This window comes from Verrucomicrobiota bacterium (assembly GCA_039027815.1).
GTDB lineage: Bacteria > Verrucomicrobiota > Verrucomicrobiia > Verrucomicrobiales > JBCCJK01 > JBCCJK01.
Genome location: JBCCJK010000003.1, coordinates 1 through 103934, shown reverse-complemented (window position 1 = coordinate 103934; position 103934 = coordinate 1). Strand labels below are relative to the sequence as shown.

At 60.4% G+C, this 103934-nt stretch carries 91 protein-coding genes and 1 tRNA gene; 35 read left to right on the top strand and 57 right to left on the bottom strand.

Going from position 1 to position 103934, the window contains the following annotated elements; translation table 11 throughout:
- Positions 1–371: 371 nt before the first annotated feature.
- The 3 genes from AAF555_02205 to acs all read right to left on the bottom strand — a co-directional run bounded on the left by AAF555_02205 (position 372) and on the right by acs (position 3779).
- Entirely contained in the window at positions 372–713 is a 342-nt protein-coding gene (locus tag AAF555_02205) for a DUF2288 family protein (GenBank protein ID MEM6910371.1), read from the bottom strand.
- Between the two features lie 239 nt (positions 714–952).
- Complete coding sequence (locus tag AAF555_02200) at positions 953–1810, bottom strand: hypothetical protein (protein MEM6910370.1); 858 nt, start codon at positions 1808–1810, stop codon at positions 953–955.
- Positions 1811–1856: 46 nt separating this feature from the next.
- Entirely contained in the window at positions 1857–3779 is a 1923-nt protein-coding gene (gene acs, locus AAF555_02195; GenBank protein ID MEM6910369.1) for an acetate--CoA ligase, read from the bottom strand.
- 146 nt (positions 3780–3925) lie between these two features.
- Here acs and AAF555_02190 point away from each other — a divergent pair, with 146 nt between their 5' ends.
- Positions 3926–5239, top strand: a complete 1314-nt coding sequence (locus AAF555_02190) for a DUF4424 family protein (protein MEM6910368.1) — start codon at positions 3926–3928, stop codon at positions 5237–5239.
- Positions 5236–7725 (top strand): CapA family protein, encoded by a 2490-nt coding sequence (locus AAF555_02185; GenBank protein ID MEM6910367.1) that lies wholly within the window; start codon positions 5236–5238, stop codon positions 7723–7725. Before AAF555_02190 ends, AAF555_02185 begins: the two co-directional genes overlap by 4 nt.
- A 150-nt stretch (positions 7726–7875) precedes the next feature.
- On the opposite strand, the gene AAF555_02180 is transcribed toward AAF555_02185, so the two are convergent.
- The 4 genes from AAF555_02180 to AAF555_02165 form a co-directional block, all read right to left on the bottom strand.
- Positions 7876–10986 (bottom strand): SUMF1/EgtB/PvdO family nonheme iron enzyme, encoded by a 3111-nt coding sequence (locus tag AAF555_02180; protein MEM6910366.1) that lies wholly within the window; start codon positions 10984–10986, stop codon positions 7876–7878.
- 77 nt (positions 10987–11063) lie between these two features.
- Positions 11064–11915 carry a formyltetrahydrofolate deformylase gene (purU, locus tag AAF555_02175; protein ID MEM6910365.1) on the bottom strand — a complete coding sequence of 284 codons (852 nt, stop codon included), beginning with the start codon at positions 11913–11915 and terminating at the stop codon, positions 11064–11066.
- Positions 11912–12316, bottom strand: coding sequence for a VOC family protein (locus tag AAF555_02170; GenBank protein MEM6910364.1), 405 nt, complete (start codon positions 12314–12316; stop codon positions 11912–11914). The genes purU and AAF555_02170 overlap by 4 nt, the downstream gene beginning before the upstream one ends.
- A gap of 42 nt (positions 12317–12358) precedes the next feature.
- Positions 12359–13987, bottom strand: coding sequence for a hypothetical protein (locus AAF555_02165; protein MEM6910363.1), 1629 nt, complete (start codon positions 13985–13987; stop codon positions 12359–12361).
- A gap of 274 nt (positions 13988–14261) precedes the next feature.
- On the opposite strand from AAF555_02165, the gene AAF555_02160 reads away from it, so the two are divergent.
- The gene (locus AAF555_02160; GenBank protein MEM6910362.1) at positions 14262–16958 is read left to right on the top strand and encodes a choice-of-anchor K domain-containing protein; all 2697 of its coding nucleotides are present in this window, start codon (positions 14262–14264) and stop codon (positions 16956–16958) included.
- Positions 16959–17187: 229 nt separating this feature from the next.
- Here the strand turns inward: AAF555_02160 and pyrC are convergent, their stop codons facing one another.
- The 3 genes from pyrC to AAF555_02145 all read right to left on the bottom strand — a co-directional run bounded on the left by pyrC (position 17188) and on the right by AAF555_02145 (position 20441).
- Positions 17188–18198: a dihydroorotase gene (gene pyrC, locus AAF555_02155; protein ID MEM6910361.1), complete on the bottom strand. Its 1011-nt coding sequence runs from the start codon at positions 18196–18198 to the stop codon at positions 17188–17190.
- A 4-nt stretch (positions 18199–18202) separates the two neighbouring features.
- Positions 18203–19702 carry a PLP-dependent transferase gene (locus AAF555_02150; protein MEM6910360.1) on the bottom strand — a complete coding sequence of 500 codons (1500 nt, stop codon included), beginning with the start codon at positions 19700–19702 and terminating at the stop codon, positions 18203–18205.
- Positions 19703–20027: 325 nt separating this feature from the next.
- A complete protein-coding gene (locus AAF555_02145) occupies positions 20028–20441 on the bottom strand; it encodes a nuclear transport factor 2 family protein (protein MEM6910359.1) in 414 nt (137 codons plus the stop codon).
- A gap of 327 nt (positions 20442–20768) precedes the next feature.
- Here AAF555_02145 and AAF555_02140 point away from each other — a divergent pair, with 327 nt between their 5' ends.
- From AAF555_02140 to AAF555_02125, 4 genes are all read left to right on the top strand, one after another.
- Complete coding sequence (locus AAF555_02140) at positions 20769–21635, top strand: DUF4394 domain-containing protein (protein MEM6910358.1); 867 nt, start codon at positions 20769–20771, stop codon at positions 21633–21635.
- A gap of 124 nt (positions 21636–21759) precedes the next feature.
- The gene (locus AAF555_02135; GenBank protein ID MEM6910357.1) at positions 21760–22302 is read left to right on the top strand and encodes a sigma-70 family RNA polymerase sigma factor; all 543 of its coding nucleotides are present in this window, start codon (positions 21760–21762) and stop codon (positions 22300–22302) included.
- Positions 22287–23003, top strand: coding sequence for an anti-sigma factor (locus tag AAF555_02130; GenBank protein ID MEM6910356.1), 717 nt, complete (start codon positions 22287–22289; stop codon positions 23001–23003). The genes AAF555_02135 and AAF555_02130 overlap by 16 nt, the downstream gene beginning before the upstream one ends.
- A gap of 422 nt (positions 23004–23425) precedes the next feature.
- The gene (locus AAF555_02125) at positions 23426–23971 is read left to right on the top strand and encodes an AprI/Inh family metalloprotease inhibitor (protein ID MEM6910355.1); all 546 of its coding nucleotides are present in this window, start codon (positions 23426–23428) and stop codon (positions 23969–23971) included.
- A gap of 344 nt (positions 23972–24315) precedes the next feature.
- Here AAF555_02125 and AAF555_02120 read toward each other — a convergent pair whose 3' ends face one another.
- Both AAF555_02120 and AAF555_02115 read right to left on the bottom strand, forming a co-directional pair.
- Positions 24316–25461, bottom strand: a complete 1146-nt coding sequence (locus AAF555_02120) for a PLP-dependent transferase (GenBank protein ID MEM6910354.1) — start codon at positions 25459–25461, stop codon at positions 24316–24318.
- Between the two features lie 33 nt (positions 25462–25494).
- A complete protein-coding gene (locus tag AAF555_02115; GenBank protein ID MEM6910353.1) occupies positions 25495–26058 on the bottom strand; it encodes a helix-turn-helix domain-containing protein in 564 nt (187 codons plus the stop codon).
- Positions 26059–26196: 138 nt separating this feature from the next.
- On the opposite strand from AAF555_02115, the gene AAF555_02110 reads away from it, so the two are divergent.
- A complete protein-coding gene (locus AAF555_02110; GenBank protein MEM6910352.1) occupies positions 26197–27552 on the top strand; it encodes an aromatic ring-hydroxylating dioxygenase subunit alpha in 1356 nt (451 codons plus the stop codon).
- Between the two features lie 64 nt (positions 27553–27616).
- Positions 27617–28318, top strand: a complete 702-nt coding sequence (locus AAF555_02105) for a formylglycine-generating enzyme family protein (protein MEM6910351.1) — start codon at positions 27617–27619, stop codon at positions 28316–28318.
- Positions 28319–28443: 125 nt separating this feature from the next.
- Here the strand turns inward: AAF555_02105 and AAF555_02100 are convergent, their stop codons facing one another.
- Both AAF555_02100 and AAF555_02095 read right to left on the bottom strand, forming a co-directional pair.
- Positions 28444–29424, bottom strand: coding sequence for a L,D-transpeptidase (locus tag AAF555_02100; protein MEM6910350.1), 981 nt, complete (start codon positions 29422–29424; stop codon positions 28444–28446).
- Between the two features lie 97 nt (positions 29425–29521).
- A complete protein-coding gene (locus tag AAF555_02095; GenBank protein MEM6910349.1) occupies positions 29522–30748 on the bottom strand; it encodes an aspartate kinase in 1227 nt (408 codons plus the stop codon).
- 129 nt (positions 30749–30877) lie between these two features.
- Here AAF555_02095 and AAF555_02090 point away from each other — a divergent pair, with 129 nt between their 5' ends.
- Positions 30878–33097 carry an NADP-dependent isocitrate dehydrogenase gene (locus AAF555_02090; protein ID MEM6910348.1) on the top strand — a complete coding sequence of 740 codons (2220 nt, stop codon included), beginning with the start codon at positions 30878–30880 and terminating at the stop codon, positions 33095–33097.
- A gap of 111 nt (positions 33098–33208) precedes the next feature.
- Entirely contained in the window at positions 33209–34798 is a 1590-nt protein-coding gene (locus AAF555_02085; protein ID MEM6910347.1) for a calcineurin-like phosphoesterase family protein, read from the top strand.
- Positions 34799–34926: 128 nt separating this feature from the next.
- On the opposite strand, the gene thrC is transcribed toward AAF555_02085, so the two are convergent.
- Positions 34927–36291, bottom strand: a complete 1365-nt coding sequence (thrC, locus tag AAF555_02080; GenBank protein MEM6910346.1) for a threonine synthase — start codon at positions 36289–36291, stop codon at positions 34927–34929.
- Positions 36292–36504: 213 nt separating this feature from the next.
- On the opposite strand from thrC, the gene AAF555_02075 reads away from it, so the two are divergent.
- Complete coding sequence (locus AAF555_02075; GenBank protein MEM6910345.1) at positions 36505–37185, top strand: DM13 domain-containing protein; 681 nt, start codon at positions 36505–36507, stop codon at positions 37183–37185.
- A gap of 43 nt (positions 37186–37228) precedes the next feature.
- Here AAF555_02075 and AAF555_02070 read toward each other — a convergent pair whose 3' ends face one another.
- From AAF555_02070 to AAF555_02020, 11 genes are all read right to left on the bottom strand, one after another.
- Positions 37229–38542: a homoserine dehydrogenase gene (locus tag AAF555_02070; GenBank protein MEM6910344.1), complete on the bottom strand. Its 1314-nt coding sequence runs from the start codon at positions 38540–38542 to the stop codon at positions 37229–37231.
- Positions 38543–38592: 50 nt separating this feature from the next.
- Positions 38593–39714: a lipid A deacylase LpxR family protein gene (locus AAF555_02065; protein MEM6910343.1), complete on the bottom strand. Its 1122-nt coding sequence runs from the start codon at positions 39712–39714 to the stop codon at positions 38593–38595.
- A 53-nt stretch (positions 39715–39767) separates the two neighbouring features.
- Positions 39768–40367, bottom strand: a complete 600-nt coding sequence (locus tag AAF555_02060; GenBank protein MEM6910342.1) for a flavin reductase family protein — start codon at positions 40365–40367, stop codon at positions 39768–39770.
- A gap of 89 nt (positions 40368–40456) precedes the next feature.
- Positions 40457–40831: a response regulator gene (locus AAF555_02055; protein ID MEM6910341.1), complete on the bottom strand. Its 375-nt coding sequence runs from the start codon at positions 40829–40831 to the stop codon at positions 40457–40459.
- Complete coding sequence (locus AAF555_02050) at positions 40828–42711, bottom strand: PAS domain-containing protein (protein MEM6910340.1); 1884 nt, start codon at positions 42709–42711, stop codon at positions 40828–40830. The genes AAF555_02055 and AAF555_02050 overlap by 4 nt, the downstream gene beginning before the upstream one ends.
- Positions 42712–43094: 383 nt before the next feature.
- Positions 43095–43730: a YceI family protein gene (locus AAF555_02045; protein ID MEM6910339.1), complete on the bottom strand. Its 636-nt coding sequence runs from the start codon at positions 43728–43730 to the stop codon at positions 43095–43097.
- 25 nt (positions 43731–43755) lie between these two features.
- A complete protein-coding gene (locus AAF555_02040) occupies positions 43756–44655 on the bottom strand; it encodes a YceI family protein (GenBank protein MEM6910338.1) in 900 nt (299 codons plus the stop codon).
- Between the two features lie 217 nt (positions 44656–44872).
- Positions 44873–45265 carry a DoxX family protein gene (locus tag AAF555_02035; protein MEM6910337.1) on the bottom strand — a complete coding sequence of 131 codons (393 nt, stop codon included), beginning with the start codon at positions 45263–45265 and terminating at the stop codon, positions 44873–44875.
- Positions 45266–45325: 60 nt separating this feature from the next.
- Positions 45326–46891, bottom strand: a complete 1566-nt coding sequence (locus tag AAF555_02030; GenBank protein MEM6910336.1) for a VOC family protein — start codon at positions 46889–46891, stop codon at positions 45326–45328.
- Between the two features lie 47 nt (positions 46892–46938).
- Positions 46939–47385 (bottom strand): MarR family transcriptional regulator, encoded by a 447-nt coding sequence (locus AAF555_02025; GenBank protein ID MEM6910335.1) that lies wholly within the window; start codon positions 47383–47385, stop codon positions 46939–46941.
- Between the two features lie 1447 nt (positions 47386–48832).
- Positions 48833–48914, bottom strand: a tRNA-Leu gene (locus AAF555_02020).
- A gap of 207 nt (positions 48915–49121) precedes the next feature.
- On the opposite strand from AAF555_02020, the gene AAF555_02015 reads away from it, so the two are divergent.
- Positions 49122–51566 carry a transglycosylase domain-containing protein gene (locus AAF555_02015; protein ID MEM6910334.1) on the top strand — a complete coding sequence of 815 codons (2445 nt, stop codon included), beginning with the start codon at positions 49122–49124 and terminating at the stop codon, positions 51564–51566.
- Positions 51567–51579: 13 nt separating this feature from the next.
- A complete protein-coding gene (locus AAF555_02010; GenBank protein MEM6910333.1) occupies positions 51580–52920 on the top strand; it encodes a hypothetical protein in 1341 nt (446 codons plus the stop codon).
- On the opposite strand, the gene AAF555_02005 is transcribed toward AAF555_02010, so the two are convergent.
- Both AAF555_02005 and AAF555_02000 read right to left on the bottom strand, forming a co-directional pair.
- Entirely contained in the window at positions 52895–53326 is a 432-nt protein-coding gene (locus tag AAF555_02005; protein ID MEM6910332.1) for a hypothetical protein, read from the bottom strand. The two genes, AAF555_02010 and AAF555_02005, sit on opposite strands and share 26 nt — an antisense overlap.
- Positions 53327–53353: 27 nt before the next feature.
- Positions 53354–53839, bottom strand: coding sequence for a low molecular weight protein-tyrosine-phosphatase (locus tag AAF555_02000; protein ID MEM6910331.1), 486 nt, complete (start codon positions 53837–53839; stop codon positions 53354–53356).
- Positions 53840–53999: 160 nt separating this feature from the next.
- On the opposite strand from AAF555_02000, the gene AAF555_01995 reads away from it, so the two are divergent.
- The 3 genes from AAF555_01995 (at position 54000) to AAF555_01985 (ending at position 55609) form a co-directional block, all read left to right on the top strand.
- Positions 54000–54173, top strand: coding sequence for a hypothetical protein (locus AAF555_01995; protein MEM6910330.1), 174 nt, complete (start codon positions 54000–54002; stop codon positions 54171–54173).
- A gap of 393 nt (positions 54174–54566) precedes the next feature.
- Positions 54567–54989 carry a hypothetical protein gene (locus AAF555_01990; GenBank protein MEM6910329.1) on the top strand — a complete coding sequence of 141 codons (423 nt, stop codon included), beginning with the start codon at positions 54567–54569 and terminating at the stop codon, positions 54987–54989.
- Positions 54986–55609: an SET domain-containing protein-lysine N-methyltransferase gene (locus AAF555_01985; protein MEM6910328.1), complete on the top strand. Its 624-nt coding sequence runs from the start codon at positions 54986–54988 to the stop codon at positions 55607–55609. Before AAF555_01990 ends, AAF555_01985 begins: the two co-directional genes overlap by 4 nt.
- A gap of 60 nt (positions 55610–55669) precedes the next feature.
- Here AAF555_01985 and AAF555_01980 read toward each other — a convergent pair whose 3' ends face one another.
- The 5 genes from AAF555_01980 to AAF555_01960 all read right to left on the bottom strand — a co-directional run bounded on the left by AAF555_01980 (position 55670) and on the right by AAF555_01960 (position 59503).
- Positions 55670–56629, bottom strand: coding sequence for an endonuclease/exonuclease/phosphatase family protein (locus tag AAF555_01980; protein ID MEM6910327.1), 960 nt, complete (start codon positions 56627–56629; stop codon positions 55670–55672).
- Positions 56626–57945: a phosphatase PAP2 family protein gene (locus AAF555_01975; protein MEM6910326.1), complete on the bottom strand. Its 1320-nt coding sequence runs from the start codon at positions 57943–57945 to the stop codon at positions 56626–56628. Before AAF555_01975 ends, AAF555_01980 begins: the two co-directional genes overlap by 4 nt.
- Before the next feature lie 68 nt (positions 57946–58013).
- A complete protein-coding gene (locus AAF555_01970; GenBank protein MEM6910325.1) occupies positions 58014–58463 on the bottom strand; it encodes a hypothetical protein in 450 nt (149 codons plus the stop codon).
- Between the two features lie 518 nt (positions 58464–58981).
- Complete coding sequence (locus AAF555_01965) at positions 58982–59155, bottom strand: hypothetical protein (GenBank protein ID MEM6910324.1); 174 nt, start codon at positions 59153–59155, stop codon at positions 58982–58984.
- A gap of 66 nt (positions 59156–59221) precedes the next feature.
- Complete coding sequence (locus tag AAF555_01960) at positions 59222–59503, bottom strand: restriction endonuclease (protein ID MEM6910323.1); 282 nt, start codon at positions 59501–59503, stop codon at positions 59222–59224.
- 107 nt (positions 59504–59610) lie between these two features.
- Here AAF555_01960 and AAF555_01955 point away from each other — a divergent pair, with 107 nt between their 5' ends.
- Positions 59611–60246: a hypothetical protein gene (locus AAF555_01955; protein MEM6910322.1), complete on the top strand. Its 636-nt coding sequence runs from the start codon at positions 59611–59613 to the stop codon at positions 60244–60246.
- Here AAF555_01955 and AAF555_01950 read toward each other — a convergent pair.
- From AAF555_01950 to AAF555_01935, 4 genes are all read right to left on the bottom strand, one after another.
- Positions 60243–61001 (bottom strand): hypothetical protein, encoded by a 759-nt coding sequence (locus AAF555_01950; GenBank protein ID MEM6910321.1) that lies wholly within the window; start codon positions 60999–61001, stop codon positions 60243–60245. The two genes, AAF555_01955 and AAF555_01950, sit on opposite strands and share 4 nt — an antisense overlap.
- Before the next feature lie 4 nt (positions 61002–61005).
- Complete coding sequence (locus tag AAF555_01945) at positions 61006–63525, bottom strand: N-6 DNA methylase (GenBank protein ID MEM6910320.1); 2520 nt, start codon at positions 63523–63525, stop codon at positions 61006–61008.
- Between the two features lie 9 nt (positions 63526–63534).
- A complete protein-coding gene (locus tag AAF555_01940) occupies positions 63535–66072 on the bottom strand; it encodes a DEAD/DEAH box helicase family protein (protein MEM6910319.1) in 2538 nt (845 codons plus the stop codon).
- 312 nt (positions 66073–66384) lie between these two features.
- Positions 66385–66561, bottom strand: coding sequence for a four helix bundle protein (locus tag AAF555_01935; GenBank protein MEM6910318.1), 177 nt, complete (start codon positions 66559–66561; stop codon positions 66385–66387).
- A 16-nt stretch (positions 66562–66577) separates the two neighbouring features.
- Between AAF555_01935 and AAF555_01930 the strand changes: the two genes are divergently transcribed.
- Both AAF555_01930 and AAF555_01925 read left to right on the top strand, forming a co-directional pair.
- The gene (locus tag AAF555_01930) at positions 66578–66805 is read left to right on the top strand and encodes a hypothetical protein (GenBank protein ID MEM6910317.1); all 228 of its coding nucleotides are present in this window, start codon (positions 66578–66580) and stop codon (positions 66803–66805) included.
- Positions 66789–68222: a guanine deaminase gene (locus AAF555_01925; GenBank protein MEM6910316.1), complete on the top strand. Its 1434-nt coding sequence runs from the start codon at positions 66789–66791 to the stop codon at positions 68220–68222. The genes AAF555_01930 and AAF555_01925 overlap by 17 nt, the downstream gene beginning before the upstream one ends.
- A 49-nt stretch (positions 68223–68271) precedes the next feature.
- Here AAF555_01925 and AAF555_01920 read toward each other — a convergent pair whose 3' ends face one another.
- The gene (locus tag AAF555_01920) at positions 68272–69396 is read right to left on the bottom strand and encodes an adenosine deaminase (GenBank protein MEM6910315.1); all 1125 of its coding nucleotides are present in this window, start codon (positions 69394–69396) and stop codon (positions 68272–68274) included.
- Positions 69397–69476: 80 nt separating this feature from the next.
- Here AAF555_01920 and uraH point away from each other — a divergent pair, with 80 nt between their 5' ends.
- The 9 genes from uraH to AAF555_01875 are packed head-to-tail and all read left to right on the top strand — an operon-like array spanning position 69477 to position 81352.
- The gene (uraH, locus tag AAF555_01915) at positions 69477–69806 is read left to right on the top strand and encodes a hydroxyisourate hydrolase (protein MEM6910314.1); all 330 of its coding nucleotides are present in this window, start codon (positions 69477–69479) and stop codon (positions 69804–69806) included.
- Positions 69803–71032 (top strand): M20 family metallo-hydrolase, encoded by a 1230-nt coding sequence (locus AAF555_01910; GenBank protein MEM6910313.1) that lies wholly within the window; start codon positions 69803–69805, stop codon positions 71030–71032. Before uraH ends, AAF555_01910 begins: the two co-directional genes overlap by 4 nt.
- Complete coding sequence (allB, locus tag AAF555_01905) at positions 71032–72306, top strand: allantoinase AllB (GenBank protein MEM6910312.1); 1275 nt, start codon at positions 71032–71034, stop codon at positions 72304–72306. The genes AAF555_01910 and allB overlap by 1 nt, the downstream gene beginning before the upstream one ends.
- 2 nt (positions 72307–72308) lie before the next feature.
- Positions 72309–73061, top strand: coding sequence for a (S)-ureidoglycine aminohydrolase (gene allE, locus AAF555_01900; protein MEM6910311.1), 753 nt, complete (start codon positions 72309–72311; stop codon positions 73059–73061).
- Positions 73058–74287: a M20 family metallo-hydrolase gene (locus AAF555_01895; protein MEM6910310.1), complete on the top strand. Its 1230-nt coding sequence runs from the start codon at positions 73058–73060 to the stop codon at positions 74285–74287. Before allE ends, AAF555_01895 begins: the two co-directional genes overlap by 4 nt.
- Entirely contained in the window at positions 74284–78003 is a 3720-nt protein-coding gene (xdhB, locus tag AAF555_01890; protein ID MEM6910309.1) for a xanthine dehydrogenase molybdopterin binding subunit, read from the top strand. The genes AAF555_01895 and xdhB overlap by 4 nt, the downstream gene beginning before the upstream one ends.
- Complete coding sequence (locus tag AAF555_01885) at positions 77966–79057, top strand: LOG family protein (GenBank protein ID MEM6910308.1); 1092 nt, start codon at positions 77966–77968, stop codon at positions 79055–79057. The genes xdhB and AAF555_01885 overlap by 38 nt, the downstream gene beginning before the upstream one ends.
- A gap of 13 nt (positions 79058–79070) precedes the next feature.
- The gene (locus AAF555_01880; protein MEM6910307.1) at positions 79071–80429 is read left to right on the top strand and encodes an aspartate aminotransferase family protein; all 1359 of its coding nucleotides are present in this window, start codon (positions 79071–79073) and stop codon (positions 80427–80429) included.
- A gap of 53 nt (positions 80430–80482) precedes the next feature.
- Positions 80483–81352 (top strand): nitrilase-related carbon-nitrogen hydrolase, encoded by an 870-nt coding sequence (locus AAF555_01875; protein MEM6910306.1) that lies wholly within the window; start codon positions 80483–80485, stop codon positions 81350–81352.
- A 252-nt stretch (positions 81353–81604) separates the two neighbouring features.
- Here AAF555_01875 and hydA read toward each other — a convergent pair whose 3' ends face one another.
- The 3 genes from hydA to preA are packed head-to-tail and all read right to left on the bottom strand — an operon-like array spanning position 81605 to position 85657.
- Positions 81605–83038, bottom strand: a complete 1434-nt coding sequence (hydA, locus tag AAF555_01870) for a dihydropyrimidinase (protein MEM6910305.1) — start codon at positions 83036–83038, stop codon at positions 81605–81607.
- Positions 83035–84528 (bottom strand): CoA-acylating methylmalonate-semialdehyde dehydrogenase, encoded by a 1494-nt coding sequence (locus AAF555_01865; GenBank protein MEM6910304.1) that lies wholly within the window; start codon positions 84526–84528, stop codon positions 83035–83037. Before AAF555_01865 ends, hydA begins: the two co-directional genes overlap by 4 nt.
- Positions 84529–84532: 4 nt before the next feature.
- On the bottom strand, positions 84533–85657 hold the full coding sequence (gene preA, locus AAF555_01860; GenBank protein MEM6910303.1) for an NAD-dependent dihydropyrimidine dehydrogenase subunit PreA: 1125 nt from the start codon (positions 85655–85657) through the stop codon (positions 84533–84535).
- 99 nt (positions 85658–85756) lie between these two features.
- On the opposite strand from preA, the gene AAF555_01855 reads away from it, so the two are divergent.
- Complete coding sequence (locus tag AAF555_01855) at positions 85757–87169, top strand: solute carrier family 23 protein (protein ID MEM6910302.1); 1413 nt, start codon at positions 85757–85759, stop codon at positions 87167–87169.
- A 4-nt stretch (positions 87170–87173) separates the two neighbouring features.
- A complete protein-coding gene (locus AAF555_01850) occupies positions 87174–87611 on the top strand; it encodes a nucleoside deaminase (protein ID MEM6910301.1) in 438 nt (145 codons plus the stop codon).
- A 45-nt stretch (positions 87612–87656) separates the two neighbouring features.
- Here the strand turns inward: AAF555_01850 and xdhC are convergent, their stop codons facing one another.
- Together xdhC and pucL are read right to left on the bottom strand one after the other, a co-directional pair.
- Positions 87657–88442 carry a xanthine dehydrogenase accessory protein XdhC gene (gene xdhC, locus AAF555_01845; protein MEM6910300.1) on the bottom strand — a complete coding sequence of 262 codons (786 nt, stop codon included), beginning with the start codon at positions 88440–88442 and terminating at the stop codon, positions 87657–87659.
- On the bottom strand, positions 88439–89293 hold the full coding sequence (pucL, locus tag AAF555_01840) for a factor-independent urate hydroxylase (GenBank protein ID MEM6910299.1): 855 nt from the start codon (positions 89291–89293) through the stop codon (positions 88439–88441). Before pucL ends, xdhC begins: the two co-directional genes overlap by 4 nt.
- A 30-nt stretch (positions 89294–89323) precedes the next feature.
- Here pucL and uraD point away from each other — a divergent pair, with 30 nt between their 5' ends.
- Positions 89324–89812, top strand: coding sequence for a 2-oxo-4-hydroxy-4-carboxy-5-ureidoimidazoline decarboxylase (uraD, locus tag AAF555_01835; GenBank protein MEM6910298.1), 489 nt, complete (start codon positions 89324–89326; stop codon positions 89810–89812).
- Here the strand turns inward: uraD and AAF555_01830 are convergent, their stop codons facing one another.
- The 11 genes from AAF555_01830 to AAF555_01780 form a co-directional block, all read right to left on the bottom strand.
- Positions 89813–90103 carry a winged helix-turn-helix domain-containing protein gene (locus AAF555_01830; GenBank protein ID MEM6910297.1) on the bottom strand — a complete coding sequence of 97 codons (291 nt, stop codon included), beginning with the start codon at positions 90101–90103 and terminating at the stop codon, positions 89813–89815. It lies immediately after the preceding gene.
- 90 nt (positions 90104–90193) lie between these two features.
- A complete protein-coding gene (locus tag AAF555_01825; protein MEM6910296.1) occupies positions 90194–91249 on the bottom strand; it encodes a host attachment protein in 1056 nt (351 codons plus the stop codon).
- A 74-nt stretch (positions 91250–91323) separates the two neighbouring features.
- Entirely contained in the window at positions 91324–91614 is a 291-nt protein-coding gene (locus tag AAF555_01820) for a monovalent cation/H(+) antiporter subunit G (protein MEM6910295.1), read from the bottom strand.
- Positions 91611–91856 (bottom strand): monovalent cation/H+ antiporter complex subunit F, encoded by a 246-nt coding sequence (locus AAF555_01815; GenBank protein MEM6910294.1) that lies wholly within the window; start codon positions 91854–91856, stop codon positions 91611–91613. Before AAF555_01815 ends, AAF555_01820 begins: the two co-directional genes overlap by 4 nt.
- A gap of 6 nt (positions 91857–91862) precedes the next feature.
- Positions 91863–92177 (bottom strand): Na+/H+ antiporter subunit E, encoded by a 315-nt coding sequence (locus AAF555_01810; protein MEM6910293.1) that lies wholly within the window; start codon positions 92175–92177, stop codon positions 91863–91865.
- Positions 92174–93658: a proton-conducting transporter membrane subunit gene (locus tag AAF555_01805; protein MEM6910292.1), complete on the bottom strand. Its 1485-nt coding sequence runs from the start codon at positions 93656–93658 to the stop codon at positions 92174–92176. The genes AAF555_01810 and AAF555_01805 overlap by 4 nt, the downstream gene beginning before the upstream one ends.
- A complete protein-coding gene (locus tag AAF555_01800; GenBank protein ID MEM6910291.1) occupies positions 93655–93969 on the bottom strand; it encodes an NADH-quinone oxidoreductase subunit K in 315 nt (104 codons plus the stop codon). Before AAF555_01800 ends, AAF555_01805 begins: the two co-directional genes overlap by 4 nt.
- 1 nt (position 93970) lies before the next feature.
- Positions 93971–96661: a hydrogen gas-evolving membrane-bound hydrogenase subunit E gene (gene mbhE / locus AAF555_01795; GenBank protein ID MEM6910290.1), complete on the bottom strand. Its 2691-nt coding sequence runs from the start codon at positions 96659–96661 to the stop codon at positions 93971–93973.
- A gap of 14 nt (positions 96662–96675) precedes the next feature.
- Complete coding sequence (locus AAF555_01790; protein MEM6910289.1) at positions 96676–97572, bottom strand: universal stress protein; 897 nt, start codon at positions 97570–97572, stop codon at positions 96676–96678.
- A gap of 69 nt (positions 97573–97641) precedes the next feature.
- A complete protein-coding gene (locus AAF555_01785; protein ID MEM6910288.1) occupies positions 97642–97932 on the bottom strand; it encodes a hypothetical protein in 291 nt (96 codons plus the stop codon).
- A 76-nt stretch (positions 97933–98008) separates the two neighbouring features.
- Complete coding sequence (locus AAF555_01780; protein MEM6910287.1) at positions 98009–98605, bottom strand: N-acetylmuramoyl-L-alanine amidase; 597 nt, start codon at positions 98603–98605, stop codon at positions 98009–98011.
- Between the two features lie 184 nt (positions 98606–98789).
- Here AAF555_01780 and AAF555_01775 point away from each other — a divergent pair, with 184 nt between their 5' ends.
- The gene (locus tag AAF555_01775) at positions 98790–99191 is read left to right on the top strand and encodes a hypothetical protein (protein MEM6910286.1); all 402 of its coding nucleotides are present in this window, start codon (positions 98790–98792) and stop codon (positions 99189–99191) included.
- A gap of 15 nt (positions 99192–99206) precedes the next feature.
- Here the strand turns inward: AAF555_01775 and AAF555_01770 are convergent, their stop codons facing one another.
- From AAF555_01770 to AAF555_01760, 3 genes are read right to left on the bottom strand one after another with little or no spacing between them, the layout of a single operon-like run.
- Positions 99207–100370 (bottom strand): 8-amino-7-oxononanoate synthase, encoded by a 1164-nt coding sequence (locus AAF555_01770; protein ID MEM6910285.1) that lies wholly within the window; start codon positions 100368–100370, stop codon positions 99207–99209.
- On the bottom strand, positions 100370–101266 hold the full coding sequence (locus tag AAF555_01765) for a D-alanyl-D-alanine carboxypeptidase family protein (protein MEM6910284.1): 897 nt from the start codon (positions 101264–101266) through the stop codon (positions 100370–100372). Before AAF555_01765 ends, AAF555_01770 begins: the two co-directional genes overlap by 1 nt.
- The gene (locus AAF555_01760; GenBank protein ID MEM6910283.1) at positions 101266–101892 is read right to left on the bottom strand and encodes a tetratricopeptide repeat protein; all 627 of its coding nucleotides are present in this window, start codon (positions 101890–101892) and stop codon (positions 101266–101268) included. The genes AAF555_01765 and AAF555_01760 overlap by 1 nt, the downstream gene beginning before the upstream one ends.
- An 89-nt stretch (positions 101893–101981) precedes the next feature.
- Between AAF555_01760 and lexA the strand changes: the two genes are divergently transcribed.
- A complete protein-coding gene (gene lexA, locus AAF555_01755) occupies positions 101982–102593 on the top strand; it encodes a transcriptional repressor LexA (protein MEM6910282.1) in 612 nt (203 codons plus the stop codon).
- Positions 102594–102943: 350 nt separating this feature from the next.
- On the top strand, positions 102944–103654 hold the full coding sequence (locus AAF555_01750) for a type 1 glutamine amidotransferase (protein ID MEM6910281.1): 711 nt from the start codon (positions 102944–102946) through the stop codon (positions 103652–103654).
- Positions 103655–103934 lie beyond the last annotated feature (280 nt).

Below are 103934 nucleotides of genomic sequence, written 5' to 3'. Positions count from 1 at the left end.
TTTCTCCAACACTTCGCGCTCTTCCTTGCTCAATTCCAACGGTGCTTTCGGTCGTCCTTTTGCCATACTTGCATACTCGACCATCGGAGAAAAAGTACAAATTATCAATGATACTTTTTTCCCTAACAGGACACTAGCAGCGGTCTCATAAATAGGACGATTTCCATTCATGGAGACCGCTTTTTGAAACCGCCTAGTATTGGTGGCCCGCGACGTCCCCGGCGCGGGCCACCGGGGAAAGCTTGCTACTCTGGTTTCCGGGGGGCTTCTGCTAGGATGGTCTTCGCGATATCCCTTTGGTTCTCTGCCCTATTCATCGATGACTCCTATACACCTCACAAAGAATACGACTTCTATTTGCGAGACCGCTGCTAGGGTAGGGGCTGCATCAGCACGAAGGGGGTGACGACCGTGGCGCGGAAGCGAGGGGCGGTGGCTTGGTCCCACTGCTGGGCGTGTTGGGGACCGATTTTGACGAGGTCTCCTCGGCCCAGCCAGTCGGCCACTTGCGATGCCTTGTCTTGGTGGAAGGCGCGGGCCACGGTGGCGAGGTCGAGTTCGGGATCGACCCAGTGCAGGACTCCGCTTTCGTAGTGGGGCCGGAGGTATTTCCAGTCGATTTCCCCGGTGTATTTTTCGATTTTTTCTTCCGGACTGAGCACATCCTCCCCTAGCATTTGGTGGGGAAGAGAGGTTTCCTCTTCAGAAGACATGGCGGCGAAGATGGATTCTAGAGCTTGGTGTTATACCAACCTCCAGAATTCACTGGTAGAATGGAGGGAAGGTGATGTGGGGAAGAGGCGCTGAAGCGCGGGGAAGGGAGAGCCGGAGTCTTTCGAGCCAGCCCTGCGTTGCTCCTCGGTTACGGTGCTAGCACCGCGCCCTCGTCGCGCCTTAGTCTGGCCCGAAATCCACTCGGCCATTCTACCAGCCAATTCTGCAGCTTGGTATTTTAGAGCCGGGCGAGGGTCTGGTGGTGGAGGGCGGAGTGCCGGAGGGCGCGGACTTTTTGGATGGCGCTTTGGTGTTTTTTGACGACTTCTTGGGTTGCTTGGGAGTCGTCTGGATGGCGGGTGAGAAAACGTCCGATGTTTTGGTAGAGGTTCCCTTCTTCGCGTTCGAGGGAGTCCCGATGTGAAGTTTGTTCGGCCAGGGCCTTGGATTTCTTTCCCAGGGCGCCGGTGAGTTCGCGCATGCGGGTGCGAAGCTGGTTTTTCAGCTCCGAGAGGGCGTCTTCTTTTTTTTCGAGATCGATGCTGTGTCGATCGAACTCTTCTTTCTTGGTGTTGAGTTGTGTTTTGAGGCCGTTGTATTGGTCGCGGATTTTTGTCATGTCCGCTCGGACTGGCTCGAGCTCCGCTTCTGTCTGGCCCTCGTTTTTGAGGACGCGGAGTTTCACTTTGAGGCCGTCGAAGCGGTTTTTGATGCCTTCGGCTTCGATTTTGAGGTCTTCTTGGTCCAAGATGTTTTCATCTAGCTTGGGGAGGACCTTTTGCTTTTCTTCGTTTTTTCGGCGGATTTGGCGTTCGAGTTCTTCGGCGACTTCGGCCCGTTGGTCCTCTTTTTCCGCTATGTCCGCGTGGCTCTGTTCGATGAGTTCATCGAGCTTCACGCGTTGTTGGCGGAGGTCTTTGATTTTCCAGTAGTCGGTTGAGAGGGCTTCGATCGGCTCGATGTCTTCCCAGGCCATTTTTCCGAGGAGCTGCTCCGCCTCCACCAGCAGTTCCTGCTCTTGGTTGGCCCGCAACGCCAGTCTCTTGCGGGGTCCGGAGAAGCCGAGCTGACTGAGAATCTGATCAAGGAAGGACATGGTGCGGGGACGGCCAATCTGACCACGGGCACGAGGAAGGAAAGGGTTAATTTCGCCCGAGAAGCGCGTCGACGATTTGCGGGTCGTCGAGCGTGGTGACGTCGCCGCTGATTTCTCCCGTGCGGGTGATCTCTTTGAGCAGACGACGCATGATTTTGCCCGAGCGGGTCTTGGGAAGCCCGGGGGTGATGCGGACTTCATCCGGCCGGGCGATGGCTCCGATGACTTTGGCGACGTGCTGGCGGAGCTCGGCCCGGAGGTCGGGGCTGTCTTGGTAGCGTCCTTTGAGGATGACGAAGGCGACGATGCTCTCCCCTTTGATTTCATCTGGGCGACCGACCACGGCCGCTTCGGCCACTGCGTCGTGGTCGACCAAGGCGGATTCGATTTCGGCGGTGCCGAGCCGATGGCCGGAGACGTTGAGAACGTCGTCAATCCGACCGATGACCCAGAAGTAGCCATCTTCGTCCCGGGTGGCGGCATCGCCGGCGAGGTAGGTCCCGGGGAAGCGACTCCAGTAGACTTCTTGGTAGCGTTCGGCATCGCCATACAAGCCCTGCATGAGCGAGGGCCAAGGGCGGCGGATGACCAGGAGGCCGCGAGTGTGGGGCGGCACGGGCTGTCCTTGCTCGTCCACGATATCGGCCTCCACCCCAAAGAAGGGCAGGGTGGCTGAGCCGGGTTTCAGTGGGGTGGCTCCGGGCAGGGGCGTCAGCATGTGGGCGCCGGTTTCGGTCTGCCACCAGGTGTCCAGAATGGGGCAACGACCTCCGCCAATCTGCTGATGATACCAGTGCCAGGCTTCGGGATTGATAGGTTCGCCGACGGAGCCGAGCAAACGAAGTGAGGAGAGGTCGTGTTTTTGAGGATGGACGCGCCCCCATTTCATAAATGCCCGCACGGCGGTGGGCGCGGTGTAGAAGACGGTCACGCGGTGCCGTTCAATGATGTCCCAAAAGCGGTCTTCCGCTGGCTGATTGGGCGCGCCTTCGTAGAGGAGGGTGGTGGCGCCCTGAGCGAGCGGTCCATAGACGATGTAGCTATGGCCGGTGATCCAGCCGACGTCAGCCGTGCACCAGTAGAGGTCCTCGTCACGAAGATCGAAGACGTATTTCGTGGTGAGGGAGGCCCCGGCCAGGTAGCCGCCCGAGCCGTGGAGAATGCCTTTGGGCTTGCCGGTCGATCCCGAGGTGTAGAGGATAAAGAGGGGGTGGTTGGCGTCGAAGGCGGGCGGTGGGAAGTCGGGCGATGCGGAATCCACCACTTCGTGCCACCAAAGGTCTCGTCCAGATTGCATCGAGATTTCGCTGCCGGTGCGGCGAACCACAAGGACGCGTTTGACTTGGTCGAGGCCAGCCAGTGCTGAGTCGACATTGGCTTTCAGGGGGAGGGCTTGGCCACGGCGGAAGTTGCCGTCGGCCGTGATGATGGTTTCGGCTCCGGCGTCTTGGGTTCGCTCGCGAATGGCGTCCGCCGAGAACCCCCCGAAGATGACGGAATGCACCGCCCCGATGCGGGCGCAGGCCAGCATGGCGACGGCTGCTTCTGGGATCATGGGAAGGTAGAGAATGACGCGGTCGCCTGCTTGGACGCCCAGTTCGGTCAGTGCGGAGGCACAGCGACAGACCCGTTCATGGAGCTGGCGGTAGGTGATCGCGAGCACTTCGCCCGGTTCGCCTTCCCAGAGGAGGGCCGTTTGGTCGCCGCGAGTTTTTAAATGCCGGTCGAGGCAGTTTTCCGAGACATTCAGTTGGCCGCCCACGAACCATTTGGCGAAGGGAGGTTGCCAGTCGAGCAGGCGGTCCCAGGGCTTGCGCCAAAGGAGTTGGCCGGCTTCTCGTGCCCAGAAGGCGTCGGGATCGTCGAGGGATTCGCGGTAGAGTTCCCGGTATTGCTCCATGCTGGAGATGCGGGCGCTCGAGGCCACGTCGGCAGGGGGCGGGAACAGAGTCTGTTCGTGTTCGCTCATGGGGTGGGGGTAGGGGGTTAGACGGAGCTGGAAGAAAGCATGGGCGCTTCTCGGGACAAGGACTCTCTCGGGTGACGAGCGAGAGGGGAGAGAGCCCTGAGAACATTTGCCTTTCCCCATGTGGGGACGAGTTTAGGTTTCAGGTAATGAAGTCGATTTCCCGTTGGGCCTTTTGGTCCGTTGTGTTGCTTTCTTCATCTTGGACGCTTGATGCGATGGCCAACGGAGGGGGCTATTCTTTTGGAGCAGAATTTTCAGGAAGTGTGGCTCCTTTCCAACCGTCGGGAACCGAATATGTAGCGATCCTCGAGGAGGATCTCCAGATCGAGCTTCGGCGTGGCGTGAGTTTTGTGACGGTGCGATACAAAATGCAGAATCAGTCCAGCAAGTCCCGAAAGGTGAGGTTTGGATTTCCTGCGGAAAGTATTCGGAGCGATTTGATGTCGTTAGAACCTGTGCCCAGTCCCAACCCTTTTGAGAAAGACCTGAGAAACTATGAAATCTCTCTGAACGGCAAGGCAATCGAGAGTGAGTATCTCCCATCAGAGAAGGTATGGTCCGGCAAGGAGTTTCCAGGTGCCGAAGCCCTAAAAGGAGTTCAAGGATGGCAAGTTTCCGAAGTTCGTTTCCCCAAAAGTGACGTAGTCGAGCTGGAGATTCGCTTTCAATGTGTTCATAGCAGTCAATGGAGGACCTCCAGCGATGATGTCCATCGAGGAGCTGAGTGGTTTCGTTATCGCCTGTCAACGGGAGCGGTTTGGAGGGGACCCATTCAAAAGGGAAAGGTCGAAATCCGTGCAGTCGGAGTGCCGGCGGCGGAGGTGGTTATTGAGAGCCCTCTCGAAACCTTTCTTAAGGACCCAGAGGGAGTCTGGCGATGGGAGTTCCAACAACTAGAACCTTCCCTTGCCGATGACATTGCGATTCAGGTGTGTCCTGGTTTTTATTCCCCTTGGGGGCCTTATCTTCTCAGACAGGGCAGGTGGAGCGAGCACGTGGGCGAAGTCAGCGTGTCGGCGAGCTCTACCTTGAGTTCTGAAGAAGAAGGTCGTTATGCGGCCTCGAGGGTTTTTGAAAGGCAGGGAGTCTGGAGTGAGGGGGCGGAGGGCTCGGGAGTAGGGGAGTGGCTGGAATTTACCTTGGAAGAGCCTTCTGTCCTAGAGGGCCTCTGGATTCGACCAGGCTTTCAGACTTGGCAACGCCCTGAGCTTTTTCGTGACAACGCCCGGCCTGCTCGGCTCGATCTAGTCCTCGATGAAGAGCATGTCGTCGACGCCAGCCTTCCCGATCTAAGTGAGTCCTATTTCTTACCAATTCTCGACTGGAGAAAGCCGGTAAAGAGCGTGCGACTTATCGTGAGAGAAGTCTATCCGGGGAAGCGGTTTCCTGATCTCTGTATCAGTCAGGTAGTCCTTTACCGGTCTCTTGCGAAAGAACCTGTCTACCAGCAAGCTAGATGAACTTTCTGCCGCTTTGGTTCGCCTCCGCTTGCCTGGCGGCTGGGGAAGGGGCTCTTCCAATTCACTTGGCCGACAATCATGCGGCGAGCTTGGGCTTTTTTGCGGAGGTTTTGCCACTGGAGGCGGAGCATGTGCTGCTCTTAGTGGATGCGCATAGCGATGCTTCTGCTCCGCGGGATTTAGATGAGCTGCAAGTGGGTTTGCGCCGTGTCCAAAGTCGGGAACATCGGCGAGAGCGGGTGCGTCAATGGCGAAGGGAGGGTCGCGTGGAAGCTTTCAATTGGATCGCTCCCTTAACCCCTCAACCAATCTGCGAGATTTTGTGGCTGGTGGCCGAGGAGGAAAGCGATGAAGATGCCCACAAGCGCCGCCTCGAGATGGAACGGTTTGCCCCCGGAGAGCTGCGGGAGCGCTTTCGAGCGGCTGCGTGGGAGGAGGTCGAGTCGGGAGCCCTGGAAACTCGCGCCGTCGCAGTCAGCATTGATTTGGACGCTTTCGTGGAACTATCGGCCGAGCTCGCCGAAATTAGGCTCCAGAAAATTTGGCAGCAGGTGTTATCATTAGAAGGCTTGGCTGCGGTTAGTTTTGCTTTGTCGAGGCCATGGCAACCGGATGACGCCACGGCTTGGCGGCTTTTAGGGCAGGCGCTCGACTTGGCTTGTTCGGTTCGGAATTCACAGATTGGGTGGGAACCCTTTGGGATAGAAGGGCCAGATCGATCGCGCAAGGCGGCGGAGTTTTACCAACAAGGGTTAGAACCACCACGCTTGCAGATTGAGGAAGCACCCGCTGCGGTCCGTTCTCGGCTCTTGAGCGCGCGCGAGCGCTTGCAGGTTCTCGATCATGAAGACCGCTGGGAGGCGCTTTTGGAGAAGTGGTTGATCGAACAGGGGGAGTGGCGAATCGAGGTGAAGGGGCTTCAATATTGTCTCGACGGAGCGTGGCGGGGGCAGGGCCAAGACTGGTCGCTCCGCCTGACCGGGGGTCCTTTGGGCAGGGTCGAAAAAGTGCGATGGAAGCAGTGGGTGCCGGAGCGTGTGACCTACAATGTCCTCCCGGAACTGCCCGTAGGAAAGGTGTTCACAGGAGCGGCTCCACCGGTGATCTCGGAACGGGCTCGGGAGCTTCCCAGCGGCGGTTTGCAGCTAAAAGGGGCTCAAGGAGTCGCTTTGCTGCCAGACGAACATGGGCTGCTGCGGGTGTCTGCCGAGGTGAAGACTGATCGAGGCTGGGAACGGACACCGACCGTGGAATTGCGACTCGGTGTGAAGGAGGGTTTTCTCAAAGGATTGAGTGAGCAATTTGGATCACCTTACATTTTCGGGGCAGGGTTTCTCCGCTACGAGGACCGGACGGGCCCGGAAACACTCGCCGGAAACGATTGCGCCAACTTTCTCGTGTATGCCTGGCGGAGGTGCGGAATCCCTCTTCCATGGTGCGACCCGGGGCAGTTGCGTCGTTTTTTGGAGCCTTTGGCGAAGGAGCAGACCTTAGAAGACGAGCCTCGCTTCGAGGCAAGGGACGAAGGGCGTGGGCTGGTGATTGATCTCGGAAATCATGTCATGGCAATGTGGGAAGACCGCGGCGTGTTGGGAGCGGTGGATCGCTCTGATATGGTGGTTCATCACCTGAATGGCTTCCCCGAGAAGGTGAATTTAGGAGCCTATCTCGCTGAAAAAGGAGTGGCCAAGTTCGCTTTGTATCGCCTGCCAGAGTCGGCCGCGGCGGCGCGAATCGCTTTCGGAGGAGATGTGATGCTGCGAGATGGAGAACAGGTAGATTGGGAGGCTCGACTGGCCGATTTGGAGCAAGCTGACTACCAGATCTTGAATCTAGAAGGCACTCTCGGGCCGAGAGAGGAGGAAGGGTCTTATCGGTTTCGCTTGCAGGAGGGACTTGCCCGAGAGTTGGCTGCCCATGGAATCGATGCGGTTTCCCTTGCGAACAATCATCTGGATGACTTCGGTGAGGCGGGGCTCCATTCGACCCTGGCACGTTTGCGCGATGCGGGGATCGCCTTTTTCGGTGCCGGTGTGAATCTGAAAGAAGCTGTTCGTCCGTTGAGGCTCGAGAAGGGCAAGGTCAGTCTGTTTGCAGTCAGTTGCCTCGAATCTGAGTTAGCCGCAGAAGAGGAGCGAGCTGGACTTTTGCTTTTGCCCGATCACGCACACCACTTAGCAGAGGCCATCCAAAAGGAAAGGCGTGCAGGAAGGGCGGTTCTTGCGATGGTTCATTGGGGTAAGGATCATGGTCCTGAGCTGACTCTATCGCAACGAAAATGGGCAAAGTGGTTGGTGGGGCAAGGTGTGAGAGAGGTCATCGGAACGGGGCCTCACCTTCCACAAGCGACCGATTTTTGGCGAGGTGTGCCGATTCACTTTTCGTTGGGAAATTTCGCCTTCCCCAAAATGGATGGAGCCGAATTTGTGGGTCGGATCGAGGAGGTCGCTGTGGGACGACGTTTCCATAACCTTCGTGTGGAGTAGAAGAATCCCGAGCCTCGAAGAAGCTTCGAAGCCGAGAGGGAGAGGTAGATTTTCGTGAGGCAGGTCATGGGTCCACGCCGGGGTTCACAGGGGATGCCTCGCCTTTTGAGGATTGGACTTGGGCTGGATGAGTGCAACCTTTGGGCTGCGCTACTGCTGGGTTTCGCTGGGCCATTCTAGGAGGAAGAAGTGGCGTTGGAGGGTGGATTCTTGGAAGAGGGCGACTTTCAGAGGGGCCGCGAAGGGTGCTTCTACGATGAGCAGCGTGGGCTGGGAGCTGCCAGCTTGCCCGATTTCGATCCAGTAGGCGGCGGGGCTTTCGGCGGTTTCTTGGACGGCTTCGAGCAGGGCATCCAGCTCTTCCCCCATGGCCAGGCGGGCGAGCTGCGCTCCCACGGCTTCGCCGTAGAGGGTGGCTTCTTCCGGGCTGGCTGCCAGCTCCACCAAGGTGATTCGACGGGCGCCCAGCTCGATGTCGATGGCTTCGGCGAGGGCGGAGCGGAGGCGGAGCGGGGCGATGGTTCGACGGGCCGAGAGGGCGGCCCGCTTTTGGAAGCTGGAGGCGCGCTGGTTTTGGAGCAGTTCGCTGGCGGTCCGTGCCACGCTTTCGATCCCTCCGCTCAGGAAGATTTCGATGAGGGGGGTGGGCTCGGTCCGCTTGGGGTCGAGGTCGAGCACGACCCGGAATCCAAGGCGTTCGCTCCGCTGCTGCACGCCGATGGTTTCGCGACGTGAGAGGTCGAGAAGCTCTTGCAGGTCGTCCCCTTCACGGAGAGGAGGAAGGCGCCAGGCGCTTCCGCGGGCCACGCTTTGGCTGGATTGGTTGGTGGGCGGGAGACAGAGTTCCTGCACGTTGGCTGCCAGGTCGTAGAAGCCATTCCAGGGGTCCGATTTGCCAACCGGAGCGAGACCAGGAAAGAGGTCCTGGTGGTTTTCCAGGCGAGCGGTTTGGCTGGCATCGGCTTCCTGGCCCGGGAAGTTTTCGGTGACGAAGGCGAGGGGCCAGCGGTTGGAGCCGGGGTAGAGAGGGGCGTGGTAGAGGGGGCGATTGGTGGGAGGGATGCCGGCGGGTTCGGAGAGGTCGAGAAGTTGGCTCCATTCGCTGTCGGTAGGGAGTCGGTAGCGGCTTTCGGAGTCGATTTCTCCCAGACGACGCGAGAAGAGGGTGAGCCAGTCACAGAAGGCGCTGGCTTCCTGGATGTTGATGAAGGTGGCCGGGGCGCGGGGGGAGAGGGAGCCGAAGGTGCTCCGGGTGCGCTCCCGCCAGGTGGCGCCGATTTCGGTGCCTTGCTCGGTGAGGGTGGCGGTGAGGAAGGCTTGGTAGTCGCTGACGCGCGTTTCCCAGATGGAGGCGAGCACGGTTGGCTTGCAGGGGAGGGGCCGAAAGCGCTGGCCGAGGGAGTTTTCCCAGGAGCGGGCGGCGGTGGGTGCGGGGAGTTTGCTGTAGAGTTCGCCATTGCGGGTGAAGCGGACGATTTCCAAGGCTTGGAATTCGCGCAGGAGTCCGACGTTGTCTGCGGGTGAGTCTTCGAAGGTGAGGGTTTCCAGCGGCATGCCGACGGTGGGGCCGAGGTTTTCGACTTGGCTGTCGGCAAAGCGGAGTTCTTTCAGGGGGAGACCTTGCAGGGGGGAGAGGTCGCTCACGGCGGTGCCGGTCAGGTCGAGGGAGGTGAGGGGGAGCGAGGAGAGGGCGGAGAGGTCGCGGAGTTCTTCGTGCTCGCTGAGGTCGAGGGCGAGGCCTTTTTCTTGGATGCGGTAACGAGGGGACCAGCGGGTTTGCTGGGGGTTGTCTTGCTGGAGCTGAAGGAGGGTGGCTTCGACTTCTTCGGCTTGGCGAAATTCGGGCCGAGCGAGGAGTGCTTGGGCGGCTTTGCTTTCGGGATCGCGGGCCAGCATGGCGGCCAGGTGCTCTCGGGAGGTGGCCACGAGTCCTTGGCGCAGGGCGTCTTCGGCCGCCAGGAGGTCCTGCTGGTCGGTAGTGAGCTGCCCACGGAGGCCATCGAGGGCTGCTTGGAGTTCTTGGCTGTCGGGCGGGAGGCTGAGTTGGGCTTCCTGGAGCAGGGCCAGTCCGCTTTCGTGTTCGCCTTCGCTTTGTAGAATCCCCATGAGCTGGGCGATGCCCTCCCCACTGCCGGCGGCCGTCATGGTTTGCATGAGGGTCTGGATGGCGCTGAGGGCTTCCTCACGGTTTCCATTTTCAAAAAGCTGGCTGGCCGCTTCGATCCGCTCCATGGCCTGGGCCAGCGATTCTCCGAAGCTGGCCGGCGGGGGTGGTGGCTGATCGCTTTCCTGGGCTTGGAAGGCGAAGATGGAGATGCCTACGCCTACCGAGAGGCCGAGGGCGGTGAAGAGGAATTTGAAGTTTTTGGGCGTGAGCGCCAGGCGGGTAGGCTCTTCTGCGACTTCCATGGTTTCGCTGGCGCGCTTGGGGGTGTCGCGCGCTTCGGGCGCGGCTCGGCGGAGCGAGAAGTGGCGGTTTTCGAGGTCGTCCCGGAGTTGCGCGATGGCCTGGTAGCGCTCTTCGCGATTTTGGTTCGAGGCGCACAGCAGGATGCTGTTGATGTCAGCGGCCTGGGGCTCACCCCGCAGCGGGAGTTTGGCCGACCAGGAATTCGGGAGGCGACCGGTGATCATTTCCTGCGCGAGGAAGCCGAGTCCATGGACGTCGCCAATGGCGTCGCTCTCAGAGGTTTTGCCCATCGTGATTTCAGGCGGGAGGTAGCGTTCGAGGCCGGCTAGGGGATGCCCTTGGGCGGCTTCAGGGCGGCGATGGAAGAGGCGGGCAGTCAGTTCGGCCGCGACCAGGCCGGAGAGCTTCGGGGTATTTCGTTCATCCAAAAAGACGAGGTCGGGGCAGACGCAGCCGTGGCCGTGGCCGAGGGCCTGGGCGGCCTCTAGGGGCGGGCAGAGGGCCCGCACCAGCGCGAGGGTGTCGTCGAGGCTGGGGCGGGCGGCTTGGATGCGATGTCGGAGAGGTTGCCCGGTCGGGAGGTCTTCCACGAGCGCCCAGCTGGAGCCGCTTTCGCGAAAGCCCAAGAGGCGTCCGAGGGAGGGGTGCTGGAGTTGGCTGGCTAGCGCGATGCGCTCCCGATAGGCTTGGGCGAGAGCTTCGTCTCCCGAAAGGGGGTCGAGGAGGAGGTGGACGAGGAAGGTCTGGCTTCCGTCGGGCACTTGCGCCGTGTAGAGGCTGGCCAAGCCATTGCCGCCGAGGCAATTCCAGGAGGTGAGTTCGGGAAAAAGCTGCTCAGGGGCGACGGACATGGTGGGTCAGCAAGCGAGACCGGCGCAAGGTGGCCGTGGCCAGCGGTCCGGGCAAGCAGGGAGTGGTCGATTCCCCGTCAGTCGAAGACCACTGTTTTGTTGGCGTAGGAGAGAATGCGGCGTTCGACCTGCCAGCGCACGGCCTGGCTGAGGGCGAGCTTTTCTAGGTCTTGCCCTTTGCGGACCAGATCGGACACGGTGTGACGGTGGCTGATGCGCTCGACCGCTTGGTGGATGATCGGCCCATCGTCGAGCACTTCGGTGACATAGTGGGCGGTAGCCCCGATCAATTTCACCCCCCGGGTGTGGGCCTGGTGATAGGGACGGGCCCCGGCGAAGGCGGGGAGGAAGCTGTGGTGGATGTTGATGACGGGTTTCTGGAATTTTTCCAGAAAGTCTCCGCTGAGAACCTGCATGTAGCGGGCGAGGACGGCGAAATCGACTTGGGCTTGGGAGAGGATCTCTTGCTGCTGGGCTTCGGCTTCTGGCTTGGTGTCGGCGGTCACGGCGACGTGGTGGAAGGGCACACCGTAGTGATCGCAGGTCTCTTCCCAAAGGTCGTGATTCCCGATGACGGCCACGATTTCGCAGGGCAGGTCTTTCGATTGCCAGCGGAGCATGAGGTCATGAAAGGCGTGTCCTTGCTTGGAGACAAAAAGGGCGACCCGTGGTCGATCGCTCGCCAACCAGGCGCCCGCTTCCATGCCTTGGGTGCGAGCGAATTCCCGGAAGGCGCTCGCCTGTTCACGGAGAGCGGCTTCTTCCAATTTTTCTTGGCTCCATTCGACTCGTTGGAAGAAGATGCCCAGTTCGCTATCGCGGTGCTGGTCTGCGTGAATGATGCTGCCTCCATTCGAGAAGATCCAGGTGGAGACGGCGCTCACGATGCCCGGTTTGTCCGGACCGTGGAGGAGGGCGATGAGGTTCATGACAAGTTCCAAAGGTCCGGGGTGGCAAGTTCGAGGCTGTTTTGGGCCGGATCGCGAAAGTAGAGCGAAAGGCCGCCGTTCGGCCACCGAATTTCGCGTTCGAGAGGGATGGCTTCGCTGGCCAGCTTGGCGCGCCAAGTGACCGCTTCTTCGTGATGCATGCGGAAGGCGAGGTGGCCTGGGCCGTAGGCTCCGTGGGTGGGCACATCGATGGAATCGCCGTCGCCCGAGTCTTGGCTGGTGCGGTCTGGCTGGAAGAGCAGCAACATGGAGTGCTCTAGCTTCAGGAAGAGGTGCCGGCCCGGTTCCTTGTGTTCCACTTCCAAGCGGAAGAGCCGGGTGTAGAAGGCCTCAGCTCGGTCGATGTCATCAACATAGAGGATGCTTTCGAGCACAGTCATCGCAGGTATGACCTAGGGCTCCTCGAGGGAAGGGCAAGGAATTCAATTCACTCGGGGCTCGCTGGAGTCCTCGGCCGCCGGAGTGGGGGCTTCTTTCGCGCTGGCGGAGGCGGCCGGGTGGGCATCCTCTTTGGGCTTGTTTCCCTGGGCTTTCGGCGTTCGGGGCTGCTTGTGCACGATGGCGAGGGAGCCGTCCTCAAATTGGCTGACCAACCCTTCTTGAAGGAGCCAGCGGACATCCCGCAGGAGGTGGACTTCTTCCTCGCTCAGTTTGGGCGCTTCCTCGCCTGGGGCGGTCGGGGTGCCGAGTGCGGAACCGGGCTGAAGAGCGTCTACGATGTCCTTGAGGACGGTTTTTTTGCGTCCTTTGAGGAAGGTGAGAATGGAGCGGAGCCGATCGGAGACCGGGGTGCTGTCGTCGAAGTATTTTGGACGCACGTGACTGGCATAAACGATCCCTCCGAACTTGAAGAACCGAATACCCTGTGCTTCCAACTGCTGGCAAAGAATTTTGACGAGGTCCATGGGGTTCTTGCGCAGGCGTTCGGTGACGCCCTTCACCAGTTGCAAGAGGTCGGGCGAGAGCAGTTTGCCGGGAATCTCCCCCGAGGTCCGGCTGGAGGGCAGCAGATCAAAGACCTTTTCGAAGTGGTTTTCCGCGAAATGCCGTTCGAGTTCCCCGGAGGTGGCGAGGAGGAATTTCGGCTCGCTCGCTTCAAGGGGAGTGGATTCCACGGGGGCGGCACTTTCCGGCGGGGAAGGGCTTTCCTCGGACGGAGCGAGGGGGGCTTCGGTGGCGGGTTCCCCCTCGGAGGCAGCCGCTTCCTTGGCTTTCTCTGGTTTGGGAGGAGCAGGGAACCACTGTTTTTGGGTCTTCATCTGGGCGACCCATTCCGCCACTTTTTCTTCATCCCGTACGAGTTCGACCTTGGATTTGTAGCGCTCGAAGGGCATGCGAGAGAAGTGCTCCCGATGACGCTTGGCGAGGAGAGTTTGGTAATCGTGGTAGTTCGGCGGGCAAATGAGTTCTCCGCTGAGTCCGCAAACGGCCACCGCTTGGAAGCTGCCTTTGGGGCCTTCGGTTTCGGTTTCGTGGACACGGTAGAAGTCGCCAAACCAATCGGCTTTCCAGAGGTGGCGCAGAGCTTCCGTTTTGGAGAGCCAGAGGGACCCATCGCGTTGGCAGCGGTAGATTTCGGTGCGGGCTTTTCCTTCGGGCTTGGGGCTTTGCTCGAAGTGCAGCCAGTAGCGATCTTTTCCGCCCAAGACCAGTCGGGCGAGGTCGAAGGCCGGAAAGGCGCGGCCGCTTTTCTTGATCTGCTCGGCGAGCGCGATGATGCCGGCCTTTTTGGGCTTCACCCGGAGGCGGAAATTGGGGAGCTGCGGGAGGGGAGTGAAGCGCGGTTCTTGGCGATCAGGACGACCGGCCCCTCGCTGTGGTCGCCGTTCCTGGCGATCTCGCGGGCCTTCTCGCCTCCGATTCGAAGCGCGCTCCGGGCGAGGTCCACGAGAACCGCCGCCGCCCCCAGGCTCCCGCCGCCGGTCCCCATCGCGGCCTTTCCGCTCAGGCGGAGCCTCGTAGTTTTCATACTTACTGGTTTCCGCGGGGGCCTTGGCCCAGTCGGGCATGAGGTCCAGCGTGTTGAGATCGAGACCTTTTTCAGAGCTCATGGGTGGGAGCGAAGGTGGTTGCCTCCGCGAAGGAAGAGAAGTGGTGCAGGAATTCGTCCCCCTACAAAGTGCTGGGGGCAAAAGAAAAGTTGGAACAAATTCCTGCGGAAAAAACGGGCATTTTGCCTTCTAGGGCTCCGTTGAGGCCTTGAAATTCTTATTTTTGAGAATAAATAAAGTAAACTTCCATAAAAATAAGAAAATAGTTTGATGATATTTATGAAAATAATACAATTAGGCCGCGCACGAGGGTTTCAAAATCGTGCTTCGTCCCATGCCTACCTTCAATCCGTTTCAAAAGTGCAAGCGCCCTGGCTGTGCTGGTTTCACCTTGGTGGAACTGGTTCTCTCGGTGGGGGTGATTGGTATTTTGGCGGGACTGGCGGTGATGCTCTTAGGCGGGGCCCGGGCGGAGAGCGAGAGGACGCTCTTGGATCACCAGGTGAGAGAGTTGAATGCGGCGGTCAAGGTCTACCTGGCTTCGGGTGGTTCCTTTGATGAGGACGCTGAATTGGACGAGGTGATTGCCAAGCTGAAAACCCGGGCCCATCAGGATCAGCAAGTGGTCGGGTTTTCGGGTTCGGTGGTCGACAAGCGTTTGACTCCCGTCTGGCAGGAGAGCAACGAGGCGTCTTCTTCTGAGAGGCGGGTGGTCTGGAGTGCCGACAAGGCGCAGTTCGAGTTTGCCACGACTGGGCCCGGGGTGAAACGCTTCGCTCTTTTGGCGGCCACCGCCATGCAAGCCGGGGATGCCCAGGAAGTGCGGGAGCAGCCTGTGGTCTATGCTTCGGAGGACAACTGGGTCTGGGATTTCAGCGAGTCCGCCGCTCCCCTCGGCCCCATCGCCCCCGCAAATGAGGAGACGACCCCCGCGGGCACCCCAGGCGGAGGAGGATCCATCAGCACGCCGGGCAACCTTTTGCCACCGGTCATCTCGCCCTCGACGGGGGAATGGGCCTACGAGGACTTTCCTTTGACGGTCTCCATCGCTCACCCCAATCCCACCGGAAGCTCGGTCCTGCATTACAAGCTAGGGGAGGGGGATTGGTCGATTTACTCGGGACCCATTCTGGTGGGACCGAGTGTCGAAGTGCGGGCGTTTTGTCAGACTGCAAATTCGCAGCATTGGGAAAATAGCATCGTGGTCTCCGAGCGTTACGAGAGTCTGGTGCAACGCTTTTCCGGTTCGGCCAGTGGTCGCTTCCGCGATGCGGAGGGCCCGACGGATATGGTCTACGAGATTCTCGAAGAGGGGAGCCGTTTCGAGTATGGGCTGCCTTACTCAGCGGGCGGCTTTGATGAGCCGAACTCGCTCGTCTTCACCGGGGCGGAGTTCAGCGAAGTCCGCCCGGATGAAAGGTTCAAGCTTGGCACCTTGGATTATTTCAATGGCACGATTTACTCGCTGACTGAAGCCCAGCAAGTGACGCTGGATGTGACGGTCGATTTCACGGTGCCGGCGGTGACGGAGACCTTCAGCTTCGACCTCGAGCTGGAATCGACGACCAACTACTATGTCAGCTTGGACGACGATGCCGATTTCGTACGCATGGGCAATCTCAGTAGTGACTTCCAGACAACCCTCAATGGGAAGCAGTATCGGGTGGAATTGCAGTTCGGCTATGAGGGGGAGAATGGCTTTGCGACAGTCAGCGAATTTCACGTGCACGAGGGCAAGTCGGCCAGCGGCGACATTTATGCCACATTCATAGAGATCGAGTCGGAGGAGGAGAGCGAGCCAGAAGACGGCGGCGGCACCTACGCCAGCCCCTGCGGCCTCTATGACATTCCTCCCGGCCTCCCGGCCTACAGCCCGCTTTCCATCTCATGGGTCAAGCACTGGAATGGCACGGGCTCGACGGAGTGGAGTCTGACCAACCCCAATTCCGTTCCGCTCAACTCCACTCCGGACACCAAGATCCGCTACAACCTCACCGTCTACGATGACTACCATGCCCTCGGCAATGTGCTGCAATCGGCCGAAGGCTGGGATAATGGCAATCCCAATCCGCTGAACTCAGCCTACGCCAAGAGCCTGAAGGTGGAGTGGTATCTGGTCATTGGCGGCATCGCGACCGAGATCCTAGGTTGTGATATCGCCAATGCCGATGGGGTGCCCTTGGGAGGGCAGGACGAGGAAATCCCTGATCCGGAACCCCAACCTGAACCCGGGCCGACGCCTGAACCGGAGCCGAGCCCACAGGATCGCCAATTTGCCGCGCACACGCTTCCCGGACGGATTGAGGCGGAGGATTACGATACGGATGGAGCGGGGCAAGCTTACGTGGATCCAACTTCCGGAAATAGTGGAGGGAGCTACCGCGATGAGGATGTGGACGTGGAGGGCTCGAGTGAGGGGGCCTACAATGTGGGTTGGATCGCCAACGGAGAGTGGCAGGATTACACAGTGGAAGCCACGCCGGGCCGCTACAACATCCATGTGCGGGTGGCTTCGGCGCAAGGCGATCCCGGTAATCTCAGCGTGGCCTTAGCGGGGCAGACCTTGGCCACGTTTGAGGTGCCGGGGACGGGTGGCTGGCAAAGTTGGACCACCTTGAGTGTCGAGAACGTCCAGGTGGATGCGAGCGGCTTTGTCGAGCTGCGCCTCAATCACGGAGGTGGCTACAATGTGAACTGGATCGAGTTCGAAGAGATGGTTCCCGAGCCAGAACCGGAGCTGGAGATCGCTCCCTTGCGGCCTCTTCATTCCTACGACCAATACTCGAACAGTATTTGGATCGTGGAGAACGACAATATCAATCCTGTGATAAGCAATCCCCACACCCGCTTGAAATTCAATTGGAGAGCCTACAAGCGAGGGCAAGTCGTAGCCTCGGGGCAGGGTCGGGATCAGAGCGGTAGTGTCGTGATTTGGACGCCAGAAGCGAGACGCTTCGTGGTGGAGTGGTATACCGAGGCCAATGGCGTTCAGTCCGAGATTCTCGGAACCGCCACCGCCATCAACGATTGAGCTTCCTTATACCAAGCTCCAGAATTCACTGGTAGAATGGAGGGGAGGTGTTGTGGAGAAGAGGCGCTGAAGCGCGGGGAAGGAAGAGCCGGTGTCTTTCGAGCCAGCCCTGGGTTGCTTCTCGGTTACGGTGCCTGCACCGCGCCCTGGTCGCGCCTTGGTCTGGCCCGAAATCCACTCGGCCATTCTACCAGCCAATTCTGCAGCTTGGTATTAGAAGAGAGCCCGGCTAGAGAGCCTGGGCCAGCCAAGGAAGGGTCCGGCCGGCCTCGAAGGGGATGACCTCGTCGGGCGCTATCCCATATTTTGTAGGGACGGAGTGGTCCGATTTTACCAGATGGATTGTTTTCTCGGGAAGGGGGGGGAGGGTGTAGTTCGCTTGGGCGTTATCGCTCACGAAGGCTTGCAGGTTTTCGAGGGCGTGATGCTCTGCAAAGAGTTCGGCGAGCCGCGCCAAGGCGAGCGGCGCGGTGAAGCATCCGGCGGCGCAACCACAGGATTCCTTGGCGTGGCGCGGATGAGGGGCGCTATCGCTGCCGAACATGAGCTTGGGGTGGGCGGCGAGGGCGGCCTTCAGGAGCGCCTCGCGGTCCTCCGGCCTTTTGACAATGGGTTTGCAGAAGAGATGCGGACGAAGTGGGCCACCAGCGAGGTCGTCGAGGGTGAGGAGGAGGTGCTGGAGGGTGACGGTGGCAAAGAGATTCTCATGCTCATCCAGGAGCGCCACGGCCTGGGCTGTGGTGATGTGTTCCATGGTGATCTGGAGCTTGGGAAATTTACGGGCTAGGTGATCGTAGATGGAGAGAAATTCAGCCTCCCGGTCCATGACGAAGCCGTGGGTCTCTCCGTGGACCAGGAGCCGGATGCCCATTTCCTCCATGCGCTTGAGGGTGGGTTCGGCGTCGTCCATGGCTTGGACGCCGGCCTCGCTGTTGGTGGTGGCGCCGGCGGGATAGAGTTTGATCCCGATGATTTCGCTCCGGGCGGTGGCCAACTCCGCTTCGCTGTAGTCGCGGAAGAAGAGGGTCATGAAGGGGACAAACTGGTGTCCATGACTTTGGACGGTGGTTTCGATCTGGCGGCGATAGCTGAGTAGGCGCTCGAGATGGTCCACTGCCGGCACCAGATTCGGCATGATGACGGCGCCGGCGAAGGTTTCGCTGGAGAGCGGGGTCACCAGTTGTTGCATGCTGCCCTCGCGGAGGTGGAGGTGCATGTCGAGGGGCTGAAAGAGTTTCAAGTTTTCAGTTTGCAGTGTTCAGTGAAGAGAGCGCCTCCTCGAGGCGTTGGAGGAGGAGGGCTTGGGGTTCTTGGCCGACGGAGAGGCGCAGGAGGTGCCGGGAGACTCCGCAGAATTCAGCCCATTCCAGCTCGCGATAATGAGCGAGCTGGGTGTAGGGACTGAGCAGGCTGAAGTTCGTGCCGAGGCTGGGACCTTTGCACCAGGCGATCTCGTCGTAGAAGCGGGGGGTCGTTTTTTGGGGGTCTTTCAGGACAAACGAGAGAAGACCGCCGAAGCCACCTTTTGGTTGCATGAGTTCCTGGTAAGAGGGGCTTTGATCCGGGTAGTAGACTTCCTCGACGGCGGGGTGGGTGCGTAGGAAATGCGCGAGAGCCTGGCCGCTCTCGTTGGCCCGGTGCATGCGCTCTAAGAAGTCGCGGCTATTCTTTTCCAGGACTTCGGCGTCGAGCGGGTGGAGGGGAGTCGCGGAATCGTTGGCGAAAAATTCGCGAAAGAAGTCGGCGTGGGGGCTGGCCGGATTGACGATGAGGGAGCCAGCCAGAACGTCTCCCCCGCCGGAAAACCACTTGGTGAGACTGGTGGAGACGAGGTCGGCGTGGGGCAGGAGGGAGAGGTTGGCCACGCTGGTGAGGGTGTCGTCCAGGATGAGGGGTGATTTTCGATAGGCGATCCTCGATTGGAGATCGGTTAGGTCGAGGGTGCGCAAGAGGGGGTTGCTGGGAACTTCGGCGAAAATGGCGGCGGGCGGAGTGTCGCTCTCAATCCATTCGAGGGCGTGCTCGAGGGCGCTCCCGGTGGCACAGGGATAGAAGCGGACGCCCGGGCTGAACTGCTCTTGAATTTTGAGGAGATCGACGTAGGGAAATTCGAGGTGGAGGGTTTCCTGGCCGGGATGGAGGGCGGTGACAGCCCGCAGGGCAAGGAAGAGGGAGGCCATACCACCGCTGGTGAGGAAGATGTGGTCCGCTGGAACACCGTAGAGCTGGGCGAGTCGATTGCGGATGATTTTTGATTTTTGATTTTCGGTGGCCGACTTTTCTGGGGCTTTGCCTTCGAGGTAGGATTCAGCTTGGCGGCTGGAGAGGATCTCTCCGGTGTGTTGCCAGTAGCGGAAGGCGTGCGGGAAGTCCTGCTCTTGGACGAGAAGGGCGTGGCAGTCCTGGTAGTCGGTGGGGGAGATCCAAACGACCGCGTCTGCGTTTTGGTGAAGGACGAAATGGCCGGCGCGGCTGGCGGCTTCTTCGCAAGGGAAGAGGAGGGCGCGTTCGCCCGGCTGGCCAAGTTCTGCTTCCACTCGGGAGCAAAGCTGGGCCACGATGGGGTGGAGGACGAAGCGGGGGTAGCCGGTTTGCAGTTGATTGAAGACCTGAGGGTCCTTTTCCTCGTAGCCGATGATGCTTTCCCAGGTGGGCAAGGTGACCGAACAAGCATGCGGACTATCCGGCAGGGGCTTCCCAAGATCCTCAGGTCGATGATGAGTGGGCTGGGATAGGTCGCTCACGGGATGAGTCCATGCACTTTCGCTAGGGGGAAGTCAATCGCTGTGGGTGGGAGGCAAAAAACCACCCTCCTCAAGCCCTCTCAGACGGGCTCCCTCTGTGATGGGCAAACTCCTTGAGCATCAGCAGGCCAAGGTAACAATCGGAATCTGAAATTTGATTCTTGTTGACTGACCCCTTTTGGATTGACTGACCCCTTTTGGATGACCCCTCGGCTTGCTCCTCGATCTTCTCGTAAGACGATGGGAAAACGCCCTCGGAATCGTGGAGCAAAGCACGCGAATCTTGGCTCGCTAGAGAGCGCTCCGGCCCGGCCTTGATCTCATTCTAAATCGCGGCCTCGACCGTTTTCGCCGTATCGTAGTATTCGCGAAATTCGACGATGAGACCGTCCTTCATCCGATACGAGTCGAGCTTCGGTGTCTCCACGACCTTTCCGGTCGCGCCATGTTTCCAAGCGCATTCGCAAATCACGATGTGACGCTCACCCTCCGAGACGATTTCCTCCACCTTGTAGTTCACCAACTCCCATTTCGCCGCAATATCCTGGAAGTAACCCAGCACTTCGTGTTTGCCCGACCGGGAGCGGGAGAACTCCATCCCGGGACGACCCTCGCCCAGAGACTTCCAATCGATATCGTCCGCGAGCAGTTCTAAAAAATACTCCACCGCCGCCGGGTCCGCCGCCGCCCAAAGTTCATATCCATACCTGAGTTTTTCGCGGTCCGCTTCCGTGCTCATCGAGGCCACCGTATTCCTTCGCCATCACTCGAATCAAGTAGCATTGGTCGACCAGTCCCATTTTGTTCAACCGTCGTCGCGATCCACCGACTTCCGCGCGTGCGCCCTTGTGTTCGTCCAAGACCAAAATGGCGAGTCAGGCAGGCAGCTGGAAGGAAGAGCGGCCAGCCCTGAAGGTTGATCGGGGCCGGAAAGCAATTTCCCAGCTCCTCGGTTCTGGCATCACTGCGAAATCATCCCGAATTTTCTAAATCGTGCTGAAACTATCGGGCGGGGCTTCTCGTGGCTCAGGGATAGAGGCATCGAGATCGGTGCCCGAAAACGAAATTGAAAAAACAAACAATGAAAAATCTAGCTCTTTTGATGTCCATGGCTGCCTTGGCAGCCACTCAGGGATTTGCAGCAGGTCACGCAGCGGTTTCCGGTTATGCTCTGTCGGATGATGGAGAAACGCTCGTCGTGATGGGCGATGTGAATTCCCCTGGCGACGTGGTGATCTACAGCTTGGCATCACCCTTGCAGGCAATTGCCTGGCGTCCCGTGACTGGCGAACTCTTGGGCTTCTCCGATGGTATGATTGCGACGATTGATCCGATGTCTGGTGAGATGACCGATCTGAAAGCCATATTCATGAGTGACGCGATAATCGGCGAGGGCAAGATGGTCGCGTTTGACTTCAACAACAAAATCGACGCGGTGCGCGCGGTGACATCGGCGGGGGACAATCTTGTCTACTTCCCCGATGGCTTCGGTGACAATGATGAGCGCGCCGGTTCCGTGCGCCGGTTCACCAACCTAGCGTATGCGGAGGGTGACTCCATGGCAGGCACCACGCCGATGATCTTCGCCAATGCGTATACCAACGCCATCAACGGCAAGACGGCTGGTTCGACGTTCCAATATGCGCTCGATGCCGCAACCGACACGCTGGTGAGCTTGGCCAACAATGCCGGCACTTTGGAGACCATCGGCAAGATCACCGTTGATGGTGCCCCTGTGGATCTGGCTCCGATGGGTGGTTTCGACATCGTCTCGCCCGAAGAAGGCGAAGACATGGCGCTTGCGATCCTGCAACTGGAGGGGGCGGCGTCGGCTGGTCTCTACGAGATCGATCTCGAAACGGGCGCGGCAACTCTGAAGGCCGATCTCGGGATGGGCGGTATTACCGGCTTCGCGGCATCGCTCGGCAAATAGCCTTCGAGGCAAGGTAGAAAGTCAGTTGCTACCTGCTCGGGATAGCCCCGGCGGCAAGAGTTTGCCGTGCGGGGCTATTTCGGTTAGTCATTTGGAGAAGCGTTTTGAACGGCTTCCGACCCAAGTGACGGAACGCGAGGACATCGAAGAACTGATTGGCAAGGTCGCCCTCGGCGACCGGGCTGCACTGGCCGCGCTCTACGATGCTACGAGCGGGAAACTATTCAGTGTGTGTCTCGGTGTTTTGAAGAGCAGGGACGAAGCGGAGGAGGCACTGCAAGACGTGTATCTCCGCATTTGGACCAAGGCTGGGAGATACGCGGTTACGGGCCATTCTCCAATGACGTGGCTCATTACCGTGGCAAGAAATCTGTCGATTGACCGGCTCCGGGCGAGAAAAGTCAATCACGTGGACCTCGACAGCGTCGGTGAACTTGTCGAAAAGCGACCGGGGCCGGATGCGGCAAGTATTGCGGCGTCGGAACAGCGCCGAATCAGCGCCTGTTTCGAAGAGCTGCCGCCCGACCGGGCCGATGCGGTCCGCGCTGCCTATCTCGACGGGGTGACGTATCAAGCGCTTGCAGACCGCTTTGAGGTGCCGCTCAACACGATGCGAACCTGGCTGCGCCGTAGTCTCATCTCTTTGAGGGAATGCCTGTCGCGATGAGTGACCAAGAGGACATCCCTGAAGACGAGGCGCTGGCGGCCGAATACGTCTTGCGTCTGCTGGACGTGGACGCGGAGCGGGCCTTCGAAACGCGGCTTCAGACTGAAGCGGAGCTGCGTGAGCTGGTGCGGTTTTGGGAGGCCGAGTTCGCAGCTTTGGCTTCCGATTCTCCAGACGAGGTTCCTTCACCTTCGGTCAGAGCGAAGCTGGTCGCCGAACTGAGTGGTGAGGACGCCCGTCCCGAGCGTCGATGGCCTCGGGGTTTGCTGGCGTTTTCCGCCTTGGCCGCGGTTGCGGTTCTCGCGTTCCTTGCCTTCAGCCAAATGCGGCGGGGCCCGGCATTTGATCCAACGCTCCATGCCACCCTGATCTCGGAAGACGGTGCAGTCCATATCGAGGCCGGCTATGCCCCTACCGGAAACCTATTCAAGGTCATTCCCGAACAAGGTGCGCCCGCGACCGGCCGGGATTTTGAGCTTTGGGTGATCGGCGCGAAGGCTGATGCGCCGGTGTCCCTGGGCGTAATTCCGACGGATCGGGAAAGCTTGTTCGAGATCGCTCCCGAGATGGCAGCCTTGATCGACGGTGGAGTATTAGCCGTTTCGGAGGAACCCGAAGGCGGCTCGCCAACCGGCGCGCCGACCGGGGCGATTTTGGCGACCGACGAATTCTTCGACGCCGACTTATTTCAGGCGAGCTGACACTCTTTGAAACCGCCTAGTATCGGTGGGCCGCGACGTCCCCAGCGCGGCGGGGGCGATGAGCCGATTCGCAAACCACTCACCCACCCAAGGCCTTTCCGGCTATCGATCACTTGGGTAAGGCTGCACCCAGAACAAGAAGTCTCCCCCCACCGCGCCGGGGACGTCGCGGGCCACCGGGGAAAGCTTGCTACTGTAGTTTTCGGGGGACTTCTGCTAGGATGGTCTTCGCGATATCCCATTGGTTCTTTACCCTATTCATCCATGACTCCTATACACCTCACAAATAATACGACTTCTATTCGCGAGACCGCTTCTAGTTTCCCCACAAGTAAGCGGCTGTTCTTTGCGCTTGACGATCAGATTGCCTCACGATAACGGCAGACGTGAGGAGATTTTCTGCCGCTGCCTTAGTTTTGGCCATGAGCTTCATTTTGTGCTCTTGCGAGACAACTGACACAACCGGCCTAGCCACACCGGCTGCCAATGGGTTGGCGACCAATACCGACGGACAACCAGTTCTGATGCCATCACCCAGCTCGGCGACCAATCAGATCCAGAAGAAGAAAACAAAAACTGAGGAGAGAATTGGTCGCGCCGCCGACGGAGCGATCGTGAAGACGACCGAATCCTCGTCGACCTCGGCATCCCTGGACTTCTCCGGACTGGTAGGTTCGGGGGCGGCTCGCGCATTTCCCGGCCCTTCAGCCTACGTTGGAAAATGGAATGTAGTGCAGGCCGATGGGAAACGTTGCACCATGACCCTCCAAGCAAACAAAATCCCGGCGACCAACCAATATAGGCTGACGACCGGAGGTTGTTTTCACGAGGATTTGTTCGGTATTTCCAGGTGGAGTCTGGAGGGATACAATCTCGTCATTCAAGATGCCTTCGGGGATAAGCGTCATTCCCTCAGCGTCACTGGTCCCAATGTGTTAAAGGGCGGCGGGCTGACCCTGACACGTTGAGAAACTTTTTGCCTCCCCAGCGCTACCACTCCTCTGGAGGCGCTGCCTGCGGATCGGTCCCCTCTGGTTTGGTTATTGGAAGTGGCTCAATGGTTTCCATCTCAAAGGGCGGCCACGGCCAATGGGAAACCGGCACCTTATACCAACCTCCAGAATTCACTGTTAGAATGGAGGGAGGGTGGTGTGGGGAAGAGGCGCTGAAGCGCGGGGAAGGAAGAGCCGGTGTCTTTCGAGCCAGCCCAGCGTTGCTCCTCGGTTAGGGTGCCTGCACCGCGCCCTCGTCGCGCCTTGGTCTGGCCCGAAATCCACTCGGCCATTCTACCAGCCAATTCTGCAGCTTGGTATTAGGCGAAGGCTTGTGCGACATCTTCGAGGAGGTCTTCCATTGCCTCAATGCCGACGCTGAAGCGGATGAGGGAGTCGGTGATGCCGACTTTTTCGCGCACGGCTTTGGGGACGGAGGCGTGGGTCATGCTGGCGGGGTGGCAGATGAGGCTTTCGATGCCGCCGAGGCTTTCGGCGAGGGTGAACCAGCGGAGGGCTTTGGCTCGTTCGAGTGTTTCTTCGAGCGGGAGGCCGAAGTCGGCGATGACGATGCCGCTGCCGCCGGTCATTTGTCGCTCGGCGAGGGCGTGCTGGGGGTGGCTTTCCAGGAAGGGGTAGCGGACGAGGGGGGCTTGGAGGTCGCTTTCGAGGTAGCGGGCGAGGCTGAGGGCGTTTTCGCTGTGGGCTTTCATCCGGAGGGCTTCGGTGCGAGCGCCGCGTTGGATGAGCCAGCAGTCGAAGGGGGCGGGCTGGAGGCCGAGGGCTTTTTGGGAGAAGAGCAATTTCTCGTTCCACTCGGGATCGTGAGTGGCGACGGCGCCGCCGAGGGCGTCGGAGTGGCCGTTGGTGTATTTGGTGAGCGAGAGGAGGCTCAAGGTGGCTCCCAGTTCAAGGGGGCGCTGTAAGAGGCTGGAGGCGAAGGTGTTGTCGACGACGAGAGGTGCGCCTGCCTCGTGGCAGACGGAGGCCACGCCTGCGATGTCGATGATTTTTAGGAGGGGGTTGGTGGGGGTTTCGATCCAGACGAGAGCGGGGTTCTTTTCTGAAATGGCTTGCCAGGTGCCTTCGTGAGCGAAGTTGAGGTATTCGACTTGGACCCCGAATTTTGCGAAGACTTGGGCGAAGAGGCGGTAGGTGCAGCCGTAGATGTTTTCCTCGGCCAGGACGAGGTCACCACTTTTTAAGGTGGAGACGATGGCGGTGATGGCGGAGACGCCGCTCGCGAAGGCGGTGGCGTGCGAGGCGCTTTCGAGAGAGGCGACGACTTCCTCGAGGTTTTGGAAGCTGGGGTTGCCGCTGCGGGTGTAGTCGAAGCCTGCGGGATTTCCATGTGCAAAGGTGCTGGTCAGCCAGGGTGGCGGCATGACGGCGCCGGTCTCCCCTTTGTAGCGCTGGCCGAGATGGATGGCGCGGGTGGCGGGTCGAGGCTGGGAAGGTTCGCTCACGGTTCGTCCCCTTGCACTGCGGGGCCAGGGAAGTCAAAGCGGTCTTTTGGGGAGGAGATTCTCGCGTTTTTCAGGTTTCAGGGTTCGGGGTTCGTCGGTGATCTGGTCTTGGTAGAGACGACGTTGTCGGGGGCTGCCTACGGCTTGGAGCACTTTGTCGAGGGTGCGATTGACTTGGCTGGCGTTGATTTCGGTGAGGTGTTGGGTGAAATCGCTTTCGATGACTTCTCGGTAGATGGGCCAAGCATCCAGGAGGGCTTGGCGACCCCGTTTGGTGAGGACGGCGTAAAAGCTCCGACCGTCTTTTTCGTTGGGCTCCCTCCGAATGAGCCCGGCCGCGGTCAGACGTTTGACTCGCCGGGAGAGTCCGCTGTGGCTCAGGAGGGTGGCATCGGCCAGCTCGCCCATGCGCAGGCGATGGTCCGGTTCGTCGTTCAATGCCATGAGCACGTCATACCATTCGAAAGGGATGCAATGGGAGGCTTTGAGAGCCACGTCGACCCGCCGGGTGACAATGGCGTGCGTGGTGAGCAACAAGCGCCAGGCGACGTGTTGGGGATTGGACAAGGTCCTGCGGGCGACCGTCGACTCAGGCATGGGTTTGTGGCCGAGTCTCTGGGAGAGAACAGGCGGATGCAACCAATTCTTAGGCCAGGCACGGCAGCTTGCCGCTATTGTATTTGCGCTAGCAAATAGCACCTTCATTTGGCACATTCACTGCAAGCGATAGTGGGAATGCCGATCATCAACGAAACGCAGGTCCGCGCGGCCACCGCGGCCAATGCACGCCGGAATGAGGTCGAATTTCCTCCTTTCAGTCGGACGGGTCAGGGGCTGGGCCTAGCAGAGATCCTGGCGGAGGTGGACCGCATCGCCCGGCTGCCCCTGGAAGAGAGCACCACGCTTCCCAAGGAGGCTTTCACGAGTGAGGAATTTTATGCCTGGGAAGTGGAACAGGTCTTTCGCAAGGAGTGGTTCTGTCTGGCTCACGTTTCCCAGATCCCGGCCAATGGGGATTTCCTCAATCTGGATGTGTTCGGAGAGCCGCTCCTGGTGGTGCGCGACAAGTCGGGAACGATCCGGGTTCTTTCCCGGGTTTGCCCGCACCGGGCGATGGACATTATGCCGCCCGAGTTTGGGCATGAAGGTCATGGGCCGGCCCAATGGGATGAGGAGAAGAGTGGCTGCGGCCAGACGCGCATTTTTCTTTGTCCCTATCATAGCTGGACCTTCGAGCTGGATGGGCGCCTGAAGGCTTGCCCGGAGATGAGCGAGGCCAAGGGCTTCCAGCGAGATGAGTGGGCCTTGGCCGAGTTCCGTTCCGAGGTTTGGAATGGATTCATCTTCGTCAATCTCGATGGGAAGGCGCCCCGATCCGTGTCGCAGCAATACGCCGATCTTCAGGTTAAGGTGGGCGCTTGGAATCTGGCCGAGATGGAGATGGTGGTGTCCAATGAGTGGGAGGTGCCCTGCAATTGGAAGGTGCTAGCCGAGAATTTCATGGAGAGCTACCATCATGCGGGTGCCCATGCCAAGACGCTCCAGCCTCTTATGCCGGCCAAGGGCACTTGGACCGAGGCGGAAGGCGCCCATAGCATTCGCTGCCATCTGCCGTATCGCGAAAAACTGCGAAAGGAGATCGTGGAGATGGAGGCCCGCGGCGAGCATTGGTCCGCTTTCCCTCCGCTGGCGGACTTGGAGGGGGAGGCGAAATTCGAGTGGGGGCTTTTCTTAGGTTTCCCCCTGTTCACGTTTTTGGTGGCTCCGGATCAAGCGGTTTGGTATCGCATCCTGCCGCAGGGGCCCAACCAACTCAATCTGCTCACGACGGTCTTGGTGCCGCCCAGTTCCAAGGAACACCCCGACTGGGAACGGATGCTGGAGCGGGGTGGGGAGGAAGCGGTGGGCTTCCATTTGGAGGATATGGAGGTGATTACGGCGGTCCAGCGAAGCATGTATGCCACGGGCTACCAGCGGGGTCGCTTGAGCCATCTCGAGATGCCGATTTGGCTCCTCCACCGTTACCTGGCGGCTCGGGCCCAGAATTCCTGGCCCACGGAGTATTTGCCCGGGGTGGCGGGACAGCGCTGAGCTCTGGCATGGGCTTGTTGTTTCTGAGGGTTCTGGCTTGGCTGGTAGGAGGAGGGTGGGGTGGATGAAGGTCGCTGGCGGTCGGATCGAGATGGAGATGGTGGAGGTGCCGGGTGGGGAGTTTGTCATGGGGGGGTCGGTCGAGGACAAATTTGTCAATTCCACTGAGCTGCCGCGGCGGTGTGTGAGGGTGGCCAGCTTTGGGTTAGGCGTTTTCCCGGTCACGGAGCAGCAATGGGCCCATTTTCGAGGACAGGGGCCGGTCTCAGCGCTTCCGGCGGTCGGCTTGAGTTGGCTGCAAGCGAGCGCTTTTTGTGACTGGCTGAGTGAGGGGAGGGAGCAAGCGTTTCGCCTCCCGAGCGAGGCGGAATGGGAGTATGCCTGTCGCGCTGGGACCGAGACGGCTTTTTCGACGGGCCTCCAGATCTCCCCGGAGGAGGCCAATTATCTTTATGATGAACGAGGGCGGCGGGTCGGGGCGGGCCAGCGATTGCCGGTCGGGAGCAAGCCGTGCAATGCCTGGGGCTTGGGCGATTTGCATGGCAATGTTTGCGAGTGGGTGGCGGACCCTTGGCATCCCAGCTACCAGGGCGCACCGGGCACGAGTGCGATTTGGGAGCGAGGGGGGCGTCCTGGCACCCGGGTCTTACGAGGGGGGGCTTGGGATTACTTGCCCCGCCTCTTGCGGTCTTCGTGGCGCGATTGGGCTCGGGAGACGACTCAGCGGGACAGCCTTGGTTTCCGCGTGGCGATGGATTTGTCCTGAAGAAGCGGGCTCAAACGGGGGCCCGGGTCGCGAGCGCGGCTGACCTCTCATACCAGCCAATTCTGCAGCTTGGTATAGCGGAAACTTGGCGCGGCCCTTCCGTGCTTTCTTTCAGTGGGTCGGTTTCAACGAATCGTGACCTGCGCTCCTGGCCGGAGGTAGGTGCGGAGGCGCCAGGCATCCCAGTTCGCGAGTCGGACACAGCCCGATGAGCGGGAGCGGCCGATGATGTCGGGCTCGGAGGTGCCGTGCAGTCCGATCCCGCTGCGGTTGGTGCCCGTCCAGATGATGCCTACGGGGCTGTTCGGCCCGGGCGGAAGTTTGTAGTATTCGTCACTGCGGGTTCCTTCAGCCAGCATTTGCTTGTCGTAGCGGAAGGTGGGGGTGGTGATTTGAATGACGACTTTCCAATCCCCCCGGCGAATGACTTCCGGTCGGCCCGGTGTGATGGGGAAGGCGGCCAGGAGGCTGCCATCGGTTTCATAGATGGTCATCCAACGCTCGCTGGTGTCGACGATGGCTTTGCGGTTGCTTAAGACGGGGTCTTTCGGGAACTGGTAGTTTTTCGGGATGGAGGCGATTTCGAAGGGGGTGACGTTGGGGACATTCACGGTGTCGCCCACGCTGAGGCTCCACATTTTTTTGTCAGGATTGAGGCCGCGCAGGAGGCTGGTTTTGCTGTGATAGCGCTCGGCCACCAGTTCCAGCATATTGCGGTAGCCCATGTATTTGCTTTTGGCCTGGTCTTCCGGGGCGTAGGGCAAGCCTGGCGTGAGGAAGCGTTGGTCGCTTGGCTGGATGGTGTAGGTGGTGGTGAGCTGCGGGACGGCTTTCTGCGATTCTCGCAGGACATAAAACCAGTTGCCAGGTTGATCGAAATGGCCCTGGGCGAGATTCCAGTGAGCGAGGGCCTTGCGCGTGAAGTCGCCCACCTTGCCATCGAGGATGCCCGGGCCAAAGCCCGCTTCATCCAGGAAAATCTGGGCTCGGAGGATGGTGGATTTTTCGGATTCCGGGGGCTCGGAAGCGGTCCCAGCGGTCGGCTGGCAACTGGTGACAAGAGCCAGCAGGGCAGCCAGGAGGGTGAGGCGGGCGATTCGGACCATGCGAGGGGAGCGGGTGGGTGAAAGTTCCTTTCTCGGGGCAGAGGGCGGGGAGTGAATCGGACCCTCAGGGTCAAGACGGTAGCAAATCCGAGGCCTTTTAGGCGGGCTCTTTGTGGAGATCGAAGGCCTGGTGGACCACGTGAGCGGCTTCTTCGATGCGGGCTTGGTTCACGATGACGGCGATTTTGATCTCGGAGGTGGAAATCATTTGGATGTTGATGCCGGCATCGCTGAGCGCCCCGAACATTTTGGCGGCCACGCCGCTGTGGGAGCGCATGCCGATGCCGACCGCGCTCAGTTTGGCGATCCCGAGTTCGGCCTCGAGATGGGCCCCTTGGAGCTGATTTTCCAAGAGGGGCGCCATGACCTCTCGGGCTCGTTCGAGATCGTTTTGGGGCAAGGTGAAGGAGATGCGCGCTTTCCCGACGTTGCTGACGTTTTGGATGATCATGTCCACGTTGACATCAGCCTCGGCCAGAGCGCGGAAGATGCTGCCGGCGCTGCCGGGGGTATCGGGGACTTCGCGGATGACGACATTGGCTTGGTCCTTTTCAATGCTGATTCCGCGGATGACGACTTGTTCCATGTTGGGGTGTTCTTCGGTGACAAGGGTGCCGGGCCGGTCGGCCAGGCTGGAGCGGACTTCAAAGGGCACGCCATATTTTTGGGCGAATTCCACGGATCGGCTCTGCATGACTTTCGTGCCGGAACTGGCCATTTCCAGCATTTCATCGTAGGCGATTTCGTCCAGCTTGCGAGCGTCTTTCACGAGGCGGGGATCGCAGGTGAAGACGCCCTCGACGTCGGTGAAGATCTGGCAACGATCTGCTTGGAGGGCGGCCGCCATGGCGATGGCGGTCAAGTCCGAGCCCCCGCGCCCCAGGGTGGTGATGCGGCCTTCGCGATCCAGTCCCTGGAAACCGGCCAGGATGACGATCTTCCCGGCCTCGAGCTCGCTCTGGACGGCCGATCCATCGATGTCCTCGATGCGGGCCCGGGTGTGGGCGCTTGTGGTGAGAATGCCCGCCTGCCTCCCGGTGTAGGAAACGGCTTGGCCGCCGAGCGCGGCGATGGCCATGCTGGTGAGGGCGATGGTCTGCTGCTCGCCCGTCGAAAGCAAGACGTCCATTTCCTTCTCGAGCGGGTGAGAGGAGACCTCATGGGCCAGTTCGACCAGTCGATTGGTCACGCCGCCCATGGCCGAAACGACCGCCACCACTTGATGCCCCTCCTGCTGGGTGGCGAGGATGCGGGCCGCGACGTTGCGAATTCTTTCAGCGGAGCCGACGGAGGTGCCGCCGAATTTTTGGACGATGAGAGCCAAGGGTGGGTCGGAAATTGCGAGCGCTGTCCCTAGACCGACAAAGCGCCCTCCGCAAACCGCAATTGGATTGACCTCCCTGCCGCCCTGCCTTACCCGATGCCCCTTTTTCACCCGGGACGCCCCGCTGCCATGTCTGATTCTCCGACCATCATTTACACCAAAACCGACGAAGCCCCAGCGCTCGCGACCTATTCTCTCCTGCCGATCATCGAAGCCTTCACGCGCTCCTCGGGCATCGCAGTCGAGCTTCGGGATATCTCCCTCGCGGGACGAATCTTGGCGGTCTTTCCAGACTGCCTCAGCAAGGAGCAGCAAGTGCCGGACGCTCTCAGCGAGCTGGGCGAGTTGGCCAAGACACCGGAGGCCAATCTGATCAAGCTGCCCAATATTTCAGCTTCCATTCCGCAGATGAAAGCGGCCATTCAAGAGCTTCAGGCGAAGGGCTATCCGCTGCCCGACTACCCGGAGGAGCCCACGACCGAGGAGCAAAAAGACTTCAAGGCCCGCTACGACAAGGTGAAAGGTTCCGCCGTGAATCCGGTCCTGCGGGAGGGCAATTCCGACCGTCGGGCGCCCAAGGCGGTCAAGGACTACGCCAAAGCTAATCCGCACTCGATGGGGGCCTGGTCCCGGGAGTCCAAGACGAAGGTCGCCACCATGGGAGCGGGTGATTTCCGCAGCAGTGAGCAATCGGTGACCCTAGCGAGCGCCACCATGGCGCGCATTGAGCACGTGGCGGCCGACGGTTCCGTGACGGTTCTCAAGGAAGCGCTTCCGCTGCTGGAGGGGGAAGTGCTCGACGCCACGCGCATGGAAAAGCAGGCTCTTCTGGGCTTCTTGGAGAGGCAAATCGCCCGTGCGAAAGAGGAGGGCCTTCTCTTTTCGCTGCACCTGAAGGCTACCATGATGAAGGTCTCCGACCCCATTATTTTTGGTCACTGCGTGCGCGTTTTCTTCAAGGAGCTGATCGAGAAACACGCAAGTTTGCTGGACGAGCTGGGAGTCGATTTCAAAAACGGTTTGGGCGACCTCACCGCTAAGCTCGATTCCCTCCCGCCGGAGCAAAAGGCGGCCCTCGAAGCCGACCTGGCGGCGGCCTATGAGGCGGGTCCCGATTTGGCCATGGTCAATTCCGATAAGGGCATCACCAACCTGCACGTGCCGAGCGATGTCATCATCGACGCCTCTATGCCCGCCATGATCCGGAGCTCCGGACAAATGTGGAATGCGGAAGGCCAGACCCAGGACACGCTGGCCGTCATTCCCGATAGCAGCTACGCCCCGGTCTACCAGGCCACGATCGACTTCTGTCGCGAGCACGGCGCCTTCGATCCCACCAGCATGGGCACCGTCCCGAACGTGGGCCTCATGGCGCAAAAGGCGGAGGAGTATGGATCGCACGACAAGACCTTTGAGGCGCCCGCCGACGGGGTCATCCGCCTCCTCGATGGCGAGGGAAAGATTTTGACGGAGCACGAAGTGGCCGAAGGCGATCTGTGGCGCGCTTGCCAGACGAAGGACGGGCCCATTCGCAACTGGGTCGAACTGGCGGTGGCCCGGGCGCGTGCCACCGACACCCCGGCCGTCTTCTGGCTGGACGAGACGCGGGCCCACGACGCCCAGCTCATTGCCAAGGTCACGGCCGCCTTGGCCGAGCTGGAGACCGAGGGCTTGGAGCTGCCCATCCTGGCCCCTTTCGAGGCCACCCAGTTCACCCTGGAGCGACTCAAAAAAGGCCAGGACACCATTAGCGTGACGGGCAATGTCCTGCGCGACTACCTGACCGACCTCTTCCCCATCCTGGAACTCGGGACGAGCGCCAAGATGCTTTCCATCGTGCCCCTCATGAATGGGGGCGGCCTGTTTGAGACCGGGGCGGGGGGATCGGCTCCCAAGCACGTGCAGCAATTCGAGGCGGAAAACTACCTCCGTTGGGATTCGCTGGGTGAGTTCTTGGCGCTCGCGGTTTCCCTGGAGCATCTGGCCGCCAAGTATGGCAAGGCCAAGGCCCAGGTGCTGGCGGACACCCTCGATCAAGCCACGGGCAAGTTTCTGCTGGAGAACAAATCACCGACCCGCCGTGTCGGTGGCATCGACAATCGAGGCAGTCATTTCTATCTCGCGCTCTACTGGGCGGAGGCCCTGGCCGCGCAGGAGGCGGATGCCGATCTCAAGGCGGAGTTCGCCCCTCTGGCTGAGCAAATGGCCGCCCACGAGGACAAGATCGTGGAGGAGCTGATCGCCGTCCAAGGCAGCCCGGTGGACTTCGGTGGCTACTACCAGCCAAGCGATGAAAAGGCTTCCCGGGCCATGCGTCCGAGCGAGACTTTGAATGGGATTTTGAGCTGAAGCGAAGCCACTGGGCCCGCGGCACGATTCAGCAGAGAGGTCTGGCTGGCCTTTTTGGACGGGTCGGGAAGGTTCCTTGCAGCTTGGAATGGCTCCTGATAGGGATTCGGTATGCGGAAGTTGTTTTTGGTGCTGGTGGGCTCGGCTTGGCTGCCTTTTGCCGGTGCGGCCGAGCCGGCCCAAGGGTCCGTCTTTCACGATGCGAACGGCAATGGTCTTTTCGATCAGGGAGAAGACGGCTTGCCCGGGGTCCTCGTTTCGGATGGAGAGGAGGTCGTGGTGACCGACGAGGGCGGGCGTTGGGAGCTGCCGCTCGGCGAGGACGTGATCTATTTCGTGATCCAGCCCAGTGGCTGGCAGGTCCCGCTGAATGAGCGCAATCTGCCTCAGTTTTTCCACATTCACAAGCCGGCCGGATCGCCGGAGGGGATGCGGTTTGAGGGGGTGCCCCCGACTGGGCCTCTTCCGGAGTCGATCCATTTCCCGCTCACGCGGAGCGAGGCAGGGGAGGAGTTTTCTTTCTTCGCCTTTGGGGATCCGCAGCCTTACAGTGAGGAACAGGTCGAGTTCTTCCGGCGAGACATCGTGGAAGAGGCCAAGCTGGTGGAGGGACCGGTCGGGGGAGTCACCTTGGGCGACATCGTGGGAGATGATCTCGATCTCTATGAGCCGATGACGGCCGCCATTGCCCAGATGGGCCTCCCCTGGTGGCAAATCCACGGCAATCACGACATGAATTTCGACGCGGCCAGTGAGGAATTAGCCGACGAGACCTTCGAGCGGATTTTTGGCCCCGCCACCTATGCCTTTCAGATTGGGAAGGTCACCTTCCTGGCGCTCGACAATGTGCTCTACCCGAATCACCACACGCAGAACCGCTATGTAGGAGGTTTCATGGATCGCCAAATCACTTTCATAGCGAATCTCCTAAAGCATGTCCCGGAAGACCATCTCATCCTGAGTATGATGCATATTCCTCTCTTCGATGAGGATTATGCCGACACCTTCTTGGATGAGCATCGGAAGCGCTTCTTCGCCCTTTTTGAGAAGCATCCCCACACTCTTTCTCTCTCGGCTCACACCCACATGCAGCGTCATCATTTCTTTCATCATGAACATGACCATTGGCCGCATGTGCAGGCCCCCCATCATCATTACAATGTGGGGACCACCAGTGGGAGCTGGTGGGGTGGGGCCTTGGATGAGCGCGGTATTCCGGAGACGACTATGCGAGATGGCACCCCGAATGGCTATGCCATCCTGCAATTTGAAGGGAATGAATACCGGTATGATTACAAGGTAGCCAATGCCCCGGCTGACTACCAGATGAACGTGCATCTCACCAAGGCGGTCCATGCGGGGGGGCGGACTTCGGTCAATCTAGCCGTCAATTTCTTCAACGGCTCGGAGCAGGCCAAGGTGGAGTTCCGCGTGGATGGCGAGAGCTGGCGAAGCGCGCGGCGCTCGGAAAGGATCGATCCGTCCTACGCTTACCTCGCTCTCAAGCGCGAGTTCGATGAAGCGCCTAGGCCGGGCAGACCGCTCCCTGCTCCGCAAGAGTGTTTTCACCTCTGGACGGCCCGCATCCGAGCGGATCGCCTCGAGCCAGGCACGCATGAGGTGGAAGTCCGGGTGACAGATCGCTTTGGGCGGGTCTTTCAAGACCAGGGGTCGTTTGAGGTTTTGCAAGCCATCGAATGAAGGAGGAGGGCCGCTGGTATCACCTCTGGAATGAGGCTGTGACCAGGATCGAGGTGGAGCGGCTCTTTTCAGTCAGCCCAGGGAGCGAGTGAGGTCCGCCACGGCCAGCCAGACAGGAGACGCCCGGATCACGGGAGCGATTGGCGGATGAACTCCCGGATGGAGGAGGCATCGCTTCCCACTTCATAGGTGACAGGCTGGCGAGCCTGGAGGGCTTCCAGAGTGGGGTGCGTGGGGCGGCTGCCAAGCGCTTGCTCGATGGTGTCGGGGAATTTGGCTGGATGGGCGGTCGAGAGGATGACGTTGGGCGCGTCTTCGGGCAAGTCCTGGAAGGCGCAGGCGGTGTGGGGGTCGGCCAGGTAGTGGTATTTCTGGTCCACTTCCGCGATGAGGCGCTGGATGTCTTGATCGCTGCTTTTGGTGGCGGTGAAGATGTCGGGATCGAAGTCTGGCAGCACGAGGGCGTTTTCTTCTTTGAGCTGCTTCATCTGGGAGGCGGTTTTTTCGGGATCGCCCTGGTTGAGAAAGAAGAGGTAGCGCTCAAAGTTGCTGGCGACCTGGATGTCCATGCTGGGAGCCAGGCTGGGGTGAACGGCGCCGGGGGTGTAGCGGCCTTGGGTGAAGAGTCGATGGAGGATGTCGTTGCGGTTGGTGGCTATGACAAAGCGCTTGGCGGGCAGGCCCATTTTGTAGGCCAGCCAGCCGGCCAGGATGTTGCCAAAGTTGCCCGTGGGAACGATCCAGTTGGGTGCCTTTTGCTGGCTGGGCGGGAGTTGTTGCCAGGCGGCCAGGTAGTAGATGGACTGTGCGAGGACGCGGGCCAGGTTGATGGAGTTGACGGCCGAGAGGGCCGCTTCTTTTTTGAATTCGAGGTCGCCGAAGAGTTCTTTGACGATGCGCTGGGCGTCATCGAAGGAGCCTTCGATGGGGATGGGGTGGATGTTTTCGGCCCCCGTGCAGGTCATTTGCCGTTCTTGGAGTGGGGAGACCCGGCCTTTTGGGAAGAGGATGAAGACCTTGACCCCTGCTTTGTGAGCCAGGCCGTGAATGGCGGCGGCTCCGGTGTCCCCCGAGGTGGCGCCCAGCACGTGGATGGGCTGGCCGGTGCGGCGGATCTGGTCTTCGAAGAGGTGGCCTACCAACTGGAGGCCGAAGTCCTTGAAGGCGAGGGTTGGGCCATGAAAGAGTTCGAGGACATGGAGGTCTTCAGTCAGGGGAACGAGGGGCGCGGCTCGCTCGGGATGCTCGAAGCTGGCGTAGGAACGGGCCACCAAATCATGCAGTTCGGTTTCGGAGTGGGATTGGTCGAAGAGCCGGAGGAACTCGAAGGCCAGCTCCGGGTAGGGGGTGCGGACGCCCGCCTGAAGGAGGGAGGAGGGAAGCTGGGGAAGGGATTCGGGCAGGTAGAGCCCGCCGTCAGGCGCCAGACCGGCGGCAAAGGCGTCGGTGAAAGAGAGAGGGGTGGCGTGGCTGCGCGTGCTGACGAAGTGCATTCCGAGGAGACGTGGCTGGTCGATTTTTAAGGAGAACGTCCCCTCGGTCTTGCCACAGGGGCTTCCCCCGGGCAATGAAGGTTTCGCGGCCTTTCTTTGGTGGCTGTTCGCGCTCTGACTTGGGGTGGCAGGAACTTGCGGTCCTTTGTCGATTTCTGGCGCTCAGTGGTCTTTCCTTCGTTCCAGCACGAGAGCGTGCTAGGCTGCGATTCTATGAACTCGGGTTTCAAGTTTTTGCTGATTGTGGGCGGCCTCGCTTTGGTGGGCTGGTTGGCCTTTGGATTTTTCGGGGTGCAGTCGCTCTTCGTCGATCAGGAGGTGAATGAGGAGGTGCCTGATTTCATCGCGGCGCTTTCCGCCCAAGAGGATTTGCAGGAAGAGGGGCCGGTGGTGGTTGAGGAAGAGACTCCGGCGGAGTCGCCGACCGAGCCCGGTGCTTCTGAGATGCCTGAAAAAGCGATCTCTCCCGCCCTGGAAGGGACTCCGAGGGAGCCGGCCCCCCTGCCCGTGCCCGAGAAGCAACCCGAGCCTCAACCGGTTCTTTTGGGGAGCGGTTCTTTCGTGAAAGGAGACAGCACCTATAGCATTTCCGGAAAGGCCTACCTCAGCCGCTTTCAAGGAGTCACCAGCTTGACCTTGGTGGACTTCGAAGTGACCAATGGGCCGGATTTGTTTCTCTATGGAGTGAAGACCGACAGCACGGAGAACTCGGTCGTGAAAAAGGCTGTTTCCGAGGGACAGTTCGTGCGCTTGGGCCGCTTGAAGGGGAACCGCGGCAATCAGACCTATGAGCTGGAAGGCGAGCTGGATCCGGCGGAGTATCCCGTGCTCTCGATCTGGTGCCAGCGCTTCAGCCGCAACTTCGGGGTGGTTTCCTTGCAGGGGCCGTTCTGATGGCTTTGGGGGTGGCAGGCCTCGGCTTGCGCACTCTGGTCCGTCAGGCTTTCTGCCCCAGGCTCTCGACTGGCATGAGGACTGGTTGCGCTAGCGTGCAATCGAGGGCGGCGATTTCCTGGGCAGCTTGTTTCATTTGGCCATGCTTGGCCCGGTGGAGCATGAGCATGAGTTCGGCGTCCTGTCCTTCTTCCGGCTCGGCGACCGGTTGGACGAGAGAGCGGATTCCGATGCGGTGATCGGCCAGCACGCGAGTGATTTGGGCGATGACGCCTGGGCGATCCTGCACCGCCAACCGAAGGTAGAATTCGCAGGTGATTTCCTCGCTCGGCATGGCGCTGCCGTAGACGCCTTGGGGAACGAAGCCTTCGTTCCCGTGGCCTGATGGGAGATGGCCTGCGGCGTCGGCCAAATCACTGATGACGCTGCTGGAGGTGGCGTCCATCCCGGCCCCGCCGCCATAGAAGAGGGTCTCTCCCACGACGTCTCCGGTCACGGCGAGGGCATTGAAGACGCCATTGACCGAGGCCAGGATGTGTTCTTCGGGGATGAGGGTGGGCTGCACGCGAACTTCGATGCAGTCTCGCTCGTCTTTCCGGATGACGCCCAAGAGCTTGATGATGTAGCCGAGCTGGGCAGCATAGAAAATATCGCTGGCGCGGATGGAGTCGACGCCTTCCACGAGAATCTCTTCGGGTTTGACCCAAACTCCGTAGGAGAGCCAGGCCAGGATGATGGCCTTGTGGGCGGCGTCCATTCCATTGATGTCCAGAGTGGGGTCGGCCTCGGCGTAGCCTTTTTCCTGGGCTTCGTCGAGCGCCGCCTCATAACTCAATCCGGCGTCCGTCATGCGGCTGAGGATGTAGTTACAGGTGCCGTTGAGGATGCCGAAGATGGAGGTGATGCGGTTGCCTACGAGGGCTTCGCGGACGGCCTTGATGATGGGGATGCCGCCGGCCACGGCTGCCTCAAAGTAGAGGGGCACTTTGTGTTTTTCGGACAGGGCGATGATTTCCTGGCCATGTTCGGCCAGAAGAGCTTTGTTCCCCGTGACCACCGTTTTGCCGGCCCGGATGGCGGCTTCGACCAGCTCTTTCGCCTCGGATGTGCCGCCGATCAGTTCCACGATAATGGCGAGCTCGGGGTCGTTCAGAAGTTCCCGCCAGTCGGTCGTGACGAGGCCACGATCGTAGGCGATCGGCCGAGGGCGGTCGGGATCGCGAAGGGCGATGCGAGCGATTTTCAGCTCGAAGCCCGTGCGGTCGATGAGGATTTCGCGGTTCTTTTCGAGGTTTTTGTAAACGCCCGCCCCGACGTTTCCGAGTCCGGCCAGGCCGATGCGAATGAGTTTGCCCATGATTGCTGAGGAAGGAGGCGCACCATGATGCGTGGCTCTTTCGCCGGCAATCAGAAACTCAAACTGAGGCTGAGCGAGCCGAAGATTTGCTCTTCGTCCTGGCCTTCAAATTCCTTGGTCCGCAAGGTCTGCACGTAGCTCAGGCGCAGGTCTCTGTAACGGATGCCGAACCCGGCGTAAATGTCTGCAACCAAGGGTTCTTTGTCGATACTGAAGCTGTCCACGAAGGTGTTCCCATCCAAGAAAATATTGTGAGCGATGGCCCCTCCTTCGAAGCCGCCCAGCAAGAAGACGCTCCAGGGGCTTACGTTCTGGTAGTTGATCCCGTCCTCGTCGAAGAACTGGTTGGTGTAGGCCGTCACGGTGAGACGATCTGCGGAAAAGTCGCTCGGTAGATTGTAGCCAAAGCGGACTTCCGAGCCGACACTTCCGCGGACGATCACATTCCCGAGGTCGGCCCCCCAGAATCCCAGCCAAGTGAGGCCGAAGTGGCCAAATTCCCGGCCGGGGAGCCGGTGGGTTTGACGGAAGTGGAGGTTGAGGGTGGGCTCGTTGCGAAGTTGGTTGTCCCAGCCATTGAATTTTGGGATGTCCCGAACGTCATGAATGAGGTCTTGGGCGTTTTCCGCAAAGGAGTTGGGGCCGACGGTGCCGAGAGTCACCTCGAGGCTGTTGAGGACGCGTTCCGTCTTGGCGTGGACCGAGAAGCCAACCGCCAACCAGCCAGCATAAGGGCGGTCGTCTGTGATGAGGGCGGTGGGGTCGGGGTCAGAGGGGGTGAAGATGAGCTGCGTCAGGGAAAAGCCGTAGTTGAACTTCCAGGGCGAGCCGCCCATGCCATTGAGGACATCGCCCAGGCGACGCTGGATGAAGGGCACGTCGGAGAGCGGGCGGTTCTTGGAAATCCAACTGAGGCGGGCTCCGTTGGTGTAATTCTCGTCGGTGCCACCGAAGAGGTCATTGTCGAGATAGAAGGTGAGGTAAGCGTCTTCCTCCACGCCCAAAAGTCCCGCCCCGCCGCTCACGACATCGCCCAGAAAGGAGGTGGCATATTGTTCTTCTTCCGGAGTGATCGAATCGATGTCCAAGGTGGCGGGAGCACCCGGCTCGGGTGCCTGAGCGACGAGAGAACCAGGCAAGAACAAGAGGGGCCAAAGGCGCAGGAAGGACATGGGGAAGCTATGCGGCGTGTTTGCGCAAAAGTCGAGCCCGAGCTTGGCCGGTTTTAAGGACGCGTCATCTCGAATTGGTCCCCCGTCCGGCAGTAGGAAGCGGGGCTCTGCATGCGGCCAATCGGGTAGTAGCGATTCGGCTGGAGCGTGAGGGTTTCGGGATGGAAGAGGCCCTCCCGGACCTGGACTTTTTCGACCAGTCCCAAGACCAGCCGGTTGTCGCCGATTTGCAGGGTGCCCCATTCCCGGCATTCCAAAGCGACGGGCGCTTCCGCCACCCGGGGGGTGAGTAGGCCTGCCGAGGGCGCGGGATGCAAGCCGCAGGCGCTCAGCTCACTCTCGCCGTAGGCCAGAGCATCGGCTGAACGGTTCATGGCTTCCGCCAAAGGTTCGTCCACCAGATTGACGACGAATTCTTTTCGATCCCGGATATTGAGGGCCGTGTCTTTGGGAAGACCCGGGCTCTTGTCTCCCGGCGCAAACCCGACCAAAGGAGGATTGGCTCCCAGCACATTGAAAAAGCTGAAGGGAGCCAAGTTGACGGTCTCGTTTTGATTGAGTGTGCTGACCCAGGCGATGGGTCGGGGTGTCACGACACTGGCGAGAATTTTGTAAGCGGCAGCGGCGTGGTCGTTTTCCAGATCGAGAAGCATGGCGAGCGAAGCCTAGCCCTCTCGCGGACGATCGCCAAAGCGGAATCTGGCCTAGCATTCGAACCGATTCTAGTTTCTCAAATAGCTGGTTACGAGACCTCGAAATCTTCAAGGATTTCCATGAGCTTTTTCCGGCTGAGCGGTTTGATGCAGTAATTCTTCACGAACTCATAGCGGGTGGTTTTCTCGATATCACTCTGCTGCTCGGAGGAGGTCAGCATGATGACCACGGTCTGTTGACTCACTTCTTGAGCATAGGCCTCCAAGAACTGGTGGCCATTCATAACGGGCATATTGATATCGAGAAAAATGAGATCAGGCGGCTCCTCCATCTGCGAGATCATTTCGAGCGCTTGTTTGCCATCGAACGCCTGGGTTAGGACCACTTTGGGATAGAGCTTCTCGATGGTTTTTTTGAAGAGAAATTGATCGGGTTCGCTGTCTTCGATGATCAGAACGTTCATGACAGTTGGTTTTTGAGGGGTTCAAAAAGGGATTTGGGCGTCTCCGGAAGCGCTTCCATGGGCAGAGTGAGGCGAAAGGATGCTCCCTGCTCGCGGCTGGCAAACGTGAGCGTGCCGCTCAACAGCTCGGCGCTTTTTTTCACCATGTAGAGACCCAGGCCAGAGCCAAAGGAGACTTGGCTATGGAAGCGGTGAAACATCTTGAATAAATCGGGGTGGTGTTCCGGAGGGATTCCCAAGCCATTGTCCTCAACTTGAATGGCGATTTGTCCTTCCACCCTTTTAATGGACAAACAGATGTAGGGATCTTTTTCTTCTGGGTCCTGATACTTGATGGCGTTGGAAATCAGGTTTTCGAGGATGAGTGTCAGACGTCTTCGGTCGAGGAAAACTTCTCCGTGGTAGCTGAAATTTCGAATGATGCGAAGCCGATCAAAGTTCTTGAGATGCGCCATGCTCTCAATCGCTTCGTCTATGAGGGAACCCAAATTGAGAGGCTCGTTCCGAATAGCCACGGTTTTGGTGGCGGTGAGTGCGAGGATATCCTTGACCAAGGCTTCCAGTTTCTTGAGGGACTTGCGTATATGGTCCACTCCCTCCAAGGCCTCTTCCATTTCATCATTTTCCAAGCAGTCCTCAATGAGACCAAGAAGACCCAGGGAGGAGACGAGGGGGGAGCGAAGGTCATGCGAGGTGCGGTAGGCAAATTCCTCTAATTCCGCCTTGGCCGCACGGAGTTCGATCTCGGTTTCTTTGAAGGACGTGATGTCGGTATGGGTCCCGATCATGCGAAGGGGCGTCCCGTCCTCGGCCCATTCGATGACTTCTCCCCGACAAATGACCCAGATCGTCGATCCGTTTTTGTGAGGATAGCGAGCCTCCAAATGAAAGGGATGTTGGCCTCGGCTTGCGACGTGCTTTTCATAGCATTCTAGGGCGAGCTTGAGATCTTCGGGAAAGATGAGTGTCTGCCATTCCTTGGGCGAATGAGTTTTCTCTTCCGGCGCATAGCCGAGCATGCTCCAAAAGCGAGGAGACATGTATTCATAGTCTTCCTGCAAGTGCCAATCCCAGAGGCCGTCATTGGTGGCATCGGCATGCGCTTTCTTGATGTAGTCGGATTCGATGAGTTGATCCTGGGCCTTCCTCAGATCGGTGATGTCTTGAAAGACTCCAATAATGAAATCGGCATCCTGGTCCTCCTCCGTGGCGCGACGACCAGAGGAGCGGACGATCCGTTCGGAACCATCTGGCTGGAGCAACCGGGCTTCGAATGTGAAATCACTTCCATATTCGATCGATCCGTGGACCTTTTCCTGGATGGACGGTCGGTCCTCTGGATGATAGAAATTGATCGCCTCGGCCAGTTGAGGCTGATAGGTCTCGGGATCCACTCCATGGATCCGGTAGATTTCTTTCGACCAAAAAACTTCGTTGTTTTTGAGATCGATCCGCCAATGGCCAATTTTGCCGATTTTTTCCGCCTGCTCCAAGAGATCGAAGTGGTAGTCAAGATTATCGAGGGAAGAGCGCTCACTTTTGGCAGGACGGAATGAGAAGAGTCGCTGAGGTCCGCTTGCGCTCTCGAAAGGGCGAATGGTGCATTCGAGCTGAATGGAGGAGCCATCTTTGCGATGGGCGATTGTTTCGAAGGAGGTGGAAGGGGGAGGAGAGGTGCCCCCACTCGTTGGGGCATGGCCTTCTCCTTCCAGCTGGGGAAAGAGTGTGGGGAGGGTCCTTCCAAGAAATTCTCGTTGGTCGTAACCGAGAAGGGCGGAAGCTTGGTCGTCGATTCCTTGGATCTGGCCGTCGGCCGCAAGGAGAAGAGTGGCAGCGTGAGAAGACCCGACCTGAGCTCCCGTGTCAGCGGGATGGGGCATGAAGTTGAGGGGTTAAAAAGAAAGGTAGTGTAGTCCAAATGCTCTTCTTTGGCAAGGTCCTTCTACCAAACTCCCGCACCTGATACCAACCTCCAGAATTGACTGGTAGAATGGAGGGAAGGTGTTGTGGGGAAGAGGCGCTGAAGCGCGGGGAAGGGAGAGCCGGTGTCTTTCGAGCCAGCCCTGCGTTGCTCCTCAGTTACGGTGCCTGCACCGCGCCCTCGTCGCGCCTTGGTCTGGCCCGAAATCCACTCGGCCATTCTACCAGCCAATTCTGCAGCTTGGTATGAGGAGAAGGGTAGGGAGGAGCGTCTCAGCAAAAAAGAACCGGACCCGCTTCCGGGTCCGGTTGGTGGCAAGGAGAGGGGAATGAAAAGGCGGTCTCAGGCTTTTGGCTCAGCGATGAGATCGAGCGTGATGACGACTTCGGGGCGAATGAGGTTGTCCTGCATTCCGGCGTATTTGATATTCCAATCGAAGCGATTGATGTCGAACTTCGACTTCATGGTGACTTGGCTATCACTTACTTCTACTTCGGCCGGAAAGGTCACTGATTTGGTGACGCCGCGAAGCTCTAGATTGCCAGTGACGCTGTATTGCCCGGGACTCTTTTCTTCGATCCCGGTCAGGACGAAGGTCGAGGTGGGGAAGTCGGGCACGCTGAAGAAGTCATCGTTTTTCAGGTGTTTGGTCAGGTTGTCGTTGTCCGACCAGGTGGACTTCATATCGATGACAAAGCTATTTTGATCTCCGACCAACTGGCCGTCATCGACGGTGAATTGTCCGCTGAATTCACGGAAGCCGCCTCCGTGGCTGCCCACGGCCTTGGAGCCGAGAAATTCGATGGTCGAGGCATCGCTCAAGACATAAGTGATGGCGCTTTCCCCAGGGGCTGGGGTGGAGACTTGTTCTTGGGCTTCGCCGACTTCGGCATCGGCGGTGGTGTCGGCTGGGTTTTCAGCGCAACTCCAAAAGGCGAAGAAGCTGGCGGCGAGGAGGAGGGCGGGTCTGGATTTCATTTTGTTCGGTTGTTTGGGTTACTGGTTATAGGGTCACGATTTTTAGTTCGATGTCGATGAGGTCATTGACGAGATGCATGCCGGGATTGCGAAAGAGTTTTCCCGAGCCGTAGATAATCTGCCAGAGGGTGCGGTCGATGGAGAGAGTCGCTTGGGCGGCGGCCTTGCCATCGGGCGTCAGGCCGGTCACGGCTTGAATTTGGAGCGGAAGGGTTTGGCCCTTGAGGGTCAAGTGGCCCTCAAGGGCGAGATTGGGTGCTCCCAGGCTGGTCGGTTCCAGAACGCGGCTTCCGCTGATGACAAATTGAGCCTCGGGATACTGGGCGGTGTGAAAGAAGTCATCGCTCTGGAGGTGGTCGATGAGCACTTGATGGAGTTCCTGCCCTGCCAAGTCAGTGCATTCCATGCCAGTGAGGTCCAAGACGAAGGAGCCGCTGACCAGCTTCCCCCCTTCGAAGCCGAGGGCGCCGGTTTTCAGGGGCAGCGTGCCCCAGTGTTTGTTGAGAAGGTTGCGCCCGGTCCATTCTAGACGACTGGCGGCCAGATCGACGGCCAGTTCTCCCTCGGGGGCCGCCGGGGGCGGCGGCGGCGTGGCTCCCCTCTCCACTGGACCTCCCGCCTGTTCCCAAGCCGCCAAGCCGCCCATGAAATCCCGCACGGCGGTGTAGCCAGCGTTTTCGAGCTTTTCGGCGGCCAGTTGGGATTCACGGCTTTCGGCGTCCGCCCCGTAGACGAGGAGGGGGGTGTCTTTCCGGTCGACGAGGGCGGCCACGTCTTGCAGAAACGTGACGGGGAAGACGGGGGCGCTTTCGGCTCCCTGGATGTGGGAGACGGCGAAGTCATCGGCCAAGCGAACGTCGAGCAGGTGGGGCTTCGGCTGGGCGGAAAGGGCCTCCCGGACTTGGTCGAGGGCAATGGTGTTCATGGCGTGGGCCTTATACCAACCACCAGAATTCACTGGAAGAATGGAGGGGAGGTGTTGTGGGGAAGAGGCGCTGAAGCGCGAGGAAGGGAGAGCCGGTGTCTTTCGAGCCAGCGCTGCGTTGCTCCTCGGTTACGGTGCCTGCACCGCGCCCTCGTCGCGCCTTGGTCTGGCCCGAAATCCACTCGGCCATTCTACCAGCCAATTCTGCAGCTTGGTATTACTTCTTTTTCTTTTTGAAGAGCAGACGATCGAGCGAGAGCGAGCCCGAGCCTGAGCTCACCACCATGAGGAGGCCGCCCATGAGGGCGAGGTTCTTGAGGAAGGCAATCATTTGTTCAGGATCGGAGGGATTGTGGAAGAACCAGGTGGCCGCCATGAGGAAGCCGATGAGGGCGAGCGCTCCCAGTCGGGCGCGAAGCCCCAAGGCCAAAGAGAGACTTCCCAAGACGAGGGCGGCGATCGAAATCGGTAGCAGGACTTCCGGTGCGGGGACCGAGACGCTTTTCATTTTTTCGACGGTTCCGGGGAAGTCCGAGAGTTTGCCCAGGGCGCTCAAGGCGAAGATGGCGGTGAGGGCGAGACGGCCGAGGAGTTGGATGATGGCATTCATGGATTTGGGTATGGGTTCGCAGTTTCTTTGCTTCGAGTGTGGTAGGAGATAGGAGGGGCTTCAGGCATTTTCCTGCAGCCAGGTTTTCGAAAGGGTGAGGTCTTCCGGGACCAGGCTGTGACCAGTGGGCAGATCATGATGAGCCACTTCCGCACCGGCTTCTTCCAAAAGTTCCAAAAGACGGAGGCTGCTGGCGCGGGGAATGAGGGAATCGCTCTCCCCGGTCAGCAGGAGAACGGTCTTGCCCGAGAGGTCTGGCAAGCTCGCGACTTCCCGCGGCAACATGGCACGCAGAAGAATGGCACCATCCAAAGTGTCCGGTTGCTGCAAGAGAAGCGAGGCCGCGATGTTGGCTCCGTTGGAGTAGCCAATGGCCAGGCGCTTGCCTTCCACGGGGTATTCCCGCGCGGCTTGGCGGAGAAAGGCGGCTAATTCGTCGGTCCGCGCGATGAGGTCTTCTTCATCGAACAGGCCTTCACGCAGGCGACGGAAGAAGCGGGGCATGCCGTTTTCCAAGACCTTGCCCCGAGGGCTGAGAATGGCCGATTGCGCATCCAGTTGACGGACGAAGGGCAGGAGGTCGTTCTCATTGCCTCCGGTGCCGTGGAAGGCGAAAAGGGTGCGTCCGGTGGAGTGCTTGGCTTCTTCCCACCGGTGGCGGAAGGTTAGACAGCTGTCCAAACGAGGAAGCGTCCGCTCCAGCTGCGCTCGCAAGGCTTCGTGCTGGGGAGGGAGAAGAAGGCTTTGGCCGAGGGCTTCGAGTGGTTCGTCGACTGAGAAACCGGGTTGATCGGTCGCGATTTCGAAGAGTACCCCTCCGGGTTCCCGAAAGTAGACCGAGTGGAAGTATTGTCGGTCGATGACCGGCGTGGGGTGAAAGCGAGTGAGGTGCTCGCGAAGTTCTCGTTCATGCTGGTCATCGCGCGCCCGCAAGGCCAGGTGATGAACGGTCCCTGTGCCTTGGCGACCGGGCGGCAGGCTGGGGTCCATTACGAGATCCAGGTAGCCCGAAGCGCCTTCGCTCGTGAAGGCGTAGCGGGTGCGAGCGCCCTCCTGTCCTGCTTCCTCTAAGCCGAAAGGTCCTTGCAAAAGCTGGGCCACTTCGCCCACTTTGCGATAGCTCAAGGTGGCGGAGTGAAAGCGCCGGATGGCGTGGAGGGCCGGCACGGTGCCTTGGCCCCAAGGCTGGCTTTGGCTGGCTGGGGTTTCCACGAGTGCCAGGCCGAGGCCGTCCGGATCAGAGAAGACCAAGGTCTTTTGACCGAAGCGGACTTCGGCCTCAGGGCGGAGATCGTGGCGGGCGAGGTGAGCCGTCCACCAGGAGGCACTGCCCTCGGGGATTTCGAAGGCAAGGGAGGTGACGGATCCGGCGCCGGCCCGACCGGGAGAGAGGTCCTCCCAAGGAAAGAAGGTGAGGATCGTGCCAGGCGAGCCGACCTCATCGCCGTAATAAAGATGGTAGGTGTGGGGATCGTCAAAGTTGACGGTTTTCTTCACCAAACGCAAGCCGAGGACTTCGGTGTAGAAGCGGTGGTTCTCCGACGCGGAGCTGGCGATGGCGGTGAGATGATGGAGGCCCGGGGAGGCCGTCGCGGTGGCCGGATGGGGAGCTTCTGTCAGGTTCATATTCAGGTGGGTGATTGTCTTGACTTCAAGATACTTGAGCAAAAATTTTATTCCGGGAGGAGGGTGCCGAGTTTTTTCAATAAGCGCACGAGGGCTTTACGTTCGTTTTGGTTGAGGTGGTCGAGGGCTGTTTCCAGGTTTTCGGCATGGGCGTCGAAGGCTCGCTCAATGAGTCGACGGCCCGAGGCGGTCAGGTGCACTAGCACGACGCGCCCGTCTTCCGGACTGGTAACCCGGCGCACGAGCTTTTTTGCCTCCAGTCGATCCACTGCCGTGGTGATGGAGCCGCTGGTGAGGCCCACTTTCCGACCAATGGTGTTGACCGGTAAGGGGCCCTTGTGAAGCAAGGCCTCCAGAACGGCGAAATCCGAAAAATTCAGGCCGGTGGTGGCGATGCTTCGACGATCCACCGCCTTCAAACGATCCCAAGCTCGCCAGAGCACCAAGAAAACCTTGGTGGCTGGAACTTTGGTCTGGGTCTGCTGACCAAGCATCCTTCTCGGTAACCCGAATTTATCTTGATGTCAAGATATTTTTCTGAACTGGCGGAGGGTGGTCGCTTGACCTAGTGGCGGCTTTCTATGAAGGGGCGGAGGCCAATGAATGGGAATCTGACTTACGGAATGGAAGCCGCCTACCTCCCGGGGAAGCGGCGAGCGGTTTCCACTCGGCAGCTCTGGCACCCGATGGCTCTGGTGCCGACGGTGGCGAGTTTTGTCTGGGCCTTGTTTTGGCTGCTGCCGAATGGGCCGCTTTCTCCGGCCCAGCCAGGGGAGGTCCAACTGGTGGCGGAGATGGAATCGGGGGTGTGGAGTATGGATTCGCCTCTGGGGATGCTGCGGAGCACCCAATGGCTGCATGGCGTCTTCGCAGGAGAGGGAGATCTGCTGGCGACGGCTCGCTTCCTGGATGCCGTTTGGCTGGCGTTGGGTTGTGGTTTGTTGGTCTGGGTGGTGTCGTTCCGCCACTCTGTGCTGGCGGCGGTCATCTTGGGGATTTGGCTTCCTTTGCTGCCGGGGATGTGGGGTCGATCCGAGGTCTTCAGTCTTTCGAGTGGACTTTGGCTGGGGCTGGCCGGGACGCTTTGGGCCGCGCTCCTCATGGCCCGCCATCCCAACGGCCTTTCGGCTGCGGGTTTGGGGACAGCGGCCGGGCTGGTGGCGTCTTCGCTCTGGGTGGGCGGATGGCTTTTGCTGGCGGTTTGGCTGATCCTGCTGGCTATTGCCCTGGGAGAGCGACCGGGAGAGTCCCGGGGTGCTTGGCGTCGCCTAAGCGGTGCCATCGGGGTGAGTTTGCTGACGGTCGCCCTCGTCAATCTGCCGCTTTTTTTGCAGTGGGCCACCCAAGGGCCCCTGCCTTCTGGCGAGGCCGCCCAGACGGCTTCGCCGGAGGGGCTTCAAGGGTGGTCTCTTTTGGTCGACAGCAGCCTGCCGATCGGCCTGCTCTGGCTGGGGACGCTCGGTTACCTCATTGCCTTTTTTGCAGGAGCGACCCGAGTGGGGGCGCGGACAGTCGATGGCCTGGCCCTCCTCTTTTTTCTGCCTTTGTTGGCAACGGTGGTCTGGGCTGGTCCCTCCGGAGTCGAGGCCTGCCTCCCCCTGCAGAGCCTCTTGGCTTACTTTGGAGTGGCGGGCTGGACGGGCGGGCTTCTCTGGCTGCGACGGCGCCTTGCTGGTCTGGGGTGGCTGGTGTTGGGGCTCGGGTTGGTGGTGCTTTCCTGGCCCCTGCTCGATTGCTTCTGGGAGGCCAAGAGCCGGAAGTTTCAAGTTTCCGGTTTTGGGGAGGAGGCTGGGTCGTGCCCGCACCACGCCCTCCCTGTGCCTTGGTCTGACCCGAAAGGCGCACGGCCGTTCCACCACTTGATTCGGCAGCCTGGTGGGAGAGGCGTTGCGGGAGGCGGTTTCCAAAAAGGCTCCTCGCTGCGGGCACAAGAGGAAACCATACTGGGGACAGGACTCGAACCTGCACGCCGTGAAGCACTTGAACCTAAACCAAGCGTGTCTACCAATTTCACCACCCCAGCTTGCCAGAGGGACTCTAGTGTCCTGATTGCTTTCGGCAAGTCCCATCAGCCAAGGAAAACGGCTGTTCCATCCGCGAGAGCCAAGAGCTCAGGCGCTCAGGCGAAAGACGGCCTCGGCTTCGCCTAGGATGGGGGCTTGCGGGAGTCGGGATGTCGTGGTTCTTGTCCTCGGCGGGCCGAGTTTCGCGTCCCTGCCAACCCTGCGCTATGGGCAAAGCCAACAAGAAACGGAAGCCTCAGGTTTACAAAAACCACTTCTACACCCGTCCGTGGTTTCTCTGGACTCTTTTGTGTGGTGTGACGGTCGGGTTGTTGGTGTTGATCGGCCTGCTTCTTTTTCTTAAGCCCTACAAGGAAAGGGCGGAGGAGTTTGACTTTGCCAGTATCAACGATCTGGAGGTTGCCAGCTCGGTCTATGACAATGCTGGCCGGGAGATTGGTCGGATCTACACCATGAATCGACGAATCGTGCGCCTGACCGATTTGCCGATGCATTTCATCCAAGCGATCACTGCGGCGGAGGATTCCCGCTTCTTCGAGCACGAGGGGGTGGACTACATCGGCATCATGCGGGCCGCGATTTTGAATGCCCTAGCGGGCCGCACCACCCAGGGCGCCAGCACCATCACCCAGCAGCTGGCCCGAAATGCCTATGATCTGATGGAGCGAAGCCTGAAGCGAAAGATCGTGGAAGCTTTCTTAGCTCGTCGCATCGAGAAGGAGTTCACCAAGTCCGAGATTCTCGAAATGTATCTCAATCGGATCTACTTCGGGAGCGGCTTTTACGGAGTGTATGCGGCTGCCCAGGGTTATTTTGGCAAGGAACCGCGGGATCTCACGATTGACGAATCGGCTCTCTTGGTGGGCCTGGTGAAAAGCCCGGAAAATCTCACCCCACTCCGCCATCCCGAGCGAGCGAAGAACTCTCGCAACAATGTGCTGCTCCGAATGAAAACGGAGAAAATGCTGCATGAAAGTGATTACCTCCAATTCAAGGCCCGACCGGTGGTCCTCAATCCCAAAGTCTTGAAAGACTCCTATGTCCTTCAGCGGGTGCGGGCCCAAGTCATCCAGCAGGTGGGCTTTGATAAGGCCATGGAAGGGGGCTTTCGCATTTACACCACCATCGACCAAGAACTCCAGCAGCGGGCCCAGGAGGCGCTCCAAGAGCAGCTGACCAAGGTGGAGAATCGCGAGGAGTATGGCCATGAGACCTACGCCGAGTTCCAAGAGCGTCGCGATCGCGGAGAGGCCGGTCGGCAAAATTACCTGCAAGGGGCCGCCCTGGTGATCGACAACCGGAGTGGCCGGGTGCGAGCCTTGGTCGGGGGACGCGACTACGAGGACAGCGAGTTCAACCGTGCGCTCCAAGCCCGGCGGCCGGCTGGGACCGGCTTCACGACCTTTGTTTACGGGGCTGCTTTTGAGCAAGGCGATCACCACCCGGCCAGCCTTGTGCTTGATGAGCCGATCGATGCCCGGCGGGTCATGGTCGGAGGAATCACGGGCATTCTCGGAGAATGGGGAGTGGAATCGAATGTCAATTACCACGCCGGGGAAATCACCGCCCGCCAAGCGCTGCTTTTTTCGAAGATTGGTTCCACGGTCCGTCTGGGCGAGGAAATCGGCCTGACTCGGGTCCTCGATTTCGTGCGGCGCTTCGGGATCGCCATGCCGGCCGAGCGCTACTTCAATAAGCTCTTTGTGGGACAAGAACCCATCAGCCTAAAGGAATATTGCCGAGCCTTCACCGCTTTCCCCAATGGCGGGGTGATACCAGAAGAGCTCACCTTGGTGGACCGGATCGAGGACGCTGAGGGGCGCCTGGTCTATCAGTTGCCCCCCACGCCGCCCCTCCAGCGGGTGACCGACGAAGAGACCGCTTTCCAAGTGCACCATTCTCTGAGAGCTGCTCTCGAAGAGGGAACCGGCAGCCAGGCTTACCTGCGCTATGGCTTGGAAGATGAAACGGCTGCCGGCAAGACGAGCACGGCTTACAATTTCACAGACAATTGGTTCATCGGCTACAACGCCGACCTGACCTGCGGAGTCTGGGCTGGCTTCGACTTTCCGAGGGGCATTTATCCGGGCGCTTTCAGCAACGAAACGGTCCTTCCGATTTGGACTGCCATCATGAACGAGGCCTACCGACGCCAGCCGCCGGGCGAAATCCTGCCTCCCGGCACCTTGACCCCCGCCGAGATGTGCCGGATTTCGGGTCGGCCGGCTACCGACTACTGCTATGAGGTCATCGATGCCGAAGGGGGCCAGCGCATTATGAATCGCACCACCTACACCGAATACCTCAAGCCGGGCCAAGCGGTCACGGGGCGCTGTCATGTCCACACGCGCGAGTCGGATCTTCTCTTCGATCGGGAAGGCAGCCTCGCCCCATGGATCGCCACGCCCCTTCCCTACGCGGCCACGGGTGCCACCAGCGTCATCCCTCAGGCTCCCGTGGTGGAGGGCATCGATCCCTATGCCGCGGTCGTGGTGCCCGTCCTGGCGGAGGCGATCCAAGACGATGTCACCGCTTCGGACGGGACCACCGTCCGCAAAGCCTCCGTGGTGCGTCGGGCCACGGGCGGGCGGGACGATTATCGGGTCTCGCTGTCTCCGCCCGAGCCTCTCAATTTCCTGGAATCCTTCTAGCCAGTTGTCGACGATGCCAGCTGCCCTCAAGGAGTCCGAGTGGATGATTCTCAGTTGCCCGAAGTGCCCGGAACTCCTGCGCATGGAAGTGGCCAAAGCGGGAGCGGGGATCTGTTGTCCGCATTGCAATTACCTCCTTCAGACCTTCCCACCGGGAGAGTTTCCCCAAGAGCCGGAGCCTGTGGAGAGGGAGCCAATGCCCCCGGCACCGCCCGCGGCCGCGCCTGTTTCGGAACCGGCGGAGCAGGTGATCAAAGAGGAGCCCGACTCCGGCTTCCTCATCACTGTGGAAGAGCCCGAGGAAAAGCTCCCCATCGTGGCCAAGCTCGAAACAAAAAAAGAAGAGCCTCCCAAAGGAGACCGGCCCGTCCCCAAAATGGTGCCTTCCGAACCGATCGAGCAGCAACCGACTTGGGAGAAGGCCCGGACGGAGTCGGCCGGGAGTGAGACGGGGAATCTGCCTCCCTGGGTGCGTTATGGAGCGCTCGCGGTGAGCGCTCTCCTCCTGGGTGGAGTAACTCTTTTTGCCTTGGGGCGAACGGGTTGGAACTCGGTGAAAGCATCCGATGAGGCGGAAGAAACCCAGCCGAGCTTCTTGTTGGCTGAGCTTGAGTTTGAACCAGGCCCTCAAGCGACCGAGGAGTCCGAGGAAATCAATGTGAGCGTGGCCTGGGAAAAGTATCGAGAGGCCAAGCCAGTCGCCGAAGCCTTTCTGGCAGCCGAAACTTGGCAAGAAAGGATTCAGTATGTCCGGGAGCCGGAGCGAGTCCGCCCTTTGATGGAAAGGTATTACCAGGAGAACGAAGATGGCCCCTATCCCCACCGTGGGATTGCCACTGATGGCAGCCTCAATTTCCGAGATGCCATTCTCGCTCTAGCGGTCGAGCGGCAAGACTTTGGCGAGATCTTCTTGGCGATTGATTTCAGTCAACGAGAGCCCCGAATCGATTGGGAGAGTTTCGTCGCTTTCTGTGATATGAGCTGGGAGGCCTTCCAAGAAGAGCGACCGCTCACTCCGCAGACCTTCCGGGTGGTTGCCAGCCAGGACAGTTACTTCAATTTCGGTTTTCGCGGTAGCCTCGAGGTGGAGCGGGGTGAAGAGAGCTGGGAATGCTTCCGCCTGCGGGACTTGGAAGAGGACCACGTCATTTATGGCTATGTCCGGAGGCAGAGCGATCTCTACCGGCGCCTCCGCTCCGAGCTCCTGGGGGTGACCGAAAAAATGATGGTTTTAGAAATCGCTTACCCGGAGAATCCCCCGGCGGCCAACCAAGTGATCATCCATCAGTTTGTAGCGGATGGCTGGGTCCTCGACGCGGCCTCGACCGTCACTGAGAACCCTCTCGCTCCGTGAGGCGAGAGGCGCTGGCCTCGGTCGCGATCTTGACCTGCTCTGGCGAAGTGATGCGAATTTGGAGAGAATCGGCGAAGCGTTCCACCTCCCCGTAGAAGCGAATCCACTCCCCTTGGTAGCGGGCAATGGGCCCTCCTTGGCCGAACTTGGGCACATCATCCGGCGAGATCACGACGAGGAAGCTGCGATCGCCGTCGAAGTGCAGGAACTCGAAGCCACCTTGGTTCCGGCTGGTCTCCACCACCTGGCCTGTGACATAAATGCGCTTGCTGACATAGGCGCGAATCTTCTCCAGCTCGTGGGACAAGGCCTCAGGCGCCGGCTCCTCCGCCTCTTCCGGTTCCCGTTCTTGGGCCAAGGACCAAGAAAAGCCGAGAACGGTCAGGAGCAGAAGAAAGCGTTTCATAAAAGACTCGGAAAGGGAGGCGGTGCTTTAGGAGGAGAAACCGCCCGCTCGCCAGGTAGCAAGGATTCCACGACACCCGTCCTCGATCAAGTCCAAGACATGGCGAAAGCCGGCATCGCCCCCATAATAGGGATCGGGCACCGCGCTTTCTTCGTGTTCGCGGCAGAACTCACAGAAAAGACGGGGCTCGACGCCTTTTGGGACCCGCATTCGCTGCAAATCCTTCAAATTGGCGTGGTCCATGGCCAAGACGAGATGGAAGTCCTGAAGATCCTGGGGCTCCACTTGGCGAGCGCTCCCCGTGAAGGGGTAGCCCCGCTCCTGTCCGGCCGCGCTCATACGCTCATCCGGGGGATTGCCCTGATGGTAGCCAATGGTTCCAGCGGAATCGCAGGCTAGTTGCTGGCCGAGCCCTTCCTCTTCGATGAGGGAGCGCATGACGTTTTCGGCCGCGGGCGAGCGACAAATATTGCCCATGCAGACGAAGAGAATGCGGAAAGGAGCTGGCACCATCGCGGACTAGTCCTTGCTGCAGGACGGTTGCTTGCAAGTGATTTTCAGGGAAGGGCGCGCGACGAAAGTGACAAGAAGTCTTGCCAAGAACCCGCCCGATCTCGTATAAACAAGTTACCCCCTCCAATGGCCCGGGTCTTCACCCCAAACCCACAAGGTCATGACAACCAAACCCCAACTACAAACCCAAATCACCTACCTCGAACAAGAGGTGGCCGTCCTAAAAGAAGAGCTGCGCATCGTGGCTCACAAACTGCACGCCCTCGAAGCGGAAAATCATTCCGCGGCCTACGCAGGCCCTCGGCGCGTCTTGGGAGGCCCCGTCGGACTCTAATACCAAGCTGCAGAATTGGCTGGTAGAATGGCCGAGTGGATTTCGGGCCAGACCAAGGCGCGACGAGGGCGCGGTGCAGGCACCGTAACCTAGGAGCAACGCAGGACTGGCTCGAAAGACACCGGCTCTTCCTTCCCCGCGCTTCAGCGCCTCTTCCCCACTCCACCTTCCCTCCATTCTAACAGTGAATTCTGGAGGTTGGTATAAGTCTGCGCTTCACCCTGAACTGGCAGCAAAGCCAGGTATATTCTGGCCCAGACCAAGGCGCGAGCAAAAAGCCGCGCCGGGCTGGGCCAAAATGCCAGAAAGCACCGCCTCTCTCCCTTCAGAAGGTCGGGAGAAAGCCGCGGGGCCGCCGCTTGCTTCCTTTGGTAGATGCGGGACCATGGTGGGATGCCCTCCTTCCGCAGCCCGCTCTCCGGCTTGTGCCTCGGTGCGAGCCTGTGGCTGCTGGTCTCTTGCGGCCCTCCTCAGGAATCGAGAGAAGGAAAAGAAAGCGGAGGAGAGTTTTTCATTCTCGAGTCGACCTACGGCGAGCGGATGGCCCAGCGCCGCGAATGGTTGGAGGGGCTTTTGGAGGAAAATGATCGGCGGACCGAGCGAGCCCGTCAGGAGCTGCAAGCCATCGAGCGGGATGCCTACGTCATGCAGCAAGAGCTCGACGACCAGCGTCGCTCCCTCGATCAATCCGAACTTCGCAAGCGCGTGGGGGAAATCACCGCGCTCTTGGGGGACCTCAGCGCGCGCAATCAAGCGCTCTTGCGCGAGTTCGAAGAAGTCGATCGAGCCATCAATTTGCAGCGCCTCCGCCCATGAAGGCGCTCCCGACCACCCTCGAAGAAGCCTGGGCCCTCTTGCAGGAAAGCGAGCCGGGGACCTCCCCTTTCTGCGAGGCCCGGAACTCGGTCATCCACGGCCAAGGGGTCTTTGCCACCGAGACCATCCGAAAGGGCTGGCCCGTCATCGCCTACGCGGGCGAAAAGGTAACGAAAGACGAAGGCAACCGCCGCGGGCTGGCCCAAGCCGAGAAGGCCAAACAAACCGGGGAAGCCGCCGTCTATGTCTTCATCCTCAATGACGAGTGGGACATCGATGGCAATTTCGACTACAACACCGCCCGCTTGATCAACCACTCCTGCCAGCCCAACTGCGAAACCGAAATCGATCAGGACCGCATTTGGGTGGTGGCCCTCAAGAAGATCCGAAAGGGCGAGGAACTTAGCTTCGACTACGGCTTTGATCTGGACGACTTCGAGGATCACCCCTGCCTCTGTGGCACGGACGACTGCTGCGGCTACATCGTGGGGCAGGACTATCGGGTCAAGCTCGCGAAAAAGCTCAAAAAGCGACGGAAGGCCGCGCGCAAAAAGAAAGGCAAAGCGTCCAAGAAGAAAGGCAAAGGCCAAAAGCGTGGGCCAAAAGGTCCGCCCCCCTGATCGCAAGCGACCCCTCTCCCAGCTGGTCCTTCCGCTGGGTCACAGACGCTCCGATCCTCATCAGGGCAAAGCCAGCTCGGCACGGACCGGATGGTGATCCGAACCAAGGGCGGGTCCGACCCGCTGGTCGAGGACCGAGATCCCGCGCGAGACCAAGAGGTGATCAATGGGAAGGCCCAAAAGGGTGAAGCGTTTCCAAGTCGGCGGGAAGCCCCCGCCACGGCGCACATCGACGAGGGCAGTGGTCTTGAGAAATTCGGCCAGAGGAGGCGACCACGGCGTTCGGTTGAAATCGCCTGCCACCACCACCAAGCCTTCTTCGCGGGCTACCTCCTCGGCCAGCGCTTCCAGGTAATGCAGGCTCTTCTTCTCCAGTTCGGCGTTGAGTGAGGGCAAAGGGTGCACTGAAAAGAATCGCACGGCCGGCGCGCCCGCGGGCTGGATGGTGGCAAAAGCGATTCCCACCGCCTCGGTTCCATTGGGATTGAGCATCCCCATACCCTTCAAGGGAAAGCGGGAAAGAAGGGCGTGTCCTTCGATTCGCCCGCGGGGCTGCAAATACTTGTGCTCCCAAGGGCCGTCTTTTTGAGCCAGAAAGCGGGCCCACTCGCGGTCAATCTCTTGCAGCAGCACCACGTCGGGCGGGTCCTCGGTCAGGTAACTCCAGAGGGCGCTTCTTTCCTGATTGGAAGCCAGGACATTGAAAGTAAGCACGGAAAGGGTGGGGGCACCTTCTGGTTTGGGCACCACCGGACTCCCCATGAAATAATAGCTCACTGAAAGCCAATGGGCCGCCGAAAGCAGCAAGCCCAGCCCGGCTAGAAGCCAACTGCGAAAAAGGAGCAGCCCCCCCGCCACCGCCAAGCAGCCCAGCCCCAACTGCAAATGAAAGTGGGAGAAAAGGTCAATCTGCCATTGGTAGAAGAACGTCCCCGCATAGGAGAGGAGCGTGGCGATGGCCCCCAAAAGCAGCCCGACCTGCAACAGATTTTCCAAGCGTCGTAAGAACCAAGTCTTCATGGCGGTGAAGGGCCTCTTTGCAGGGTCAGGGCTCCCTCTCCTAGCGAGTATTCCAGATCGAGTTTCCAGCCAGCGGCCCCCTCGAGTTGCCAACGACCTTGTCCGACTCGTTGGGTCGCCCCCTCCTCGAGGCGAGCATCCACGGGCAGAAGAATCTTGGCCGAACCAGCCCCGAGAATCTCGAGCCGCAGCTTGCCGGTGCCTTTCCAATCCGTGAGATCGGCCGTCAAATCGCCCTCGGGCAGGGTCAGGTCGATCTCCTCCAGCGCGCTTTGAGGGATCTCGATGTCCAAGCCCTGGACCAGCTCACTGGTGACCCCGCTGACCCGCTGCTTGAAATCGAGATGGCGGACTCCTGGACGCGGTTCATGATCGCCGACCCGCGAGCGAATGCCCGCCCCGGGCAAGCCATGTCCGACCGAGGTCACTTCGACCGCATAAGTCTCCCCGAGCCGTAGAGAAACCTCACCTGCTACCAACTGAAAGCGACAATGCGTGGGCGGCTCCGCCAAGGGGCTGCCGAAGCGCTCTGCCAGCTCAATGGGAGTGGCTAGCAGCAGAAGAAAAAGAGCGCCCAGGGCCAAGAGCCCGCTTCCGAGGCAGGCCAAGACCTTTTTGAGCGAGGGAGCGCTCGCGGGAACCTCACACCAGAAACCTCGGTGCAGTCGGCAAAGTGGAAAGGCCAGGAGGGCAGCGAACCAGACGGAACCGGCCGACCAGAGAACATCGCTTGGGAAATGCCCTCCCTGCGCCATCCGAGTCAGCCCCATGAGCGAACCAAAAGCCAGCCCACCGAGGAGCAGGCCCCAAGCGGCGCGGGGCTGGGAGCGGCGGAGCAAAAGGTAGCCGGCACAAAAATAAAACCCCATAGAGCAATGACCGCAGGGAAAGGACTTGCCGGGACTGCTGGGATCGATGGTCAGAACGGGCTCGAAGGCATGCGGCCCATCGAAGGGGACCACCTCGCGAGGCCGAGGCCGTCCCCACTGGTCCTTGAGAAGAGCGTTCACCAATAGCCCTGGCCCCAAAACCATGACCACGACCGCGAAGAGGGAAAGCTTGCGGAAGCGGGCCCAAGGTGGGCGCACAAAGCCCAAGCCGAGCACCACAAGAGCCAAAACCACGCAGACAATGGCCGGGGTGGTCCCCGAGCGATAAAGAAAAGCAAAAAGCCACGAATCGGCCCAATGCCACTCGCCCTCGCGGAAAAAGGGCTGCATCCAGCGCAGATCGATTCCTTGGAGGCGAATCAAAACCGTCCCGAGGGCCAACAGCAGCAGGGGGACGAGCAGGTGCGACCAGCGGAAAGCAGGCATGACGGCAGGCTAGCGGCGGGCTTTCGGCCGAGCAAGTGGCAGCTCTCTCTCAGGAAAAGCGGGGCCAGTCAAGCCGCCCGGCGCCCGTAGCTCAGGGCAAACAAGCTGAAAAGAAGCACCACCTTGGCGGCTTCGAGAATGCCATAAACCAAATGGTGCCAAGAGGGGGCGAGAGGCTCTCCCGCTAGGAGGCGGACAGCCCGGTCATCCAGGATGGGCAAAAGAAAAAAAAGCTGGAAGGCCACCAGAAGGAAGAAAGCCAAAAAGGTCAGGCGAAAGCCGATTTTCAGTTGGGCAAAACCGAGAAGCGTCAGCAAAGAGACGACCGCCAGCAAGCCCATCTCCGTCTTATTGAGTGCCCCGAAAACAAGCCGCCCAATACCGAGCCCCAGCTCCCGTGTGATCCCGGGTGCCTGGAACTTGAGCGGCGCCTCAATGAACGAAATCCCAATCACCAATCCGGCCCAGACCGCTAGAAGAAGGGAAAGCCAAAAGTGAGGTTGGAAAGAACGGCGCATGAGAGGACGTGGGAGAGAACCTCCCTGGGTCTTGCGCGAAAAAGGGGTCCTCGTCCAGGGCAGACATAGCTACCAGGCCAACGCTGGGAGCGCCTTTTGAAAATTCCTTCCAGACTAGAAGCGGTCTCGCAAATAGAAGTCGTATTATTTGTGAGGTGGATAGGGCAGAGAGCCAATGGGATATCGCGAAGACCATCCTAGCAGAAGCCCCCAGAAAACTACGGTAGCAAGCTTCCCCCGGTGGCCCGCGACGTCCCCGGCGCGGTGGGGGGAGACTTTTCTTCTGGGTGCAGCTGATCCCAAGTGATAGGCAGCCGGAAAGGCCGTGGGTAGGTGACTGGTTTACGAATTAGCTCATCGCACCCGCCGCGCCGGGGACGTCGCGGCCCACCAATACTAGGCGGTTTCAAAAAGCGGTCTCCATGAATAGAAATCGTCCTAGTTTCATGTTACGATGTTATTGGATTGGATCTTCATGTTAGCCCCCTCAGGGGGTCGTAGGGCCTTGAGAAGATAGATCATAACTGGGTTGGGGTGAGTTCCTCCTCTTCGCGGAATTGGTCTTGAAGGGCATTGATGGCGATTTTGGAGTTGGATTCGGCTTTCTTGAACTGGGTGTTGAACTTCTTGCGCTCGTCCTTGTTGCCGAGGAGGTCGTAGAGCGCTTTCTCGTTGTCCTTGTCCCGCGTCATCACCATCTTGATGCGCTCTATGGGTAAGATCTCCTTCTTTTGTTGGTAGCCCCTGCGCAAAGTCGATTATCCTTCCGAGTCATCAATCGGTTCGGGAACGTAAACACTGCGTAGTGGTAACAATCCTTTGTAGCGGACGTCGAATCGTTTGTAATTCTGGAAGACGAGGTCGACGAGCTCTTCGCCGTCGATGAGGCGTAAGTTGCCTTTGCCTTGTTCGAAGCTGTGTGCGTGGGACGAGAAGCTGCCGAGCGTGACGAAGAGGCCGTATTCGCCTGGGGAGAGTTTACCGTAAAGAGCGGAGACGTCCTTATCGCTGGCCGTGCCATCGCTGCTTTTGACCTGCACTTTGATGATGGGTGGCTCGATGCCGAGTTGATCCTTGTGGCGATCACATCGACGCTTGGCTCATTCTTCTTGGTCAGTCTTGCTTGGTAGCTCATGCACTCCAAGAGGTGACGGATGAAATCCTCCAGTGGGAGTCCCTTGAGTTCTCGGGAGAGACTTTTGAGCACGAAGTCACGGGTGTTTTCTTCAATGTTCTCGGCGACGGCGGAAACGGTGTCATCTTCACTCACAACGGGAGCGACTGCCTTGCCTTCGAGGGCGGCGCGGAATTCATCGGCGTGGTTTTTCACTTGGAACAAGCTCATCGCGCTGCCGATTTCGTACAGTGCGCCTTGACTGAAGGTCTTACGGTCGAGTTCCAACAGCCACTCGACTTTGCGAATGTTGGGGTAGCCCTGACTCAGATTCAGGAGATATTCATAGTCCCCGACAATTCTTCCGAGGTGGAGCTTGCGCGTGCTTTTGTTGGGAAAGACGACAAGGTCTCCGATCTTCATTTCGTGAAGAAAGCGAAAGAGTTGTCCGGCGTTGTTCGGAATCGCTCCGGGCTTTTTCTTGGGATAGGTTTTGGCAACTGCGGCCTTGAAGGCTTTTCGGTTGGGTGCCAGTTGGGAGAGGTCAGCCATCTGATCCCAACCAAGCGCGACACAGGAATGCTTGAGGAACAGAGTTGTGGCATCTCCAGTCTTGCCGGCATGGATGCCCCAGATGGTTTTGTCTTTAGTTGCTTGGCTCATGATTAGACGGGGGTGAGGTCTTCCTCTTCGCGGTATTGGGCTTGGAATTGGTCGTGGAGGGCTTTGATGGCGGTCATGGCGTTGGCGTCGTGGTCTTCGCGCTTCATGACGGGGGCGGGGTCGCAGGCGAGGCAGATTTCGATGTCTTTCTGGGAGAGGTAGTGGCCGTGGATGAGGGCTTCGCGGATTTGGTCTTCAGCATCGGCGTATTCGCGTTCTTCTTCGTCGTAGCTTTCGGCGAGAAAGTTTTCGTAGCAGTGCTCGATGACGGGTTTTGAGTGAGTCTGGATTTCTTCGACGACGCGAAGGATCTCGGTGATCTTGGTGTCGAGGGAGCGTTGGTCGTTGTAGAAGATGTTGCCGTTGGGGTGGGCGGTGCTGTTGCGGTCGTCGACGAGTTTGGAGTAGGTGCCGATCTTGCTGTTGTCGCACTGGATGAGTTTGAGGAATCGGAGGATGCTGCGCTCGTTGACGGTGCTGAAGGCGAAGGGGCTGTTGGCATTGGTGAGGTTTTTCTCGATGTCCTTGCCGAAGCCGATGGTGGCTTTCTCGAAGTCTTTGGGTTCGTTGTTCCGGATCTGCCAGATGATGAAGTAGACGAAGCTCATGGTGAGCATGTGGTAGGCGAGAAAGGCAAACTGGCATTTATAGGCCTTGTAGTTCGTCTCAAAGGCATCCCATAGGAAGGCGATATATTCTTCTTCCTTCGGGGTTTTGAAGGAGAGCGGAAGGTAGTTGGCGAGTTCGAGGGAGTCCTCCATGGGCTTACTCCGCTTCGGTTTCTTCTTCACCCCACACTCGTGCGATGACGGCTTGGATCTTTTTCTCCATCCGCTCGATGAGTTCACGGTTGGCGGCGACGAGTGATTGTTCGGCTTGGATCTCGGTTACAATAGCCTTCTGAATCTCTGGTGATGGAAGAGGGATGGGATACTTAAGAATCTCTTTGGGTGAAATGTTACCTTGAGCTCCGCCTCCAGCCGTGCGCTGACAATAATCGTAGAATTTTGAATCGAATACTAACCACAGGATGAACTCTTGAAGACATCCTTCTTTCGCCCGCAACGCGCCAACTCGTTGATTGAGCAAAATTAATTCCTGATCCACAACTGCTGCTTTGCCAACAGTCGCACCAGTCATCGCCACTACAGCGTCGCCAGTTCTAAGGGTATACCTTTCGAGTTTCTCCGAGAATTCGTGATACTGAATTCCTTCGAGTAACAAGCGCCCATCTTTGCCAACGTTGCCAATCTTCAGCACTTTCCGATCATTGGAAGTAGCGGGCTCGGATTGCATATCGGAACTTTTGAATGCGAAGCCTCCGATAAGATTACAACCGTCTCCTAATACGCCCATCGGCCAGTCGGGGTGGATGGGGATGTGGGGACGGTAGTTGTCGAGGACGGCGCGGGCGCCGTCGATGACTTTCTGGTAGCTCTCGATCTCCGCCACGATCTCCTTCTGCACCTCCAGCGGCGGGAGGGGGATTTGGTAGTTGCCAACCCATTTTGAACTCAGGTTCGCTTGCGCTACTCCGCTAGACGCATCAATTGAATCGGCTTCGAATCGCTCTGTATTAAGTAGTGCGAACAGATAATCTAGAAGGCATTGGCTTCCCTTGAGAAGCTCGACGTGCGCAACTCGCTGATTAAGGACAGCTGGTTCGTGCTCAACCTTTAGTCTTCCTACTCGGCCAACATTGCCTGTAAGCGATATTAGAAGGTCTCCCGCCTTCAGCGAGTAGTCTGCAAATTCACTCTCACGGTTTTTAGCTATAAACTTTGGGTCGTTGTCGACTACCTCTCCTTTCTGAACATTTTTAATTCGCATTACACGAAGACCATCGTCTTCATACTCAGCGCTTTTAAACGCGAAGCCATTCTTCACCCTTGCAACTTTTGAAAGTGGAACGAGCGGATACGCTGCGGTAACTAGGTCGGTGTCTCGATACCTCTCTCCACTTAGGTTGTATTCTTCGTTCTCGGCGATCTTCTCTTTTTCAACTACGACACCCCGTTTTGGCTGAATCTCGGAGACATCCTCTTTGTTTCGGAGCGCATCGAGATATTCTTCGAGCTCTAATTTAATCTGCGGCAGGTCGTTCTTGTCCGTTTCGCGGCGCTGGGCACCAAGCATGAAGCCGTCGTGCTCGACTTTGAAGAAGCCGATGGTGTCGCTCTGTTTGGCGAGTGATTTGTCGAAGACAAGGATGCTGGTTTTGACGCCGGAGTAGGGTTGGAAGACACCGGCGGGAAGGGAGATGACGGCAACGAGGTGTTCGTCGACGAGCATCTTGCGGAGCTGTTTGTAGGCGGTCTGGCCTTGGAAGATGATGCCTTCGGGGACAATGATGGCGGCGCGGCCGCTGGGGGTGAGGTGTTCGGCGATGTAGTCGACGAAGAGGACTTCGCTGCGCTTGGATTGCACAGAGAAGCGCTTGTGCGGCTTGATCCCGCCTTTCGGAGACATGAAGGGCGGGTTGGCGAGGATGACGTCGACGAACTGGTTCCATTTGTCGTCGGAGGTGAGGGTGTCGTATTCGTCAATGTGGGGATCGCTGAAGCCGTGGAGGTAGAGATTGACCAGCGAGAGGCGCACCATGTCGGGCGAGATGTCGTAGCCCTTGAAGTTCTTGGCGAGGCGGCCTTTGTCGTCGGGCGTGAGGGTGCTGTTACCGTCCTTGTCGCGGTTGTTGCGGTCGATGTGTTTGTAAGAGGAGATGAGGAATCCGGCGGTGCCGCAGGCGGGGTCGAGAACGGTTTCGTCTTTCTTCGGGTCGATGATCTCGACCATGAAGTCGATGATGTGGCGGGGGGTGCGGAACTGTCCGGCATCGCCCTGGGAGCCAAGGACGGAGAGGAGGTATTCGAAGGCGTCGCCGAGGCGCTCGGAGTGGTCGTATTCGAATTCGTCGATGACCTTGAGGAAGCTCTTGAGGGTCTCGGGGTCGCGGTAAGGGAGATAGGCGTTTTTGAAGATGTCACGGAAGAGCGTGGGGATGCCGGCGTTTTCCGGCATCTTGGAGATGGCTTCACCGTAGAGGGCGAGGACTTCGTGACCACCCAGACCAGAGCGCATGAGCTTGGGCCAGCCGTAGCGTTCCCATTCGCCGGAGAAGAAGGTGCGCTTGCCGCCCATCTCCTCGGACTCGGCGTCCATGTCGGCCATGAACTTGTAGATGAGGGCGATGGTGATCTGCTCGACTTGAGATTTGGGGTCGGGGACTTTGCCGACGAGGATATCGCGGGCGGTGTTGATGCGGCGTTTGGTTTCGGGGTCTGGCATGATGGCTTTCTAAGCGGCAAATTGGTTCAGAGAGACGTAGTCTTTGATGTATTCGGGAATGAGCGTGCGGTATTTCTCGGGCACGGCCTTGAGGTCGCGGGTGGAGAAGGTGGGATTGGTGGCGAGCTGGGTGAGTTCCTTGCTCTCGATGATGTGGCGCACCTGATCGCTGGTGACGTAGGCCTTGAAGTAAGTCTTGATGGCAGGGATGGCTTCGGCTTCGTCGGGTTTGTAGTCGGCGACGAATTTGGCAAACTCTTCTTCGAGGAGTTCATCCTTGGATTTGAAGCGTGGTATGAGGCCGAAGACTTTTTCGAGGATCTCGCGGAGAGTGAGGCGGCGGTCGACAGAGGCGGCTTTGCGAAGCTTGTCGAGGTTGTAATATTCGTTGGGTTTATCGAAGACCTCTTTGTTGACGTAGTCGATGACACGGTCCCATTCGCCGGCTTCGACACTGGCGGCGATGAAGTCGTTTTCTTTGACGGTGTCTTCGAATTTCTCGAAGAACATGCGGTCGATCTTCATGCCTTCATAGCCGATCGTCTCTTCCTGAACGGAAGCAATGATATCGGAACCGAGGTGCTCGTAGGTGCCCGCGTAAACGGTGCCACCGCCGCCGGTGTCATCCCCTCCTTTGCCTTTGGGCTTGGGAAGTTTGAGGACTTGGTCGTAGTCGAACTCTTCTTCGAAGTATTCGCAGTTGGCGAAGAAGTCGAAGAGCTTGAAGGCGGTCTTTTTGGGCTCCTTGACGGTTTCCGCGAGTTCGTCGTCGTGGAGGTCTTCGAGGAAGGTGTGCTTCCGAGTGCCCCGTCCTTTGATCTGAATGAAGTCGGTCGGAGAGAAGATGGGGCGGAAGAGGCCGAGGTTTAGGAGGTCAGGGCAGTCGTAGCCGGTGGTCATCATGCCGACGGTCACGCAGACGCGGGCTTTGCTGGTCTTGTAGGTGTCGATGAAGTTGGCGGAGCCGAGCAGGTTGTTGTTGGTGAAGTTGATGGTGAACTGCTGGGCGTCGGAAATCTGTGAGGTGACCTGGACGGCGAAGTCGGACTGGTATTTCCCGGGAAACATTTTGTCCGCCATGACATTGAGGATCTGGGTGAGCTTGGCGGCGTGGGCCTGACTGACGGCGAAGACGATGGATTTGCCGATCTCGCCGCTGATGGGGTCGCGGAAGGCGTTTTCGAGGAAGGTCTTGCAGAAGAGTTGGTTGGTGGCGTCGGAGAAGAAGCGTTTTTCGAATTCGCGTTGCTTGTAGGACTCTTTTTGGTCTTCGCCTTCTTCATCGGTGAACTCGACGACGAAGCCTTCTTCGGAGAGGAGCTCAGTGGTGATGTCGGTGCGGGCGTCGACGATGGTGGGGTTGATGAGGAAGCCGTCTTTGACGCCATCGAGGAGGGAGTAGCGGTAGGTGGGCTGGCTGTCGGCACAGCCGAAGGTGCGGTAGGTGTCGAGGAGGAGGCGGCGTTCGTGCTCGCGGGGGTCTTTGGTGGTGGGTTTGTCTTTGTCGAAGCGCTTGAGGTAGTCGCGCGGGGTGGCGGTGAGGCCGAGCTTGGCACCGACGAAGTATTCGAAGACGGCGCGGGCATTTCCGGAAATGGAGCGGTGCGCTTCATCGGAGATGATGAGGTCGAAGTCGGTGGGCGAGAAGAGCTGCTTGTATTTGTTGTTGAAGAGGAGGGACTGGACGGTAGTGACGACGATCTCGGCGCGGCGCCAGTCGTCGCGGTTCTCTTTGTAGACGACGGTCTGGTAGTCGTTGGAGAGAAGTAGGGTGAAGGCTTTCTTGGCCTGGTCTTCAAGTTCGAGGCGGTCGACGAGGAAGAGGACGTGCTGGGCATTGCCGGAGCGCAGGAAGAGCTTGATGACCGCGGCAGAAGTCAGGGTCTTTCCGGTGCCAGTGGCTATTTCGAAGAGGAAGCGGTCGTTCCCTTCTTTGACGGCGGCTTGGAGCTTGTGGATGGCGCTCTTTTGGTAGGAGCGGAGGAAGCGAAGCTTATTTGCTTCTTTGTAGCGGGAACGCTCGGCTTCATTGATCCATCCGGCTTCCGAGGCGTAGGTGGGGCGCTGGGTGAGGGCGATATAGTCGTCGCCAACCTCTTCTTCAATGAGGCGTTTCGTGTCTGGCTTGGTCTTGGAGTAGCTGATAACAGAAGTCGGAGTCGGGAAGGCGGTGATGACGTAGGGGTTTCCACGTTCGAGATCCCAGAAGTAGTGAAGGTTGCCATTTGAGAGGATGACGAAGCGGCAGTTCTGGGAGCGGGCGTATTTGCGGGCCTGCTCTTTGCCAACTAGGGGGCTTTTGTCCTCGGATTTGGCTTCTAGGACAATGAAGGGGAAGCCTTTGGAGTCCAGAAGGAGAAAGTCGATGAAACCGTCGGAGGTCTCCTCGAAGTCTTCGCCGAGTTCGTCGAGGACGGCGGAGGTAACTTTGACTTTGGGTTCGAGGCAGATGTTGGCAGCGCCGGTTTCATCGTCAAAGAAGCGCCAACCGGCTTCTTCGAGCAGGTGGTTGATCTTGATGCGGGCGGTGGCTTCTTTGGCGCTCATGCTGCGAAAGGGTAGACCTTGTTTTCGCGACAGTCGACGAGGTCGTTCTCGACGAGCTTTTGGCGGATCTCCCCTTTGCCCTTGGCAGGGGAAATGAGAAGTGAGAATGATGAATGAAGAAGGATGAAGGACCCGTCTTCAATTGGAGTTGCGAGCCTTCTTGATGATGGTGACGAAGAGGGCGATGAGTTCGTCGCACTCGGCACGTAACGGTTGGAGCTTGGCTGCTGGCACGGTTTCGGCTTCGAAGAGGAGCTCCAGCCAATACGCTGATTGATCCGCGCCGCCGCGCGTCCCCTACGGCCTGGTTGTTCAACCAGTCTGTCTCACTCCGTTCGGCTCTTCCAGTTCCCGCAGTGAGTCGCCGCATTTCGCAATGAACTCGGCTTTGCTCCTGCCGCGATGAGCTTCGTGATAGTTCGCTCCAACCGATGTTCCCGAGCGGAGCAACTGTTTGCCTAGAATCTGAGCTTCGGTCGACTTCGGCATACTTCCGAACAGTCGGATGATTCGCAACGCAAACTGCGTGGTGCGTTCTCTGGGATCGTTTTCTTCCTTCATCATTCTGATTTCTCACTTCAATCGTGTCCTCTTCCTTGCCCTCGATCGAGGTGGAGGCCTGTCCGTTGCGAGTGCGGGAATCTTTTTGCAGAGCCGAGATCTCTTCCACCAGCGCCAGATGAGCGGGAGTGATGGAAAATTGCGCTTCGTAGGACGTGATTTCACGGTTTGATCTCGAACTTCACTTTGAAATGGCCCCGCTCGCTCTGCCCTTGGCTGAGGCTGGGTTTTTCTTCTGGATTCTTTCTCTTTCGCTTGGCTCGTGGTCTGCGAGCTTTCTCTCCGAGATGTTGATTCGGGCTCGGCTTTTGGATGCGCCTTCTTTCGGGGTTCTTCGCTATGTGGCGGATGGGGGGGTGGCTTTGGATCCCGCTTCCGGGCAGATTGCGGCGATCGGGCCTTGGGCGGAGGTGGTGCGGGAGTTTGCGCATCTTCCCACTTTGCAAGCTCCCGAGGGGGAGGATTGGCTTTTGGTGCCGGGGTTGATCGATACCCACGCTCATCTTCCCCAATACCCAGCGGTGGCGCGGCGGGAGTCTTCGCTGCTGCCTTGGTTGAAGAATCATGTTTTCCCGCTCGAGGCGAAGTTTCGCGGGGAGGCGCAGCGGGCGTTTGTTCGCGATTTTTTTGAGGAGGTGCTTGCCAATGGCAGTACGACGGTGGTGCTGTATTCGGCGATTTGGGCGGAGACGACGGAGTTGGCTTTTGAGGTGGCGGAGGAGAAGGGACTGCGGGCCATCATTGGCAAGGTGATGATGGATGAGGGGTCGTATGGGGACGCGGATCCTTGGCAGGCGCGGGCGCTTTCGCTGGCGCAGTGTCGTGAGTTGATCGAGAGATGGCATGGGGCGGCGGGGGGCTTGCTGGAGTTCGCGGTGTCGCCTCGCTTCGCGGTGACTTGTTCCCGGGAGCTGATGCGGGAGGCAGGGGCGTTGGCGCGGGAGTTTGGGACCTATGTCCAGACGCATTTGTCCGAGAACGAGGGCGAGATCGAGGCGGTGCGGGCTCGCTTCCCCGAGGCGGCTTCCTATGCGGCGGTTTATGAGCAGGCGGGTCTGCTCTCGCCCAAGACTTTGCTGGGGCATTGCCTGCATCTTTCGCCCGAGGAGATCGCGCTTTTGGCGGCCCGGGGAGCGCGGGTGACCCATTGCCCGACTTCCAATTTCTTTCTCAATTCAGGTCTTTTCCCGCTCGGGGCGTTGCGGGCGGCGGGGATTCCGGTGAGTCTCGGGAGTGATGTGGCGGGTGGGCCGGAGCTGAATCTTTGGCAGGTGATGCGTTCGGCCATTGAGATGCAGAAGGCGCGGGCCTTTCAAGAGGCGGGGGTGGCGGAGTTGACGCCAGCCGAGGCCTTTTATTTCGCGACGGCCGGGGGTGCGGCGGTGCTGGGGAAGGAGGGGCAAATCGGGCTGCTGGAGGCGGGTAAGGAGGCGGATCTGCTTTTGCTGGATTTGAACCGGGTTTTTCCGCTCGGCGGGCGGTATTCCGTTCCTGAGATTTCGGCAGAGCAGATTGTGACGGCTTGTGTTTACCGCGGGCATCCTTCGGCCACGGTGGCGAGCTGGGTGCGGGCGCGGCGGGTGCGGTGAGGGTTTGGGTTGCGGGTGAGTGAGGGTTCGGGCCTTTGGCTGCCGGTGATCAGCCTGTGTGGCGAGGGCTGGGGTGGTGGTCGGCGTAGGCGGGGAGGATGATGCGGCTGATGAGGTCGACGCGTTGGGCGTGGGGGGCGAAGGCGCTTTTCATGGCGTTGAGGGTGATTTTTTCGAGGTCGCTCCAGGAGAGGTCAAAGGTTTCGGTGGCGAGGCGGTATTCTCGGGAGAGTTCGGTATCGCTCATGAGGCGGTCGTCGGTGTTGAGCGAGACGCGGAAGCCGCTTTTTAGAAAGAGGGGGAAGGGGTGGGTGGCCAAGCTGGGGCAGGCTCCGGTGTCGACATTGCTCGAGAGGCACATTTCCAGGGGGATGCGGTGATCGAGGACGTAGCGAGCGAGGCTGCCGGGGCGGAGGACTTCCGGTTCTTCTTCGATGAAGTCTTCCACGAGGCGCGTGCCGTGCCCGAGTCGATGGGCCCCGCACCACTGGAGGGCCTGCCAGATGGATTCTTTGCCGAAGGCTTCCCCGGCGTGGAGGGTGATGTTGAAGTTGGCCCGGTGGATGGTTTGGAAGGCTTCGAGGTGGTCTTTCGGGGGGTAGCCGGCTTCTTCGCCAGCGAGGTCGAATCCCACCACGCCTCGGCCCCGCCACGAGATGGCGAGTTGGGCCGCTTCCAGCGAGTCGCGCCGATTGCGCATGGCACAGATGATTACGCCCCATTCCACTCCGAAGGCCTGGCCGCCGCGGGTGAGCCCCGCCACCACGGCGGCCACGACTTCGTCTTGGGTGAGGCCGGCCTCGGTGTGGAAGACGGGAGCAAATCGGATTTCAGCGTAAAAAACTCCATCAGCGGCCATGTCTTCCAGGAATTCGTAAGCAACGCGCTCGAGCGCTTCGGCCGTCTGCATGACGGCGATGGTGTGAGCGAAGCCTTCGAGGTATTCCGGCAAGTTCCCGCGTTTGGCTCCGCGATGGAACCAGGTGGCGAGGTCTTCGGGGTCTTGGGTCGGTAGTCCGTGGTAGCCATTTTCCCGGGCCAGCTCGATGACGGTGGCCGGGCGCAAGCCGCCATCGAGGTGCTCGTGGAGGAGAACTTTGGGGAGGGCTCGGAAGTCGAGTGCTTGGGAGAGGGCTTGGCCAGTCAGTCCTTTGAGCGAGTGTGCCCGGTTCATGCTTGTGATAGGATAGGGATGGCTTCGGACGTTCGTTCGGAGACACCCTTCTCTTCCATGTTGCAAAAAGCGTTCCGATGATTCCAAAACTCACGACCCATGTGCTCGATACGGCGAGCGGGCTTCCGGCAGCGGGGGTGCAGGTGCAACTCTTTCGAGAGGATAGGCTTTTGGTGGAGGTGACGACGAATGCGGATGGCCGTTGTGAGGAGCCGCTCCTTGCGGGAGAGGCGATGGTTTCAGGGGCTTGCCGGCTGGTCTTTCACGTCGGAGATTATTTTCGCGCTCGGGGGGTGGCTTCGCCTTTTCTGGATCGGGTGCCGGTGGAGTTTCGGGTGGAGGCAGGCCAGAGTTATCATGTGCCTTTGGTTTGCACGCCTTGGTCTTACAGCACGTATCGCGGGAGTTGAGGGCGCTGTCTTCAGAGCCGGTGGAGCGCGCGGTGGCTCGCTTGGAGGAGTTAGGGAGAATTTCCGATCATCCGGAGTTTCTTACCCGCTCGTTTCTTTCGCCTGCCAATCTGCGGGCGGCCCGTTTGGTGGGCGAGTGGATGGCGGAACTGGGGATGGAGGTGGAGCATGCGGTGGATGGAACGATGCGTGGGATGCTGGCGGGGACGGCTCCCGGGGCGGCTCCCCTGCTTTTGGGCTCGCATCTGGATACGGTGGTGGATGCCGGGCGCTTCGATGGGGCGCTCGGGATTGTGGTGGCTTTGGCGGCGGTGGAGGCGCTTCGGCAGGAGGGGAGGGCGTTGCCCTTTCCGATGCATGTGCTGGCTTTTTCCGATGAGGAGGGTTCCCGCTTTCACACGACTTATTTGGGATCGCGCTCGCTCTTGGGGCCCTTGGATGCCGGGACCCTTTCACGGAGGGATGAGGCGGGAGAGTCCTTGGCCTCGGTTTTGCGCGCGGAGGGCTGGCATGAGGGGGCTCGCGAGATGCGCTATCGCTCAGGAGAAACGCTTGGCTATGTGGAGGTGCACATCGAGCAGGGGCGCGTCTTGCAGGAGGAGGGCTTGGCGGTGGCGAGTGTGTCTTCCATTGCGGGGCAGTCGCGCTTGGCGGTGACCCTGCATGGGCGAGCCGATCACGCTGGGACCACGCCTATGGGGCTGCGGCGAGATGCGTTGGGCGGGGCGGCGGCCTGCGTCCTGGCGGCCGAAGAGTTGGCGAGAGCGGAGGAGGGGGCGGTCGTGACGGTGGGGAAGCTGAAGTTGCATCCGGATGTTTCCAACACCATTCCGCAGAGGGCGCGTTTGACGGTCGATCTGCGTCATGCGGTCGACGCTGTCCGGGAGCGCTTGCGGGGGGAGCTGGAGCGGCTTTTTCGAGAGGTGGCGGAGGGTCGGGGATTGGAGCTGGAGTGGGAGGTGGTGCAGGAGTCAGCGGCGGTTCCCTGTGACGGGAGGCTGCGCGAGAAGATGATGGAGGCGGTCGGCTCGACGACGGGGCGTCCGTTTTCCATGATGAGTGGGGCGGGGCATGATGCGGTGGCGCTCTCGGCCAGGATGCCGGTGGCCATGCTCTTTGTGCGCTGCCGGGAAGGTCTTTCTCACCACCCGGATGAATATGCCACTCCCGAGGATGTGGAGGTGGGAATCATGGTGTTACGAGAGTTTTTACTAGGGTTGGCCTGATGAGTGATTACGAATTGATTGTCCGCAGCCGTTCGCCAGAGGGCTGGCCGCTGGCCCTGGCGATTTCCGAAGGCGTCATTCAAGAGCGGGGTGAGGAGATCCAAGCTTCGGGCGCACGGGAAATTGAGGCGATGGATGCCATGATCTGGCCGGGATGGATCGATGCCCATGTCCATTTCAACGAGCCAGGTCGGACGGAGTGGGAGGGAATCGCGAGCGGCTCGCGAGCTTTGGCGGCGGGCGGCGGGACCGCTTTCATCGACATGCCGCTCAATTCCAGCCCACCGGTCCTGGATGCCGAAGCCTTTCAGGAGAAGCGTCGCCTGGCCGAGGCCAAGTCCTGTCTCGACTTCGGATTGTGGGGTGGCCTCGTACCTGCTTCACTTATTCACATTGAAGCCATGGCGGATTGTGGCGCCGCCGGCTTGAAAGCGTTTATGTGTCCTTCTGGTCTGGCTGAGTTTTCTGCTTCCGATCCTCCCACTCTCAAACAAGGTATGGGCATCGCCGCCGAACGCTGCCTGCCGGTGGCTGTCCACGCGGAGCTGGAACCAAAGGAGCGTCCCGTGGGTTCGGATATGAAGGCGTGGCTGGCTTGGCGCCCGATCGAAGCGGAGGTGGAGGCCATCCGGATCGCCCTCGATTTGGCGGGGGAGACGGGCTGTGCCCTGCACATCGTCCATGTCTCCTCGCCTGAGGGAATCGATGCCATTACAGAGGCCAAGAGAGCGGGCGTCGATGTCACGGCGGAGACTTGCCCTCATTACCTGCTTTTGGATGCAGAGGAAGCGGTGGCCATCGGCACGCTGGCCAAGTGCGCTCCGCCGCTGCGTCCCAAAGGAACGGTCGAGGCGCTTCGCAAGCGAGTGCGAGAGGGGGAGGTCGATACCTTGGGTTCAGATCATTCCCCTTCTTCGCCCGATTTGAAAAAAGACGAGGATGTCTTTGCCTGCTGGGGAGGCATTGCAGGGATTCAGGACGGGCTCCCTCTGCTGATGGATGAGGGCTTGGCGAGGCCAGAGCTTTTGGCAGAGAAGGTGGCCCAGCGATTTCGTTTCTCGGGCAAAGGGGCCTTGGTCCCGGGGAGGGAGGCCGATTTCAGTTTGGTTCGGGAGGAGCCACGCGAGATTTCCGCTTCCCATTCGCTCACTCGACATCCCCACTCGCCCTATCGAGGACGGGTTTCGCGCCATCGGATTTGTGAGACCTTTCTCCGAGGAGAGCGGGTTTCGGAGTCGACCCGGGGAAGATTTTTACGACCTTCTCCCCGCTAGCCATGTCCACTGAGTCATCCGTCCCGCTGTTTGGTCGCACGCGCACGGTGGTGGGCGCGCGGCATGCGCTCCTGGCCCCCGACGGCCATGTGCCTTCGGCTTTCCCCGGCTGGGAAGGGTGCACGGCCTATGTCTTGCTTTCGCCGGCGATGGGGGCGCGGCTTTCCCAGCTGCTGGTGGTGTTTCAGGAGGAGGGGCGGGCGGTGTTTTCGGCGGATGAACACGAGCATGTTTTTTACCTGGAAGCGGGGAGCTGCCGCTTGCTTTCGGCGGGGGACGAACGGGCGCTCTCCTCGGGCGGCTTTGGCTTTGTCCCCGCGGGGCAGGAACTTTCGCTGGAGGGAGTGGCGGGGACCCGCTTGACGGTTTTCCGAAAGGTCTTTCAGCCCCATCCGGAATTGGCACCCCCTCCGCTGCTCACGGGTTCGGCGGATGAGGTTCCCGACGAACCTTTTCTGGGGAATGAGGGAGCGCGCTTGCAGACTCTCCTGCCCGTCGATCCCCGCTTCGATTTGGCAATGAACCTGTTCACTTACCGCCCAGGGGCCACCCTCCCTTTCGTGGAGACCCACATTATGGAGCATGGGCTGCTGATGCTTTCGGGGCAGGGGGTCTATCGTTTGGAGGAGAGTTACTATCCGGTGCAAGCGGGCGATGCCATTTGGATGGCGCCGTATTGCCCACAGTGGTTCGTCGCCATGGGGGAGGCTCCGGCTTCTTATCTTTATTACAAAGACGTGCATCGGATGCCATGATAGCGACTTGCGAGCGCCTCCATCGCGAGATCGACGAGCTGGCCCAGTTCTCATCGCATCCCGCTCCCGCGGTTACGCGGGTGCTTTTTTCTCCAGAGGATTTGGCTGCACGTGATTGGTTAGTGGCGCGGGCGCAGGAAGCGGGCTTGAGGGTGCGGAGCGATGCGGTGGGCAATCTTTTTTTCCGTTGGGAAGGCAGCGATCCCAGCTTGAAAGCGGTCGCGACCGGCTCGCACATCGATGCCATTCCCAACGCCGGGAAGTATGACGGAGTGGTCGGCGTTCTCGGAGGCTTGGAGGCGATCCGTCTCTTGCAGGAGAGTGGATTCCAGCCGCGCCGGGCCATGGAGTTGATTCTTTTCACGGCGGAGGAGCCAACGCGCTTTGGGATTGGCTGTCTCGGTTCGCGCATGCTGGCCGGGACGCTTTCGGCTTCTCAAGCGGCTGGCTTGCGGGATGAAGAGGGGCGGTCTTTGGAGGAGCTGCGGGCTGGGCACTATGCCGGAAGTCTTGCGGAGGTGGCCTTGGAGAAAGGAACCTACGAGGCGTTTCTCGAGCTGCACATCGAGCAAGGGCCTCTTCTGGAGGAGGAGGGGCTCGACTTGGGGGCGGTCGAGAAAATCGCCGCGCCGGCTGCTTTTCGTGTGAGGTTTGAGGGCTCAGGAGGGCATGCTGGGGCGGTGCTGATGCCGGAGCGGCGAGACGCTTTCCTAGCGGCGGCGGAGGTGGCCTTGGCGGTGGAGCGGGCGGCCTTGGAATCTGCTTCGCCCGACACGGTGGGAACCACGGGAGTGGTCCAAGTGCGCCCAGGAGCCATCAATTCGATCCCATGCGAGGTTCTTTTGGAGATCGATTTTCGCGATACGGACGTGGCGGCGCGCGACACCGCCTTGGCTCGGATTCAAGAGGAAGCGTCCGCTCTTTGTGATCGCCGTGGGGTGGGATGGACTTGGCAGGAAATCAACGCCGATCCACCGGCGCTGTGCGATTCGGGGTTGGTGGCAGGCATTCGAGGATCTGCGGAGCGACTTGGCTTTTCCAGTCGCAGCATGATCAGTCGGGCTTATCACGATTCGCTTTTCATGGCCCAGCTTTGCCCGACGGCTATGATTTTCCTCCCGTGCTACCGGGGCTATTCTCATCGGCCGGATGAGTATGCCAGTCCGGAAGCCATCGGGAAGGGCGTGGAGGTCCTGGCCGCAACGCTCAAGGAGGTGGCCCGATGAGTGATCCTTTCGTCATCATCAATGGCGAGCGGGTGGCGGTGGCGGAGGCTCCGGTGCATCAATCGATTCTCGATTTCCTGCGGCAGAGTGGTCGGACCGGCAGCAAGGTGGGTTGCAACGAGGGCGATTGTGGAGCGTGCACTCTGCTGCTTTTGGAAAAAAGCGGACCGCCCCGGGCCATCAATGGGTGTTTGGCTTTGGTGGGGTCTTTGGTGGGGCGGGAGATTGTGACGGCGGAAGGTTTGGAGACGCCAGATGGGCGACTCCACCCGGTGCAGGAGGCGATGGTCGAGCAAAATGGCTCGCAGTGTGGCTATTGCACCCCCGGCTTTGTCTGTTCCATGGCGGAAGCGGCCGCTCGAGGGATCCAGAAGGATCCGGGCGCGGTGGCGGATCAGCTTTGCGGAAATCTCTGTCGCTGCACCGGCTACCGACCCATTCGCGAGGCCATGGCGGCGAGCGCTTCGACGGAGCTAGCGGCCGCTGAGTCGGGGCCTTCGCAATCGCTCCCCGGCTACCACCGACCGGGCAGTCTTTCGGAAGTGCTCGCGCTTAAGGCGGAGCATCCCGAGTTCCCGTTCATCGCGGGGGCGACCGAGCTGGCGGTGCTCATCAACAAGCGCCATGATCGCCCAGCTGGCTTGATTTCCTTGGAGGACATCCCGGAACTGGCTCGCATCCAAAAAAGCCAGACCCATTGGACGGTAGGGGCCGGGCTGCCGCTGACCGATTTGGAGAGCGAGCTGGGGGAGGAGCTCCCGGCGTTGCGGGCGATGTTGCGTCGCTTCGCCTCGCGTCAAATCCGCCATCGGGCCACTCTCGGCGGGAATCTAGTGACGGCTTCCCCCATTGGTGATTCCGCGCCGGTGCTTTTGGCCTTGGACGCGGTGGTGACGTTGGTTTCGGTGAGAGGCGAACGAAGCCTGCCGCTAGCGGACTTTTTCCTCGGCTACCGCAAGACGGAGCTGACGCCGGATGAGCTTTTGCTCTCGGTGACTTTCCCGAGGGTGGCTCGGGATCGCTTGGAATTCTACAAGGTCTCCAAGCGACGGGAAATGGACATTTCAGCGGTCTCGGCTGCCATTCGCATGGCGACCGATGAAGGCGGCCTCGTGACGGAGGCCAGGCTGGCCTTTGGGGGAGTGGCCGCCACGCCCGCCCGGGCTTACCAGACGGAGGCGGCGCTCCTGGGACGGCCCTTCGAGGACGCGGCCAGTGGCGAGGTGCTGGAGATCCTGGGGCAGGAATTCAGCCCGCTGGATGATCTGCGAGCTTCAGCCGAGTTTCGCTGCACGCTTTTGCAAGAACTCCTTTGCAAGTTCGTGGCTGGGGAGAGGGATCGGATTGAGGTGCCTTGTGAGTCTTCTTTCGAAGGTCCGCCAGCGGAGGTGTCCTCGCACGAGTCGGCCCGGGGTCACGTGACCGGAAAGGCGCTCTACGTGGAAGATGCCTCGCTCAAGGGAGGGGGCACGCTCTTTCTTCATCCGGTGCGGGCACCGGTCGCTCGCGGGACGCTTCGTCGATTGGAGACCCAAGCCGCCCAGGAAATGACCGGGGTGCGAGCGATCTTGAGCGCTGCCGATGTGCCGGGGCTCAATAACACGGGCCCGGCGCGCCATGACGAGCCGCTCTTCGCGGAGAGGGATATCGAGTTCCATGGGCAGATCGTGGCGGCGGTGGTGGCGGAGTCGCCCGAGTTGGCTCGTTTGGCCGCCGAGCAAGTGGGGGTGGAGTGCAAGGAAGGCGAACCGGTGCTGGGGATCGAAGCGGCCCTGGCCGCCCACTCCTTTCACACCGATCCCCATGTCCTCGAAAGAGGAGACGTGGAAGAGGCGCTGGCTCGCGCGCCGAAGGTCCTCGAAGGCACGGTCACCCTGGGCGGACAGGATCACTTTTATCTCGAGACCCAGGCGGCCTCGGCTAGGCCGGATGACCAGGGGGGGCTCTGGGTGCAGAGCTCGTCCCAGCATCCCAGCGAGATCCAAACAATCGTGGCTGAGGTGCTCGGCAAGCGGCGGCACGACATCGTGGTGGAGTCCCCTCGAATGGGAGGCGGCTTTGGCGGTAAGGAGACGCAAGGGAATCCGTGGGCCGCGATGGCCGCTTTGGGAGCCTTGGCCACCGGTCGCAAGGTGAGTGTGCAGCTCGACCGCGATCTCGATATGGAGTCCACGGGCAAGCGCCATCCTTTCTTCGCTCGCTACCGGGTGGGGTTTGACGCGACGGGGCAGCTCTGCGCCGCCAAAATCGAGCTTTTTTCGGACGGTGGTTGGTCGCTCGATTTGTCCCTCCCAGTCAATGACCGCGGGCTCTTCCATCTCGACAATGCCTACTACATCCCCCATGTCCGCTTCACCGGGAGAGTCTGCAAAACGAACGTCACCTCCCACACGGCCTTCCGAGGTTTTGGCGGCCCGCAGGGCATGTTGGTGATTGAGGACATCGTGGCGAGAGTGGCCACCCATTTGAAGCTGCCTCCCGAGAAGGTGCGGGCTCGCAATTTCTACCGCGGGAGCGGGGCCAGCAACACCACGCACTATGGCGAAGAGGTGGCTGGCAATCGTCTCCATCGCATCTGGCGCGAACTCCTAGAAAGCGCTCAGTGGCAGCAGCGCCGCCAGCGCTTGGCCGCCTGGAATACCGAAAATCCCTATCGCAAGCGTGGCTTGGCCATCACCCCGGTCAAGTTTGGGATCAGCTTCACCCTCAAGCACTACAACCAAGCGGGAGCCTTGGTCCTGCTCTACGCGGATGGCTCCGTCCAAGTGAACCACGGAGGCACTGAGATGGGACAGGGGCTCCATACCAAAATCCTGCAAGTGACGATGCGAGAGCTGGGTCTGCCGGCCGAGCGCGTGCGGCTGATGCACACCCGCACGGACAAGGTGCCGAACACTTCGGCGACCGCCGCCAGCTCGGGCTCCGATTTGAACGGCATGGCGGTAGCCGACGCTTGCGCCCAACTCAAAGCGCGCTTGACCCCCTTGGCCGCGGAACGCTTGGGCGGGGAGGAGGCGTCGATCCGATTTGCGCAGGGAAGGGTCTGGAGCGGGAAAGCGGCCATGCCCTTCGAAGAGCTGGTGGGCTTGGCCTACACCGAGCGCATCCAACTCTCGGCGGCGGGATTTTACGCCACGCCTGACTTGGAATGGGATTGGTCCGTCGGGAAGGGAAAACCCTTTCACTATTATGCCTTTGGAGCGGCCGTGAGTGAGGTGGAGATCGATGGGTTCACCGGCATGCAACACCTCCGCCGCGTGGACATTTTGCATGATGTGGGTGACTCCTTGAGTTCCTCGATCGACCGCGGGCAAATTGAAGGAGGCTTTGTCCAGGGGGCCGGCTGGCTGACCTCGGAGGAGCTGGCCTGGGATCCTGGGGGTCGCCTCCTCTCCCACAGCGCGAGCACCTACGCCATTCCCGCCTTCAGCGATGCGCCGCTCGACTTTCGGGTCAGCCTCTTGCAAGACGCGACCCAAGACCGCACTATTCATGGGAGCAAGGCGGTCGGCGAGCCGCCCTTCATGTTGGCCCTGTCTGTGCGCGAAGCGCTGCGGGACGCCCTGGCCGCCTTTGGCGCGGAGACCGAACAGTTGCCATCGCCCCTCACCCCCGAGGTCATCAAGCGGGCCATCGGCTCCCTCCGCCCGAGCAAGCTTTCACCCAAACCAACTGACCATGCCTACCATCCGATTGTCCGGAACCATTCTCGGTGACAATGACCCAGCCCGCGGCGTTCGCGCCGAACTTCTGTATCTGCTCTTCAAGGGCGGCTGGGACATTTACAATTCCAATGGCGACCAACTCATCACGCTCAGCAACATTGAGAAGAAGATTATCGAATCCGACGCTTTCCTCTTCACGCCCAAGCCGGGCATCGAAGACATGTTCAAGGCGATTTCCATCTTTGTGGGTTACCAAACGCTCGACCAACATCTCGCGGGCAAGCCGACCGTGCTTTTGAACGAAGACGATTCCTGGAATGACCTCTTGGGCGTGCTCCATCATTTGGGCGCCATGGGAACCGTCCGCCAAAAGCCGGAGGAGTTCCTCCTTTTGGCCGACTCCGCGCAGGCTGCTCTCGAGCAGGTGGCCTACGGTCGCGCGCGCACCCCGCCCGATGCCGGACGGGAACCTTTGGAGAGGCCGATCAAAGCCCGTTCTTTTGACACCCCCATCCCGGACGCCTTCAAAGGCAGCGTTTGCGTCTTTTGTTCGGCCACCCTGGAAGAGCCCACCTACCTGGATGATGGGCGAGAGCTAGGGAGGCTCCTGGCAGAGAATGGCTTTGGCTGCATCTCGGGAGCGGGCAGCTCCGGCATCATGGGCGCGGTGGTGGAAGGAAGTGTGGCCGCGGGAGGCTGGGCCGCTGGATCGAATGTCCCTCACATCATTGAACTGGAAGGCTTGCCGGAAGGGCTCTCTAGTTTTTGGCTGCGCGATGACATCTACACTCGGATGGAGGTCATGATCGCCCAGTCGGATGCCTTCGTCATTTTGCCCGGTGGCGCGGGCACGGTCCAAGAACTCCTGGCTCTTTTGATTTTCAAATCGCACGGAGATCTCCTCATGAAGGACAAACCGATTTTCATTTTCAATCGGGCCCTGCCCGAGGGTGGCGGTTTTTGGGACCCGCTGGTCCGGCTTTTGCAGGATCTCTGCCCCGAGCATCCTCCGGTGGTGAGCACGGAGCTTTCTCTTCTTCTCGATGAACTGAACCAAGCCATCCCCGAGCGAGTAGATCGTCTCTCGCTCGCCCCCCAAATCTGAAGGTTTCCCCACCATGAGCGTCTCGACTGCCCCTCCCCCTCGCCCCTCTCTCCCGCCTTGTAAGCACCAGCCCGTGCCCTACGCCGGTCCTTCCAAGGCCGAGTTGATGGAGCGCCGCAAGCAGGTTCTCAACCAAGGCATCTTTCTTCTCTATGCCGAGCCTCTCATGATAGTGGAAGGCAAGATGCAGTATGTTTGGGATGAGACGGGGCGGCGCTACTTGGACTGCTTTGGCGGCATCTGCACCGTGAGCGTCGGGCACTGCCATCCCCATGTGAATGCGGCCTTGGCGACCCAAAGCGGGCTAGCTCAACACATCCCCACCTGTTACTTGCACCCCGGCGTGGTGGAGTTTGCGGAACTCTTGGCCTCGACCTTTCCCGATCCCCTCAAGCGAGTCTACTTCGTGAACTCGGGGTCGGAAGCCAATGACCTGGCCGTCCTCATGGCCCGGCTTCACACCGGGCAGCATGAAGTCATTTCCCTGCGCAATTGCTACCACGGAGGCAACGCGGTCGGCATGGCCCTGACCAGCCATCACACCTGGAAATACCCGGTGCCCCCCTTGCCAGGATTCCAACACGCCCGGGCTCCCCATCCCTTGTGGGGGGAGATCCCTTATGAGGAACCCGATGCGGGCGAGCGCTATGCGGCCGAGCTGCAAGAGCTGATTCAATTTGGCACCAGTGGGAACGTGGCGGCTTTCATCGCTGAACCGATCCAAGGCGTGGGAGGCGCAGTCACCTACCCCTCAGACTATCTCCAGCATGCCTATGCGCATGTGCGGGCGGCGGGCGGACTCTGCATCGCGGATGAAGTGCAGAGTGGCTTTGGTCGGACCGGGCGCCATTTCTGGGGCTTCCAAAACTATAAGGTTCTGCCGGACATCGTGGTCATGGCCAAGTCCATCGGAAATGGCTTTCCGTTGGCCGCCGTGGTCACCACCGAAGAAGTCTCTCAAAAGATGGCCTCCCGCATTCACTTCAACACTTTCGGCGGGGATCCGCTCGCCATGGCCCAAGGAAAGGCCACCCTGGAGGTCATGCTGCGGGACAACACCATGGCGCTCTGCCAACGCATCGGAGACCGGCTCTTGGCGGGACTGCAAGCGCTCCAAAAGAGATTTCCGGTCTTGGCGAGCGTGCGCGGGAGTGGCTTGATTCTGGGGGTGGAGTTTGTGGTCGATGGCAAGCCGGGAACCGAATTCTGCGCGCGCTTCTTCGAACGCTGCAAGGAGCTGGGTTTGCTCGTCGGCAAGGGGGGGCTCTTCGGTTCGGTCATTCGGATCAAGCCGCCCATGTGTCTGAGTGAAGCGGACGCCGATTTTCTGCTGGCCGTCTTTGAAACGGCCCTCGTCGAGTTGCTCGACTGACCCGTGCCCCTTGGTCGAATTCAATTAGAAAGAACACTTACAGCCAACCCACTATGTCACGAATCATCAAAGGCGGGCTCATCCAGGCCTCCAGCACGCACCCGGGGGGAGAAGATCCCCAAGTCATCCGGCAAGCCATGGTCGAAAAGCACATGAAGCTGATCGAGGAAGCGGCCGCCCAAGGGGTGCAGGTTCTCTGTCTCCAAGAGCTGTTCTATGGCCCCTATTTCTGCGCCGAACAGGAAACCCGCTGGTATGACATCACCGAGCCGGTGCCGGATGGGCCGACCATCCAGCTGATGTGTGAGACGGCCAAGCGGTTGGGAATGGTTTTGGTTATTCCCGTCTACGAGGTCGAGGGCATTGGGGTCTACTACAACACCGCCGCCTTGATCGATGCGGATGGCACCTACCTCGGGAAATACCGCAAGACCCACATTCCCCACTGTCATCCAGGCTTTTGGGAGAAGTTTTATTTCCGTCCGGGCAACCTCGGCTATCCCGTCTGGGAGACGGCCATTGGCAAGGTGGGGATTTACATCTGCTATGACCGCCATTTTCCGGACGGAGCCCGCTGTCTCGGGCTGAATGGAGCGGAGATCATTTTCAATCCTTCGGCCACCGTGGCGGGGCTGAGCGAGTATTTATGGAAGATTGAGCAACCGGCGCATGCGGTGGCCAATCAGTATTTTGTGGGGGCCATCAATCGGGTCGGGGTGGAAAGCCCTTGGGAGATTGGAGAGTTCTATGGGCAGAGTTACTTCTGTGATCCGCGGGGCCAGTTTGTGGCCGAGGCCTCGCGCGATCAGGATGAACTCCTGGTGGCGGAGCTTGACTTCGGGCTCATTCAAGAGGTGCGCGATACGTGGCAGTTTTACCGCGATCGACGCCCGGATATGTATGGAGCCATTGTGGCGCCGTAATACCAACCTCCGGAATTCACTGTTAGAATGGAGGGGAGGTGTTGTGGGGAAGAGGCGCTGAAGCGCGGGGAAGGGAGAGCCGGTGTCTTTCGAGCCAGGCCTGCGTTGCTTCTCGGTTACGGTGCCTGCACTGCGCCCTCGTCGCGCCTTGGTCTGGCCCGAAATCCACTCGGCCATTCTACCAGCCAATTCTGCGGCTTGGTATGAGGCCAAGGAGGAGAGCGGGACGACCGGCCGCTGCTTTCTGACGCTTCAAAAATGAGTGGGCGGACGGGCCAGGAAGCGGCCTTGCCCGGGGGCACCCACAAAGAGGCCATCCCGCACGACCACTTCTCCCCGCAGAGTGACGTGTTCGGCTCGGCCTTGGAATTCACGACCTTCGAAGCCGGAGTAGTCCACGTTCATGGCCTGGGTGGCTGCGGAAATGACGCCTCGATATTCTGGATCCCAAACCACGAGGTCGGCGTCGCTGCCCGGGGCGATGGCGCCTTTCCGTGGATAGAGGCCGAAGAGTTGGGCCGCGGCCGTGCTGGCGGTGCGCACGAAGGTCTGGCGATCGATCTTGCCGGTGACGACGCCCTCGGAATAGAGCAGCTTGACCCGCTCTTCCACGCTCGGAATGCCATTGGGGATGAGGGTGAAGTTGGCGCTTTCGCCCCGCGGCGAGAAGTCCGCTGTGAGGGCTTTTTCCGGATCGGGATGGCCCATTTGTTTTTGGGTCGCGAAATCAAAAGGCGCGTGGTCGGTCGCGACGGTGTCGATCGTTCCCTCGGCCAGAGCCTCCCAGAGAAGAGCTTGCTGCGAGCTTTCCCGGAGCGGCGGGCTCATGACGAATTTCGCCCCTTCGAAGTCCGCTTGCTCGGCGTGGCTGCGGTCCAAGGTGAGGTAAGGGATGACGGTCTCGATCCAAGCCTGGACCCCGCGACGCTGGGCGGCGGTGATGGCTTCGATGGCTTCGGCGCAACTGGTATGCACCACGTAGACATGGGCCCCGGTCAGTTCGGCGAAGGCCATGAGGTGCTGGCAGCCCGCGACCTCCACTCGCACGGGGCGGGAGGGTTCATGCCACTCGGGTCCGAGCCGGCCCTGCGCCACGAGGTCGGCTTGCAGTTCGCTCACGAGGTCGGCGTTTTCGCAATGGGCGGTCACGATGACCCCCAACTCCTTGGCCAGACGGAGCACTTGGTAGAGTTCGCGGTCGTCGATCCCGAAGGCCCCCTTGTAAGCAAGGAAGACTTTGAAGGAGGCCACGCCCTGCTTGACGATTTCCTGAAGCTGGGCTGCGGTTTGCTCATCGAAGCGGGTCACGCCCATGTGGAAAGTGAAGTCACAGGCGGAGATCCCTTCGGCCTTGCTCCGCCAGAGCGCGAGGGCTTCGAGAGGATCTTCCTGTCGAGCTGGGCAGCACATCTCGATGAGAGTGGTGGTGCCTCCCAGGAGCGCGGCGCGGCTGGCCGATGCGTAGTCGTCTTTGGCGAAGGTCCCCATGAAGGGCAGGTAGATGTGGACATGGGGATCGATGAATCCTGGGAAGACAAATTTGCCCGTGGCGTCGATGACTTCGGCGGTCGCGGGCCCTTCCAAGTGGCTGCCCACTGCCTGAATGGTCTCGCCCTGGCAGAGGACATCGGCCACGAATTCGCGCTCGCTGGTGACGACGGTTCCGTTTTTGATCAGCAAACTCATCGGCTTCCCTCTTTGACCCAAATGTCTCCTTCGCCCACTTGGAACCAGCGGGTGGTGGTGGTCCGCTGTTTGGTGTAAAAGGCGACGCCCTCTTTGCCCTGCATGTGGAGGTCCCCGAAGAAGCTTTCGTTCCAACCGGTGAAGGGGAAGTAGGAGAGAGGGGCGGGCACGCCCACGTTGACGCCCACCATGCCAGCGGAAACTTGGTGGCGGAATTCGCGGGCCGACTTCCCAGAGCTGGTGAAGATGCTGGCGCCATTGCCGAAGGCTTGGCGATTGGCGGCCGCGATGGCTTGGGCGAGAGTGGGAGTGCGCATGACGCTCAGGACGGGGCCGAAGACCTCGGTGGTGGCGAGGGTGTTTTGGTAGTCGACGTGATCGACGATGGTGGGCCCGAGGTAAAAGCCTTCTGGAGCTTCGGCCACCCTGGCAGCGCGACCGTCCGCTAGGAGCGCGCCGCCTTGGGCTTGGCCTTGGGTGATGAGGTGGCGGACGCGGTCCCGGTGGGCGGCGGTGATGAGGGCCCCCATATCGGGTTGGGCCTCGGTATCGGTCGGCCCGATTTGCATGCCCTTGGCTAGGTCCACTAAAGCCGGGAGAACCCGGTTGCCTGCCTCGCCCACCGCGACGGCCACCGAACTCGCCATGCAGCGTTCCCCGGCGCAGCCGAAAGAGCTATCGCGAAGGGCTTCGGCCGTTTTTTCGGGGTCCGCATCCGGCAGGATGACCACGAAATTCTTGGCCCCGCCCGCGGCTTGGACGCGCTTGCCGTGATGGCAGGCTTTTTGGTAGAGGGCGCGGGCCACCGGGGTGGAACCGACGAAGGAGATGGCCGCGATGGCCGGGTGTTCCAGGAGGGCCTCCACGGTGGTTTGTCCGCCATGCACGATGGAAAAGACGCCCCCTGGCAAGCCGGCTTTTTCCAGGAGGGTGGCCACGCGTTGCATGGTGAGCGGGACCTTTTCGGAGGGCTTGAGGACGAAGCAATTCCCGCAGACGAGCGCCAAGGGCCACATCCAGAGGGGAACCATGGCCGGGAAATTGAAGGGACAAATTCCGGCCACCACCCCCAGGGGCACTCGTGCCGTCTGGCAGTCGATGCCCCTGGCCAGATTCTCGAGCGATTCCCCCATCAAGAGGGTGGGGGCGCCGCAGGCGAACTCCACCATTTCGATGCCCCGACGGAGATCGCCCCGCGCTTCCACCAGGGTCTTGCCATGCTCCCGCGAGATGCCCCGGGCCAAGTCCTCAAACTCCTCCTCTAGGAGGCCCTTCAGGCGAAACATGACCTGGGCCCGTTCCCCGGGAGGGGTTTCCCGCCAAGCGGGGAAGGCCTGCTGCGCCGCCTGAACCACCGCATCCACCTCGGCCGGGGAGGAGAGGGGAACTTGCGCCAGTCCTTCCCCCCGGGAGGGGTTCATCACGGGGACGGTCTCGGCCCCGGAAGGGGTGACCCATTGCCCTCCGACGAGATTGGGCAAGACCTCCATGGTGTCAGTTCCGCGCGAGGGCGTCGGACTGCTTCACAAAGTCGTCTCCGTCCCATTGGCCATCGGCGACCACGATGCCTTCTTTCTCGGCTTTTTCCTTGGCCTTGCGTTCGGTTTGCCTGCGAACCAGCTCGGCGTGGGTCGTGAAGTAGTCGAGGCTATGCCCTTTGAATTCGGCGAGCGTTTCAAAGCCCTTGGCTTCCATGAAGGCGAGCAGTTCTTCATTCATTTTCTGCACGCACTTGTAGCCAAATTTCATGACGCCGGTGCAGACTTGGACGGTGTCGGCCCCTAGCAAGATGAATTGGGCGGCGTCGGCTCCGCTTTCGACTCCGCCGATGGCTGAGAGGGACCGGTCGGGGAATTCGCTGCGGATCATTTGCGCCAGTTCCATGACCATGCGGAGGGCAATCGGTTTCACGGCCTTGCTGGAGTAGCCACCGGGGGTGGTGTAGCCCTCGACCGTGGGCTCGGGACGGAGGGTTTCCAAATCCACGCCCATGACGGAGCGAATGGTGTTGATGGCGGAGACGCCCTCGCAGCCGGCGGCCAGGGAGGCGCGGGCGGGGTCCTCGATGTGGGTCACATTGGGCGTCATCTTGGCCCAGACCGGCACCTTGGCGGCCTGGCTGACCCAGCCGCAGACCTCGGAGAGGATTTCAGGATCCTGTCCCATGGCGGCGCCCATTTTTCTTTCGGGCAGGCCGTGGGGGCAAGAGAAATTGAGCTCAAAGGCATCCACGCCGGCTTCTTGGCAGCGCTCGATGAGTTCATACCAATTGTCCTTCTGGTATTCCTCCATGACGGAAGCGATGAGGACGCGGTCCGGGTATTCGTCTTTGCAGGCTTTGAATTCATCGAGCCATTTGTCGAAGCCCCGGTCGCTGATGAGTTCGATGTTTTCCCAGCCAATGACTTCCTTGCCATCCGCCGATTTCAATTTGGCGTAACGCGGGCCGACGTTGACCACCTTGGAAGCATCCAAACTGATGGTCTTGGCGATGACCGCGCCCCAGCCATCCTTGAAGGCGCGATTGATGACGCGGAGGTTGGTTCCAGGGGGGCCCGATCCGATGACGAAAGGGTTGGGCAGGGTTAGTCCGTTGACGTGGGTCTCTAAGGTCGGCATGGTTTTTGCGCGTGGTGAAGGAGATCAGGCAGCAGATCGCGTTCCAAGGCCAAGTCCAGTGAAAGCCTCCCGGCCGCGCCTCCACCCCGCCGCGACCGCATGGAACCGAAGCCCAGCCAACTACTTTACCGCATCGAGGACAAACCGCCCTTCCGCGAGGCCGTCCCGCTCGGCTTCCAGCATTACCTCACGATGTTTGGTTCGACGGTGGCGATTCCTTTCATTCTGGCGGACGCCTTGGGAGCCTCGCCCGCGCAGGTCGGGCAGCTGATCGGCACCATTTTTTTCGTTTCGGGAATCTCCACGCTCTTGCAGAGCACCTTTGGCAATCGCCTCCCCATTATTCAAGGAGGCACCTTTTCCTTTCTGGCGCCGACCATTGCCATCTGTGGGATGGCGGGCGTGGCCGAGGCGGGGTTCGCGGTCAAGATGCAGCATGTGCAAGGCGCCATCATCGCGGGAGCCTTGGTGGAAATCGTGATCGGTTTCACGGGCGTGGTGGGGCGTCTTTTGCGCTTGGTCTCGCCGGTGGTGATCGCCCCCACCATCGCGCTCATTGGCTTGGCCTTGTTCCAATTTGGCGCGACCTCCGCAGGGGCCGGCGCTTACTGGCCGATCGGTGGCTTGACGATTGGTTTGCTGATTCTCTTTGGCCAATTTCTACGCGGGCGACACCGGGTCTTTGATCTCTACCCCATCATCCTGGGAATTGCGGGCGCCTGGCTGACCTGCATTCTTTTGAGCGTGACCGGGGTCCTTCCGGCGACCCATCCCGCCTTCACCGATTTTTCCAAAGTGGCCGAGGCTCCGGTCTTGCAAGTGCCTTACCCGTTCCAATGGGGCGTGCCGCAGTTCACGCTCGCGGCCTTTGTGGGGATGTTGGCGGGCTACTTGGCCTCGATCATCGAGTCGGTGGGCGATTACTATGCCTGCGCCCGACTCTCGGGGGCACCCCTCCCTACGAGCCGGACGGTGAATCGCGGGATTGGCTTTGAAGGAATCGGCTGTCTCCTGGCCGGGATCTTTGGTTCGGGCAATGGCACCACCAGTTACTCGGAGAACATCGGCGCGATTGGCTTGACCCGGGTGGGCTCGCGCCGGGTGGTCCAATGCGGAGCGGTCATCATGGTGGTGCTGGCCATTTCCGGTCAATTTGGAGCCCTGTTTTCGACCCTGCCTCGCCCGGTCGTCGGGGGGATGTATTGCGTCATGTTCGGCATGATCGCTTCGGTCGGCCTCAGCAATCTCCAATTTGTGGACCTCAACTCGACCCGTAATCTCTTCGTGATTGGCTTTTCTCTCTTTATGGGCTTGTCGCTTCCCGAGTTTTTCAAAGCCCGGGAAGGCGCTTTGATCGAAGGTCCTTGGCAGTGGCTAGGGGACATGGTTTCCACCATCGGCTCTTCTGGGATGTCGGTCGGCGCCTTCATCGCCCTTTTGCTCGATAACACTCTCCCGGGAACCGACTCCGAACGGGGTCTCCTGGCATGGAAAGAACCGAAAGCGGAGTGAGCGGATGGATCTCTTTTTGCAAGCTGCCATTGAAGAGGCCCGCAAGGGCTTGGAGAGCGGGGGCATTCCCATCGGCTCGGTCTTGGTCTGCGAAGGGGAGATCATTGGCCGAGGACACAATCAGCGAGTGCAAGCAGGCAGCGTGATCCATCATGCGGAGATGAATTGCCTGGAAAACGCGGGCCGGTTGACGGCCGCCACCTACGAAAAGTGCACGCTCTACTCCACGCTCTCTCCCTGCCCGATGTGCTCGGGAGCGGCCTTGCTCTACAAAATCCCCCACGTGGTGGTGGGTGAAAACCGCACCTTCCAAGGTCCCGAAGAGTATGTGCGATCCCAAGGCGTCAAGCTGGAGGTTTTAGATGATCCCACCTGCATCCAACTCATGACCGATTTCATCCAAGCCAAACCAGAGCTTTGGAATGAAGACATTGGCGTCTGACTGGCCACGCCCCCCGGGCCGCTGGTTTCTCTGCGGGGCTTCCGATCAGGCCTGGTGGCCGCGTCGTTGCAGCAGCTGAGCTGAAATGCTGATGGCGATCTCGGCCGGATCATTTCCGCCGAGGGGCAGGCCGAGAGGGCAAACGATGGCCTCGCGGGTTTCTTCGGCGATCCCATCTTCAGCCAACTCTCTCAGAAGGACCGCGCGCTTGGAGGCGCTCCCGATGACGCCTACGAAGGGCAAGTCGGGAAACTGACGAAGGGCCTCTCGGAGGACGGGCCGGTCCGTGGCATGGCCTTGGGTGATGGATAGAAGGTAGCTGTGGGCTTGCAGGAAGGCGACGCCGTCTTGGAAGCGTTCGACCTTCCTTCGGGTCAGGTTGGCTGCGGCCGGAAGCTTTTCCAGCCAGTCGTCCCGCACATCGATGACCTCCACCTGGCAGGGCAGGGTCGCGAGCACTTGGGCGAGAGCCTGGGAGACGTGCCCAGCGCCGAAAAGGAGGAGATGCCAAGTGGAGTGAGCCCGGACCGGCTCGAAGAGAAATTCCATGGCCCCCCCACAAGTCATCCCGACATCGCGCTGCAGATGCCAGCGCTGAGAGAGCAGCTCCTCTTGTCCCTTTTCCAGCATGGCCTGCGCGGTCGCGATGGCTTTGGCTTCCACGCGACCGCCACCGAGATTGCCTGCGACCAAGCCTCCGGCGCTGACCACGGCCTTGCCCCCCAAAGAACCGGGGGTGCTCCCCCGCACGGCGGTCAGGGTGATGACCACACTGTCGATCCCGGCCCGCTGGAGGGCGGACACCTCTTCCCAGACCGCCGACGAGTTCATCGGGTGAGGGTGGCCTCGATCTGGCCGTGCGGCTCATCAGTCGGCAGAAAGACTTGCCGCTGGTCTGGGCGACCGAGACGGCTGAGGTCCAAGTTGAGGTAGTGCACATTGGGCAGGCGGAGGGAAATCTCTTCGATCTCGCTGGCTGCCTGGAGAGCCGCTTCGCCGATTTGGAAGAGGGTGCGCTGGACGGAGGGACTGTAGGTGCTGGCGAAAATTTCGTAGGCCGCCTCCAGCACCTTTTTTTCCGTTTCCGCATCCGGGACGCGGACCTCGGCCAGGGTCCATTCGCAGGCCATCTTGGTGGCGAAGAGGCGGTCGGTGGTCGGTGGCAGGGTGGTCAAGTCGCATTCGTGGTAGCCGACAAAGCCCGATCCGGTGGTTTTCATGAGCAGGTGATCGCGCAGGCCGGCCGTCAATTTGGCGGGGCTGTCCCGGGTGAAGCGTCCGGTGGTAAAACGCTGGCCATTGCGTTCTGCCAAGAAGGCGTGGGGATGCGCTTTTCCGTTCACGGGCATCGGGTTCCAGACCTGCTCCCGCAGTTCGACCGAGAGACCGCTGAGGTGCGGGTATTTCTCGAGGAAGTGCCTCCCGAGAACGGCAGCGAAGGCCGTCCGCCCGGTCTCCAAGTGGTCGTGTGCCAAGAAGTGCACGGTGTTTTTGACGGTGTCGGTCGGGACAATCGAGCTGTTGTCGGAGGAGAGGTAGGAGGCTTCGAGATCGCCTTCCAGGAGGATGTCCGCTTCGATTTCACAGACTTGGTGGTCCTGGCCTTCCCGCAGCACTTTCAGGACGCGCACTTTGTGTTTCCCGTAGCGATTGGCTGTCAGTTTGCTTTGCTGGTGCTTCATTCCGTCATGGATCTGAGTGAAATCAATCGAATGGATCGCGCGTGCTTTGTCCGCGAGTTCGGGGGGATGTATGAGCATTCCCCCTGGGTCGCCGAAGCGGTCGTCGGCCGGCGGCCTTTCTCAAATCGGAGGGCGCTGGCGGCGGCCATGGGGGAGGTGGTAGAACAAGCTCCCCCGGAAAAGAAGCTGGAATTGATCCAAGCCCACCCCGATTTGGGAGGAAAGCTGGGTCGGCAACGGGAGCTGAGCGAGCACTCCGCGCGGGAACAATCGCGCCTCGGCTTGGATCGCTTGGAGGATAGCGAATTTCAGGAGTTCACGCGCTTGAACCAAGGCTACCGAGAGCGTTTTGGCTTTCCCTTCATTCTCTGCGTGGCTTTGGTGGAGAAAGCCGGGATTTTGGACGCGTTTCGCAGGCGCTTGGAGAATTCCCGTGAAGCCGAGGTCGAGGAGGCGCTTCGTCAGATTCACCTGATCGCGAAATTGCGTTTGGAGCAGGCCATCGAGCCCGCTGCCTGATTAAGTCAGGACGTGGAGGAGTTCCCCCACGGTCCGTTTGCCTTCCAGGGGGTGGCGCAGTTTTTTGCGATGGTCGATGCGGTATTGATTACGGCGGCCGTGCTTTTCCGCCTTGAGCACCCCGTCGTCGATCAGCTCGGCCAAAATTCGTTGCACCGCCCGCTGCGTGATGCCGACTTCTTCCGCCAGATCCCGCACCCGAAGGTCTGGCTGTCGGGAGAGGGCCACCAAGATGTGGGTGTGATTGGTGAGGAAAGTCCAGGTGGGGGCCGCGATTTTGAGAGGGGTCATGAAACGGAAGTCACGAAATCGATAGCACCTATACGAAAAGAAACAAAGGGAAGTTGTCGGGTAGGACGACCCCTTCCTTCGGCCCGGTAGTCAGAGCAAGGCCTCTCCCGGAGTGAGCACGTTCTCCCAGCGATACCGAAGCAGGGCCCCCGCTCCTCCGTGGTGGTCGAGTAGCTGGGAGTTTTCGACTGTCTCGACCGGCAGGCGCTGGGGTATGGCCAAGCGCAGCAGCGCTTCCCGATCCACGCTGAGAAGGTTTTTGGAGAGCACGAGACACTCAGCCTGGGCGCGCTCCAAGGCCTGTTTGGTGGCTTCCACACCCACGGTGGCCAAGCCGTCGGATCGGATGGCTTGGTCGAGGCGCTTGACGGTGGCCTGCGACTCCTCTCGCTCGGCGGCCAGGAAAGCTTCGACAGCCTTTTCCATGAGTTCACCCACCCGTTGATCGGTGAAGCCGGTCGCAATCTCATCGACCAGTTTCTCCCGGAGCGCTCGCGGCAAGGAATCGCGAAGGCGAGCCACACAGTTGGGCTGGCCAGCGATGAGGAGGGCATTGTGACCTTGTTTGGCCATCAGCCGCTCGAGGACCTCGATTTTTTCTTTCACGAAGAGGCGTTCTCGGTCGCGACGATGATTGGCATAGTGCTCCCGGGTCCATTCCCGGCCGAGGCGTTGACGGAGGGCGGGTCGGTCGGTGAGGACTTCGAGGGAGGTTTCCCCGAGATTGACCTCCACGATGCGAGCGAATTCATTGGTGGTGAGGACAACGACAAAGCGGTCGAAGCGATCACGCAGCTCCACCAGTGGATAGATGATGGCGAAGTCATCGGCATGGAAGGAGGTCTCCAGAGGCACGTGGAAATCGAGCGGCAAGAAGAGGGGTTGATCGCCCCAGCGAGAGAAAACCGCCCCGCTCACGGCGTGGGGAGCGTGAAGCCAGGAGCGGATCTCCTCGGCGGCTTCTAGGAAGTCGACCTGGGCTTCCGCCTTGAACGTGTGCCGGGTGAGGCTGCACCAGGAATGGAAGTCTCGTTCCAGCTTGGTGACGGGCTGGGTGAAATCAAAGAAAGCGCTGATGACCGGAGAAGAGGTCTCCGGGGAGCTGGCCAGCGCGCGGATGTATTTTTCGAGTTTGGTGGGTTGCATAAGAGGAGTGCCCTGGGTCTCCCCCACAAGCGGAACCCACCTAAATAGATGTCTTTATATTCACGAAAAAAGAGTCAGGTGTTGTCATTTTTCTGCCCCGCTTTCCCCTTGGTGAGATGAATGGCGATGGCGTGGGAAGCGAGTGGAGCGGTGGCAAAGACGAGCAAGCCGCTTGCGAGGGCCAGGATGACTGGGCCCGGTTCGGGAAAGCGCAGGATGGTGGCGATGACCAGCAGGAGCACCGCCAGGGAGGAGGCTTTGGTGCCGGCGTGCAAGCGCGGAAGCCCCTCCGGCAGGCGAAAGAGCCCGAGAGAGGCCACGAGAAAGAAGGCGCTGGCTAGGATGAGGAGGATTTCCGCGATCATGATTTTCGGAGGAGTTGGGATAGGAGCACGGTGGCGAGGAAGCCCAAGAGCGAGAGGGCAAAGGCAAACTGGAGCGCGAGCGGATTTTCATCGAAGAAGGCCAACAGGACGGCGATTCCGAGGAGCTGGAAGCTGACCACATCGAGCGCGATGATGCGGTCGGCCATCAGGCGAGCGGTGGCCAGGCGCGCCAAGCTGAGCGCAAGCGAGATCGCGAGAAGGACGATGGCGAGGTTCAACATGGCGGGTCAGAACGGGAGGCGAGCGACCACTGGCTGGTAGCGCTTCAGAATTTCATCGACGAGGTCCTGGGGGTTCTCGGCGTCGTAGAGCGAATGGATCAGGAGGCAGCCATCCCGCTCATCGACCGACAAGGTGCCCGGCGTCATCGTGATGAGGTAGGCCAAGAGAAGTCGCTGCCGGGAGGAGGGCAGAGACAAGGGCACCTTGACCAGCACGGGGGCGATGCGGGGGTGGGGACTGAGGACGTCGCGCGCGATCCGCAGGGAGCCGCTCACGACCGCCCAGAGATAATAAAAGGGGAAGACGAGGAGAGCGATCATGGCACGAGCGGGCCGAGCACGGCTTCGAGGTAAGCGGTGGGTTCTAGGAGATTGTAGGCCGCCCGCTGGGCGATTTCGAAGAGAGGTCCGGCCAAGAGCCCGACCGAGACCGTGACCAAGCCGAGGCCGAGGCTGGCAGCCGGACCGAGTCGGCCAAGCGAGCGCGCGGGCGCTTCCGGATCGGGATCCCCCCAGAAGACGGCCAACCAGATTTTCAGCATGGAGAAGAGAGTGAGCAAACCGACCAGCACGATCGCGACCGCCGAGAGGATCTCCCCCGCCTCCAGAGCCGAGCGTAGGAGGGAGAATTTGGCGAAGAAGCCGGAGAGCGGGGGTAGTCCCGCCAGGGAGAGAGCCGGAAGGGCGAAGAGCCAGGCCAGGACGGGGGCGCTCACGGCCAGGCCCCTCACTTGATCGAGCTGGGAGGAGCCCGTCCGAGTTTCCACCAGGCCGGCCGCAAAGAAGAGATTGGCTTTCACGATGATGTGGTGCGCCAGGTAGTAGATCCCTGCGGCCAGAGCCAAGGGCGTGAAGAGGGCCAAGGCCAGGGCCATGTAGCCGACTTGGCTGATGATGTGAAAGGTCAGGATGCGGCGCATTTCTCCTTGCGCGACCGCCCCCAAGACCCCGCCCAACATGGTCAGAATGGCCAGAACCAAGAGGAGGGGTTGCCACGGGAAGCTGCCGTCTTCCGCGAAGACAAAGCCAAAGACCCGGTAGAAGGCGTAGAGGCCGACCTTGGTGAGAATTCCGGCGAAAATCCCCCCAATCGGGCCCGGCAGAAGCGGGTAAGAATGGGGCAGCCAGAAGGCCAGGGGGAGGAGCGCCGCTTTGATGCCGAAGGCGCCAAAGAGAAGGGCGGCCGAGCTGTCCACGAGGAAGCCTTGGGGGCTTTCTTGGAGACGGAGGTGGAGGTCGGCGAAATTGAGCGTGCCCATTTTCGAGTAGATGAGCCCAGCGCCCGCCAGAAAGAGGAGGGAGGAAACGAGATTGATGATGACGTAACGCCAGACTTCTCCCCCGGTGCCCTGCCCCCGGACCAAACTCATGAGCGCGAAGGAGGAGAGGAGGAGCACTTCGAACCAGACATAGAGATTGAAGAGATCGCCGGTCAGAAAGGCGCCGCTGGCTCCCAGTGAGAGGGTCAGCAGCAGTGGAAGCGCCTGCCGCCGACGCAGCCCGGCGTAGCGTGGGTGGGAGAGCAGAAGAATCCCCGCCAGGACCACTAGCTGGCAAACCACCAAGAGGAAGGCGGCCAAGGCATCAGCCACCAAGACGATCCCGAAAGGCGCTCGCCAGGAGCCCGAGGCGAGCGCGTGGACGGAGCCATCCGCGGTGAAGAAGAGCAGGGAGCTGGAACCGATCAAGCCAGCTGCGATGCCGGCCACCGCCCAGAAGCGGCGGCCCCGCGGCCAGAGGCAGAAGATCGCTCCCACGAGAGGTGCGAAGAGGCTCAGGAGAAGGGCGGCGTCGGGAGTCATTCTTCGGGTTGGCGAGGCAGGAGTGTGAGGGCGAAGGCGATGAGGCCAAAGCCGATCACAATGGCGGTCAAGACGAGCGCTTGGGGGAGGGGATCAGCGAAGGCGGTGGGGTCGATGGCTTGGCCTTTTTGGCTTTTGTCGAGCAGCGCGGCCGCATTGTGCTGGAGGCCCCCGGCCGCAAAGATGGTCAGATTGGCGGCTTGGCCCAGGAGAATGAGGCCGGCCAGCACGTCGATCCGGGTCCGACCGGTCAGGCGGTAGACTCCGGCGGCCGCCAGGAGGCCGATGGTGAGGGCGATGATGAGTTCCATGTTAGGCTGTGGGGCTGGCGAGGGTGCGGCGGAGGTAGCTCAGGGTGAACCCGATCACGGTGAGAAAGACCCCGAGGTCGAAGAGCAGGGGCGTCCCCAGATGCAAGTCCCCGGAATGCCACCAAAGTCCTTGGAAGAAGGCTTTGCCCACCAGCAGCGGGGAGAGGGCGGCCACGAGCGCGGTCAGCAAGCCGGCTACCGGCAGCCAAAAGGCCAAGCGATCTACCAAGCGCTCTTGACGGGGAATGCCCGAGAGGAGGCAATAGCCCACGGCCGCGCCCGCCACGAGGGCCCCGATGAAACCGCCGCCGGGTTCGTTGTGCCCTCGCCAAAAGGTCCAGAGAGCCACCGGGAGGAGCACGAAGAAGAAGGGGCGGCGGGCGGTTTCAATCCAGGGGGAGCGGAAGGTCCCCAGGGAGGTCTGGGAGGCCCGTCGAGCCCCCAAGGCCGCGGTCAGGCCCCAGCCCGCGATGGCCAAGACGGTGATTTCTCCAAAGGTGTCCAGCGCCCGGAAGTCCACCAAAATGACGTTCACGACATTGGCCCCGTAGGCCTCCGGGAGGCTGGTGTTGAGAAAGTAGGCGGCCAGCGGGCTGGCATCGCCTACCAGCATGGCCTTGAAGACGAGCGCGCTCACGAGCAGTCCGGTGGCCGAGGCGATGACGAGGCGGGAGACCGGGTGATGGGTCTCGATCTTCTGAGGGAAACAGCGCCCCAAGGCCCCGACCAAAAGGAACAAGAGAAGCGTCTCCGCAAGCAACTGCGTGAGAGCCAAATCGGGCGCGCTGAACCAGAGAAAGAGCGCCGCCACCAGCAAGCCGACCATCCCGAGGGAGACGAGCAGGGGAATCAAGCGCCGGGAACGAGCGGCCGCCACGGTCGCAAAACCCAGTAAGAGGGCGATGCCGACCGCGCCGAGGGACTGGGGTGGAAAGGAAAGCTCTGGCCGCGGCCAATTGCCCGGCTGAAGGGCCAGGAGGGAGAGCGTGCCGACGAAGGCCAACATCAGGAGAAGCTGCCGGGAAAGGGAGCCCGCCACGAGCCACTTGGCGAAGGCGCTCGCCCCTTGGCGAAGGGCGGCGATGACGGTGTGGTAGAAGGGCTCGAAGAGGGGAGACCAAGTGGGGGAGAGGGCCGGACGGTGAGGGCGGCTCAAGAAATAGGTCAACACCAGAGAAAACGCGATCGCTCCCAAACTCAGAAACAAGGCAGGCGTCCAGCCATACCAGAACTGGTAGGACGCTTCCGCGTAAGCGCCGAGGGAGGTGGCCGCCGGTCCGAGGAAACGGTGGCTAGCTTGGGGGAGGGAAAAGGCGAGGGCGATGGCCCCCAGGGCTGGCAGGCAGGCGGCCAGGGAGAGGGGGACGGGAAGCTTTTTGGGCGACTTGGCATCCCGGTCGGGCAGCCAGAGCGGGATAAGGAAACGAAGTCCCAGAGCCAGCACCCCGGCCGCCGCGAAGGCCACTCCCAAAGCCACCCAGGGCGAGTAAGCCCAGGCCGCTTTGAGCAGGTATTCCTTGCCCAGGAAACCGGGCAGGGGGGCCACGCCCACCAGCGAGAGCGTGGAGAGCGTCAGGGCGAGGCCGGTCACGGGCAGCTTGCGGGCGGCACCGCGTAGTTGAGAGAGATTTCTCGTGCCAAAGCTTTTTTCCAGATTGCCGGCGCAGAGGAAGAGAGGTGCCTTGTAAAAGGCGTGGGCCGTCAGGAAGATGACAAAGCCCAAGAGGGCGGAGGGGCTGCCCACTCCTGCCAGCACGGTCAGGAAACCGAGGGCCCCCAGAGTGGTGGAAGCGAGGATGGATTTGAGGTCGTCCTCGCGTGCCGCCCGCAAGACGGCCGTCAGCACCGTGAGAATGCCGCAGATCACCAAGAGGGGTGTCCAAATGGGGTGGTCACGAAGGAGGGGCGCGAGCGTGGCCAGCAGAAAGACCCCTGCTTTGACCATGGTGGCGGAGTGGAGGTAGGCGGAGACGGGGGTGGGCCCGGCCATGGCGTTCGGCAACCAAAAGTGAAAAGGCCACTGGGCGGACTTGGTGAGCGCGCCCACTGCGATGAGGAGCAAGGCGATGCGGCCAATCGGCCCTCCCGCATCGGGGTTCTCCATGGCTAGGAGTTGGCTGATGAGGACGGTCCCATAATGGGCCTGGACCAGGAGGATGCCCGCGAGGAGGGCGGCCCCGCCCAGGAAGGTCACGAGGAGGGCTTGGGAGGCCTTTTGGCGATTGAGCGCTTGGCCATGATTGAAGCCCACCAGCAGGAAGGAGAGCAGCGAGGTGCCTTCCCAGAAGAGGAATAGGAGCAGGAGATTGTCCGACCAAAGGACGCCCAACATGGCGGTCGTGAAGAGCCCGAGACTGCCGAGGAGAAAGGGGAGCCGCCGGTCCTGGGCGAAGTAGCCACTGGCATAAAGCGCGATGCAGCCGCCGATGCCGAAGATGATGGCCCCAAACCAGGCGGTGAAGGGCGTCAAGCGGAGGGCCAAATTCATCCCGAGCGCTTCGACCCAAGGACGGCTCCAGAGGACTTCTTCCAAGGTGGGTAGGGCCCACAAAAGCCAGACGGCTGCAGCCCCGTAGGCCAGGGCGATGAGGCCGCCAGCCAGGAGCGGGCCCCGGCGGACGAGGACGCCCCCCACGAGCACAAGGAGGGCAAGCGCTGCGGGGAGAGCGAGCAGCAGAAGCAAGGATTCCATGAGCCCAGAGGTCGTCAGTTCCGCATGCCCAGGAGCTGGAGCAGGAAGGCGAGACTTTCGTTTTTGCGCTTCACCACCAAGACCGGCTTTTGGCTCCGGCGAAGGACGTCTGCGGTGTTGCTCCCGAGGAGGGCCAGACTAAGGGCGTTCGATCCATGACTGCCCAGGATGAGCAGATCGCAGTCCTGATTGTTGGCATAACTGGCCATGCTGCCGCCAGGAAAGAGGCTGGAGTCGACCGTGTGCTCCCAGCGGGTGTCATTCTGGGGCAGTTCTTCCATGAAGGTCGTGAGGTGGCGCTGCCCCGATTCGAGGTAGCCGGGCTCGAGCACGTCGGTCCCGTGGGAAGCCGAGAGGCGGGTGGTGGGCACCCGCACGAAGTGGAGGACGGTCTTGCGGCCCTGATTTTCAGGAGAGAGGGTCGAAAAGGCTTGGGCCCATTCAATGGTGAGGGGCGAGAGGTCAGAGAAATCGACCGCGGCCGCGATGGAGAGCGGCGGGAAGGAGGCGCCGTTGGGGACGGCCAAGACGCCGGCTGGACTTTTGCGGGTAAGACGCTCGGCGAAGATGCGACTGCGCTCATCCTGCAAGGTCGTCAGGACGAGGTCGAACTCGCCCCCGCGGAGAAGCTGAAGCGCTTCCCGAAGTCCTTCTCCCCGGCTGAAATGGAGCTCGATCGGCAAGCCCTCGGCCTCGCTCGCGATGGCCTCGGACAGCTCCTGGTCGGCAGAGGGCGGGCTGACTTCTTGCTCGTCCGCGCCTGAGTATTCGGGGAGCGGCCAGTCGACGGGTGCCAACACGTCGATGCGTTCCGGCTGGGACACCGCATTGAGCTGGCGGCACCATTGCCAGAGGGAACGGTTGTCGACCAAGGGGTCGTGAATGACAAGAAGGCGCTGAAATCGTTTCATGCGGTGAGTGAATTGCGGCCGAGGTTATGCTGAAGAAAAAAACACGCAACTAAATTCGTGATTTCAATTTCATTTTAAAGTCCGGCGGTTTTTTTCCTGTTTTAGAAAGAGGGGAAGGAGGGCGGTTTCGATGTGTTGGAAAGCGGCGCTCAGGCCCTCTTGTTCGAAGACCGCGCCGATTTGGGCCTCGACTTTGGTGGGATTGCCGAGAGCGCTGAGAAACTTGTTGGAGGTCAGCCGAATGACGCGTTCCCCATCCATTTTGCCGTCTTGGGCCAGGACCCAACGGCGGGCGAAGAGGCAGAGAACGGCATCGCCGACCCAGGCGCGCTCCCGGATTTGTAGTTCATCCTCAGACATGGAGGAGAGAACCACGAGTTGGCGGTTTTTCGATTTCAGATTTCAAGGCTTCGCGGCCGGTCCTCGCTCAGGGGGCCTAGCGATACCGAAGCACGGCCAAGGCCAACTGACGGGCCACGATGTCATGGTAGGCGGGATGAGCGCAGATTTTTCGCTCGACGGGGTTGCTCAAGAACCCGAGTTCCACCAGCACAGCGGGCGCGCGGGTCCCGCGGAGGACATGGAAGCGCTTGCGCTTGATTCCCCGGTCATAGAAGTCGACTCCCTCCAGCAGGTGGGCATGGACCTGGTCCGCGAGCTGGCGGCCGCGTCGCCCGTAGTAAAAGGTTTCAATGCCACGGGCACCGAGACGCGGAGCCGCGTTGAAGTGTAGGCTGAGGAAGAGGGAGCGATGGTAGCGATTGGCGATCCGGCAGCGCTCCTCGAGCGAGACAAAGCGATCGCTCGAACGGGTCAGGACGACCCGCTTGCCGCGAGATTCCAAAAGGTGCTTCAGGCGAAGGGCCACGCTCAAGTTGAGCTCTTTCTCCTTCACGCCTCCCCAGAGGGCCCCGTTGTCTTTCCCACCATGCCCTGGATCGATCACAATCGTGTCGAAAGGACTCGCCTTGAGCTCGGGAGCCATCAGCCCCGCCGTCAGGGAAAAGAGAAAAAGAGCAAGAAATCGGGACATTGTTTATTCTAATTGACCCGGAAATTATAGAAAATTAGATCATTCAGAACAAGGAGTATTTTATAATTATTATAATTTCTAGAATTTACTAAGCGAGATGAACTTTTAAGGAAGCTTAAAAATTTCGTGGCCCGAATGATTTCTCATCTTGCCTTGAGCCCCTTCTCTCTTACTGCTTTTGGCCATGGCCAAGGCCCCCGTCCTCCGACAGCATGCCCGGTTTTTCCGCCATCCGGGGCGCTTGATTCTCATCTGCTGGCTGCATGCCTTCAGTCGCTTGGCCATGCTGGGAGCGATTGCCTCGGTCGTTTTGATCTTCGTGGCCGACCGCAAAAATCTCGTTTTCGGCTTTTTCGGCGGGCTGGTCCTCTTCGGCGTTTTCTCTCTCTGGGAATACCTCATTTCCCGGAAGGTCCGCTGTGGATTGTGTCAGGCTAATGTTCTCGGGCATACCATGAACGTGATCAACCGGGACGCCCGCAAGCATGGTCCTCTCTCCTACCGCTCGTCCTGTATGATTGACATCATCACCACGGGTCGGTTTGTTTGTCCTCATTGTGGGACGCCCTATCGGACTCGAGAGTGAGGGGGGCTTTCGGCTTCAGGGTTCGGCTTTCAGCCCGGGAGGGAGGTTTTGGGTCAGGCTTAGGAGGTCTTCGGTGGTGTGGGCGGCGCTTAAGGTAAGGCGGAGGCGGGCCTGTTTTTTGGCGACGGTGGGGTAGCGGACCGCCGGCACGAAGAACCCCGCTTCCAGCAAGCTCGCTTGGGCCTCGAGCGCTTTCGATTCTTGGCCCAAGACCAGGGGCAGAATGGCGCTTTCCGGGAGGGGGCGGCCGGTCTGCCGGGCGAAGGTGGCGAGGTTCTTTTGGAGACGGGCTTGCCGCTCGGTGCCTTCGGGCGAGAGCAAAAGCTGCAAAGCCGCTCGGGCCACGGCTGCCTGGGCGGGGGGCGGGGCGGTGCTGTAAATGAGGGAGCGCGCTCGATTGATCAAGAGATCCACGATGGGGCGGGAGGCAGCCAGGTAGCCTCCGGCCGTGCCAAGGGCCTTGCCGAGGGTGCCCATTTGCAGTTCGACTTCGGGGGCCAGCTGAAGTTCTGCCGCCAGGCCACGTCCTCCCGGGCCGACCACCCCGAGGGCGTGGGCCTCGTCCAGGAGCAACCACGCGCCATAGCGATTTTTTAAGTCCACGATTTCGGGCAGCGGGCAGCGGTCTCCATCCATGCTGAAGACGGATTCGGTGACCACCAGGATCCGGCTTTTCGGCCCCGCTTGCTCACGCGCCCAGCGCAAGTGACTCTCGAGCTTGCCCAGATGATTGTGAGGGAAGACCCGGAGGCGGGCACCGGAGAGTCGCGCGCCATCGATGAGACAGGCGTGCGAGAGCTTGTCCAGGAGCAGGAAATCCCCCTTCCCACAGAGCGCGCTCAAGGTCCCCACGGCCGTGGCGTAGCCCGTGGCGAAGGTGAGGGCGGCTTCCGTCGATTTGAAGCGAGCCAGGTCTTCTTCGAGCGCGCGGTGGGGGCCGAGGCTGCCGGAGAGGAGGCGGGAAGCGCCACTGCCGACCCCGTGCTCCCGAGCAGCGCGGGCGAAGGCTTCCACCAGGGCCGGGTGATGGGCCAGCCCGAGGTAATCATTGCTCGAAAAATCGAGAAGCTCTCGCCCGTCGAGTCGGAGGCAGCGGCCGGTGGGACTCTCCACCGCCCGCAAGCTCCGGCGGAGCTGGGCCGATGCGAGCGCGGCCAGTTCTTCGCTCGGGTCCCGCATCACTGGGTGAGGCCAAACTTGAGCAGCTTGACGGAGTCATCCCAGATGGAGCGATGGGTCCCGCCCAGGGCCACGGCGATGACTCGCTTGCCATTGGCTTCGGCCGAGCTCACGAGGCAGCGACCGCTGGCCCGGGTGTAACCGGTTTTCATCCCGGTGCAGGCCGGCATCCTGGCGAGGACCTTGTTGGTGTTTTCGAAGACGCGGCGGCGACCGTCGGCATACGAGAACGTGAATTCATTTGTCTGCACGTATTTGCGGATGAGAGGCACGCGGTGCGCGATCCAGCCCAGACGGGCGATGTCGCGGGCGGTCGAGAACTGCCCCGGCTCGGTCAGGCCGTGCGCATTGAGGAAACGCGAGTTCTTCATGCCGACCAGGGTGGCGAAGGTGTTCATTTCCTGAACAAAGGCGGAGTAGGATCCGGAATGGTCACGCGCGAGGACGTTGGCGATGTCGTTCCCGCTTTTGATGAGCAGCGCTTCCAGCAATTGCAGCCGGGTGTAGCGCTCGCCCGCTTTCACGCCGATTTTGGTGGGCTCGACCTCGGTGTCCTGGGCCACCACGGTGACCGCTTGGCCGAGGTGGCCTTCCTTGATGACGAGGAGGGCGGTCAGGAGTTTCTGGGTGCTGGCGACGGCGCGGCGCTCGTCGATGTTCTTGGCGTAGAGAATGTGGCCGGTGTCCGCATTGATGACAATGGCCGACTCCGAGACCACCGGGACGGCTTCGGCCGGGGCGGCCAGCGGCCTCGCGATGGCGAGCGGGTCTTGGTAGGCGAGCGGCGGGGCCGAGGGCGCTCGACTGCCAGAGGCGGCGGGTCCCGAGTCGATGCAGCCAACCTGGCAGGCGACCACTGAAAGCAGCGAGAGAAGAGCGAGGAAGCGGAGTGGCATCAGGGAGAACTGGGCTCGATTTCGCTCGGGGTCAATTGCGCCTCGATCCCTTCATCGGCAGGGACGCCCAGGTCGCGAGCGCGGCGGTAGTGGCGCCGGGCCATCTCGATGGCGGGCGTTTCCTTGGCGAGGTAGATGACGGCCAAGTTGTAGTGCCCATCGGCAAAGTCGGGATCCAACTGGAGGGCTCGCCGCAGCTCGGTTTCCGCCCCGAGGAACCAGCCCTTTTCGTAAAGCGCCACTCCCAGATGGCCATGGACACGGGCGTTTTCCGGTTCGAGAGCGACCGCCCGCAGGTGATGGGCAATGGCCAGCTCCACTTCCCCCCGCCGAAAGGCCAACAGGCCAAGCGCACTCCAGCAGCGCGCCAGCTCCGGGGCGCTCTGCACGGCCTCGCTCAAAAGAGACTCCGCCTCTTCCCAGCGCTCAAGTCGGTAGAGAACCAGTCCGTAGTTGCCGAGGGTGGCTTCGTCGCTCGGCTGGGTCGCGAGGATCTCCTGGTAAAGCCTCGCGGCTTGCTCCCAATCGCGCGCTTGGTAGGCGGCGGCGGCCTGGGCCGGCTTGCTGGGCTGGGCTTCGCCCCAGCCGGGCAGCGCCACCAGGAGACAAAGAAGAGATCGGTGCATCCAGAAACGTGAGGAAAACCAGGCCCGGTGCAAATCGCAGACTCGACTTTTCAGTTGACCGCTGCTGTTCGCCAGAACAAACTGCTCATATGAACGGAATCACCCGTCGCCAACAAGAGCTGATTGACTATCTCCGACAGCATCAGCGGGAAAAGGGCCTGATGCCCTCCACCCGAGAAATCCAGCGGCACTTCGGCTTTGCCAGCCAGACGGCCGCCGTCAGTCACTTGCGCGCTTTGGAGCGAAAGGGCGTCATCAAGCGGCTGCCGGGGAAGGCCCGGGCGGTCGTCTTTCCAGAGGATTTGGAACGGCCGGAGGTCTGGGACATTCCGGTCTATGGAAGGATTGCGGCCGGCATGCCCCAGGAGACGGGCCAAGAGCCGGACGAAGTCATTTCGCTGGACCCCTCTCTGCTGGGCTTGAGGCGGGACAAAGGGCTCTTCGCGCTCAAAGTCCATGGGGAGTCCATGATCGACGCCCACATCTGTGACGGAGACACCGTCATTTTGGAGCCGCGCCAGCCGCGCGATGGCGACGTGGTGGCGGCCTTGATCGATGGCGAGACTACTCTCAAGCGCTTTGTCGTCAACCAGGGGCAGCCTTACCTCCGGGCGGAAAATGAGGAGTACCCCGATCTCCAGCCTGCGCGGGAATTGGTGGTGCAGGGGGTGCTGGTTTCGCTTCTGCGACGGGCGGCTTGAGGGTGAGGTTTCAGTCCTCATACCAACCTCCAGAATTCACTGTTAGAATGGAGGGAAGGTGTTGTGGGGAAGAGGCGCTGAAGCGCGGGGAGGGGAGAGCCGGTGTCTTTCGAGCCAGCCCAGCGTTGCTCCTCGGTTACGGTGCCTGCACCGCGCCCTCGTCGCGCCTTGGTCTGGCCCGAAATCCACTCGGCCATTCTACCAGCCAATTCTGGAGCTTGGTATCAGATTCCGGAGTGCAGACGGCCGCTTTCCCCTTTGCATCGGCTGCTTGGTAGAAAAAGTGGGGTTCTTTCGGAGCGGGCCCGCTTTTCTTTGGCCAAGCGCCCGATCATTCACCATCTTGCCCGATGCGGGTTCACTGGTTGCAGCATGTCCCTTTCGAAGGGCTGGGGAGCTTGGAGGCGGAATGGAAACGGCGCGGGGCCCTGGTGAGCGTAACGCGCTTTTGGGCCGAGGAGGCGCTGCCCGAGGTGGAGGAGATCGACCTGTTGGTGGTGATGGGGGGACCGATGAACATTTACCAAGACGCGCTTCACCCCTGGTTGCCCCAAGAGCGGGCCTTCCTGCGAAGCTACCTCGAGCAGGGAAAGCCCGCCCTCGGGATTTGTTTGGGCGCGCAGCTGTTGGCGGAGGCGCTGGGAGGCAAAGTGAGCCGGAATCAGGAGGTAGAAATCGGTTGGTTTCCTCTGAGGCGGCTACCGAGTGAGGGCCCGGCGGCGGAGCTGCAAGACTGTTTCCCAGCGGGGCTGGAAGTGCTGCACTGGCATGGGGACACGTTCTCTTGGCCGCGAGAGGCGGTCCCCCTCTTTGCGAGTGAGGCCTGTGCTCGGCAGGTGTTTCTTTGGCGGGGGCGGGTGCTCGGTTTGCAATTTCATTTGGAAATGCGTTTGGCGGATGGGGAGGGCCTGGTGCGAGAGGCGGGTCGGGAGCTCGAGACCGGGGGGGACTTTGTCCAAAGTGCCTGTGAGATTTTGGCCGAGGAAGGGCGCTTTCAGGAGGCCCATCAGGTCTTGAGCCGAGTGCTCGATTGGTGGTTGCCTCGGGTGTTTCCGGCCTAGCGGTCGATCGGACTGAAACGAGTGGTGCTTTGAAGGGTAGGAGAGCAGAGGATGACCGTTGAGGTGAGGGAGATTTCTGGTCATCCCATTCCTGCTGTCTTATTTGGGTTGGATGTGGTCCAGCAATCACTTGCATCCCACCACTTCTCCGGTGGCCCGCGACGTCCCCGGCGCGGTGGGGGGAGACTTCTTGTTCTGGGTGCTGCCTTACCCTTGTGATAGGTAGCCGGAAGGGCCTTGGGTGGGTGGGTGGTTTGCGAATCGGCCCATCGCACCCGCC

Coding starts and splice junctions, on each gene's coding strand:
- AAF555_02205 (MEM6910371.1), bottom strand. CDS start 713: ATGTCTTCTGAAGAGGAAACCTCTCTTCCCCACCAAATGCTAGGGGAG.
- AAF555_02200 (MEM6910370.1), bottom strand. CDS start 1,810: ATGTCCTTCCTTGATCAGATTCTCAGTCAGCTCGGCTTCTCCGGACCC.
- acs (MEM6910369.1), bottom strand. CDS start 3,779: ATGAGCGAACACGAACAGACTCTGTTCCCGCCCCCTGCCGACGTGGCC.
- AAF555_02190 (MEM6910368.1), top strand. CDS start 3,926: ATGAAGTCGATTTCCCGTTGGGCCTTTTGGTCCGTTGTGTTGCTTTCT.
- AAF555_02185 (MEM6910367.1), top strand. CDS start 5,236: ATGAACTTTCTGCCGCTTTGGTTCGCCTCCGCTTGCCTGGCGGCTGGG.
- AAF555_02180 (MEM6910366.1), bottom strand. CDS start 10,986: ATGTCCGTCGCCCCTGAGCAGCTTTTTCCCGAACTCACCTCCTGGAAT.
- purU (MEM6910365.1), bottom strand. CDS start 11,915: ATGAACCTCATCGCCCTCCTCCACGGTCCGGACAAACCGGGCATCGTG.
- AAF555_02170 (MEM6910364.1), bottom strand. CDS start 12,316: ATGACTGTGCTCGAAAGCATCCTCTATGTTGATGACATCGACCGAGCT.
- AAF555_02165 (MEM6910363.1), bottom strand. CDS start 13,987: ATGAGCTCTGAAAAAGGTCTCGATCTCAACACGCTGGACCTCATGCCC.
- AAF555_02160 (MEM6910362.1), top strand. CDS start 14,262: ATGCCTACCTTCAATCCGTTTCAAAAGTGCAAGCGCCCTGGCTGTGCT.
- AAF555_02145 (MEM6910359.1), bottom strand. CDS start 20,441: ATGAGCACGGAAGCGGACCGCGAAAAACTCAGGTATGGATATGAACTT.
- AAF555_02130 (MEM6910356.1), top strand. CDS start 22,287: ATGCCTGTCGCGATGAGTGACCAAGAGGACATCCCTGAAGACGAGGCG.
- AAF555_02125 (MEM6910355.1), top strand. CDS start 23,426: ATGAGCTTCATTTTGTGCTCTTGCGAGACAACTGACACAACCGGCCTA.
- AAF555_02115 (MEM6910353.1), bottom strand. CDS start 26,058: ATGCCTGAGTCGACGGTCGCCCGCAGGACCTTGTCCAATCCCCAACAC.
- AAF555_02110 (MEM6910352.1), top strand. CDS start 26,197: ATGCCGATCATCAACGAAACGCAGGTCCGCGCGGCCACCGCGGCCAAT.
- AAF555_02105 (MEM6910351.1), top strand. CDS start 27,617: ATGAAGGTCGCTGGCGGTCGGATCGAGATGGAGATGGTGGAGGTGCCG.
- AAF555_02100 (MEM6910350.1), bottom strand. CDS start 29,424: ATGGTCCGAATCGCCCGCCTCACCCTCCTGGCTGCCCTGCTGGCTCTT.
- AAF555_02090 (MEM6910348.1), top strand. CDS start 30,878: ATGTCTGATTCTCCGACCATCATTTACACCAAAACCGACGAAGCCCCA.
- AAF555_02085 (MEM6910347.1), top strand. CDS start 33,209: ATGCGGAAGTTGTTTTTGGTGCTGGTGGGCTCGGCTTGGCTGCCTTTT.
- thrC (MEM6910346.1), bottom strand. CDS start 36,291: ATGCACTTCGTCAGCACGCGCAGCCACGCCACCCCTCTCTCTTTCACC.
- AAF555_02075 (MEM6910345.1), top strand. CDS start 36,505: ATGAACTCGGGTTTCAAGTTTTTGCTGATTGTGGGCGGCCTCGCTTTG.
- AAF555_02070 (MEM6910344.1), bottom strand. CDS start 38,542: ATGGGCAAACTCATTCGCATCGGCCTGGCCGGACTCGGAAACGTCGGG.
- AAF555_02065 (MEM6910343.1), bottom strand. CDS start 39,714: ATGTCCTTCCTGCGCCTTTGGCCCCTCTTGTTCTTGCCTGGTTCTCTC.
- AAF555_02060 (MEM6910342.1), bottom strand. CDS start 40,367: ATGCTTCTCGATCTGGAAAACGACCACGCCGCTGCCGCTTACAAAATT.
- AAF555_02055 (MEM6910341.1), bottom strand. CDS start 40,831: ATGAACGTTCTGATCATCGAAGACAGCGAACCCGATCAATTTCTCTTC.
- AAF555_02050 (MEM6910340.1), bottom strand. CDS start 42,711: ATGCCCCATCCCGCTGACACGGGAGCTCAGGTCGGGTCTTCTCACGCT.
- AAF555_02045 (MEM6910339.1), bottom strand. CDS start 43,730: ATGAAATCCAGACCCGCCCTCCTCCTCGCCGCCAGCTTCTTCGCCTTT.
- AAF555_02040 (MEM6910338.1), bottom strand. CDS start 44,655: ATGAACACCATTGCCCTCGACCAAGTCCGGGAGGCCCTTTCCGCCCAG.
- AAF555_02035 (MEM6910337.1), bottom strand. CDS start 45,265: ATGAATGCCATCATCCAACTCCTCGGCCGTCTCGCCCTCACCGCCATC.
- AAF555_02030 (MEM6910336.1), bottom strand. CDS start 46,891: ATGAACCTGACAGAAGCTCCCCATCCGGCCACCGCGACGGCCTCCCCG.
- AAF555_02025 (MEM6910335.1), bottom strand. CDS start 47,385: ATGCTTGGTCAGCAGACCCAGACCAAAGTTCCAGCCACCAAGGTTTTC.
- AAF555_02015 (MEM6910334.1), top strand. CDS start 49,122: ATGGGCAAAGCCAACAAGAAACGGAAGCCTCAGGTTTACAAAAACCAC.
- AAF555_02010 (MEM6910333.1), top strand. CDS start 51,580: ATGCCAGCTGCCCTCAAGGAGTCCGAGTGGATGATTCTCAGTTGCCCG.
- AAF555_02005 (MEM6910332.1), bottom strand. CDS start 53,326: ATGAAACGCTTTCTTCTGCTCCTGACCGTTCTCGGCTTTTCTTGGTCC.
- AAF555_02000 (MEM6910331.1), bottom strand. CDS start 53,839: ATGGTGCCAGCTCCTTTCCGCATTCTCTTCGTCTGCATGGGCAATATT.
- AAF555_01995 (MEM6910330.1), top strand. CDS start 54,000: ATGACAACCAAACCCCAACTACAAACCCAAATCACCTACCTCGAACAA.
- AAF555_01990 (MEM6910329.1), top strand. CDS start 54,567: ATGCCCTCCTTCCGCAGCCCGCTCTCCGGCTTGTGCCTCGGTGCGAGC.
- AAF555_01985 (MEM6910328.1), top strand. CDS start 54,986: ATGAAGGCGCTCCCGACCACCCTCGAAGAAGCCTGGGCCCTCTTGCAG.
- AAF555_01980 (MEM6910327.1), bottom strand. CDS start 56,629: ATGAAGACTTGGTTCTTACGACGCTTGGAAAATCTGTTGCAGGTCGGG.
- AAF555_01975 (MEM6910326.1), bottom strand. CDS start 57,945: ATGCCTGCTTTCCGCTGGTCGCACCTGCTCGTCCCCCTGCTGCTGTTG.
- AAF555_01970 (MEM6910325.1), bottom strand. CDS start 58,463: ATGCGCCGTTCTTTCCAACCTCACTTTTGGCTTTCCCTTCTTCTAGCG.
- AAF555_01965 (MEM6910324.1), bottom strand. CDS start 59,155: ATGACGCGGGACAAGGACAACGAGAAAGCGCTCTACGACCTCCTCGGC.
- AAF555_01950 (MEM6910321.1), bottom strand. CDS start 61,001: ATGGAGGACTCCCTCGAACTCGCCAACTACCTTCCGCTCTCCTTCAAA.
- AAF555_01945 (MEM6910320.1), bottom strand. CDS start 63,525: ATGCCAGACCCCGAAACCAAACGCCGCATCAACACCGCCCGCGATATC.
- AAF555_01940 (MEM6910319.1), bottom strand. CDS start 66,072: ATGAGCGCCAAAGAAGCCACCGCCCGCATCAAGATCAACCACCTGCTC.
- AAF555_01935 (MEM6910318.1), bottom strand. CDS start 66,561: ATGCCGAAGTCGACCGAAGCTCAGATTCTAGGCAAACAGTTGCTCCGC.
- AAF555_01930 (MEM6910317.1), top strand. CDS start 66,578: ATGATTCGCAACGCAAACTGCGTGGTGCGTTCTCTGGGATCGTTTTCT.
- AAF555_01920 (MEM6910315.1), bottom strand. CDS start 69,396: ATGAACCGGGCACACTCGCTCAAAGGACTGACTGGCCAAGCCCTCTCC.
- allB (MEM6910312.1), top strand. CDS start 71,032: ATGAGTGATTACGAATTGATTGTCCGCAGCCGTTCGCCAGAGGGCTGG.
- allE (MEM6910311.1), top strand. CDS start 72,309: ATGTCCACTGAGTCATCCGTCCCGCTGTTTGGTCGCACGCGCACGGTG.
- AAF555_01895 (MEM6910310.1), top strand. CDS start 73,058: ATGATAGCGACTTGCGAGCGCCTCCATCGCGAGATCGACGAGCTGGCC.
- xdhB (MEM6910309.1), top strand. CDS start 74,284: ATGAGTGATCCTTTCGTCATCATCAATGGCGAGCGGGTGGCGGTGGCG.
- AAF555_01885 (MEM6910308.1), top strand. CDS start 77,966: ATGCCTACCATCCGATTGTCCGGAACCATTCTCGGTGACAATGACCCA.
- AAF555_01880 (MEM6910307.1), top strand. CDS start 79,071: ATGAGCGTCTCGACTGCCCCTCCCCCTCGCCCCTCTCTCCCGCCTTGT.
- AAF555_01875 (MEM6910306.1), top strand. CDS start 80,483: ATGTCACGAATCATCAAAGGCGGGCTCATCCAGGCCTCCAGCACGCAC.
- hydA (MEM6910305.1), bottom strand. CDS start 83,038: ATGAGTTTGCTGATCAAAAACGGAACCGTCGTCACCAGCGAGCGCGAA.
- AAF555_01865 (MEM6910304.1), bottom strand. CDS start 84,528: ATGGAGGTCTTGCCCAATCTCGTCGGAGGGCAATGGGTCACCCCTTCC.
- preA (MEM6910303.1), bottom strand. CDS start 85,657: ATGCCGACCTTAGAGACCCACGTCAACGGACTAACCCTGCCCAACCCT.
- AAF555_01855 (MEM6910302.1), top strand. CDS start 85,757: ATGGAACCGAAGCCCAGCCAACTACTTTACCGCATCGAGGACAAACCG.
- AAF555_01850 (MEM6910301.1), top strand. CDS start 87,174: ATGGATCTCTTTTTGCAAGCTGCCATTGAAGAGGCCCGCAAGGGCTTG.
- xdhC (MEM6910300.1), bottom strand. CDS start 88,442: ATGAACTCGTCGGCGGTCTGGGAAGAGGTGTCCGCCCTCCAGCGGGCC.
- pucL (MEM6910299.1), bottom strand. CDS start 89,293: ATGAAGCACCAGCAAAGCAAACTGACAGCCAATCGCTACGGGAAACAC.
- uraD (MEM6910298.1), top strand. CDS start 89,324: ATGGATCGCGCGTGCTTTGTCCGCGAGTTCGGGGGGATGTATGAGCAT.
- AAF555_01830 (MEM6910297.1), bottom strand. CDS start 90,103: ATGACCCCTCTCAAAATCGCGGCCCCCACCTGGACTTTCCTCACCAAT.
- AAF555_01825 (MEM6910296.1), bottom strand. CDS start 91,249: ATGCAACCCACCAAACTCGAAAAATACATCCGCGCGCTGGCCAGCTCC.
- AAF555_01820 (MEM6910295.1), bottom strand. CDS start 91,614: ATGATCGCGGAAATCCTCCTCATCCTAGCCAGCGCCTTCTTTCTCGTG.
- AAF555_01815 (MEM6910294.1), bottom strand. CDS start 91,856: ATGTTGAACCTCGCCATCGTCCTTCTCGCGATCTCGCTTGCGCTCAGC.
- AAF555_01810 (MEM6910293.1), bottom strand. CDS start 92,177: ATGATCGCTCTCCTCGTCTTCCCCTTTTATTATCTCTGGGCGGTCGTG.
- AAF555_01805 (MEM6910292.1), bottom strand. CDS start 93,658: ATGACTCCCGACGCCGCCCTTCTCCTGAGCCTCTTCGCACCTCTCGTG.
- AAF555_01800 (MEM6910291.1), bottom strand. CDS start 93,969: ATGGAACTCATCATCGCCCTCACCATCGGCCTCCTGGCGGCCGCCGGA.
- mbhE (MEM6910290.1), bottom strand. CDS start 96,661: ATGGAATCCTTGCTTCTGCTGCTCGCTCTCCCCGCAGCGCTTGCCCTC.
- AAF555_01790 (MEM6910289.1), bottom strand. CDS start 97,572: ATGAAACGATTTCAGCGCCTTCTTGTCATTCACGACCCCTTGGTCGAC.
- AAF555_01785 (MEM6910288.1), bottom strand. CDS start 97,932: ATGTCTGAGGATGAACTACAAATCCGGGAGCGCGCCTGGGTCGGCGAT.
- AAF555_01780 (MEM6910287.1), bottom strand. CDS start 98,605: ATGTCCCGATTTCTTGCTCTTTTTCTCTTTTCCCTGACGGCGGGGCTG.
- AAF555_01775 (MEM6910286.1), top strand. CDS start 98,790: ATGGCCAAGGCCCCCGTCCTCCGACAGCATGCCCGGTTTTTCCGCCAT.
- AAF555_01770 (MEM6910285.1), bottom strand. CDS start 100,370: ATGCGGGACCCGAGCGAAGAACTGGCCGCGCTCGCATCGGCCCAGCTC.
- AAF555_01765 (MEM6910284.1), bottom strand. CDS start 101,266: ATGCCACTCCGCTTCCTCGCTCTTCTCTCGCTGCTTTCAGTGGTCGCC.
- AAF555_01760 (MEM6910283.1), bottom strand. CDS start 101,892: ATGCACCGATCTCTTCTTTGTCTCCTGGTGGCGCTGCCCGGCTGGGGC.
- lexA (MEM6910282.1), top strand. CDS start 101,982: ATGAACGGAATCACCCGTCGCCAACAAGAGCTGATTGACTATCTCCGA.
- AAF555_01750 (MEM6910281.1), top strand. CDS start 102,944: ATGCGGGTTCACTGGTTGCAGCATGTCCCTTTCGAAGGGCTGGGGAGC.